This window comes from Streptomyces atratus, from assembly GCF_014648655.1.
Taxonomy (GTDB): Bacteria; Actinomycetota; Actinomycetes; order Streptomycetales; family Streptomycetaceae; genus Streptomyces; species Streptomyces atratus.
This window is the reverse complement of record NZ_BMRN01000012.1, coordinates 113,458-212,193: the sequence shown is the minus strand read 5'-3', so window position 1 is coordinate 212,193 and position 98,736 is coordinate 113,458. Positions and strand designations below refer to the sequence as shown.

78 protein-coding genes, 1 tRNA gene, 11 pseudogenes and 1 riboswitch are annotated in these 98,736 nt (G+C 69.2%); of the genes and pseudogenes, 35 read left to right on the top strand and 55 right to left on the bottom strand.

Going from position 1 to position 98,736, the window contains the following annotated elements; translation table 11 throughout:
• The 6 genes from IEZ15_RS21810 to IEZ15_RS21785 all read left to right on the top strand — a co-directional run.
• On the top strand, positions 1 to 253 hold a 253-nt coding region (locus IEZ15_RS21810), incomplete at its 5' end, for a transposase family protein (protein WP_308427429.1).
• 180 nt (positions 254 to 433) lie between these two features.
• Entirely contained in the window at positions 434 to 1,915 is a 1,482-nt protein-coding gene (gene xylB, locus IEZ15_RS21805) for a xylulokinase (protein WP_189279005.1), read from the top strand.
• 181 nt (positions 1,916 to 2,096) lie between these two features.
• Entirely contained in the window at positions 2,097 to 3,374 is a 1,278-nt protein-coding gene (locus IEZ15_RS21800; RefSeq protein ID WP_157987213.1) for a VWA domain-containing protein, read from the top strand.
• A complete protein-coding gene (locus IEZ15_RS21795; protein WP_189279004.1) occupies positions 3,374 to 4,219 on the top strand; it encodes a hypothetical protein in 846 nt (281 codons plus the stop codon). Before IEZ15_RS21800 ends, IEZ15_RS21795 begins: the two co-directional genes overlap by 1 nt.
• 264 nt (positions 4,220 to 4,483) lie before the next feature.
• Positions 4,484 to 5,851 carry a cytochrome P450 gene (locus IEZ15_RS21790; protein ID WP_189279003.1) on the top strand — a complete coding sequence of 456 codons (1,368 nt, stop codon included), beginning with the start codon at positions 4,484 to 4,486 and terminating at the stop codon, positions 5,849 to 5,851.
• Between the two features lie 879 nt (positions 5,852 to 6,730).
• A complete protein-coding gene (locus tag IEZ15_RS21785) occupies positions 6,731 to 7,267 on the top strand; it encodes a DUF4232 domain-containing protein (protein ID WP_189279002.1) in 537 nt (178 codons plus the stop codon).
• A gap of 1,143 nt (positions 7,268 to 8,410) precedes the next feature.
• Here the strand turns inward: IEZ15_RS21785 and IEZ15_RS21780 are convergent.
• Together IEZ15_RS21780 and IEZ15_RS21775 are read right to left on the bottom strand one after the other, a co-directional pair.
• Positions 8,411 to 9,022, bottom strand: coding sequence for an NUDIX hydrolase (locus IEZ15_RS21780; protein ID WP_229846031.1), 612 nt, complete (start codon positions 9,020 to 9,022; stop codon positions 8,411 to 8,413).
• 115 nt (positions 9,023 to 9,137) lie between these two features.
• A complete protein-coding gene (locus IEZ15_RS21775) occupies positions 9,138 to 9,584 on the bottom strand; it encodes an NUDIX hydrolase (RefSeq protein ID WP_189279000.1) in 447 nt (148 codons plus the stop codon).
• A gap of 460 nt (positions 9,585 to 10,044) precedes the next feature.
• On the opposite strand from IEZ15_RS21775, the gene IEZ15_RS21770 reads away from it, so the two are divergent.
• On the top strand, positions 10,045 to 10,785 hold the full coding sequence (locus IEZ15_RS21770) for a trypsin-like serine protease (protein ID WP_189278999.1): 741 nt from the start codon (positions 10,045 to 10,047) through the stop codon (positions 10,783 to 10,785).
• Here IEZ15_RS21770 and IEZ15_RS21765 read toward each other — a convergent pair.
• The 3 genes and pseudogenes from IEZ15_RS21765 to IEZ15_RS44905 form a co-directional block, all read right to left on the bottom strand.
• Positions 10,742 to 12,211, bottom strand: coding sequence for a M1 family metallopeptidase (locus tag IEZ15_RS21765; protein WP_229846030.1), 1,470 nt, complete (start codon positions 12,209 to 12,211; stop codon positions 10,742 to 10,744). The genes IEZ15_RS21770 and IEZ15_RS21765 overlap by 44 nt on opposite strands.
• 131 nt (positions 12,212 to 12,342) lie before the next feature.
• Positions 12,343 to 12,438: riboswitch (SAM riboswitch) on the bottom strand.
• A gap of 102 nt (positions 12,439 to 12,540) precedes the next feature.
• Positions 12,541 to 14,598, bottom strand: a complete 2,058-nt coding sequence (locus IEZ15_RS21760) for a phosphocholine-specific phospholipase C (RefSeq protein WP_189278998.1) — start codon at positions 14,596 to 14,598, stop codon at positions 12,541 to 12,543.
• A gap of 273 nt (positions 14,599 to 14,871) precedes the next feature.
• A pseudogene (locus IEZ15_RS44905) lies at positions 14,872 to 15,012 on the bottom strand (cytochrome P450); the annotation flags it as partial.
• Positions 15,013 to 15,253: 241 nt separating this feature from the next.
• Between IEZ15_RS44905 and IEZ15_RS21755 the strand changes: the two are divergent.
• Positions 15,254 to 17,980 (top strand): glycoside hydrolase family 31 protein, encoded by a 2,727-nt coding sequence (locus IEZ15_RS21755; RefSeq protein WP_229846029.1) that lies wholly within the window; start codon positions 15,254 to 15,256, stop codon positions 17,978 to 17,980.
• Between the two features lie 150 nt (positions 17,981 to 18,130).
• Here IEZ15_RS21755 and IEZ15_RS21750 read toward each other — a convergent pair whose 3' ends face one another.
• From IEZ15_RS21750 to IEZ15_RS21730, 5 genes are all read right to left on the bottom strand, one after another.
• Entirely contained in the window at positions 18,131 to 18,955 is an 825-nt protein-coding gene (locus tag IEZ15_RS21750) for an SAM-dependent methyltransferase (protein ID WP_114247719.1), read from the bottom strand.
• 252 nt (positions 18,956 to 19,207) lie between these two features.
• Positions 19,208 to 20,269 carry an alpha/beta fold hydrolase gene (locus IEZ15_RS21745; protein WP_189278997.1) on the bottom strand — a complete coding sequence of 354 codons (1,062 nt, stop codon included), beginning with the start codon at positions 20,267 to 20,269 and terminating at the stop codon, positions 19,208 to 19,210.
• A gap of 24 nt (positions 20,270 to 20,293) precedes the next feature.
• On the bottom strand, positions 20,294 to 21,553 hold the full coding sequence (locus IEZ15_RS21740; RefSeq protein WP_189278996.1) for an esterase/lipase family protein: 1,260 nt from the start codon (positions 21,551 to 21,553) through the stop codon (positions 20,294 to 20,296).
• Between the two features lie 149 nt (positions 21,554 to 21,702).
• Positions 21,703 to 22,128, bottom strand: a complete 426-nt coding sequence (locus tag IEZ15_RS21735) for a DUF4240 domain-containing protein (protein ID WP_189278995.1) — start codon at positions 22,126 to 22,128, stop codon at positions 21,703 to 21,705.
• A gap of 82 nt (positions 22,129 to 22,210) precedes the next feature.
• Positions 22,211 to 22,618: a hypothetical protein gene (locus IEZ15_RS21730; protein ID WP_189278994.1), complete on the bottom strand. Its 408-nt coding sequence runs from the start codon at positions 22,616 to 22,618 to the stop codon at positions 22,211 to 22,213.
• A 120-nt stretch (positions 22,619 to 22,738) separates the two neighbouring features.
• Here IEZ15_RS21730 and IEZ15_RS21725 point away from each other — a divergent pair, with 120 nt between their 5' ends.
• The 3 genes from IEZ15_RS21725 (at position 22,739) to IEZ15_RS21715 (ending at position 25,687) form a co-directional block, all read left to right on the top strand.
• Positions 22,739 to 22,993 (top strand): hypothetical protein, encoded by a 255-nt coding sequence (locus tag IEZ15_RS21725; RefSeq protein WP_189279025.1) that lies wholly within the window; start codon positions 22,739 to 22,741, stop codon positions 22,991 to 22,993.
• A 307-nt stretch (positions 22,994 to 23,300) separates the two neighbouring features.
• Positions 23,301 to 23,696, top strand: coding sequence for a hypothetical protein (locus tag IEZ15_RS21720; RefSeq protein WP_229846028.1), 396 nt, complete (start codon positions 23,301 to 23,303; stop codon positions 23,694 to 23,696).
• Between the two features lie 611 nt (positions 23,697 to 24,307).
• A complete protein-coding gene (locus IEZ15_RS21715) occupies positions 24,308 to 25,687 on the top strand; it encodes a hypothetical protein (protein WP_189278992.1) in 1,380 nt (459 codons plus the stop codon).
• 25 nt (positions 25,688 to 25,712) lie between these two features.
• On the opposite strand, the gene IEZ15_RS21710 is transcribed toward IEZ15_RS21715, so the two are convergent.
• Positions 25,713 to 27,845 (bottom strand): ATP-binding protein, encoded by a 2,133-nt coding sequence (locus IEZ15_RS21710; protein WP_189278991.1) that lies wholly within the window; start codon positions 27,843 to 27,845, stop codon positions 25,713 to 25,715.
• A 156-nt stretch (positions 27,846 to 28,001) separates the two neighbouring features.
• On the bottom strand, positions 28,002 to 28,823 hold the full coding sequence (locus IEZ15_RS21705) for a maleylpyruvate isomerase family mycothiol-dependent enzyme (RefSeq protein WP_229846037.1): 822 nt from the start codon (positions 28,821 to 28,823) through the stop codon (positions 28,002 to 28,004).
• Positions 28,824 to 29,124: 301 nt separating this feature from the next.
• Between IEZ15_RS21705 and IEZ15_RS21700 the strand changes: the two genes are divergently transcribed.
• The 6 genes and pseudogenes from IEZ15_RS21700 to IEZ15_RS21675 all read left to right on the top strand — a co-directional run.
• Positions 29,125 to 29,850 carry a response regulator transcription factor gene (locus tag IEZ15_RS21700; protein ID WP_189278989.1) on the top strand — a complete coding sequence of 242 codons (726 nt, stop codon included), beginning with the start codon at positions 29,125 to 29,127 and terminating at the stop codon, positions 29,848 to 29,850.
• Positions 29,831 to 31,924 (top strand): sensor histidine kinase, encoded by a 2,094-nt coding sequence (locus IEZ15_RS21695; RefSeq protein WP_189278988.1) that lies wholly within the window; start codon positions 29,831 to 29,833, stop codon positions 31,922 to 31,924. The genes IEZ15_RS21700 and IEZ15_RS21695 overlap by 20 nt, the downstream gene beginning before the upstream one ends.
• Positions 31,925 to 32,094: 170 nt before the next feature.
• Complete coding sequence (locus IEZ15_RS21690) at positions 32,095 to 32,238, top strand: transposase (RefSeq protein ID WP_189278987.1); 144 nt, start codon at positions 32,095 to 32,097, stop codon at positions 32,236 to 32,238.
• A gap of 164 nt (positions 32,239 to 32,402) precedes the next feature.
• Positions 32,403 to 32,687, top strand: a complete 285-nt coding sequence (locus IEZ15_RS21685; protein WP_189278986.1) for an IS3 family transposase — start codon at positions 32,403 to 32,405, stop codon at positions 32,685 to 32,687.
• A 38-nt stretch (positions 32,688 to 32,725) separates the two neighbouring features.
• Positions 32,726 to 33,114: pseudogene (locus tag IEZ15_RS44900) on the top strand (transposase).
• A gap of 84 nt (positions 33,115 to 33,198) precedes the next feature.
• Positions 33,199 to 33,408 (top strand): annotated as a pseudogene (locus IEZ15_RS21675) (integrase core domain-containing protein); the annotation flags it as partial.
• Between the two features lie 582 nt (positions 33,409 to 33,990).
• Here IEZ15_RS21675 and IEZ15_RS21670 read toward each other — a convergent pair.
• Positions 33,991 to 34,708, bottom strand: a pseudogene (locus tag IEZ15_RS21670) (IS630 family transposase); the annotation flags it as partial.
• Positions 34,696 to 34,923 (bottom strand): annotated as a pseudogene (locus IEZ15_RS21660) (hypothetical protein); the annotation flags it as partial. The pseudogenes IEZ15_RS21660 and IEZ15_RS21670, both read right to left, overlap by 13 nt.
• Here IEZ15_RS21660 and IEZ15_RS47665 point away from each other — a divergent pair.
• From IEZ15_RS47665 to IEZ15_RS21635, 5 genes and pseudogenes are all read left to right on the top strand, one after another.
• Positions 34,881 to 35,279, top strand: a complete 399-nt coding sequence (locus tag IEZ15_RS47665; RefSeq protein WP_189279022.1) for an integrase core domain-containing protein — start codon at positions 34,881 to 34,883, stop codon at positions 35,277 to 35,279. The pseudogene IEZ15_RS21660 and the gene IEZ15_RS47665 sit on opposite strands and share 43 nt — an antisense overlap.
• A gap of 96 nt (positions 35,280 to 35,375) precedes the next feature.
• Positions 35,376 to 36,203, top strand: coding sequence for a glycoside hydrolase domain-containing protein (locus tag IEZ15_RS21650; RefSeq protein WP_189279021.1), 828 nt, complete (start codon positions 35,376 to 35,378; stop codon positions 36,201 to 36,203).
• A gap of 378 nt (positions 36,204 to 36,581) precedes the next feature.
• Positions 36,582 to 36,755 (top strand): annotated as a pseudogene (locus tag IEZ15_RS21645) (serine/threonine protein kinase); the annotation flags it as partial.
• 366 nt (positions 36,756 to 37,121) lie between these two features.
• On the top strand, positions 37,122 to 37,547 hold the full coding sequence (locus tag IEZ15_RS21640) for a hypothetical protein (protein WP_189278982.1): 426 nt from the start codon (positions 37,122 to 37,124) through the stop codon (positions 37,545 to 37,547).
• Positions 37,548 to 37,700: 153 nt separating this feature from the next.
• Positions 37,701 to 38,357 (top strand): class F sortase, encoded by a 657-nt coding sequence (locus IEZ15_RS21635; RefSeq protein WP_229846026.1) that lies wholly within the window; start codon positions 37,701 to 37,703, stop codon positions 38,355 to 38,357.
• Here IEZ15_RS21635 and IEZ15_RS21630 read toward each other — a convergent pair.
• The 7 genes from IEZ15_RS21630 to uriH form a co-directional block, all read right to left on the bottom strand.
• Positions 38,332 to 40,479, bottom strand: coding sequence for an MMPL family transporter (locus IEZ15_RS21630; protein WP_229846025.1), 2,148 nt, complete (start codon positions 40,477 to 40,479; stop codon positions 38,332 to 38,334). The genes IEZ15_RS21635 and IEZ15_RS21630 overlap by 26 nt on opposite strands.
• Before the next feature lie 177 nt (positions 40,480 to 40,656).
• On the bottom strand, positions 40,657 to 41,301 hold the full coding sequence (locus IEZ15_RS21625; RefSeq protein WP_189278981.1) for a response regulator: 645 nt from the start codon (positions 41,299 to 41,301) through the stop codon (positions 40,657 to 40,659).
• Positions 41,265 to 42,554 (bottom strand): sensor histidine kinase, encoded by a 1,290-nt coding sequence (locus IEZ15_RS21620; protein ID WP_229846024.1) that lies wholly within the window; start codon positions 42,552 to 42,554, stop codon positions 41,265 to 41,267. The genes IEZ15_RS21625 and IEZ15_RS21620 overlap by 37 nt, the downstream gene beginning before the upstream one ends.
• 230 nt (positions 42,555 to 42,784) lie before the next feature.
• Complete coding sequence (locus tag IEZ15_RS21615; protein WP_189278980.1) at positions 42,785 to 43,624, bottom strand: ATP-grasp domain-containing protein; 840 nt, start codon at positions 43,622 to 43,624, stop codon at positions 42,785 to 42,787.
• Complete coding sequence (locus IEZ15_RS21610) at positions 43,621 to 44,556, bottom strand: ATP-grasp domain-containing protein (protein ID WP_189278979.1); 936 nt, start codon at positions 44,554 to 44,556, stop codon at positions 43,621 to 43,623. The genes IEZ15_RS21615 and IEZ15_RS21610 overlap by 4 nt, the downstream gene beginning before the upstream one ends.
• A 634-nt stretch (positions 44,557 to 45,190) precedes the next feature.
• Entirely contained in the window at positions 45,191 to 46,642 is a 1,452-nt protein-coding gene (gene uriT, locus IEZ15_RS21605) for a uridine transporter UriT (RefSeq protein WP_189278978.1), read from the bottom strand.
• Positions 46,639 to 47,586, bottom strand: coding sequence for a uridine-preferring nucleoside hydrolase UriH (uriH, locus tag IEZ15_RS21600; protein ID WP_189278977.1), 948 nt, complete (start codon positions 47,584 to 47,586; stop codon positions 46,639 to 46,641). Before uriH ends, uriT begins: the two co-directional genes overlap by 4 nt.
• 436 nt (positions 47,587 to 48,022) lie before the next feature.
• On the opposite strand from uriH, the gene IEZ15_RS21595 reads away from it, so the two are divergent.
• Complete coding sequence (locus IEZ15_RS21595) at positions 48,023 to 49,075, top strand: LacI family DNA-binding transcriptional regulator (RefSeq protein ID WP_229846023.1); 1,053 nt, start codon at positions 48,023 to 48,025, stop codon at positions 49,073 to 49,075.
• Positions 49,076 to 49,209: 134 nt separating this feature from the next.
• Here IEZ15_RS21595 and IEZ15_RS21590 read toward each other — a convergent pair whose 3' ends face one another.
• From IEZ15_RS21590 to IEZ15_RS21580, 3 genes are read right to left on the bottom strand one after another with little or no spacing between them, the layout of a single operon-like run.
• Positions 49,210 to 50,130, bottom strand: a complete 921-nt coding sequence (locus IEZ15_RS21590; RefSeq protein WP_189278975.1) for a ribokinase — start codon at positions 50,128 to 50,130, stop codon at positions 49,210 to 49,212.
• Between the two features lie 30 nt (positions 50,131 to 50,160).
• Complete coding sequence (locus IEZ15_RS21585; protein WP_189278974.1) at positions 50,161 to 50,463, bottom strand: hypothetical protein; 303 nt, start codon at positions 50,461 to 50,463, stop codon at positions 50,161 to 50,163.
• The gene (locus IEZ15_RS21580; RefSeq protein WP_189278973.1) at positions 50,460 to 51,476 is read right to left on the bottom strand and encodes a LacI family DNA-binding transcriptional regulator; all 1,017 of its coding nucleotides are present in this window, start codon (positions 51,474 to 51,476) and stop codon (positions 50,460 to 50,462) included. The genes IEZ15_RS21585 and IEZ15_RS21580 overlap by 4 nt, the downstream gene beginning before the upstream one ends.
• 264 nt (positions 51,477 to 51,740) lie before the next feature.
• Between IEZ15_RS21580 and IEZ15_RS44890 the strand changes: the two are divergent.
• Positions 51,741 to 52,100, top strand: a pseudogene (locus IEZ15_RS44890) (endonuclease/exonuclease/phosphatase family protein); the annotation flags it as partial.
• A 205-nt stretch (positions 52,101 to 52,305) separates the two neighbouring features.
• Positions 52,306 to 52,362, top strand: a pseudogene (locus IEZ15_RS47100) (hypothetical protein); the annotation flags it as partial.
• Between the two features lie 52 nt (positions 52,363 to 52,414).
• On the opposite strand, the gene IEZ15_RS21570 reads toward IEZ15_RS47100, so the two are convergent.
• Positions 52,415 to 53,383, bottom strand: coding sequence for an HTH domain-containing protein (locus tag IEZ15_RS21570; protein ID WP_189278972.1), 969 nt, complete (start codon positions 53,381 to 53,383; stop codon positions 52,415 to 52,417).
• A gap of 293 nt (positions 53,384 to 53,676) precedes the next feature.
• Between IEZ15_RS21570 and IEZ15_RS21565 the strand changes: the two genes are divergently transcribed.
• The gene (locus tag IEZ15_RS21565) at positions 53,677 to 54,903 is read left to right on the top strand and encodes a hypothetical protein (RefSeq protein ID WP_189278971.1); all 1,227 of its coding nucleotides are present in this window, start codon (positions 53,677 to 53,679) and stop codon (positions 54,901 to 54,903) included.
• Positions 54,904 to 55,105: 202 nt separating this feature from the next.
• Positions 55,106 to 55,492 carry a hypothetical protein gene (locus IEZ15_RS21560; protein ID WP_189278970.1) on the top strand — a complete coding sequence of 129 codons (387 nt, stop codon included), beginning with the start codon at positions 55,106 to 55,108 and terminating at the stop codon, positions 55,490 to 55,492.
• Between the two features lie 68 nt (positions 55,493 to 55,560).
• On the opposite strand, the gene IEZ15_RS21555 is transcribed toward IEZ15_RS21560, so the two are convergent.
• The 20 genes from IEZ15_RS21555 to IEZ15_RS21460 form a co-directional block, all read right to left on the bottom strand.
• Positions 55,561 to 55,645 (bottom strand) — tRNA-Leu (locus tag IEZ15_RS21555).
• A gap of 311 nt (positions 55,646 to 55,956) precedes the next feature.
• Positions 55,957 to 57,108 (bottom strand): sugar phosphate isomerase/epimerase family protein, encoded by a 1,152-nt coding sequence (locus IEZ15_RS21550; RefSeq protein WP_189278969.1) that lies wholly within the window; start codon positions 57,106 to 57,108, stop codon positions 55,957 to 55,959.
• Positions 57,109 to 57,157: 49 nt separating this feature from the next.
• Complete coding sequence (locus IEZ15_RS21545; RefSeq protein WP_189278968.1) at positions 57,158 to 58,564, bottom strand: alkaline phosphatase family protein; 1,407 nt, start codon at positions 58,562 to 58,564, stop codon at positions 57,158 to 57,160.
• Positions 58,561 to 59,736: a metabolite traffic protein EboE gene (eboE, locus tag IEZ15_RS21540; RefSeq protein ID WP_189278967.1), complete on the bottom strand. Its 1,176-nt coding sequence runs from the start codon at positions 59,734 to 59,736 to the stop codon at positions 58,561 to 58,563. The genes IEZ15_RS21545 and eboE overlap by 4 nt, the downstream gene beginning before the upstream one ends.
• A gap of 4 nt (positions 59,737 to 59,740) precedes the next feature.
• Entirely contained in the window at positions 59,741 to 60,589 is an 849-nt protein-coding gene (locus tag IEZ15_RS21535) for a TatD family hydrolase (protein WP_189278966.1), read from the bottom strand.
• Complete coding sequence (locus IEZ15_RS21530) at positions 60,589 to 61,254, bottom strand: EboA domain-containing protein (protein ID WP_189278965.1); 666 nt, start codon at positions 61,252 to 61,254, stop codon at positions 60,589 to 60,591. The genes IEZ15_RS21535 and IEZ15_RS21530 overlap by 1 nt, the downstream gene beginning before the upstream one ends.
• 22 nt (positions 61,255 to 61,276) lie before the next feature.
• Positions 61,277 to 62,134: a sugar phosphate isomerase/epimerase family protein gene (locus tag IEZ15_RS21525; RefSeq protein ID WP_114247677.1), complete on the bottom strand. Its 858-nt coding sequence runs from the start codon at positions 62,132 to 62,134 to the stop codon at positions 61,277 to 61,279.
• Positions 62,131 to 63,153 (bottom strand): SCO3242 family prenyltransferase, encoded by a 1,023-nt coding sequence (locus IEZ15_RS21520; RefSeq protein ID WP_189278964.1) that lies wholly within the window; start codon positions 63,151 to 63,153, stop codon positions 62,131 to 62,133. The genes IEZ15_RS21525 and IEZ15_RS21520 overlap by 4 nt, the downstream gene beginning before the upstream one ends.
• Positions 63,150 to 64,268, bottom strand: a complete 1,119-nt coding sequence (locus IEZ15_RS21515) for an inositol-3-phosphate synthase (RefSeq protein WP_189278963.1) — start codon at positions 64,266 to 64,268, stop codon at positions 63,150 to 63,152. Before IEZ15_RS21515 ends, IEZ15_RS21520 begins: the two co-directional genes overlap by 4 nt.
• A 129-nt stretch (positions 64,269 to 64,397) precedes the next feature.
• On the bottom strand, positions 64,398 to 68,126 hold the full coding sequence (locus IEZ15_RS21510) for a ThuA domain-containing protein (RefSeq protein WP_229846022.1): 3,729 nt from the start codon (positions 68,124 to 68,126) through the stop codon (positions 64,398 to 64,400).
• Between the two features lie 365 nt (positions 68,127 to 68,491).
• Positions 68,492 to 69,496, bottom strand: a complete 1,005-nt coding sequence (locus IEZ15_RS21505; protein ID WP_189278961.1) for a sugar phosphate isomerase/epimerase family protein — start codon at positions 69,494 to 69,496, stop codon at positions 68,492 to 68,494.
• Between the two features lie 12 nt (positions 69,497 to 69,508).
• Complete coding sequence (locus IEZ15_RS21500) at positions 69,509 to 70,747, bottom strand: Gfo/Idh/MocA family protein (RefSeq protein ID WP_189278960.1); 1,239 nt, start codon at positions 70,745 to 70,747, stop codon at positions 69,509 to 69,511.
• A 68-nt stretch (positions 70,748 to 70,815) separates the two neighbouring features.
• Positions 70,816 to 71,853 carry a substrate-binding domain-containing protein gene (locus IEZ15_RS21495; protein WP_114247671.1) on the bottom strand — a complete coding sequence of 346 codons (1,038 nt, stop codon included), beginning with the start codon at positions 71,851 to 71,853 and terminating at the stop codon, positions 70,816 to 70,818.
• Positions 71,854 to 71,953: 100 nt separating this feature from the next.
• Positions 71,954 to 73,003, bottom strand: coding sequence for an ABC transporter permease (locus tag IEZ15_RS21490; RefSeq protein WP_114247670.1), 1,050 nt, complete (start codon positions 73,001 to 73,003; stop codon positions 71,954 to 71,956).
• The gene (locus tag IEZ15_RS21485) at positions 73,000 to 74,526 is read right to left on the bottom strand and encodes a sugar ABC transporter ATP-binding protein (protein ID WP_114247669.1); all 1,527 of its coding nucleotides are present in this window, start codon (positions 74,524 to 74,526) and stop codon (positions 73,000 to 73,002) included. The genes IEZ15_RS21490 and IEZ15_RS21485 overlap by 4 nt, the downstream gene beginning before the upstream one ends.
• Positions 74,527 to 74,667: 141 nt before the next feature.
• The gene (locus IEZ15_RS21480) at positions 74,668 to 75,849 is read right to left on the bottom strand and encodes an ROK family transcriptional regulator (RefSeq protein WP_189279017.1); all 1,182 of its coding nucleotides are present in this window, start codon (positions 75,847 to 75,849) and stop codon (positions 74,668 to 74,670) included.
• 209 nt (positions 75,850 to 76,058) lie between these two features.
• On the bottom strand, positions 76,059 to 76,718 hold the full coding sequence (locus IEZ15_RS21475; protein WP_189278959.1) for an NUDIX domain-containing protein: 660 nt from the start codon (positions 76,716 to 76,718) through the stop codon (positions 76,059 to 76,061).
• 30 nt (positions 76,719 to 76,748) lie between these two features.
• Complete coding sequence (locus IEZ15_RS21470; protein ID WP_189278958.1) at positions 76,749 to 77,534, bottom strand: DeoR/GlpR family DNA-binding transcription regulator; 786 nt, start codon at positions 77,532 to 77,534, stop codon at positions 76,749 to 76,751.
• 155 nt (positions 77,535 to 77,689) lie between these two features.
• Positions 77,690 to 78,367, bottom strand: coding sequence for a GntR family transcriptional regulator (locus tag IEZ15_RS21465; RefSeq protein WP_189278957.1), 678 nt, complete (start codon positions 78,365 to 78,367; stop codon positions 77,690 to 77,692).
• 64 nt (positions 78,368 to 78,431) lie between these two features.
• On the bottom strand, positions 78,432 to 79,382 hold the full coding sequence (locus IEZ15_RS21460) for a beta-ketoacyl-ACP synthase III (protein WP_114247664.1): 951 nt from the start codon (positions 79,380 to 79,382) through the stop codon (positions 78,432 to 78,434).
• 98 nt (positions 79,383 to 79,480) lie between these two features.
• Between IEZ15_RS21460 and IEZ15_RS47095 the strand changes: the two are divergent.
• The 3 genes and pseudogenes from IEZ15_RS47095 to fdhD form a co-directional block, all read left to right on the top strand.
• Positions 79,481 to 79,744, top strand: a pseudogene (locus IEZ15_RS47095) (ketopantoate reductase family protein); the annotation flags it as partial.
• Positions 79,737 to 79,892: pseudogene (locus IEZ15_RS21450) on the top strand (2Fe-2S iron-sulfur cluster-binding protein); the annotation flags it as partial. The pseudogenes IEZ15_RS47095 and IEZ15_RS21450, both read left to right, overlap by 8 nt.
• Positions 79,893 to 79,897: 5 nt before the next feature.
• Positions 79,898 to 80,746 carry a formate dehydrogenase accessory sulfurtransferase FdhD gene (gene fdhD, locus IEZ15_RS21445; RefSeq protein WP_189278956.1) on the top strand — a complete coding sequence of 283 codons (849 nt, stop codon included), beginning with the start codon at positions 79,898 to 79,900 and terminating at the stop codon, positions 80,744 to 80,746.
• A 98-nt stretch (positions 80,747 to 80,844) separates the two neighbouring features.
• On the opposite strand, the gene IEZ15_RS21440 is transcribed toward fdhD, so the two are convergent.
• Entirely contained in the window at positions 80,845 to 81,873 is a 1,029-nt protein-coding gene (locus IEZ15_RS21440) for a bile acid:sodium symporter family protein (RefSeq protein ID WP_189278955.1), read from the bottom strand.
• Positions 81,874 to 81,991: 118 nt separating this feature from the next.
• Here IEZ15_RS21440 and IEZ15_RS21435 point away from each other — a divergent pair, with 118 nt between their 5' ends.
• Positions 81,992 to 82,894 carry a LysR substrate-binding domain-containing protein gene (locus tag IEZ15_RS21435; protein ID WP_189278954.1) on the top strand — a complete coding sequence of 301 codons (903 nt, stop codon included), beginning with the start codon at positions 81,992 to 81,994 and terminating at the stop codon, positions 82,892 to 82,894.
• A gap of 349 nt (positions 82,895 to 83,243) precedes the next feature.
• Positions 83,244 to 85,043, top strand: a complete 1,800-nt coding sequence (locus tag IEZ15_RS21430; RefSeq protein ID WP_189279016.1) for an AMP-dependent synthetase/ligase — start codon at positions 83,244 to 83,246, stop codon at positions 85,041 to 85,043.
• Positions 85,044 to 85,075: 32 nt separating this feature from the next.
• On the opposite strand, the gene IEZ15_RS21425 is transcribed toward IEZ15_RS21430, so the two are convergent.
• The 4 genes from IEZ15_RS21425 to IEZ15_RS21410 all read right to left on the bottom strand — a co-directional run bounded on the left by IEZ15_RS21425 (position 85,076) and on the right by IEZ15_RS21410 (position 91,616).
• Positions 85,076 to 87,139: a PQQ-dependent sugar dehydrogenase gene (locus IEZ15_RS21425; protein ID WP_189278953.1), complete on the bottom strand. Its 2,064-nt coding sequence runs from the start codon at positions 87,137 to 87,139 to the stop codon at positions 85,076 to 85,078.
• 11 nt (positions 87,140 to 87,150) lie between these two features.
• Positions 87,151 to 88,791, bottom strand: a complete 1,641-nt coding sequence (locus IEZ15_RS21420; protein WP_189278952.1) for a glycosyl hydrolase family 8 — start codon at positions 88,789 to 88,791, stop codon at positions 87,151 to 87,153.
• Positions 88,792 to 88,977: 186 nt separating this feature from the next.
• The gene (locus IEZ15_RS21415; RefSeq protein WP_189278951.1) at positions 88,978 to 90,822 is read right to left on the bottom strand and encodes an alpha-L-fucosidase; all 1,845 of its coding nucleotides are present in this window, start codon (positions 90,820 to 90,822) and stop codon (positions 88,978 to 88,980) included.
• Positions 90,823 to 90,833: 11 nt separating this feature from the next.
• The gene (locus IEZ15_RS21410; protein ID WP_189278950.1) at positions 90,834 to 91,616 is read right to left on the bottom strand and encodes a Tat pathway signal sequence domain protein; all 783 of its coding nucleotides are present in this window, start codon (positions 91,614 to 91,616) and stop codon (positions 90,834 to 90,836) included.
• Between the two features lie 421 nt (positions 91,617 to 92,037).
• Here IEZ15_RS21410 and IEZ15_RS21405 point away from each other — a divergent pair, with 421 nt between their 5' ends.
• Positions 92,038 to 92,874: an aldo/keto reductase gene (locus tag IEZ15_RS21405; RefSeq protein WP_114247656.1), complete on the top strand. Its 837-nt coding sequence runs from the start codon at positions 92,038 to 92,040 to the stop codon at positions 92,872 to 92,874.
• Between the two features lie 87 nt (positions 92,875 to 92,961).
• Entirely contained in the window at positions 92,962 to 93,444 is a 483-nt protein-coding gene (locus IEZ15_RS21400; protein WP_189278949.1) for an RICIN domain-containing protein, read from the top strand.
• 357 nt (positions 93,445 to 93,801) lie between these two features.
• Here the strand turns inward: IEZ15_RS21400 and IEZ15_RS21395 are convergent, their stop codons facing one another.
• Positions 93,802 to 94,422 carry a hypothetical protein gene (locus tag IEZ15_RS21395; protein ID WP_189278948.1) on the bottom strand — a complete coding sequence of 207 codons (621 nt, stop codon included), beginning with the start codon at positions 94,420 to 94,422 and terminating at the stop codon, positions 93,802 to 93,804.
• A 403-nt stretch (positions 94,423 to 94,825) separates the two neighbouring features.
• On the opposite strand from IEZ15_RS21395, the gene IEZ15_RS21390 reads away from it, so the two are divergent.
• A complete protein-coding gene (locus IEZ15_RS21390) occupies positions 94,826 to 94,978 on the top strand; it encodes a hypothetical protein (protein WP_189278947.1) in 153 nt (50 codons plus the stop codon).
• On the opposite strand, the pseudogene IEZ15_RS47090 reads toward IEZ15_RS21390, so the two are convergent.
• From IEZ15_RS47090 to IEZ15_RS21375, 4 genes and pseudogenes are all read right to left on the bottom strand, one after another.
• A pseudogene (locus IEZ15_RS47090) lies at positions 94,974 to 95,116 on the bottom strand (amino acid transporter); the annotation flags it as partial. The gene IEZ15_RS21390 and the pseudogene IEZ15_RS47090 overlap by 5 nt on opposite strands.
• A 128-nt stretch (positions 95,117 to 95,244) precedes the next feature.
• A complete protein-coding gene (locus IEZ15_RS21385) occupies positions 95,245 to 96,423 on the bottom strand; it encodes an acyl-CoA dehydrogenase family protein (protein WP_189278946.1) in 1,179 nt (392 codons plus the stop codon).
• Between the two features lie 76 nt (positions 96,424 to 96,499).
• Positions 96,500 to 97,657, bottom strand: a complete 1,158-nt coding sequence (locus tag IEZ15_RS21380; RefSeq protein WP_189278945.1) for a CaiB/BaiF CoA transferase family protein — start codon at positions 97,655 to 97,657, stop codon at positions 96,500 to 96,502.
• A complete protein-coding gene (locus IEZ15_RS21375) occupies positions 97,654 to 98,217 on the bottom strand; it encodes an aldehyde dehydrogenase family protein (protein ID WP_189278944.1) in 564 nt (187 codons plus the stop codon). The genes IEZ15_RS21380 and IEZ15_RS21375 overlap by 4 nt, the downstream gene beginning before the upstream one ends.
• Positions 98,218 to 98,736 lie beyond the last annotated feature (519 nt).

Genomic DNA, 98,736 nt, shown 5'->3' with positions numbered 1-98,736 from the left:
GGACGGCCTCAAGTGCTGGGCCGACAAGGCGTACCAGGGCGCCGGCAGCACCATCCGGGTACCCTTCCTCAGCCGTCACCTCAAGCGGTGGCAACGCCGGCACAACAGCGCACACACCAAGATCCGCTGCCTCGGAGAGCGAGCCATTGCCACCCTCAAGGGCTGGCGCCTCCTGCGGAAGCCCCGCTGCAGCACCAACCGCATCACAGCAATCGTCCATGCCGTCCCCGTCCTCCATCACGCCTCAACATGAGGTTGGAAAAGGCTCACTGTTCCCGACACGCTCGATCGCGTAATTTGTTTTCCGTACGATCAAATTTCCGTGGCGGCATCCCGAGCAACCACACCCCGAAGCGATGCACGCCCCCGCAGCCATCTCGCCGCATCCGTCTCCCCGCAGTCATCTCCCCGCAGCTCAGGAATGAGGTCACCCATGCCGCCGCGTACCGTCGTCATCGGTGTGGACAGCTCCACCCAGTCCACCAAAGCCGCCCTCGTCGACGCCGGAACCGGCCGGCTGCTGGCCGTCGGCCGGGCACCGCATGTCGTCACCGGCGGGGCGGGTGCCCGTGAGAGCGACCCGGAGGTGTGGTGGCAGGCGCTGTGCGACGCCGTCGCCGCCGGACTGAAGGAGTCCGGCGTCGCCGCCTCCGCCGTCACCGGTATCGCGGTCGCCGGGCAGCAGCACGGACTGGTCGTCCTCGACCGGACGGGGCGTCCACTGCGTCCGGCGATGCTGTGGAACGACACCCGCTCCGCCCCGCAGGCCGCCGCCCTCACCGCGGCGCTGGGCGGGGCCGAGGCCTGGACCGCGCGGACCGGATCCGTGCCGGTGGCCTCCCTCACCGCGACGAAGTGGCGGTGGCTGCGGGAGAACGAACCGGAGAACGCCGCCGCGGCCGCGGCCCTGCGCCTCCCTCACGACTTCCTGACCGAACGCCTCGCAGGCAGCGCCGTCACCGACCCCGGTGACGCCTCGGGCACCGGCTGGTACTCCACCGCGACCGGCGCGTACGACCCCGAACTGCTCGAACTCCTCGGCCTGGACGTCGCGTTGCTGCCCGAGGTGGCCGAGACCGGTGCGACCCGCATCGGTTCGCTGACCGCCGAAGCAGCCGGTGCGCTCGGCCTGCCGGCGGGAATCGCCGTGGCCGCGGGCACCGGGGACAACATGAGCGCCGCCGTCGGCCTGGGACTGGGCCGTGCCGGACTGCTGGATCACCCCGTCCTCAGCCTCGGCACCTCGGGAACGGTCTTCGCCGCCTCCCGGACACGGCCCGCGTCGACGGCACTCTCCGGCTTCGCCGCAGCGGACGGTACGTACCTCCCGCTGGCCTGCACCCTCAACTGCACGCTCGCCGTGGACAAGGTTGCCGCACTGCTCGGCCTGGAGCGCGACGACGCGGCCCCCGGTGGCGAAGCGGTACTTCTCCCCTACCTCGACGGCGAACGCACCCCCGATCTGCCCGCCGCCTCCGGCCTGCTCACCGGGCTGCGGCACGACACAACCCCGCAGCAGCTCCTGGGCGCCGCCTACGAGGGCGCGGTCTTCACCGTGCTGCGTGCCCTCGACGAACTCCTGCGGGCCTGCGGCCTCGACCCGGCCGACCCCGAGGTGGCCGCCCGGCCGCTGCGCCTGATCGGCGGCGGCGCGCAGGGGCGCACCTGGGTGGAGACGGTACGGCGGCTCTCCGGCCGGCCGGTGATCGTGCCCGGGAGCGGCGAACTGGTGGCTCTGGGTGCGGCCGCGCTGGCCGCCGCCGCGGCAACCGGCGAGGACCCGGTCACGGTCGCCACCGGCTGGAACATGGGCGAGGACACCCAACTGCCCGCCATCCAGCGGGACTCGGAAACCTGGGAGCGGGTCGGCTCGGCACTGGAGCGGGCCGCGGGCCCACTGCTGGGCAGGGCCTGACGCCCGTACACCCAACGCCCCCTGGCCGCTGCACAGCCTGCACGCCCGAGCCGGCCGACCCCGCACACCCTGCAAGGGGCACTGACCGGCTGTCACTTCCCCCGACCGGCCCGGGTGACGGCCCGTCGACCGCCTCCGGACCGGTTTGGGGAAGCGAAGCGATCTTCACTAGTATCCGGCGATGATCATAAGAAGAAGGCTGACGGTCGGGGTGGGCATTCTGCTCGCCACCCTGACCGCCGGGCTCGGTTCGGCGCTCCCCGCCGCAGCTGATGAAACCCCCACCAAAGCTTCCCCCAAGGTCGAGCTGGTGCTCGACGTCAGTGGCTCCATGCGGACCCGTGACATCGACGGCCAGTCCCGGATGGCCGCGGCGAAGCAAGCGTTCAACGAGGTCCTGGACGCGGTGCCCGAGGAGGTGCAGCTCGGCATCCGGACGCTCGGCGCCAACTACCCGGGCGATGACCGGAAGGTCGGCTGCAAGGACACCAAACAGCTCTACCCGGTCGGCCCACTGGACCGCACCGAGGCGAAGACCGCCGTCGCCACCCTGGCCCCCACCGGCTGGACCCCGATCGGCCCGGCCCTGCTGGGCGCCGCCGACGACCTCGAAGGCGGCGACTCCACCCGCCGGATCGTGCTGATCAGCGACGGCGAGGACACCTGCGGCCCGCTCGACCCGTGCGAAGTGGCACGTGACATTGCAGCTCGTGGCATCCACCTCGTCATCGACACGCTGGGCCTGGTGCCGAACGCGAAGATCCGCGAGCAGCTGACCTGTATCGCCGAGGCCACCGGCGGCACCTACACCGCAGTCCAGCACGCCGATGAACTCTCCGGCCGCGTCAAGCAGTTGGTCGACCGGGCCGCCGAGCCGGTCGTCACACCGGTGGCGACGGAAGGCGCGAATCGCTGCTCCACGGCACCACAGCTCAAGGCGGGTCTGTACACCGACCGGGAGAAGTTCGGCGAGCACCGCTGGTACCGGGTGGATGTACTGCCCGGTCAGGAGCTGCGCGCCTCGGTGAGCGTCTTCGCGGACCGTGCCGTGAACAATGACTACGGCGTGCTGCTGCGGGCGGTGACCGTACACGGCCGGGAAATCGTCCGGGGTTCGGAGTCGGGCACCGGCCGCACCGATGCGATCTCCTCCGGCCTGCGCTACCCGAAGCCCGAGCAGGACGACACGGACAGCGGCGACAAGCCCGCCGCCGAGACCGTGTGCCTCCAGGTCAGCAACTCCTACTCGGCCCCCGCCTCGGTGAAGACCGCGCCGGGCATGCCCCTCGAACTGACCGTGGACCTGGTGGACGCCCCGGACGACGCGGCCGATGTCGCCGCGTTCGGTCTCGGCCGCGGCTGGTGGCTGCTGGGCGTACTGGTTCTCACCGGACTGGTCGCGGGTCTGCTGACCGGCTGGATCTCGCGCTGGCGCATCGCCGTCTGGAGGACCAACTGATGCGTACGACACGTGTACTCGCGGGTGCGCTGCTGACCGGCCTCGCCCTGCTGACCTCGGCGGGCGCCGCCGCTGCCGACGACCCGTCGGCGAGCCCGAGCCCGAGCGCCTCGGACGGCGGGTCCGGCCCCACCGAGGCCGGCACCACCTTCCGTACGGCCACTGCGGTCCAGCAGAACCAGCGCGCCACCGCCGGGGCGTCCACGGGTGACTACCTGTACTGGGTGTTCCCCGCCGACGCGGGCGAGCGGGCCACCGTCAAGGCGAAGATCACCCTGCCGGAGAGCGCCACCCGGCACGGCGCGTCGACCTGGCAGGTCGATGTGTACGACGGGCTGCGGCGCCGCCAGGCCTGCATGTACGGCCGCCAGACCGGGAAGGCGGCGGCCGACGCGTCGGCCGTCGAGCTGACCTGCGTACTGCGGACCGTCCGCGCCTGGTCCGAGCCGTGGGCCAACGACCCGCTGCCGGGCAACTACTACGTACGTCTCACGGTCGTCGACCTGCCCTCGGCGGACCTCGGTCTTCCGGTGCAGACCGAGGTCGAGGTCACGGCGGTGGACAAGGGCGGCGCCGGGGATGTGGACGGCACGCTCGCCGAGCCGCTGGTCCCCGGTGCGTCCTTCGTCGAGCAGATCTCGAACGGCTCGGCCGCCAGTAGTGACGGCTCGCCGTCCACGGTGTGGCGCGGTGGTGAGCCCGAGGACGGCTGGGCCTCCGGCTGGTGGACCGACCGCTGGCTGTGGACGGTCGGCGGCGGAGTACTGGGGGCGCTCGCGGCCGTCTTCGGCTACTCCCTCACCCGCGGCAACGGCCGCCCGTCCCGGGTCCCGCCGGGCGTCTGACCCGCACATCGCGCAACGGGCTCCGGACCACGAGCCCACCGGGCCGCACCGCCGGACGGGCTCAGTACCCGGGCCCGTCCGGCGACGGCGGCCACATCCCGTCGCCCCCCCCCCAGCCGCCCGTACGCTCTCGGCGCGGCGGCCGCTACCCTCGACAACTCACGTACCGCACAAGGCCGATGACTCCTTCCACGCCGTGCGGTACCACTGAAGTCAGGTCGTTGCGCATCAAGTCGGATGCGCCACAAGGGAGCGGAGACTTTCATGTCCACGGAGACCGGCCCGGCCGTCGATGCCGAGCCGCGAGGCCACACGATCGTGCCCGGCCCGAAGGGGCTGCCGTTTCTCGGGAACCTGCCACAGTTCGGAAAGAATCCCCTCGCCTTCTTCGAGCGGCTGCGCGGTCACGGCGACATGGTCGGCTGGCGATTCGGCCCCAACCCGAGTGTGTACATAGCCGATCCGGAGTGCATAGGCGAGCTGCTCACCGAGACAGAACGCACCTTCGACCAGCCCGCACTCGGCATCGCGTTCCGGACCGTGATGGGAAACGGCGTTGTGGTCGCCCGCGGTACGGACTGGCGGCGGAAACGGTCACTGGTGCAGCCTTCCGTACGCCCCAAGCAGGTGCGGTCGTACGCGGCGACGATGGCGAGCAGCACGGTGGAGCTGGCGGACACCTGGTCCGGCGGTGAACGCATCGACATCAAGCGCGAGATGGCGGCACTGACGCAGAAGATCGCGGTCCGTACGATCTTCGGCGTCGACACCCCGGCCGACGCCGATGCGATGGGCCGGGCGATGGATGTGGCGCAGCAGGAGATCGGCAAGGAGTTCGCCGGTATCGGCGCGCTGTTGCCGGACTGGGTGCCGACGCCGGGCCGGGCCCGGATCAGGAAGGCCGCCGCGGTCATCGACGCCGAGGTGAGCCGGGTCGTCGCCCGTCACCGCGACGGCGGGGACGAACGCCCCGATCTGTTGAGCCGGCTGCTCACCGCGGTCGACGAGACGGGTGCGCACCTCACGGACCAGGAGATACGCGACGAGACGGTCACCCTGTACATCGGTGGACACGAAACGACCAGCTCCACTCTCGTGTGGGCCTGGTATCTGCTGTCCCGCAATCCGCGGACGCGCACCGCGCTCACCGAGGAACTGGACCGGGTGCTCGGCGACCGTGAGCCGGAGTTCGACGACTATGCCCGGCTGACGTACGCCCAGTCGGTGGTCAAGGAGACCCTGCGTCTCTACCCGACGATCTGGCTCGTCACCGGCGTCGCCAAGGAGGGTGCGCGGATCGGCGGTGTGCCGATGCCGGAGGGCACCAGGGTGTGGACCAGTCAGTGGGCGACGCACCGCGACGAGCGGTGGTTTCCCGAGCCGGAGGAATTCCGTCCCGAGCGCTGGGACCCGCAGGAGGGCGACGACATCGCGGAGTACGCGTGGTTCCCGTTCGGCGGCGGCCCCCGGGTCTGCCTGGGCACACGGTTCGCGATGGTCGAGGCGGTGCTCATCCTTGCCGTGCTGGCACGCCGTTTCGAACTGGAGGTGGACCCGGGCAGCGTCAACCCCGTACCGACGCTGACGCTGCAGCCGGACCGCGAGGTGATGGCGACGGTCCGGGCGCGGTAACGGCGTACGGGTGGGGTGGCCGCGGCGGTCTCCCGCGCCCTCACTCCGTAGGCTGCTGCGACCCGAACCGCCGTACGCCACCGCCGTCGGCGTGTTCCCCGACCGAGGAGGACGACACCGTGGGCGGTTCCGGCAAGCCCCGCAGGTGTAGGGCGGCGTCCGGCTCGCCGGTGCACACCGCGCGCCCGCCGCGCAAGGCCGACGCCCCGTCCGGCCGACGCCGGGACACCGTCTTCGGCTGCGGCTGCACGGTGGCGGTGGTCCTCGGCATCGTCGTCCCGGCCATCGGGTCCACGCTCGGCGGCCCCGGCTCGTGGAGGTGGGCACGCGACTGCTTCCCGGGCGGGGGTTACGGCTTCGCAAGGGCGGTCGGTGCGCTGATACCGGTGGTGTTCACCGTCGGGGTGATATCTCTCGGCAAGACGAACCGGGCAGCGGAGAAGGCCCGTTCGGCGGTCAGGATCGGCATCACGGTCCTCTGTTTCGCACTGCTGACGCTGCTCGGCACGGCATGTGTGGAGATGATGGGCCCGAGCCGTGAGCACCATGCTCGAACGGGCGGTTGGGCCTATGAGCACTACACGTGGGTCTGGGCCGTGGCCCTTCTGTCGGCGCTCGTCACGAAAGCGCTGATCACTACCGCTCTTGTCCTTCACATCCGCAGTCCTACGGTGCAGGACGGCTCGGCCGGGACGGCGTGGCGCTCCCGCCCCGCGGTCACGAGGCCCCGGCTCCACCCCGTCGCCAGATATATCGAACCGATATGTCTGATCTGTCGCGGAGATCGGGGCATACCGGTCACACTGGCGATGTCGGCCTCACCGGCCGCCGGGCCGTCCGGCCGCATCCGCAGGCTGTCGATCCAACGGGAGAAACACCATGCGTCTCCGCTCCGCTCTCGCCTCCGCCCTCACCGTCGCAGCCGCGCTGACCCTGACCGCCACCGCAGCGTCGGCCACGATCGGCACCGCATCCGCCGCATCCGTGAGCCGCCCCGGAATCTGTCCGGAGAAGGCCCTCGATCTGCATGCCGCACCCGGCGGACAACGGAACGTCGCCCGTATCAGCGTCACCAACCATGGCGGCCGGGCCTGCGTCGTGGACCGCATCCCGACGATCACCTTCAGGGGCCTGGACGGCTCCGCCGAGACCGTACCGCCTGCCGAGAGCGGACCCTACGTCCTTTCGCGGGGCGAGCGTGCGTACGCAGCCGTCCGCACGGCGGACCCGGCGGCAACCGAAGGACACGTCGTCGGCAGCCTGTCCGTATCTGCCAACCCTTCCCACCTGGGCGTCACGTTCCGGGCAGCCACCGTGGGCATGCCCAGGGGGGTCCATGTGTGGGTGCCGGTCACCACGCTGTGGCAGGAGTCGCGCGTCGCGGCCGACAGCGCCTTGGCCGGCGCGCTGGGCTGAGGGACGGGCGGGGGTGGGCGACCGTATCGACCCGAAGCGGTCCGTGGGAAGCCCGCCCGTGATGCCGAACTGCTCGTCGTAGCCGGCCGCTTCCAGGCCCCGATCGTGTCCGGCACCGTGACCAGTGTTTCAGTGGTCGTGACCGTGGCCGCCGGGCCGAAGGCGCGCAGGGCCGCAGACCAGCGTCCCACCGCCCTGTACATGGCCGACGAGATCGTCGATCGCGGCCGCACCACACACCACGCCGCACTGACCACCGCGGCCGACAGCTCCCCGGCCACCCGTCCGCCACCCGCCGGCGCGCCCTGGCCGCACGGCTGCCGGCCTACCGCGTCAACGAGGACGGCGCACTCGCCGAATGGCCATGGCCAGGGCTGCGGGAGACATACGACCTTCCCGGAGGAGTCCCGGCGCGTGTGTCCACACCTTCGGCAGGTCTTCAGCGAGGTCGAAGGCGGGGCTCAGCCCGATCCACCCGTCGGCACCGACATCACCCGAGGCGAGCAGGGGTTCCACGGCGGCTTTCGTGGACCTGCCCCGTCACCCCGGACTGCCCCTCAGGTCCCTCAGGTTGTGCGGCGACCCGACGCCTGGCGCAGCCTTTGGTGGCGGCGGTGCAGCACACATCACACCGACAGTTCAGGCAGTTGTATCGGTACTCGCCGTGTGGGACGTTTTCCTGACGGACCTTCTTCCCTGCGGTTTTGGCATCGGCGAGATCACTCCGGGCGGCGGCAGGCACGGCAGTACGTATCCAGGGCGCCGATGCGCTGCTCGGTCTCCGTGCGGAACGATCCGCGGAAGTCGGCGACGCGGGCCACAGAGTCGTCGACGACTTACGGATTCCGCCACCCCGCAGCCCACGGCCCCGAGCACTGCCTGTTCCGAGAAGTCGGCCACGATGAGGACGGTGCGAGTGGTGCTGGTGCGCCGGGCATGGCGCAGCAGCACCGGCACGTCGTCGCTGACGGTGTCGGCCACCAATGACTGTCACCTGCGGGTCATCGGAGGGATCGTCGTCTACCACGAGGTCGATCTCGGGGCGTGTCCGCAAGTGCGTGCGAACTCCCGCTTCAGAGAAGGGGTCTGCGGAAAGAGCCTTGACCGTGGTCCGGGTACCGCCGGCGGGAGATCCGATAGTTCTCATTGGCGGCCTTGCTCCAGTTGCGCCTTGGTTTGACGCCACAGCGGTGAACCGTCAGGTCCGAGCGGCTGCCCTTCCCGCAGGCAGACGACGGTTCCCGTTGTGGCGGCAGTGTGAAGTGCTTCGAGGGTGCGCACGTGCTCGGCGAGGGGCGTGTCATTGAGTTCGTCCAGCCCGAGAAAGGCATGCTGGTCGTGCTCGGGGCTCAGGCGGATCGGGAGTCCATCCGCGACGGTCCCTCCGTGGAAGAAGCAGTCGAGCACCGGTCCGGTGCCGCCAACATTGACGCGGTGGTCGACGCCGATCAGCCTTGGGACCGAACTCATCTCCATGCCGGTCTCCTCGTGCATCTCCCGACATGCCGCTGTCAACGGATCTTCGCCGTGATCGAGCATGCCGCCCGGCAACCACCAGCTTCCGGCGCTCGGCTGTCCGGGGGCGTAGCGCAGCATGAGCATCCGGCCCTGCTGGTCGAGGAGTACAACGCAGGAGGCGATGAGTGCCTGGGGCTGGGTCTTGACCCATTCCTCGCGGGGCATCCAGGTCGTCTTGGCGGGCTCGCTCGGGGCGTCGGTTGATTCCGTCGTGCCGCTGGGCTTCTGGTTCAGCACAGGGGGACTCCTCTTTTTGTCCGGGTTCGCTCTGGAGTGCAAGCGCAAGAGAATTCGACCGCCGAAGAACAGGCTGAACTCCTCTCATGAGGGAGTTCGGCCCTTCTCCTGAGGGTCAGGTCCAGCCGTGTTCTGTCATTGCTCTGCCGTCGCCGTCCAGGTACCCGAGGAGCCCTTCCCTGGGGTATTCGATGATGTCCTCGGGCAGGTCGTGCACGGTGTGCCACTCCAGGGCCAGGCACTTGTCCGGTTCCCGGTTGACGGGCTCTCCGGTCCACTCGGTGGCCAGGAAGAAGAACCCGATGCGTTCGACGGTGTCGCTCTGCTTGTGGTGCACGACGTGCACCAGGCGCAGGTGTGCGGGGTCGACCGATACCCCGGTCTCCTCCATCAGCTCACGGGCGGCCCCGTCCGGCAGGGGCTCGCCCTGATCGAGCTTGCCGGACGGCAGGTGCCAGCGGCCGTATCCGTATGGGCCGCCGCGTTGGGAGAGCAGCAGCTTGTCGCCCGTGCGGAGGATGACGTGGGTATCGATGACGGGTTGTGCGAGTTGCGGTGTCATGGTCCCTGAGAGGTTGTTGACGGTGATGGGGCAGTCGACGCTACCGGCGGATCAGGGATCGCGTCGGCGATTGTGGCCGCAACCTCCGTAGGGGTGGCGGTGTTCGCGACGAATACCGGCACGTCGGCCGACCGGAGGGTCTGAGCGGTCTGGGCTTTCCGGCGATTGCCGACCAAGGCGATCCGACTCCCTCGGGGAACGCCACCCCGAGCACCCCGGCGGAACAGTCCTCCGTTTCGCCGCATGCTGTCCCGGAGCAGCCTTCTGTTCCGCCGGCCTCCGTCCCACCGGAGGAGTTTTCCGTTTCGCCGACCGCCGCCCCGGAGGAACAGCCGTTCCGTCGGCCCCTGTCCCGGAGGACCGGTCTTCCGTTCCGCCGACCCCTGTCCCGGCGGGCGGGGACGACGACACGCGCGAGTTCACGCCGGCTGACGCCGACGACTACTGGACCCCGGAGCGCATGCGGGCCACGAAGCCCGTCAAGGAGCAGGAGGCCAAGCACTTTCCTGCTCCGGCCAGGATGGATCGCGCCGCCGGCCAGCCGTTCCAAGGGTTGCCCATCGTCGGCACCTTCTTCTGGAACAACGGCACCGAAACCGGCCGCTTCTGCGGTGGCACGGTCGTCAAGAGCCCCGGCAAGAACATCGTGATGAGCGCCGGTCACTGCTTCGACGACCAGGACGCGCGCAAGAACCTCGCGTTCGTCCCACAGTACGACGACGGGAAGAAGCCGCACGGCTCCTTCACCGTCAAGTCTGGGCATATCTACGTCGACAAGCGCTACCTGTCCAAGGGCCCGGACGCCGCGGCCGACCTCGACTTCAACTTCCTGCAGCTCGAACCGCGCGGCGGCAAGAACGTCGAGGACGTCGTCGGCGGTGCCGAGTTGGTGATCAGAACGGTTTCCACGGCGAGATCCAGGTCAAGAAGCCCAACCGGCTCTGGACGCACGCCACCATCCTGGGCGCCGGCGACTACACGGACAACCGCCACCCGGACGACTTCCTGGTGCGGTGGTCCGACGGTGAGGTGTCCATGTACCCGGATACGGACGAGACCGGCGAGATCACGCTGGTGTACCCGCCTGCGTAGGGCCTCCTGCCGGCTGGAGAAGGGCTTTCCCCGGGGAGAGCCCTTCTCTCGTCGGATCGCCCTCCTCATATCCGGGAGGGCTTCTTCTTGCCGAAGAGCCAGGTGTTGAAGAGCGCGGTCAAGTCCTTCCCGGACTTGCTCTCGCACAGGGCGATGAACTGCCGGGTGTCAGCATTGCCGTGCCGGTGCTGCCGGGTCCAGGTACGAAGGATGTCGAAGAAGGTATCGTCGCCGACGGCCCTGCGCACCTTGTGCACGACCATGGCACCGCGTCCGTAGACGGGCGGGTCGCAGACGCGCCCTCCGCTGGGCGGATCCGCCGGCGGGAACGCCCAGATGCCCTCGCTCTCGGTGTCCGTGCCGTCGTAGAAGTCCTCGAAGATCTCCGTGGTGCTCCTGTTGCCCCGCTCCTCCTCCCAAAGCCACTCCGCGTAGGTGGCCAGACCCTCGCTGAGCCACATGTCCTTCCACTTGCGCGGGGTGACTGAGTTGCCGAACCACTGGTGTGCCAGTTCGTGCACGAGCAGCGCCTCTTCGGGCGCCTCGCCGAAGTAGGGCTTGGTCTGGGTCTCCAGGGCGTAGTCGAGCCCGGGCAGGTGGTCGACGATGGCACCGGTCGAGGAGAAGGGGTAGGGGCCGAAGCGTTTGCCGGCCCAGTCGACGATCTCGGGCACCAGGTCTGCGACATCGGCGGAGTCTTCGGCCTCGTCGGGGTCGATGGCGACGTAGACAGGCACGTCATCGTCCGTCCAGCCCTTGTGGATCTCGAAGTAGCCGACGGAGACGTGGGCGAGGTAGCTGGCCATGGGCTCCTCGGTGCGCCAGTGCCAGGTCACCGTTTTGCCCTTGTCCTCCTCCGTGATCAGCTTGCCGTTGCTGATCACGTCGTAGGGGTCGCCGTCCTCGTCCTTGGGTACGGTGACCGTGGTGTCGTACGTGGCCTTGTCCGACGGGTGATGGTTGCCCGGGAACCAGGTCATGGAGCCGGACGGCTGACCCAGGGCCGTCGAGCCGTCGTCGGTCTCCATCCAGCCTTCCAGGCCTCCGTCGTCGTCCTTGAGCGTGCGCGGTGTGCCGTCGTAGGTGACGACTGTCTTGAAGACTTCGCGGTTCCTCACCGTCTTCGCCGGTGTCACGAGCAATTCGTCGCCCGAGCGAGCGATTTGGGCCTTGGCTCCTTGCACTGTGGCGGTGCGTACCCGCAGCCCTGACAGGTCGAGGTTGAAGCGGCTCAGGTCCTGGGTGGCCCGCGCTGTGATGACCGCCGCCCCCTTCAGGTGGTTGGTCTCGGGCACGTAATCCAGCGTCAGCCCGTAGTGCACCACGTCATAGCCGCCATTGCCGAGCGCCGGGAACAGCCGATCCCCCACTCCGGCCGTGCCGGGCTTTTTGACCGCGACGGCACCGTTTCCCGGTGCGGAGCCGGTGCAGGACGTTGTCACGGCCAGGAGGAGTGCTGTGGCCGGAGCCCAGCCGGACAGACGGCCCGGGACCGCCGACCGAGGCCGGCTGCCCTTCGCCATATGCGGTTTCATCTCGTGTCTCCCATCGATCGCAGGGCGCGAGACGTCAGAAAGTCGGCAGCGTCTATTGGTTGCTTCAAGATTGGCAAAAGTTCTTTACGCGCCTCGCGGCTGACGAGGTTGGCCAGGGTCTCGTCGGTGCCGGCGGGCACATCCACAGGCAGGTCGTCACCCGGAGCACCTGCAGCGGAGCGGGGTGCCGTCCAGTTGGCCGGGACTGTGCACTGGAACTCATGACCTACGAGCACTGCATCCCACCGGCGACAGCGGGCCGCCGGGTGGTCAGACACCCGGACCGGCCGAGGGGGCGGGGGCATGGACACCTTCCCCCGCCCCCACGGTCAGCCTGCAATCAGGGCCGGATCGCTCGTACCCGCCTCGCCCGTCTCGACGTGTCCGGCAAAGCGGCGCAGGAACGTGGTGTCCGCGTCACAGACCACCGAGATGTCGTACCAGCGGCTGCTCCCCCGCAGGTCCACCGAGTGGTTCACGGTCGCGCCAGCGCGCACCGTGAACGTCTGGGAAGAGCCGCCGTATGCGTCGGTCAACGTCAAATGAGCTTCGCCGGAGCCCGTATGAGTCATCGTCAGGTCCAGATGCCCATTGGTGGCGTTGTGGCGAGCGGTCACCTCGGGCCCCGCCGCCTTGCCGGGCCCCTTGAAGGTGCGCAGGAAGCCGTTCGGACCGTACACACTGAGGTTGGTCACCCCGTTCGAGTAGACCGTGTTCCAGGTGTCGGAGAGCGACTTGCCGGCCTCGGTGGTGTACGTCCACGGTCCGTCGGTACGGTTCGCGGACGTGACCAGGAACTGCGCTCCGGCCGCGGAGCCGCCGCTGAAGGTGAGGCCGTACTTTCCGGTCGCCGGATACGCCGAGCCGTCCACGAACGGCGCGTACGGCAGCGGACGGGTGGGACGGGAGCCCGGTTCCTGTTTGGGAACGCTGCCGACGGCGGGCGGCACGGGCACATAGTCGGGATGCCGGTTGCGGTCCGGGGGCAGGTACCCGGCCGTGGAGGGCAGGGCGGCCGGGGCGGTGTCCGTACGGCCGAAGTCGAAGGCGGAGGTGAGATCACCGCAGATGGCGCGACGCCAGGGCGAGATGTTCGGTTCCTTCACCCCGAAGCGACGTTCCATGAACCGGATGATCGAGGTGTGGTCGAAGACCTCGGAGCAGGAGAACCCTCCGGTGCTCCACGGCGAGACGACCAGCATCGGCACGCGCTGCCCAAGACCGTACGGGCCTGCGGCGTAACCTATTCTGCCCGCAAAGTAGTCAGCGGAGGTCGCCACGGTGGACAGCCCCTGCGCGGCCCCGGACGGCGGGTACGGCGGCACGATGTGATCGAAGAAGCCGTCGTTCTCGTCGTACGTGATGAACAGGGCGGTCCTCCCCCACACCTCCGGGTTGGACGTCAGCGCGTCCAGCACCTGCGCGATGTACCAGGCACCGTAATTCGCGGGCCAGTTGGGGTGCTCGGTGAAGGCTTCCGGGGCGGCGATCCAGGAGATCTTCGGCAGGGACCCGGCCTTCACATCGGCCCGGAGCCTGTCGAAGAGCCCGTCGCCGTTCTTGACGTCGGTCCCGGTGCGCGCCTTGTCGTAGAGGGGGTCGCCGGGCTTGGCATTGCGGTAATTGTTGAAGTAGAGCAGCGAGTTGTCACCGTAGTTCCCACGGTATGCGTCGCTGATCCAACCCCAGGACCCGGCGGCGTCGAGCCCGTCGCCGATGTCCTGATAGATCTTCCAGGACACCCCGGCCTTCTCCAGTCGTTCGGGGTACGTCGTCCACCCGTACCCCGCCTCGTCGTTCCCGAGCACGGGGCCGCCGCCGGTGCCGTCGTTTCCGGTATATCCCGTCCACATGTAGTAGCGGTTCGGGTCCGTCGAGCCGATGAAGGAGCAGTGGTACGCGTCGCAGACGGTGAACGCGTCGGCGAGAGCGTAGTGGAACGGTATGTCCTCGCGGGTGAGGTAGGCCATCGTCGTCGCCGACTTGGCGGGCACCCACTGGTCGTACGCGCCCTTGTTGAACGCCCGGTGGCTGCCCGCCCAGTCGTGGTTGAGGTCCTGGATGAACTGGAGTCCGAGGTTGTCGGCCGTCGGCCGGAACGGCAGCACTTCCTTGGTGCCGGAGGCCTGGTGCCACACCGGTTTGCCGCTGGGCAATGTCACCGGACGTGGGTCACCGAAACCACGTACACCCTTGAGTGTGCCGAAGTAGTGGTCGAACGAGCGGTTCTCCTGCATCAGCACGACGATGTGCTCGACATCCTCAAGGGTGCCGGTGGCACCTTTCGCCGGGAGGGAGGCAGCGCGGGCGATGCTGTTCGACAGCATGGTGAAGGCGGCAGCGCCTCCGGCGAGTTGCATGAAACGGCGTCGGTCGAGTTCAGCCATGGGTGAGGACCTCTGTGGGGTGAGGAGGTGTGGGGCGAAAGCGACTGGAGTGTTCCAGAGTCAGCGGGGCTGCGAAAGACCGACGCGGTGTGGACACGGTGGCGATCCGCCGAACAGCAGTCGGCGGGCTGGTGCGTGACCGGCGCGGTGGGCGCGGCCGCGGTGGCCTGTCCGCCCCTGAATCTCCCGACAGGCCGGTGGGCCGCCCGGACGGTTCGGGCAGCCCTCGGCGTCTCTTCGATGCACGCCGGCCGTGCGGCAGGACCGGGAGAAAAAGGCTTCCATGCCGTTCTGCGCCATCACCGGCAGCTTGCGGATCTCCTCGTCCGCGACGGCCGGCCGCAGCCCGGGGAAGCGTCCGAACAGTGCGGGCGGGGCTATGCCTGCCTCCACCCGTGAGAGTGCCGCTCCGGGGGCTTGTCTTCGGCGCATCGCTGACCATATGGGGACAGGGATGCGCCGCGCCGCAGTCACGGCCGGCCTCCACGAACCGGGAATCGACTGAATCGACTCCCATCCAGCGCACGAGCCCACAGGGACGAAGCGCCGGCACGAAGCCCGGACATGACGTACCGACGCGAAGCGCTGATCCGGAACGTTGACATGCACCGGCCGTACGGTGAATTCTGATGCGCGAATCTCCAATGTTCCAAGCATGTCTGCGCAGACATCACCTACTTCGCTGTTCGGTACGAACGGAGAACACTCCTTGCGGATCCTTCAGAACCGTCCCGGCCAGGCGGCGGTCGGCTCGCTGTCGGTGATCGTCCTCGCGCTCACCGCCCTGACCGTCCCGGCCACGCAGGCAGAGGCCGCGGCAACGCCGTCGGGCACCCTCGACAGCACCACGAAGAATGTGACATGGCAGAGCCCGGTCTACGCCAAGGGCACCGTCGACTCACCTTCCAAGTGCGGTACAGCCGCCGACGACCCGGACAACGCCGTCTGCGCCCGCTTCGATCTGACCGTGAACCCACCCGCGGGCCAGTGGGACGACAATCCCGAGGGCGGCGTCCCCGTCTCCATCCAGTGGGAGACGCCCACCGACGACTTCGACATGTACATCTATGACTCGGCCAATAAGGAGGTGGCGTCCAGTGCGGGCACGGCCGACCCCGAGTCCGCGGTCATCCCGAAGGCCTCCGGCACGTACCACGTGGTCGTGGTCCCCTACGACGTGCACAACAATTCCTTCAGCGCAAAGGCGTATCTCCCCGAGGCCACCGACGCCGGAGACCTCACCGGTTTCAGCGGCTCGCACGGTACGTACGAGATCGAGGCCGGTGCGCTCAAGGCCCGCGCCGAGTTCTTCACCGACGACACACTGCGGCTGCAGGCGTCCCCGGACGGCGTCCTCGCCGACCCGGAGAACAGCCACATGATCCGGCAGCAGCCCACGGCCCAACGGCACACCACATCCTTCGACGCGGGGACCTATTACGGCATCCGCTCCAAGGACGTGGTGATGCGCGTCTACAAGAAGCCGCTGCGTTTCGGCCTCTACAAGGCCGACAACCGCACGGTCATCTGGCAGGAGGCCGACCCGCTGCGCTGGACCGGCGGCGGCATGCGACAGAGCCTGAATCGCGGCGCCGGTGAACAGTTCTTCGGCGGTGGTGAGCAGAACGGCAGCTTCTCGCACCGCGATCAGGTCAGACACGTCGGCAACAACACCAACTGGAACGAGGGCGGTTACAACAACTCCCAGCCGTTCTACATCTCCACCGCCGGTTACGGCGTCTTCCGTAACACGATGACCCCCGGCATCTACGACTTCAACTCACCAGTACGGACCGGCCAGCAGGAACGGCGGCTGGACGCCTACTATTTCACCGGTGACACCAAGTCGGTCATCGGTAAGTACACCTCCCTGGTGGGCAAGCCGTTCATGCCGCCGGTGTACGGGCTCGAGCCCGGCTCCGCCGACTGCTACCTCCACAACGCCAACCGGGGCGAGCGCCACACCCTGGACGCGCTGAAGGTCTCCGACAGCTACGTGGAGAACGGCATGCCGCTCGGCTGGATGCTCGTCAACGACGGCTACGGCTGCGGTTACGAGAACCTCTCCCAGACGGGTGTGGGCCTCAACAAGAACCATGCCCAGCTCGGCCTCTGGACGCAGAACGGTCTGCCCGACCAGGCCGAGGAGGCCAAGGCCGGCGTCCGCGTCCGCAAGCTGGATGTCGCCTGGGTCGGTGGCGGCTACGGTTTCGCCCTGGACGCCTGCGACCAGGCCAAGGCCGGCATCGAGGACAACAGCGACGCCCGCGGCTTCGTCTGGCTGCCCGTCTCCTGGGCCGGCGCACAGCGCTGCGGTGTGCTGTGGAGCGGTGACCAGAGCCTGTCCTGGGACTACATCCGCTGGCAGATCCCGACATACGCCGGTGCGACCATGTCCGGCATCGCGTACAACACGGGTGACGTCGGCAGCATCTACCGGCACGACCCCGAGATGTACACCCGTGACCTGCAGTGGAAGGCATTCCTCCCGGCCATCATGACCATGGACGGCTGGGCGAGCGACATCGCCACCAAGAAGCCGCACGACCAGCAGCCGTGGCTGGACGGCGAGCCGTACACCTCCATCAACCGCAAGTACCTGCAGCTGAAGGAGCGGCTGCTGCCGTACATGTACACCCTGTCGAAGGACGCCACGAAGACAGGCGTCGGTCCGGTCCGGCCGCTCGCACTGGAGTACCCCGACGACCCGGCGGCACTGGGACCGAACGCGAAGTACGAGTTCCTGGCCGGACCTGACTTCCTGGTCGCACCGGTGTACAGCGACACGGACGTCCGTAACGGCATCTATCTGCCGAAGGGCACCTGGACCGACTACTGGACGGGCAAGACCTACCAGGGGCCGACCACGGTCAACGGTTACAGGGCACCGCTCGACACCCTGCCGCTGTTCGTCAAGGGCGGTTCGATCGTGCCGATGTGGCCCAAGGGCACCCTCTCCTGGGAATCACGGGACAAGGGCCAACTCGGCTACGACATCTATCCGCAGGGCACCACGGACTACACGCTCTACGAGGACGACGGCGTGACAAGGAAGTTCACGGAAGGCGCCTCGGCCACCCAGCACGTACGGGTCCAGGCACCCACGCACGGCAAGTCCGGCCGCACCACCGTAAAGGTCGGTGCGAGCGTGGGCAGTTACGAGGGCAAGCCGTCCGCCCGCTCGTACCATGTCACCGTGCACGGCAATAGCGCCCCGTCGCAGGTGGTCATGGACCACAGCCGCCTGCACCGACTGAACTCGGCAGCGGAGTTCGCCGCGGCCGAGTCCGGCTGGTTCACCGACCCCGCGACCGGGGTCACGGAGATCAAGACGCCGTCCGTCTCCACGGGTCGCGGCTTCACTGTGCAGCTGCGGAAGTAACGGTTCCTGCCAGCTGGCAGGAACCGTGTCAGGGGCCGTTCGCGGACGGCCCCTGACGTGTATCCCCGTCCCGCAGCTTGCGGGCGACCGCGCCGTGGATCGGTCCGCGGCACGATGCATCACGTGCAGGGCGGCGGCAGCGCCCGCGCGTCACTCCTTGACGCCGATTCCGCCGAAGGCATCGACATCGGCGGGCACGCTCGCGCTGTCGGCGTCGGGCCGCCACTCACTGAGCCGGACGAAACCGGGGTCGAGGATCCGCAGCCCGTCGAAGAGCGTGACGATCTCGCTCGGCTCGCGGACGAAATACGGCACTGCGCCGCTCTCGATGTATGCCTTCTCCGCGGCGATCATGCCCTCGCTGGTCCGCGTGCCGTCGTACACCACGAGGTGGCTGCCGGACGGCAGGCCCGCCATCAGCCGGCCCACCACCTCACGGGCCCGCGAGAAGTCGCCCGCGTGACCGAGTATGCCGAGCAGCATCAGGGCCACAGGCCGGTCGAAGTCGAGTGTCTTCGCGGCCTCGGCAAGGATGACGTCCGGCTCGTAGAGGTCGGCATCGATGTAGTTCGTGACCCCCTCGGGTGAGCTGGTCAGCAGCGCACGAGCGTGCGCCAGCACGAGTGGGTCGTTGTCCACGTACACGATGCGCGACTCGGGGGCGATGCCCTGGGCCACCTGGTGGGTGTTGTCGGCAGTGGGCAGGCCGGTCCCGATGTCCAGGAACTGCCGGACACCCCGATCCTCCACCAGGTGACTCACCGAGCGGCGCAGGAACTGTCGCCCCGCTACCGCTACGTCAACAAGGCCCGGGAAGAACGTCTTGATCTGGTCGCCGATCTCACGGTCGACCTCGTAGTTGTCCTTGCCGCCGACGAAGTAGTTCCAGAAGCGGGCGGAGTGCGGCCTGGTGGTGTCGATCCGGTCCGACACCGGCGTGGCGGGCAGGGTGACGGATGGCTGCTGCTCACTCATGGAGACCTCCGGACGGGCGAAAGTGATCAAGCTATGGCCTCAACCTACCCTTGAGCCACAACGGTTACGTCATATGCGTCACCTCACACGTCTCGCACCATCAATCGGGCCGGCCCCTCCACCTCGCCGAGCAGCCCACCCGGCGACTGGTCCAGGTCCAGCGAGTGCCGGCGGCAAGAGCCCTTGACGCCGGCATCGCGCTGGACGACCTCGACGTCGACACAGGTCCTCACAGGGGACGGCCCGGCCGCTTCACCGGCCCGCGGCAAGAGTGTCGAGCAGGGCGGCGGTGAACTCCTTGGGTTTGTCGATGTGGACCGCGTGGCCGGCATCGGGTATAGCGGTTTCGCGTACGGAGCCCCCCGTCGCGGCGTAGTGATCGAGTGCGTGGCGGGTCTGGGCGAGCATGGGTTGGGCGGGGCAGTGTTCGGCGCCGGGCCAGCCGGGGACGGCGCCGAGTGCACCGAGATGGGCGAGGTCGAAGAGCGAGGTGTCGGAGACTATGAGGTCGTCGGTGCCGCGGATCCAGCCGATGGGCGGCTTGGGGTCGATCCGGTGCAGGTCGTCGATACGGAAGTGGGTGGGGGCCATGGCGTTGAGGACACCTCGGGGGCCGGGGGCGGTGCCGGGCCAGTGGTCGCTGGGACGGGTGTCGCCGGGGTAGTGGCCGTCTCCGGTGCGGGTGGAGAGCATGGCGTCGACGAAGGCGTCCTCGAGCGTTGGGCGGAGCGGCGGTTTGACGTAGCTGGAGGCAAGGACGGCGCGGGGGGAGAGCGGTGAGTCCTCGCTGCGGTCGCGGTCTTCGAGGCGCTGGACGAATTCGGGGTTGACAGTTCCTGCGCCGGAGCCGGCGCCGTCGGGGTGGTTGAGTCTGCCGTCGGGGCCGTGGGTACCGCCGAAGCCGTAGGGGGAGACGGGGTTGACGAGGGTGAGGCTGCGGACGGCGGTGGGTTGATCGCGGAGCTGTTGGAGAACGATGCCGCCGCCCATGCTCCAGCCGACGAGGTGGACGCGGTCGAGGGCGAGGGTGTCGAGGAGGGCGCTGAGGTCGTCGCTGTAGTCCCGGACGCCGCGGGTGGCGTCGACGGGCAGAGGGTCGGTGTCGCCGAAGCCGCGGAGGTCGACGGCGAGGGGGCGGTAGGCCTGGGGCAGGTCGAGCATGGTCTGCTGCCAGAAGGTGGCGGCGGAGACATTGCCGTGGACGAAGAGGACGGGTTCACCGGTCCGCTCGGGGAGTTCGAGGAGGTTGAGGGTGAGCCGGGGGGTGGTGATCCGTCGAGCGTGGATGCCGGGCAGGAGTGCGGGCGGGGTCATGGTTCGTCCTTGGGAGTGGCAGGGTCAGCCGAGCCAGGCGGCGATCTGGGCGCTGGCGGAGGAGTGCCAGCCGAGCTGGAGGTGGTTGGCGGTGGAGATGAGGGCGGTTCCGGCAACGTTGGCGATGCCGGTGCGGTCGAGGGCACTGTTGACGAAGACCACGCCGTCGCTGGGTCCGCGGTTCTCGTTGTAGATGCCGAGGACGCTGGGGGATCCACCGGCGAGGAGGTAGGTGGCGACGGTGCCGGGGATGCCTGCCTTGTGGAGGGGGGCGATCAGGGAGCCGGCGTCGATGGCGGTCTGGATGCCGCTGCCGGAGGTGTAGAAGCCCTGGCCACCGTGGTAAGTGGTGTACCAGTCCTGTTGGGTCATGTCGATGCCGTAGGTGGCGTCCCAGCGGGCGAGCATCTGCCGCTGCCCCGGATAGACGTCGTAGCCGTCGGTGGGGGCGAAGGCGAATTCGGGGTGAGCGGTGTAGGTGCCGTAGCAGGTCATGTAGAGGTGGGGCGAGGGGGCGTTGACGCTGCCGCCGCACTGCGGCCAGATGCTGAAGTCGTGGGCCCAGCCGTGGGCATAGGGATAGTCGTACCCGCCGTTGGGGCCGCCGAGGGTGATGAGGCGGCGTACGTCTCCGGCGTAGGGGCGTCCCCAGGTGGGACGCAGTGAGGAGACGTAGGCTCGGGTGGACATCTCCCCCTTGCTCCAGCCGACCAGGTCCACCTGACTGACGCCGAGCCGGTCCTTGATGACGGCGATGGCGTCGCCGACCTGCTGGGCCTGCATCAGGTTGTCGCCTTGCTTATGGGCGAAGTTGACGGCGAAGACGCGGTAGCCGCGGGCGGCGAGGTACTGCATGAGTCCGGTGCTGGGGCAGGAGGCCGTACCGCAGCCGTAGCCCCCGGCTTCGCCGGGGTTGGCCCAGGCGCGGTCGGCGTTGTCGTTGGCGCCGTGGACGAGGAGGACGGGGGTCTGGTGACTGCCGCTGTTCCAGCCGGGCGCGGAGTAGAGGAGGAAGCGGCCGGAGTAGGGCTGCTTGACGCCGCCGAAGAAGGTGCGTCGCTGACCGTCCTGGTCGCCACGGCCGTCCTGGGGGTACTGCTCGGCATGGAAGCCGCTGGTGGTGTCGAGGTAGCGGTCGACGCGGTCCCAGCCGTTGGCGACGGTGGTGTAGGTGGCCTCGAGAGTGAGGTAGCCGGGTGGGGCGGCGTGGGCCGATGTGGTGGCTGCTCCGAGGCTCAGCAGTGTGAGAAGCAGGCCGAGCAGGGTGCTCGTCGCTCTGCGCATTGCGGCTCTCCCGTCGGGGGTGGGCTCGGTGGTCCGGGTCCGCCACGGTAGGGCGGTGCGGGGGGACCGTCCCATGGGGTGAGCAGCCATAGATGCGAGGCGGAGGGGTGTGTCGTGTCACCATGTCCCGGGCCTCGAAACCCGGATCTTTATACCCGAGTTGCCGCATGGCCCTCCTCACTCCTTCGTGGGTACGCGCCAGGGTCCTCGGCCGATTCCTGAGTTTCGGGATCCGGGCGCCGGGACGCGAGCGGCGAGACCCGGGCGTCGGGATCCGAGCGTCTTCTTCGGCCTGCGGGTATAGGGAGGTGTGGGAAAACCCCCTGACCTCTCCGCCCCGTAACGGCGAGCAAGTACGGCTGATCGTGACCGCCTCGCAACGCGCCCGCCCGCCCGTACTCCCGGCGGTCCGGCCGGTGGGGAGCCCAGGACAGTTGCTCGGCGAACCCGACGACTGCCGGGAGCGGTCCGGCAAAGAGCCGTGCGGTCAGGCGTTCGGCCAGTTGCTCACCGTCGTCGTCCGGCCGGGCGGGCCGGCAGTCGTCGATGAGCTGCCAGAAGGTGTTCTCGTCCATGGCGTGGATCGTGCCGGACGGCACCGACAGCGGCCGGCGGCCCGGAAGACCACCCGGCTCAGCGGTGTCCGGAACGCTCCGGTCAGTGGCTCCCCGCCCATGCTGACCAGTGGGGCGTGAGCGGGACTCCGAAGTCCGTCAGTTTCTCCAGGACGTAGTCCCTGGTCTCGTCGGTCATGAAGGGGTAGGCCGCGTCGAGCAGGAGCTCCAGCACCTGGAACCAGAACGCGTCGTTCAGTGTCGTGTCCGTGCTGCGCAGGCCGAGATCGACGCATGCGAAGCAGCGGCGCAGGAGATCCTCGTGCGCGGACGGAAGCCTCAGCGCGGGCATCACCAGCGGGTCGGCGAAACCTTCCCTCAGGAACGGGAAGAGAAGCACTTCCCCGTCCGCGTCCTCCTGCGCCAGGAGCCGGATGGGCTCCGCCGTCTCGGGCACCGTGTCCAGGAGAATCTCCTGCACGTTCGAACGCGTCATGGCGGACGCCGGCATCCAATCACCTTCTCGATAGAACTCGCGGTGCGAAAGTACAACGCGCCGCCCCGCCCCCGCCGCCTCGAGCGGGGAGGTCAGGCGATACAGGCGTTCGGGTTGTCGTCACACGGGGACGACATGCTGCTGTCCGACACCCGGAACGGATCGATCATTCCCTCGAAGCATCTACCACAGACCGCCGCCCCAGCCGTGCTCCTCGATCAGGGCCGGCGCCTCATCGGCTACGGGCATCCCAAGGACCGGCGGGTGGACCTCAAGCAGGCCCAGGCCGGGCTCGCGGTGTCGGCCGACGGCGGCATCCCCGTCCATGCCCGTGTCTTCGGTGGCGGCGCGGCCGAGGTCACCGCCGGGTCCGCCCCACCGGCCGGATGATCTTCTACCACCTCGGCTGACTCGGTCGCTGGTACACCAGAACCCACGCCGCCGGGCGCCCGCCCCCTGCTGTCTCTGTGCTCGGGTGTCGGACCCAGGGATCTCTCGGGGTTGTCCCCCACTGAAGTCCGGGGTTTATCCGGTCGCCCGGACGGCGCCGGCTCCGTAGGTTCTGCGGTGGAATAAACACCGTTCCACACATCAGCCTACGGAGGCCCCCCTAGTGACCGCCCCATCGCGCCGGCAGCCGCGCACCCTTCACCCTCTCGTCGCGGCCTTTGTGCGGTTCGTCGTGTGTGGTGGCGGTGTGGGGCTTGCGTCGAGTGGGGCGCTCGTACTGCTCAGCGACCGGATACCGATGGCTGTCGCCAACGCGCTGGTCACCGTCGTTTCCACCGTGATCGCGACCGAGTTGCACGGGCGGGTCTCCTTCCGGAGCGAGCGGAAGGGGTGGGGGGTCCATCTTCAGTCCGGGGTGACGGTCGCCGTGAGCTATGCGTTCACGACGGGGGCGCTGCTCTGTCTGTACGCCATCCGGTCCGAGCCCTCGGCCCTGGTCGAGCAGACGGTCTATCTGTCGGCGTCCGCTCTGGCGGGGATCGGACGGTTCGCGCTGCTGCGGGTCGTCGTCTTCGGCGACCGGAAGCAGACCCTGTCGCGCGATGACTCGCTGAGCAAGGCTGCGGTGACGATGGCTGCGTGAGGGTTTTGGCACCCGGGGCGTCCCGTCGGATGCGCGTCGATCCGTCGCCCCCCTGTCAGCTCTGCTCCGCCCCCTTGGTCGGCGCGGTGGGTCGCGCTGGTTGACTATCGTGGCCGGTCGCGTGGGCGGCATGGATCCCACGGGTGGGCCGGGGCGGATGAGGGGCGTGCGGATGGAGTACGGGCGGGCCGGGTGGGTGCGGGTGCCGGTGGGGGATGATGCGGCGCGATGGGCGACCCGGGGGAAGTGTCTGCGGGTCCTCGTCGTCGTGCACAACGTGACCGCCGCGACCCGGCTGCTCGATGTGCTGCCCCTGTTCGACGACGACTGGCGCGTCCAGTTGCTGGTGACCTGTACGGGCTCGTCGGCGTTCGCGGCCGGCACGGCCGAGTTGCTGGCCGACACCGGGGTGCCGGTCCTGCCGTGGGAACAGGCGGCCGAGACAGAGGTGGACCTGGTCGTCTCCGCCAGTTTTGGCGGCCAACTGGACGTTCTTTCGAGCAAGTTGGCGATCCTGTCGCACGGTGTTGGATACACTAAAAGGCTGGCGACACCGGACACCGGACACCGGACACCGGACACCGGACACCGGGTCGGGGGCGGGGGCGGCGGTGCCTGCGCCCGTTTTCGGGCTTGCGCCGGAGTGGCTCCTGTCGCGGGGGGCTCCTGTCGCGGACGCGCTCGTCCTCTCCCATCCCGAGCAGTACGAACGGTTGCGTATCGCCTGTCCCGAGGCGGCGCCGACAGCCGTACTCGCCGGGGACCCCTGCTTCGACCGGCTGCTCGCCGCCCGTCCCTATCGCGAGCGCTTCCGCCGTGCGTTGGGGGTGCGACCTGGGCAGCAATTGGTCCTGCTGAATTCGACCTGGAACCCCGAGTCGCTCTTCGGTGATGGCGGGGGCGGCGGTGACGTCGTGGCTGCGCTGCTGGACCGGGTCTCTGCCGAGTTCCCCGTGGACGAGTACCGGTTCGCCGCCGTACTGCACCCGAACATCTGGCACGGCCACGGACCCGGTCAGATCCGCGCCTGGCTCGATCGCGCGCGGCGCGGCGGGCTGGCGCTGATCGATCCGCTGAAGGGGTGGCGGCAGGCTCTGCTGGCCGCCGATGCCGTGATCGGGGACCACGGTTCCGTCACCTACTATGCCGCCGCCCTCGGCACTCCTGTGCTCCTGGGTGCCGCGCCGCTCGACGCCCTCGATCCCGATGCGCCGATCTCCGCGTTCATGCGGGAGGCGCCGCAGCTCGACCCCGACGCGTCGCTGTCGGCGCAGATCGAGAGACTCATCCGCGGTCACCGGCCCTTGTCGGGGCCTGCCGGGTTCACCACCTCCGTGCCGGGTGAATCAGCGGTCCGGTTGCGCAGGCTCTTCTACTCGATGATGGGTGCGCCGGAGCCCGGTTGGCCGGCTTCGCTGAAGCCTCTCCCGCTGCCCGATTACGAGGCCGGAGCGGCCACCGTCCCCTTTCACGTGCTGTCGCAGGTCCTCGGGCCGGTTGAGGTTGCGGTCAGTCGCCGGGCGGGCCCGCGGCCGATGATGGGGCCGGATCAGGACGGGGAACTGCATGTCGCCGTGCACGAGGACACCCGTGACGTGGACCAGTTGGATCTGGCAGACGTCATCTTCCGGGACGGGGCACCCGACGACCCGCGCTTCGGCTCTCCGTCGGTCTGGACCGCCGAGGTGCTCCGGCGCCATCAGGGCTGTTCCCTTGCGGCCTATGTGACCGGGCCGTCCGCGTGTGTGGTCCGGGTGCGTGGCGAGGAGCCGCTCCGGGTGGTGCCGGCGCCCGGCACCGATGCGGGAGGCATGTCCGGTCCGGACCCCGCCGCGTACGCCTCTGCCCTGTACGCCTGGCTGGCCACCGGCAGCCCCGACACGGCCGCAGCCGACAAGCGGCTGGCGGAAGCGATGGCCGAGGGGCTCTCCGTGCGGACAGGCACTCGGCTTCACCGGGTGCGGGTTGCTCCTCTGACACCCCCGGAATGACGGGGATGCCAGAGGCGGAAAAGGCTTACGGGGAGACGCAGCGTTCTCTCATGCGTCGCAGATGCGACAGGTGGTACTCCGCGCGCTGGCCGTCGAGCGTTGTGATCGCCTCGTCGATCAGCGGCAGTGCCGCTTCGGTGTCCTCTTCGTCCAACCAGGTCTCGGCCAGATCGGTGAGCGTCCGGGCCGTGTTGTACGTATCGCCGCTCGCCCGGAAGTGGCGCAGTGCGGTCCCCAGCCGCTCGCGGGCCTCCCCGCGCTGTCCGAGCCCGCGCAGGGCTCGGCCGCGATGGCGCTCCAACAGGGCCTGGGCACGCGGCAGGTCTGCGGTTCCCTCGTCGTGCGCGCCCATCGTGTTCAGGATGACGCCCGCTTCGTCGAAGCACTCGTGCGCCTCCTGGTAACGCCACTGACGCAGCCTGAGCAGTCCCAGGAACTCCACGGCCGAGGCGTGGCCTCGCTTGTGAGCGGCCGACTCCTCGGCCCGCGCAGCCGCCAGTGTCTCCGCCTCCGCTTCCTCCCAACGCCCCAACTCGGTCAGTGAGTGGGCCAGTTGGGCGTGGAGCGCACCGGCGTCGAGGCTTCCCGGGAGATGGACGTCGGCGAGACGCGCTCCGATGCGCAGCGCCGGCAGCAGCATCTCGTGGTGGCCCGCCTTGAGCTGCAGCGGCCACAGGGAACGGATCAGGCGTACGGCGATGTCCGGGTCGCCGGACTCCTCGGCGCAGCGAACGGCCTCGACCAGGTTGCCCAGCTCCGCGAGCAGCGCGTCGAGGGCGGCGCCCCGGCCCTCGTACCTCTGCCCGATCCGGTCCTCGTCGGGTGCCGGGACGCGCCAGCTCTCCGGGAGTGCCTGGTGAGATGCCGATGTCGCCAGGTCCGCATAGGCGAGCAGCGTGCGGGTGAGAGCTGCGGAGCAGGCCGCGATTCCGTCCTCGCGGATCGCCGTCGCCTCGGCGTGTGCGCGGACGCCGGGGCGGTAGTGATAGCGGCCGTTGTCGGTTCCGCTCCGGTTGCGTTCCAGGAGCATCCTGTCGGCGAGACCGTCCAGGAGTTCCGCCATGACCGCCGGGTCCTGGCCAGTGGCCCGTCCGGCCGTCGCGGCGTCGAAGGCGGGCCAGCTGCGCAGTGCCATCAGCCGGTACAGCTTGGCGGATTCCGGCGTCAGTAGCTGATAGTTGTCCTCAGCCGCCCCTTGTACCGGATCGCTGTCCGGTGCGGCCTGACGCGGCGGAAGCGTGGGGGCACAGAGCCGGTCCGCTGCGGCGCGCAGGGCGTACGGCGATCCGCCGCATCGTGCGAGCAGCGAAGGCAGCGTGGCGCGGGCCGCGGCGACGGTGGATTTGCCGGTGATATCGGTGAGCAGACGCACGGCGTCCTTGTCCGCAAGCGGACCGACGGGAACCCTTACGGCGTCGAGGCCGGGGAACGGGGTCCGGGCGACGACGATCGTGAACACCCCGGGCGCCGACGTGAGGAACGGTCTGACCTGCGCTGCGGAGTGCGCGTGATCGAGAACGACCAGGAGTTTGCGGTCCGCTGCGCAATGGCGGAAGAACTCACCGAGCCGGTCGGTGGCGCTCGGCATCTCTTCGTCCCGTACGCCCAGTTGGCGAAGCAGTGTGCGCAGTACGGTTCCGACGTCGCGTGCGCTCCCGGCGCCCCCGCCGCCGAGGTCGGCATAGATCTGACCGTCCGGGAAGAGCCGGGTCGGCCGGGATCCGAAGTGCACGGCGAGCGCGCTGGAACCCATGCCGTCCGGGCCGTGCACCAAGGCGAGCCGGGGCCTTCCGTCCGCGCGGCGGGTTGCCTCTCGCTGGAGTTGCCTCATCGCCTCCTTGCGGTCCGTGAAGAACCTTATGGAGGCGGGGAGGTGGGACTGCGCGGATCGGGCCGGATTCGGCCCTCCGTGCACCCTTGACGCGAACGCGCTCCAGGAGGCCGCGAGTTGCGGGTTCGTACGGATCTGCTCGTAGACCATGCGGGCCACGTCGTCCCGTTCCTGGGGTGCGACGGGCGCGGGGACCTCCCGCCCGACGATTCTCCGTACAACACCGCCGGTCGACTCCCAGGCCCACTTGCCTGCCTCGTTGGCCATCCCCGAACCAACTGCGCCCAGTACCGCCGAAATAGCCGCCACCGAAGTGGGATCGAGCATGTCGCGCACTCCTCGTTCCCGGTGTTCCGCGCGGTGCGCCCTCCCCGGCACCGCCGCTGCCACCGTGCGGATCAACGTTAGCGTCAGACGGGTCGCCATCCCTTGGACGTGGCAATGATGACCGTCCTGGCTTGACGCCGGAAATCCGCCCGCCCCTCAGGGTGCCTTGAACAGCTCCGGGAAGCGGGGAGCGAGCCAGGGTTTGCGACCCCAGGCAAGGACACGGCCGCGGGCCATGGCTCCCCATGGGTTGCACCGGCCGAGCGCCATCAGGAGGAAGGTGACCGGCTCGATGAGGATGGTGCAGTCCGGGCGGGTGGGCGGCTGCGGGGTGACGGATACGACGCCGTCGGTGAAGGTGACGCCGAAGCGGGCGCCGCCCCGCAGCCGGATCGTGTAGCGGGCGGTCAGCCGGGCGATCGCAGCGGCATCGGTCACCCGGGGCATCGCCGTGATGAGGAAGGGCAGCGCCAGCTCGACGCGGGTGCGGTCGAGCATGTGCGGGCGGCCCAGCGCACGGGCGAGGTCGTAACCATGGCCCAGCATGTGCGTCAGCAGGTACGAGCCCAGCACCGCCTTGGTCATCGGGCCCAACGGGGTGACCACGTTCGCGTCCGTGGTGCACCGACCCACCGCCGTGAGGTACGCGTCCGCGTGCATCACGATCATCTCGGCCAGCGGATCGGCGTCCCGCTCCCCGAAGCCGGCGAGCGCGCGCTCATTGGCTTCGGCCAGACTCTGCGGCGTTCCGTCGCCGTAGCTGCGTTCCTGCCCGGCGGCGATGTCGGCCATCAGCTCGTTGGCCTGCGCCAGATGCGCTGCCGCCTGCCCGAGTGTCCACTCCGAGCCGGGCACCGGAACGCCCGTGTCGGCAACCCCGCGAAGCACCGCGGCAATCTCCTCGGCGGTGGCGCGTATCGCCTCGCCGAGCCCTTCGGGCAGCGTGCCTCGTACATCGTGTCCGGCCACTGATTCCACATTTCTCCCCGCCTCGACCGCGTCCGTGCGCCGGATGCGCGCAGCCCTGCCGCGGACCTCGTCACGGATCACCCACGGTGCCCGCGGTACACAAGACCAGGTGGCGGGACCTGCGGCAAGAGCCGGAGCACCGGAATCGGTGTGCACGGCCCCCTCGTCCTCCGTACCGCAGCTGGTCACACCTGCCCCCTCCCCGACCCGGTATCCGCCGGGTCCGGACTGGCCGGTGAAGCGCTCCCTGGTGCGACCCGGCGGTCCGGCGCCGCGAGGGGCCCCGGTGAACTCATCTACGATCGTCCGCGTGTGCGCAAACGTCATAGTCGCCGAAGACGACGAGAAGCAGGCCGAACTCGTACGCCGCTACCTGGAACACGAGGGTCACGCGGTCACGGTCGTCGGGGACGGCCTGGCGGCCCTCGCCGAGGTCCGGCACCGGGAGCCCGATCTGCTGGTGCTCGATGTGATGATGCCGCGGGCCGACGGTCTGGACGTGGTACGTGTGCTGCGCGCCGAGCACCGGGAGCTGCCGGTGCTGATGCTGACGGCCCGCAGCACCGAGGACGATCTGCTGCTGGGTCTGGATCTCGGTGCGGACGACTACATGACGAAGCCGTACAGCCCGCGTGAGCTGATGGCACGCGTGCGGACGCTGCTTCGTCGCACCCGGCGGGTTGCGGCAGGTATCGATCCCGCCGCGGATGAGGTACTGAGGGTGGGTGCGCTCGTGGTCGATCCGGTCCGGCACGAGGTGTCGGTCGAGGGCCGGTTCGTGGAGTGCACACCCGGTGAGTTCCGGATCCTCGCCGCCATGGCGGCCGAGCCCGAGCGGGTCTTCACCCGGCAGCGGCTCCTGGAGGAGCTGCACGGCTTCGACCGGTACATCAGCTTGCGCACCGTCGACGTGCACATCATGAACCTGCGCAAGAAGATCGAGCCCGCACCGCGTCGGCCGGCCCGGCTGCTCACCGTCTTCGGTGTCGGCTACAAGCTGACGGACCCGGCGAGGAATGCTTCGCGTGCGTCGTAGCAGCCGGGCGCGTGGTGTGTCCCTTCGACGTGAGCAGCGGGCACGACTGCCGCTCCGCAAGAGTCTGTTCGGCCGTCTGCTGGCGGTATCGGCGCTGGTGGCGGCGTGTTCGGTGGCCGCCACCGCCTGGCTTGCCGTACAGACCACCTCCGGCGCCATCAAGCAGGAACAGGGTCAGAACCTCACCGCCGACGCCCGGATCTACAACACCCTGCTCGGATACGCGGCGACCCACCCGACCTGGGACGGCGTCGACAGCACCGTGCACGACCTGGCGCGGCAGTCCGGTCGGCGGATCGCCCTCACCACCGAGCAGCGCCGGCCACTCGCCGATTCCGCCACCCGGCCGTCCCCGCCCGCGCTGCCGCCCGAGGCTTCGGCGATCGTGGATCCGCTGTCCGTCGACACGACGCTGTCCCAGACGGTGGGCCGGGCCGGCGTCACGGCCGACCGTGTCGACCCGCGCGCAGTCGGTCCGTTCCGGCTGCCCGCGGCCGAGCGTACGTCGTTGCAGCGTGCCGCAGACCGGAGTGTGGCGTGCCTGAATCGGTCCGGGGTTGCGGCGGATGTGGTCCGGGGACCGAGTGGGCGCCCGCGCATCGAGGTCGTGGGCAACGATCCCGACCGGGTGCAGGGCACCAGATGCGCATCCGACGAATTGGACGAACCGACAGCGACCGAGCGAAAGGCGCTGGGGGCGCTCAATCAGCTCGCCGATGCCTGCCTGAAACGTCAGGGCCGCACGGGCGTGCGGCTCAATCCGGATCTGTCCTGGGGCGACGGTCCCGAGCCGATGCCCAGCGCCGGCGTCTCCGCCCGAACGCCCGCCCCCGCGCCGAGCGTCCGCAACGGCGACGACGACCGGGCCACCGCATCCTGCGTGGGGACGGCCCGCCGTGAGCAGCTCAGTTCCTATGTCGCGTCGCCCGCAATGCTGTTCATCGGCGACGAGGGCGGCACGACCGTGCCCGGTTTCGATCTCTCCCCGACGAACACCGCGAAGATCGCGGGTGCCGCGGCGCTCGTCCTGGCGCTCACGGTCGGAGCCACCATGCTGGCCGGGGCCCGGCTCGTGCGGCCGCTGCACGCCCTCACCGGTGCGGCACAAAGGATGCGGGACGGGGAGGACTCCGCGCCGGTGCTGGTCACCGACGACAACGAGATCGGGCGGCTCGCCGCGGCCTTCAACGACATGTCGGCCCACCGCGCCCGCCTCGAAGGACAGCGCAAGGACATGGTCAGCGACGTCGCCCACGAACTGCGCACCCCACTGAGCAACATCCGCGGCTGGCTGGAGGCAGCGCAGGACGGTCTGGCGGAGCCCGACCCGGCGTTCATCTCCTCGCTCCACACGGAGGCCGTTCAGCTGCAGCACATCATCGACGATCTCCAGGATCTGGCCGCGGCCGACGCGGGTGCGCTGCGGTTGCACCCCGAGCCGCTACGCATCGAGGACGTTCTGGGCCAGGTCGCCGCGGCCCACCAGGGGTGGGCGGAGACGGTTGGAGTCACATTGACCGTCCTCGCGGCGACGGCCGGCACTCACGGTCCCGAGCTGACGGCCGATCCGGTCCGGCTGCGTCAGGCCATCGGCAACCTGGTCTCCAACGCGGTGCGTCACACCCCGGCGGGTGGAAATGTCACATTGCATGCGTACGGGTCCGAGTGCGCGGACCAGGTCGTGGTGGACGTCACGGATACGGGCAGCGGCATCTCGGCCGAGGATCTGCCCCATGTCTTCGACCGCTTCTGGCGCGCGGAGAAGTCCCGCAGCCGCCGCACCGGTGGCAGCGGGCTGGGCCTGGCGATCGTACGGAAACTCGTCGAGGCGCACGGCGGCTCGGTGAGTGCGGTGAGCGTCGAGGGGCAGGGTTCGGTGTTCACGCTCCGGCTGCCGGCAGATCCTGCGCAGGCGGGGTCGGGCGAGTGGGGAGAGGCTGATGGGCCGGGCGAGTCCCAAGGAGCCTCGACGGGCGTGTCGGGGAGCGCGGCAGGCGGCTGCGAGCGCGGGAGCGGCGCGGGCGGACCCCAGGGTGTCGTGAGCGGCCGTGGAAGTGGTGCGGGCCAGGCCTGATGCGATGACCACAGCGATCTGACAGCTTCTTCATGACTTCACGCCAGCCTGTCGGCATGCCTTGCGCCCGGTGCGAACCGGCTTCCGGGCACTACCGAGGCCGAGGTGACCTCCGTGGTGTGGACACACCTGACAATCGATCTTGTTGATCCCGGAAGGTGTAGATCTACGTGGCACAGCCCTGGAAGTACAGTGCGGAGTTCCGGTCCGACGCGATCGCGTTGTGGCGGGCTTCGGCCGGCAGGCGGACGTTCAAGGACGTCGCGGCTGATCTGAATGTCAACCCCGGGACGTTGCAGGACCTGGGTGCGTGATGCCGACGGCCGTCCGGTCGCTGGCGGCGCGTCGCAGGACACCGAGGCCGAGTTGGCCCGGCTGCGGGCGGAGAACGCGCGGCCGGTCAAAAGGCAGAGAAGGAATGGCAGCCGGAGCGGGAGATCCTGCGTCGGGCAGCGGCGTATTTCGCCCGGGAGATGAAGTGAAGACCGCCGCTTGGGACTTCGTCTCCACCCGTGCCGAGGTGTTCGGCATCAAGCGGATATGCCGGGTGCTGGAGGTCTCCCGCTCGGGTTACTACCGGTGGATCGCCGACGCCGAGGCGCGGGCGGGGCGGCAGTTCGAGGAGGACGCCCTGATCGAGGAGATCCGCGAAGTCCATGCCGAACACCGCGGGAACCACGGCGCGCTTCGAGTCCATGCCGAACTGCGCGGCTTCGGCCCTGGAGCTGCTGGCGCAGCACCGGCCCGCGACCGGGCCCGGTGACCAGCCCCTCAGCGTCCTCGAAGCACTCCATACGTGCCATGGCCCGCCGCTGGAAAGACCTTCACGACGAGGTCAAGGAGCACGACACGCTGCTGGGCGAGCTCACCAAGGCCCACGCGCCCGACTCGGTCGACGCCTTCGGCATCGGCGAGGACACCGCCGCTGAAATACTGGTCGCCGTCGGCGACAACCCCGAGCGCATCCGCTCCCAGGCCGCGTTCGCCAAGCTCGCGGGCTCTGCCCCGTCCCGGCCTCGTCCGGCAAGACGAACCGGCACCGGCTCAACCGCGGCGGCCACCGACGGCTGAACTCCGCGCTCTACCGCGTCGTGATCGTCCGCATGCGCTTCCACCAGCCCACGATCGACTACGTCGCCCGGCGCACACGCCGAGGGCAAGACGAAACAGGAGATCATCCGCTGTCTTAAGCGATACCTGGCCCGGGAGATCTACCAGCACATCAAGGTCAAGCAACCGTCCAAAAAAGCGACTTGACGAACCATAGGAGCGTCAACGCCCTGGCCGAGAGTTTCTGGCAGGGACTGAAGCGAGAAACAATGTACAAGAGAGTATCCGTGACAATGTCTCAGGCGAGGCTCGAGATATTCCGGTGGCTCACCTACTACAACGCCCGTCGCCGACACAGCGCGCTCTACTACCTCTCCCCGATGGAGTTCGAACAGAACCACCACAGGACAGCTAAACTCTCACTCGCAGCATGACCCCCTGCGTCCACACTCCGGGGGTCACCTCATCAGCCCCTTCCCACCCCGATCACCGCTCGGTGGATCCAGGATGAGACCAACATACTTCTATGGATTTTCCGGGGCTCATGACACTAGCCGGGGCGCCACCAACCGTGATCAACTCCCTTGCTGAGCATGGCAATAGGGCCGGGCCACGGCGTCATGGACCGCGCAAGGGAAGAAACGAAGTGGGGACGAATGAAAACGAGAAAGGCGCTACCAACGAGAAGTTCGGCCGGTAGCGCCTCAATCGGGTCAGGCTTTTTTTACCCGGTCATTCGCAGTCAGTCGGCCGAGGTCCTTTCCACTACCCAGGCGATTCCTAGGATGACTGTCGAACAGAAGAAGAGTCGCTGGCCGTCCACGTGCCCGTAGAGCAGCGATGCCGTAACTCCGAGTGCGAAGACAACTGCCCCAGACCAGAACAATGCTCGCGATGTGATCTTTGGGTTCTTTTTCACGCGTTCCTCCTGGCCACGGGGTTGGCCGTTTCTTATGAGCAGCCAACGCCGTGGAGCTTGCTACTGAACTTGAATGTGTGATGTCGGCCTGATCGTGTCAGCTGGTCAAGGTCAGGCCGGTGCCTATGAGGCAGCCGTCGATGAGGTGCGGTCGGTACTGGGTCTTCTTGAGGCTGCGCTTCACGGCGGCGGCGAACTGGTCGAGGTTCGCGGCGGCGAGGTTGCCGATCGCCCGTTTCACCAGGGACCAGATGCCCTCCTGCGGGTTGAGGTCGGGTGCGTAGGACGGGAAATGGAAGACGGTCAGCCAGTCCTCGTTCGCAGCGATGAAGTCCTTCATCTGCGGCATGAGATGGGTGCGCAGGTTGTCCCAGACCAGGACGATGGGGCCTTTGAGCTGGTTGTGCGCCCGCACGATGAGGTCGCGGTAGTCCTGCCAGGTGAATCCCTTGGGTTCGCCCTTGCGGCCCCGGTGGACGCGAAAGCTGTAGATCAGCCTCGACCGGTCTCCGCGTCGGAAGCAGACCGTTCCCGCCATCGAAACCCGTCCGGAACGCCTGCTCCGGACGCGGACGACCGGCGTCTGGCCGATGCGGCCCAGGACCTCGCGCGTGGCGGCCTCAGCGACTGGCTGGCCTCGTCCTCACAGACGATCCAGGCCCCGCGGGCCGCCGCCGTACTTTTACCTGCGGCCACACCTCCTTCTTCCACAACTCCACAGCTCCGTCGTCACGTTCGATCGCCCGGCGGGCCGGCTGCTGCCACGACCAGCCATGGCGCTTCAGCAGCCGCCATGTCCCCTCAGCGGCAGTCGACGCGCGGTGCGCTCATCTTCGGAGGGCTGGACAAATCCCCCGGGGCCCGCGTGGAAGGTGTACTCGATGGCATCGGACTTGTTGTCCGCCTTGTCCACGGCCCGCACCTGCACGGTGTGAGTGCCGTTCTTGGGCGGGGTGATACTGATGCCCTTGGCAGCACCGGCCCCACCTGTGGCGACCTTGGTCCACGTCACACCATCCAGCGACCACTCCGCGGCACTGCCTGTACAAAACCGAACTCATCAAGCCCCAGCGGCCTCGGAAAGCCCTCGGCGACGTCGAGTTGGCCACAGCCGAGTGGGTCGACTGGTACAACCACAGCCGACTCCACGGCGAGATAGGCCATTCCCGCCCGCCGAATGTGACGCCGTCCACTACCAGCAGCAAAGTCCGCAGGTCACAGCCACAATCCAGAGTCTCTACCGAACCCGGAACGGTTCAGGGTGACCAGCAGCCGGTCGACTCTCGCCGGGGCCCTGCGCTCGGTCCAGTCGCGACGTGCGCGTCGGCTATTGTGCGATGCGCTTCGGGCTTCCGGAGTGGAAGTACCGCGCCACTGTCTGCGTAGACGCTGCATTCGTACCGTCGTGCCGTGTCGCAGCGCAGGTTGCCGTCTACAGGCGCGTCGGATGCGGCCGTGGGCCGCGATATGAATGGGGTGGGAATGTCCCGTCATCGAATGTCCAAAAAGGGCCGCTACGTCGCCTGGGCGACAGCGGGCGCTGCCGTCGTCGCAGGTGCCGGAATCTCGGCACAGACGACCATGGCAGCCACAAGCTGGCCCGCCCAGAAGACCTACACCGGCCGAGCGTTCGATACGTGCACAGCACCCTCGCTCAAAGCGATGAAAGCGTGGAACACCGGGTTTTACGGCGCCGCCGCCGTTTACATCGGCGGCAAGAACCGTGGCTGTGCCCAGCCCAACCTGACCGCATCCTGGGTGAAGTCGGTCAACTCCACCGGCTGGAAGCTCATACCGCTCTACGTCGGCGCCCAGCCGCCCTGCCAAAAAAGTGCGAACCGAGAAAGATTCACCTCCTCCACGGCCTCCTCCCTCGGCGCGAGCAACGCCAAGGACGCGGTGGCCAAGGCATCAGCGCTCGGGATGAAAGCCGGCAGCCCGATCTACCTGGACATGGAGCCGTACGACGTCACCAACAAAGCGTGCAATGATGCCGTCCTGACATACGTCCGCTCCTTCACCAAAACGCTGCGCAACGCAACCTACCGTGGCGGCTTCTACGGCTTCAGCAGCTCCAGTGCCAAGGCCATCGCCACCGCCGCAAACAAGACAGACCTGCCGGGAAACCTCTGGTACGCACTGTGGGACAAGAAGAATACGACCACCACAGACTGGCCGTGGAATTCCACTCAGTTCACCAACCACAGCCGCGGCCACCAGTACATGGTCAACAGCAAAGAGACCCGCGGCGGTTACACAATCACAGTCGACCGCAACGCATGGGACGCTCCTGTCGCCATCATCGGCTGAAACACTCCGCGCATGAAACCCGCTGACTCCGTGTGCGCGACGGCCGTAGAAATTCTAGCTGAGCCGCTGTCGACCTTCGCGGCACTGGAGATGCAGAACGAAGACGGACCGCCAGCAAGCCGGCCGCCTGGATTGGCGAGCGCGCAGATCCCCGCTTCCGCCCCGGGCGAGACTCCAAGTCGGTCCGGGACAGTCGACAGCGACACCCAATAGACCGCCGCTCACAGATGCCCCGCCGGAGCATTCCGGCGGGGCATCGTCGTCCCACGCGCTCTCACGTTGTCTGTGTTGTCGTCCATAGGCCGACATCCCGCAGCGACTGGAGCGTGGGCAGGAGCTGACGGCAAGGTGGATGACCTACTGACTATGACCCGAGTTCGCGACATCGGGATGCTGCTGCTCGCCCAGGGGCAGGCGGTCGAGGCCCACAGGATTCTTCGGCCGTTGCACGACGACCTGTGTCTGGTCTTCGGTCCCGGCGACGAGATGACCGAAGGGATCGGCGAGGCGCTGGCGCTGATCGGCCTCGATCTCGACGGTCCGGCCACCTGACCCCGTCTCCACCGTTCCGTCCGCCTTCCGGGAGAGTCCGCCCCATGCCCCACCTCGCGTTCGACATCGGATCCTGCGCAGGCGGGGTCGGGTGAGTGGGAGAGGCTGGTGGGCCGGGCGAGTCCCAAGAAGCCTCGACGGGCGTGTCGGGGAGCGCGGCAGGCGGCTGCGAGCGCGGGAGCGGCGCGGGCGGACCCCAGGGTGTCGTGAGTGGCCGTGGAAGTGGTGCGGGCCAGGCCTGATGCGATGACCACAGCGATCTGACAGCTTCTTCATAACTTCACGCCAGCCTGTCGGCATGCCTCGTGCCCGGTGCGAACCGACTTCCGGGCACCATCGAGGCCGACCTGGAATGGAGCCATGCCCATGCCCCACCGTCTGTCCCTGCGTACCGCCCTTCTTGCCGCTGTCGCGGCCGGCGCGGTACTCGTCCCGTCGACCGCGGCCTTCGCCGACAGCACGCCCGCACCGAAGCCGTCCGTCGAGCGGTCCGCCGCAGCCGCCCCGGCCGGTACCACCGCGCCCACGCGGGGCTCGGAGCCGACGGTTGTTCCCCGTGGCGGTGTTGCCGCGGGCGACAGTCCCGCCCCGGCCAAGGTCGAGCGTCCGGCCGCGGGCAAGCGTTCCGCTGGCGCCGCTCCGCGCGGTGGCGTGGCCGCGGGCGAGCGACCGGCCGGTACCTCGGGTGACAGCACCACCGCCCTTGCCGGGTCGGCCGCAGCCGCCGTTCTGGTCGCGGGAGCGGGAACGGTCGTGCTGCGCCGCCGCTCCGCCGCGCAGCGGGGCCGCTGAACTGCCGGCGCGTCAGTCCCTTCACGGCCACTGACATGCAAGGCAATTGACCGCGCACGGAAACCGACCGCGCTCAGCAGTTGACCTTCCCTTGTGGCGCCGCCCCGTCCCGGGCGGCGCCACTGCCCATCTCCGTCCCGTTCTGGAGCCCCCATGTCCCGTACGTCCATGTCGCTTTGGCATGTCACACTTCCGGTGCTCGCCTGTGTCGCCCTCACCGGCTGCTCCTCCGGCGCCGTGGATGCCTCGTCCGCCGCATCACGCGCCGACGGCAGTTCACCCAGCACCCCGGGCTCTCTCAACTCTCCGAAGGACACGGGGCCCGAGGGGACGCAGAGGCTCGAGAAGTCCAGGAAGCCGAGGTCCGCGGCGAGCCCCACCCATGTCAGCATCCCTTCGATCGGGGTGAACAGCTCGCTGATGCGGCTCGGTCTGAACGAGGACGGCACCGTCCAGGTCCCGCCCGCCGAGAAGGGCATGACGGTCGGCTGGTACACCGGTGGCGCCGTTCCCGGCGAGCGTGGCGCCGCGGTCCTCATCGGGCACAACAACACCCGTTTGGGGAAGGCCGTTTTCCACGATCTGAAGAAGATCGGCAAGGGCGCGGACATCGCGATCCGCAACGACCGGGGAGCGGAGATCCACTACAGGGTCACCGGCACGGAGACCGTCAGCAAGAAGGCCTTCCCGACCAAGAGGGTCTACGGTGCCACCGACAAGCGCGTCCTGCGTCTCATCACCTGCGACGGCGCCTTCGACGCACAGGGCCACCCCGTGGACAACCTCATCGTGTACGCCGCCCGGAGCTGACGGCGACCGCGACCGCGTCCCCCGGCGCGGCGCCGATCGCCTGCGCCGGCGTGTCCGGGCCCACCGGTCGGCCCGGCCACCAGAAGGCGGGGCCGACGTCGAGGGCGAGCGCCGGAACGAGGACGGAGCGGACCAGGAAGGTGTCGATCAGTACGCCGATCGCCACCACGATGCCGATCTCGATGAACGCCACCTGTGGAGCGCTGGTGAGGGCGGCGAACGTCGCCGCGAGGACCGCACCCGCGCCGGTGATGACCCCGCCGGTGGAGGTGAGGCCGGACAGGACCCCGCTCCGGTGGCCGTGATGCCCGACGTCCTCACGGATGCGGTGGATGAGGAAGATGTTGTAGTCGACGCCGAGGGCGACCAGGAACAGGAAGCCGATCAGCATGACCTGGGTGTCCACGGCGGGGAAGCCCAGGACGTGCTGGAACAGCTGCCAACTGATCCCGAGTGCGGCGAAGTAGGAGAGCACCACGGTCGCCATCAGCAGTACCGGCGCGACCACGGCCCTGAGCAGTGCGATCAGAATGACGAAGACCACGACGAGCACCAGCGGGATGACCACCCTGCGGTCGTGTGCCTGCGCCTCGGCCTTCTCCTGCGCCATGGCGGTGGGACCGCCGACCCGTGCGTCGGCATCGGGGATGTCATGGACGGCGGTGCGGATCCGGTCCACGGTGCGAGCTGCGGCCGCACTGTCCGCATGCGCCTTCAACACGGCCTTGGTGGCGGCGAGTTCACCGTCGGTGGAGATGGTGGCGGGCTCGACCTGGGCGACCCCGTCGATGTGCTTCAGTGCCTCGGCGACCGCCGGTGCGTTGGCGGCCCTGCTGATCACCTCGGCGGGCCGGCTCTGCCCGGCCGGGTAGTGGGCGGCGAGGAGTTCCTGGCCGGCGATCGAGCCGGGCCTGCCGATGACGAGGTGCTCGTCGTCCAGCCCGGTCCTCAGGCCCAGGGAGCCGAGTGCCAGCGCGGTGAGGACGAGGGCGGAGCCCGTCCACACCAGACGCGGGCGCCGGGATATCCGGCCGCCGATCCGGTCCCACAGAAGGCGGTTGGCGTTCTTCACGGCGACCCCGGCGCGCGGCACACGGGGCCAGAACACCCATCGGCCCAGCAGGACGAGCACGGCCGGGAACAGCGTGGTCATCGCGGCAAGTCCGCAGACGATCGCAACGGCACCGCCCGGGCCGAGCGTGTGGTTGAACCCGACGTCGGCCCGGGTGAGGCAGAGCAGCCCGATGCATACGGTCGCGGCCGAGGCGGCGATGGCCGGTACGGCCCTGCGCAGGGCGGTCCGCATGGCGTGGTGCCGGTCCTCGTTGATGTGCAGCTCCTCGCGGTAGCGGGCGAGCAGCAGCATCGCGTAGTCGGTGCCCACGCCGAAGAGCAGTGCGGTGACGACGATCTCGTTCCCGCCGCCGACGGTCAGACCGAATCCCTTGGCGAGCAGGGCGGAGACCGCCTGGGTGGTGAGGAAGGAGACACCCACGACGAGCAGGGGAAGCAGCCAGAGGATCGCACTGCGGTAGGTGATGAGCAGCAGCGCGGCGACCACCACGACAGTGATGAGGGTGAGCGCACGACCGGTGGACTCCCGGGCGTCCGCAGCGTCCAGCGAGTTGCCGGCGGGCCCGGTCAGCTCGGCCTTCAGACCGTCGGGCCGGTCGCCGGTGGCGCGGTCGCGCACCTTCTCGGCGTTGTCGGCGAGTGCGGTGCTGTCCTGCTTGTCGAGGGGGACCAACACGGTCAGGGCCTTGCCGTCCTCGGAGGGCCGGGCCGGTTCGACCGCTCCTGCCGCCAGGGTGGCGAACTCCTCGATGTCGGATGCGACTTTGGCCCGGTCCTGCGCGGTGAGTCCGCTGTCGCGGACGTAGACGACGATGCCGAGCGAGATCCTGCCCTCGTCGAAGCGGTCGGCGAGCCCGGCCACCTCGGTGGACTCTGCTCCACGGGGCAGTTCGACGGTGAGACCGTCCTTCTCGAGCTCCGAGAGCTGTCCGGCGAGCGGCACCGCGGCCACCACGACGATCAGCCAGACAATCAGCGTCAGCCACTTTCCTCTTCGTCCGCTAGGCATTCTCAGGAGCCGGTCGGCCCAATTGCGCGGTCCTGTCATGGGGGATTCCTCGTCCGTGAGTGGGAAATGTGCCGTGCGTTCTGGCCCGGTGCGGGCATGACTCATCGGGCGCAGCGAGCCGTTACGGCTGTGCGGCACCTGTTCGGCGAATGGCATGGCCGCGGCATCGCGATGCCGCGACTACCGCGTTTGTTTCGCTGCCGACCCGGCAGGGTGTCAGGAGTTCAGATAGGCGAGTACGGCAAGAACCCGGCGGTTGTCGTCGTCCGACGGCGCCAGACCGAGTTTGGTGAAGACGCTCGATGTGTGTTTGGTGACGACTTTCTCGCTCACCCCGAGCCGGCCGGCGATGGCGGCGTTGGAACGTCCTTCCGCCACGAGTCCCAGCACCTCGTACTCCCGTGGGGTGAGCCGGGTGAGCGGTTCGTCCCGGGCGTTGCCCCTGAGCAGTTTTGCCACCACTTCCGGGTCCATCGCACTGCCACCTGCCGCGACCCGGCGCACGGCGTCGACGAAGCGGCCGCTGTCGAAGACCCGGTCCTTGAGCAGATAGCCGACCCCGCCCGTGCCGTCCGCCAGCAGCTCGCGGGCGTACAGCTGCTCGACGTACTGCGAGAGAACCAGCACCGGCAGTCCGGGGATCCTGCGCCGTGCCTCGATGGCGGCGCGCAGTCCCTCGTCGGTGAAGGTGGGCGGGAGCCGCACATCCACCAGTGCGACATCCGGCCGGTGCTCGACCAGTGCGTCGAGGAGTTCCGGGCCGTTGTCCACTGCGGCGGCGATTTCGAAACCGTGGGCCGTCAGGAGCCGGACGAGCCCCTCTCTCAGAAGGAAGAGGTCTTCGGCGAGAACAATGCGCACGGAATCTCCATCGTGGTCATGGTCGGTCCGCCCTGAGGGCTGTTGACGGAAAGCACTCCGTCGAATGCGGCAATGCGGCTCTCGATTCCGCCCAGCCCTGTTCCCGCCGCTACCGTCGCACCACCGCATCCGTCATCACCCACACTGATGCGCAGGGCCTCGCGTTCGTGGCGGATATCGATCCAGACGCGATCGGCCCGGGCGTGCTTCGCCGCGTTGGTGAGCAGTTCACTGACCGCGAAGTAGGCGGCCGACTCCACCGGGGCGTCGGGCCGGCCCGGCAGATCGACGGCGACATCGACCGGCAGCGGGCTGTCCAGCGCCAGGGCACGTACGGCGTCCCCGAGTCCCCGGTCGGAGAGGACCGGCGGATGAATTCCCCGTACCAGATCACGGAGTTCACCGAGCGCCTTGGAGGATGATTCCCTTGTCTCCAGCAGCAGTGCGCGGGCGGCTTCGGGGTTGGTGTCCAGCAGTTGGCCGACGGCGTCCAGGTTCATTCCCATCGCGACCAGCCTGGCCTGTGCGCCGTCATGCAGATCGCGTTCGATCCTGCGGAGTTCGGCGGCCTGACTGTCCACCACTGCCCCTCGGGTCCGAGTCAAATGACCTACACGTGCCGTGAGTTCGTCACCGATCCGCGGACCGAGCAGCTTGCGGGTGAAGCAGGCGTGGGCGATGAGCAGCAGGGGTCCCGTGCGGAGTCCGAGCCAGATGAATCCGAGACCGAACAGGGGCATCAGCCAGGTGCGTACACCTCGTTCGCCGCTCACGTCGATCAGTCCGGCGTAGTGGTCGTGATAGCCGGCGGAGACGAGGGTGTCCCAGAGGAACGGGAGAACCAGCCCCTCGAGTCCGTACACCAGCAGTGCGGCGGGCAGGAGCGCGAGGACGGTGCCGATCACGGGGTCGACGATTGTCCAGAGCGTGTCCCGCAAGGTGGCCGGGTCCTGGAGCAGCCGCAGGCAGTGCCCCCAGCGTCCCGCGAGGCCGGGCCCCGGCTCGGGCAGTTCACGGTACGGCTGCGCGATCGTCACCCCGGACCAGTCATGGGCCAGCCTGCGGGAACGGTTGGCCAGCTTGCGCACGGCCGCCACGACGACGGGGAGAAGCAGGACGCCCGCGCCGAGGCCCAGAGAGGCCGTCGAGAACACCATGAGTGCGAAGAGGGCCGCCTGCGGCACTTTCTGCGCGGCCAGCACGAGCCCGCGCAACGGCGGCTGCCAAAGTGCGGGTGATGCGACCCTCTTCATTCCGGCCTCCTCCTGCGGGCTCCCTCGATCCCGTCGCAGATGATTCTGCTGTGAGGAGGCTACGAAAACATTGGGCCTGCCACCCTGGTTCGAGGGGGGACCTAGGCCCCCTGTCTTCATCCGGGGAAGCACGCACCAGGCCCGGGGTGTGCGGGAGACGGCCCGGGTTGCACCGCGGACGGGAAGTGCCCGGATCGGCGCCGCGAGTTCCTGGTGGAGGCCGGGGTGTGTCAGGCATCGTAGGCGGGAGGGCCGGGCCGGGGGCGTCGCAGTGCCAGGGCCGCCAGCGCCGCAGGGGCGCCCTTCGGTCCGCGGATGCCCGGGAAGGCGTTGATGTCGACGACGACGGGCGCCCCCTCGCGGTCCAGCAGGTCGACACCGTAGACATCCAGGCCGAAGACCTCTCCCGTGTGGAGGGCGAGTTGGGTCCAGGCCTGCGGCAGGTCACGGACCAGTGGCGCGGACTGCGCACCGTCCGGCGGGGCGCCCACCGGTGCGGGGCGCACCCCCGCGAACACCTCCCCCGCGATCACCCACAGCTTGTGGTCCCAGCCACTGTTCGCGACGAACTCCTGCAGGACCACGGGCTCGTCCGGCCACTTCGCGGCAAGGTCCCGCAGCTCGTCCGGGCCGTCCACGCGGGCGACCAGGTCCGCGCGCCGACTGTGGCGGCTCTTGACCATGAGGGGATAGCCGCACTCCGGCCACTCCGCCCCGTGGAGGGATTCGGACAGCGTGTCCAGGGTCCTGGTCCGGGGCATCGGCAATCCCGCGCCATCGGCCACGATGGCGATCCGGCTCCTGTCCTGGCACAGCTCCGTCGCGGCGGCGGAGTTCACCACCCGGGCACCGTGTGCTTCGAGGAATCGGGCAAGTTCCAGTGCCCGGGGGGTGTGAGCCTTGAGGAGGTAGACGTCGGCCAGATCACCCGGGATCACCAGTTCCGACGGGGATCCCGTTCCGGTGTCCGGGTTCAGGAACGTCACCCGGTGCTCCGCCTCGATCAGTACGGAAGAGGCTGCGGCAAGCAGCGGATGAGCCGGCTTGTCGGTCAGCAGACACACCCTCATATCCGGGCGGCTCCTGGTGCGGCCGCCAGCCTGTCCGCTTCGGGGTGCGGGTGGGACTGTCCGTGGGGGGTCTGCGGCTGCGCGGGAATGCGCGGAGCGAAGGCGGGCGCGCCCGTCCTGGCAGCGCCGCCCGTCCTGGCCAGGTCGAGGACCGCTCCGGCCAACCGGGATACGGCATCGGGGACCTGACGGAAGCTCGGGAAGTCATTGATGTCGACGATCACGGGGCCGTCGGGGCCGAGCACCACGTCGATGCCGTACAGGTCGAGGCCGAAGACCGCTCCCACCTTCGCCGCCGCTGCGGCCACCTCGGCGGGCAGGGGGACGGCTCCCTCCTCGACCGGCCCGTCCGGGTGGAGCGGGGAGCGTCGCAAGGTCGCGTGGAACTCGCCCGCGAGACAGTAGACCTTCAGGTCGGAACCGGGGTTGGGCACGTAGGGCTGGGCGATCAGTTGACCCTCCCCCGCCTGTTCCGCATCCGCCAGGGCCCCGGGGTCCGGTACGAGCCGCACCCCCCGCCCCGAGCTGCCATCGGCAGGCTTGACCACCAGAGGGAAGAGCTCGTCGGGGATATCCGCGAACAGCGTGGCCCTGGGTGCCGAATAGGTCACCGGAACCGGTAGCCCGTGCTGCCGCGCGATGACCGACGTGAGGACCTTGTCGCGCACCGCGCGGATCGACCGCGCATCGTTCACCGTGGTCAGGCCCACGGCCGCCGCGGCCTCCAGAAGGGTGAGCCCGGGGCCGCCGGACACGGTCTTGAGTACCCAGGCGTCATGGGTCCCCGCCCGCACCTCTTCCGAAATCCGCAGCAGCGAGCCGCCGGGGCGCACCACGTCCACCTGGTGTCCCCACGACGACAGTCGTCGGACCACGTCAAGCGGCATGCCGTCATGCCGGTACAGCTCTTCGACGAGGAAGCAGAGCTTCATCCCAATACCCCTCGGTGCCCCCATGACTGATGAGGGCACAACGGTGCCTCGCGGTGCTCTTCCGAACACCACCAAAAGGGCAACGCTACGTCACGCCCGCCCCAAAGCAACCGCCACCGGGGGTTACTGATGGTGCGTTCCCTCGTCCGAACAGACTTCGTCGGGCGCGGTCTCGGAGTGTATGGCCTTGCGCCGACCGGGTCCGCCACCGGGTCACGGAGGACGGATCTGTCTTGAGGGGCCGACACCGTGGCGCGTACGGGCCGACCCGCGGGCGCGCCCGGGGTCACGAGGATGGGCGGGGCGAGGGGGCGTCGGTACTGTCGACGGTTCGCCGGGATCCTCACCGTCTGCGTCAGCGCATACACGTGATGGGCCGCCCCCGAGGAGGGATGCGGCCCATCAGTCGTGCGGTCTGAGCGGCGATCGCGCCAGAGAACGCGGAGGCCACCGCGCAGACCCTTCGTCCGCGATTAGCCATGACGACTGAGGATTCCTGCCTTGCGGCCTGAGCGGGAAGATCCGCCCGCCCCTCAGGGTGCTGTGAACAGCCCTGGGAACTCCAGCGGTCCACCGGCCGAGCTGATCCCACTGCCCCGGCGTCGACAGTGTCACGCCGGGGCAGCCGCAGCCGTCAGGATCCGTCTTCCGCCGCCACTGGCTTGGGGATCAGGAAGGACGCCACGGTGGCGAGTCCCAGCAGGACCACGCCCGCGATCATGCCGGCGACATAGCCATCGGTTGATGCCGGGTCGGCGGGCTGGAAGGCCGTCTGGACCGCGTAGAGCGCCGCGAAACTGAGCCCGGCCCCGAGGTTGAACGCACCGGCGTTCAGCCCGGGCAGGAATCCGGGGTTCTCGCGCGGGGACAGCACGATGCCGAGGCCGTTGAGCACGATGTTGCCCACGCCGGCGTAGGTGATGCCGACCAGTAGCGAGGCCACGAGCAGCAGGGCACGCGACTGGTCGCCCAGGGTGAAAATCATCAGGACGACGGAGGCGGCCGCGCCGATCAGGCCCAGACGCAGGATGCGGCGGTAACCGAAGCCGGCGGCGAGCCGGCCGGCGATGGGACCCATGGCAAGCCCGGCCAACGCGTACGGCGTGAGCGTCCACCATGCGGACTGTTCGGCGGACATGCCGAGGCCGGCGTGTGCGTCCTGGGCGAACGCCGGGATCAGCCCGTTCATGACGGCGAACACGCCGGTCATGGTGAGCACGGTGGTCAGCAGCGTCGCCCAGGTCGCGCGCTGTCGCAGGTGCCGGGTGGCGACCAGCGGGTGCCCGCTCCTGCCCTCGGTCCGCCAGAACAGGGCGAAGGCGATCGCGGCCACGACGACAAGGACGGCGAAGAGCAGCCAGTTCGCGGCGCCGAGCTTTCCGGCCTCGTTCAGCGCGATCAGCAGTGCCCCGACGGAGACGACCAGCAGTGTGACGCCGGGCCAGTCCATCCGGGACGCGGCGGCCGCCTTGGACTCCGGCGTCATGGTGGCGACCAGGACGGCGGCGATCGCCGCCACCACGGCCATCACCCAGAACACCGAGGCGAAGCCGTGCTTGTCGGCGAGGAACCCGCCGACGAGGGAGTCGACCCCGGCGATACCACCGTTGACGGCGGTGATCACGCCCAGCAGGGTGCCGTACTTCTTCGGCTCGGTGACCTCGACCCGCAGCATGATCAGGCACAGCGGCACCGTGGGCCCTGACACGCCCTGGATGATGCGGCCGACGAACAGCATCGGCACGTTCTGTGCCAGCGCAGAGACCACGCAGCCGACCGCCATGAGCGCCATCATCGCGACCAGCACCCGGCGGCGGCCGATGATGTCGCCCAGCCTCGGCAGGAACAGCGAGAACAAAGCCGCGGAGGTGAAGAACGCGGTCTGGGTGAGCCCGATCTCGGCCGAAGTGGCGCCCAGACTGTCCTCGATGCTCTTCAGGGCCGGGCTGAGCATGCTGGCGTTCAGCTGGAAGGCGAAGCACGCCATGAGGAGCGCGGCGACCAGCACGCCCACCCGGACCGGACGCCGGTCGGTGACCGGCGGCGGCCCGCCCGGGGCGGCTTCGGTAGTGGTGAAGACGTTCATTCGGCGCCGTCACCGATCCGCGTCAGGGCGTCCACGACGAGGTCCCAGAAGCGCTCGTGGTCGAGCTTGACGGCGACCTGGGTGTGGCAGTCGGGCGGGGCGGGCGCCCGGAAGTCGGTCACGGTCATGCCGAGGGTCAGCCCGCCGGTGAGCTCGATGTCCACCGGGGCCTTGCGCACCGTCATGACGGTCGGGTCGATGACGTAGGCAACGGCGCACGGGTCATGCACCGGGGGGTGCTCGAAGCCCTGCGACTCAAGATAGGTGGCGCCGAAGAAGTCGAGCAGCTCGCCCACGAACGCGGCCGGCTTGGTGCCGACCGCGGCGATCTTCCTCCGCACCTCCGGGGTCGCGAGCGCCTGGTGGGTCAGGTCGAGACCCACCATGGTGACCGGCCAGCTCTCGTTGAAGACGATGTGCGCGGCCTCCGGGTCGATGATGATGTTGAACTCGGCGACCGCGCTCCAGTTGCCCTCGTGGTATCCGCCGCCCATCAGCACGACCTCGCGGACGCGGGAGGCGATGCGCGGCTCCTTGCGTACGGCGAGCGCGATGTTGGTCAGGCCGGCCGTGGGGACGATGGTGATCTCGCCCGGCTCATGGGACATCACCGTGTCGATGATGAGGTCCACGGCGTGGCGGCGGTCCAGCTCCAGGGTCGGTTCGGGCAGCACCGGGCCGTCGAGTCCCGACTCGCCGTGGATCTCCGGCGCCGTCTCGATGGTCCGCACCAGCGGGCGAGGACTTCCCGCAGCGAAGGGAATCCCGGTGATACCGGCGATACGCGCCACGGACAACGCGTTGCGCGTCACCTTCTCCAGCGTCTGGTTGCCGACCACGGTGGTCACGGCGACCAGATCCACGTCCGGGTTCCCGTACGCGAGAAGCATGGCAATCGCGTCGTCGTGCCCGGGGTCGCAGTCCAGGATGATCTTTCTGGCCATCAAATGAGCCCCTTCGCTCAGCTGAAGAGTTTGAGATGGATCTCGGCCAGCGCCGCAAAAGGGCTACTGCACAGAGCGCGCCGGTACGGTCCCCCGACCGCCGTTGCGGTCCACGCCGGCATGCGGCGCCGACTCACGGGCGGGCAGCGAAACAGACAGGTACCGCGCACTCTTCCTTGATCACGCGGTGGAAAAACGTTGGGAAAACGATCTGGGAAATCGTTCTCCGAGAACTTTGCGCACCGACGCCCACGATGTCAATGGGTGAAGCCATATCTCACGTTGTGACCTGTTTGAGACAGCGGATCGCACTCTGGGCACGAGGAAAGGCCGGTGATAACGTTTGCCAACTCCCCGCGGGCATCCGCCCGCTTCACGCGGCCGACCAGAAGAACAGGGCAGGCGATCCGAAGTGGCGGAAGTAACACTGCGAGACGTGGCTCGACTGTCGGGCTGTTCCGTCGCCACGGTGTCCCGGGTGCTCGCCGGCAGCCGTCCGGTCGGCGCGGAAACCGCCCGGCGAGTACGTGCGGCCGTCGACAGTCTCGGCTACCGGCCCAACCACGTGGCCCGCGCGTTGCGCAGCCGCTCGACAGGCACCATCGGACTCGTCCTGCCGCAGATCACCAACCCGTTCTACCCCACGCTGGTGCGGGAGCTGACGCGCGCTCTGCATACCCACGACCGTGCCGTGATCCTCGCCGACTGCGACGACGACCCGATGACCGAAGCGGCCCGGATCGACGCCCTGTTGGCACGGCAGGTCGACGCCCTGCTGGTCGTCCCGGTCGACGAGAAACGCAGCGTGGCCGCGGTGACCGCCGCAGCGGCCCGAGTGCCGCTGGTGCTGCTGGACCGAGGTTGCGGCCCCGGCGTCGCCGACTCCGTGGTCGTCGACAACGCCGCCGGCATACAGCTCGTGCTGGACCACCTCGCGGCCGCGGGGCGTCGCCGTCCGTGCTTCGTCGGGGCTGCGGGCACCGCCTCGGCGGCGGTCGAACGCCGCGCCGCGTACGAGTCCGGCGTCGGCGCACTGGACCCGCGGGCGCCCGGACGTGTCGAACTCGGTGAATTCTCCGTCGAATGGGGGCGGGCCGCGGTGGACCGGGTGCGCGCACACCGCCCGGACGCCATCGTCTGCGCCAACGACCTCATCGCCATCGGTGCACTGCAACGACTGCGACAGCTGGGAGTGGACGTCCCGGGCGAGATCGCCGTCACCGGCTTCGACGACATCCCCATGGCGAGCCTCACCGACCCCGGCGTGACCACCGTCCGCCAACCCGTTGCCGAACTGGCCGCGGAGGCCGCCCGGCTGCTGGACCGGCGGCTGGCCGGAGAGAAGGCGGGCCCGAGCCGCACGGTACGACTCGGTCCGGAACTCATCGTCCGCGGCTCCAGTACGACGGACTGCACCGGTCCGGCCGACGCCGCGTCCGGCGCCGACGCGGCGTGGGACCGGAAGCCCGCCAAAAACCCGGTGTCATGACGGCGGCCGGAGCCCGGGGCTGACCAGTTGCCACCCAGGCATCCCGATCCCCGCCTCCACGCACTCGGCACGCCGCACCGTGTGCCACTGCGTCGGCGCCCCGGCGGGACGACCGTTGAGCAGTCCCGTCTTCTTCACAGCACGGAGACTTCCTCCGCGCTCGGGAAGGACTCCTGCGCGCCCTGCCGGGTGACGGCTACCGCACCGACCCTGACGGCGAATGCGGCGGCCTCGGCGAGTTGCTCTCCCAGGCCGAGCCGCCAGGCCAGGGCGGCGGTGAACGCGTCGCCCGCCCCCGTCGTGTCCACAGCCTCGACCCTGGGGCTCGATACGGACACGACGTCACCCGTACGGCCGTCGGCGACGAGCGCGCCCGCCGCACCCAGCGTGACCACGACCGACCGCGGGCCGAGCTTCAGCAGTGCTCGCGCCCACTCCCCAGGTGTGGCGCCGGCGGCCTCCCCCAGGATGTAGCGCGCCTCGTGCTCGTTGACGACCAAGGGGTCGCAGGCGGCCAGCACGTGATCGGGCAGTGGTGCGGGCGGGGACGGGTTCAGAACCAGCCGGGTATCGCGGGACATGACACCGGCCACCTCGGCAACCGTCTCCAGCGGAATCTCCAGCTGTACGGACACGACCCTCGCCGCCTCGAAGAGGGGTCGGGCCGCCCGGATGTCCTCCGGGGTCAGCCGGCCATTGGCGCCCGGCGACACCACGATGCTGTTGTCGCCGGAGGGGTCCACGGTGATCAGCGCTACTCCGGTCGGCGCCCCGCCCACGAGGACGCCCTCGGTGTCCACCCCGGCGGCCCGCTGCGATTCGAGCAGCAGGCGGCCGTGGGCGTCGTCGCCGACCCGTGCCAGCAGCGCAGTGACGGCCCCGAGGCGGGCGGCGGCCACCGCCTGGTTCCCTCCCTTGCCGCCCGGGTGGACGGCAAGATCGGAACCGAGCACGGTCTCACCGGGCGCCGGCCTGCGTTCGACACCGATGACCAGGTCGGCGTTGGCCGAGCCCACAACCAGCAGGTCGTACCGGTGGTGGTCGTTGACGTGCATTGTTCCTGCTTTCCGAGGGTCGGACGCTGCTCAGGCGCTGTTCGGGAGAAGTCGGCAACATTCTTCTCGGTGACTACCTTGAACTGGCACCTTCACCATGCTATCGACCTTCATTCCCGCTGCGGCTCGCACCGCGTTCTGCACGGCGTCTGCCCAGTTCCTTCGGCCGCGACTGCGGCCGCCCTCGCCTCTGCCCGGGCACACGCCTCCGTCTGCACGAAGAAGGGGTTGCTGAACGGCGAACTCCACGATCTCCCGCCGGGCGGTGCCCAGTTCGCGCACCTTGGTCTTGCGTACGCCTTCGATGCGCAGCAACTCGTCCTGAGTGCTCACAGGTTGCTCCTCGGGTTCGAAGCGCGCTCGCCGCAGGAACTGCGTACGACAAGGCGGGCGGGAAGGGTGACGGACTGCGGGGACCGTCCCTCGATGAGGTCGACCAGGGCCCGCACGGCGGCTCGGCCGAGCTCGCCGGTCGGCTGGGCGATGGCCGTGATCGGCGGGTCGGTGTGCAGGAACCACGGGATGTCGTCGAAGGCCGCGAGCCCGATGTCCTGCGGGACGCGCAGCCCGCGTGCGCGGATCGCGTCCAGCGCGCCGAGTGCCATCAGATTGTCGGCGGCGAATACGACCTCGGGCGGTTCGGGAAGGGCCAGAAAGCGCTCGGTGGCGCGGCGCCCGCTGTCCGTCTGGAAGTCGCCCTGCCCGATGTAGGCGTCGGGCAGCGCGAGTCCGTGCTCACGCAGCGCCTCGCGGAAGGCCTCGACTCGCTCGTTGCCCGTGGTGGTGGCCGCCGGGCCCGCGATGATCGCGAGCCTGCGGTGACCGAGCCGGTGCAGGTGTGCGACCAGGTCCCGGATGGCGTCGCGGCCGTCGGCACGTACCACGGGGACGTCCACACCCTGGATGCAACGGTCCACGAAGACCATCGGTGTCCCGCTGCCCGCAGCGCCCGGCGTGAGCGGGGAGCTCCCGTCGGCGGGGGAGACGAGGAGCCCGTCGATCCGGCGGTCGAGGAGCGTGCGGACGTGATGTTCCTGCAGGTCGGGCTGCTCGTCGGCGTTCCCGATGATGACGCTGTAGCCGAGTGCGCGGGCCTCCTCCTCGACGAAGCGGGCCAGTTCGGTGAAGTACGGGTTGAGTACGTCACTGATGACCAGGCCGAGGGTGCGCGTCTGATCGGTGCGCAGCGAACGGGCGACGGCGTTGGGCCGGTAGCCGAGGACGTCGACAGCGGCGAGGACGCGTCTTTGCGCGTCGGGGCTGACGGAGGGATGGCTGTTGAGAACGCGGGAGACCGTGGCGACGGACACTCCCGCCTCGGCCGCGACATCCTTGATGCTCGCCATTTCCGGACCACCTCCTTGTGGTTTCCGTGAGCCTCGAAACCGGCGGTCCAGAGCCGTGGAATCGATTACAGCGACGATTGGAATCGATTACACGGCCGAAAACAAGACCTCGCAGGGCACTCGGGGCCGGATCGTGACGAAGGACACAGAGGGAGCCGGGGCGCGGTCCGGGGCAGCACACCCGGCGGCGGGCGGGGCGGCTCGGGACGGCGGCACCGGCCGGTCGCGCTCCTCGACGGCTCACGCGACAGCCGTGGCGGACTCCCGTCCCTGCGGGTGGTCACGTACAACACGTTCCTCCTGAGCCGGAACCTCCACCCGAACCGGGGACGGGACCGCTGAGCGGCGGAGGTACCGAAGGCATCCTTCTTCCAGGGCCATGACGTGGCCGTGCTCCAGGAGGCATGCGACAACTCCGCCTCGGACGCGCCGACACGGAGCGCATCCGCGCAATACCCGTACCGGACACCGGTGATGGGCCGGAGCAGTGGCGGCCGGGACGCCACGGGCGGCGCCCGCTCGGCCACCACTCCGGAGGACGGTGGCGTCACCGTACTGAGCAAGTGGCCGATCGTCCGCAAGGAGCAGTACATCCACAAGGACGCCTACGGTAGCGACCTGTGGCGCTTCGGCCTCTTCTACGTCGATTCGGTGGTGCTGCCGGCCCTCCTGCCGCCGTACACCTCGTACTCGGCGGACCAGAGCCCCTTCGTCACCGTCATGGAAAAGCTATCCCGGGCGCGGCCGGTGTGATGAACCTGGTCGTGCCGACCGCGCACTCTCCAGCCTGAACTCCGGCCTGTACTCCACCGGGCGCATCCTGCGCTCCATGGCACTGGCGGGCTCCGCGCCCAGGTTCACCGGCCGGATGGACAAGGGCCAGGTGCCCTACGGCGGCATCCTGCCGACCGCCGGTTTCGGTGTACTCGGCGTCGTGCTCAAAGCCATCCGCGGCGGCTGGCCTGGACGCCGAGCTGGAATCGGGTCTGTGCGCCCAGGACTTCCTGGAGGCGTGCGATGCGACGCGCCACCGTCCTTTCGCTGACGCCGAGTTCGCGGGCGATGAACTCGTCGGTGAGTCCGCCGCTGAGGTAGGTGAGAAGCTGCCGGGCGTCGTCGGTGGGGGCGGCACCGACGTCGTCCATGGGCTCGTCGCCGGCGGGGAGCGGAACGGCCATCTGCCAGTACGACTCGAACACGCCGATGAGGCCGTCGAGCAGGGCGGATCGCTGCACGGCGATGTGGTGGCGTCGCTGGTGATCGCGCGCGGGTGCGGCAACGACGGCGAAGCGGTCGTCACAAATTTTCAGGTTCAGCGCGACATCGGGGAAGACGCGGGCGCGTTCACCGAGGTTGACGCACGTCTGGATGGCCTCCCGGCCTATCGGGTCACGCAACACCTGGGTGCCGTAGACCACGGAGTACGCGACGCCGCGCGCGAGTGCCTCCAGACAGCCTGGCGCCACCGTCGGGGGCGCGGCGAGGCGGCCGGAGGGGCCGATGGACAGAGCGCGGACCTGGTGCGTCGCCTCGTCCTGCACGCGCCGGACAAGCGCTTCACCGGCCTCGTCCGTCCGGACTATCTCGATGTATCCCGGGCCTTCGGCGTGGTGGTCGCGCCAGAACCGCGCGAGTTCGTCGGCGCTGTCGCGCAGGGCTCCGAGTTCCTTGGCCCGGACTTCCGCGAGGGCGTCGAGCGCGGTGCGCGGGGGGCAGGCGACGAGCCCTTCGTCGTCCGGTTCCACCAGGCCCAGTTCGGTCAGTTCGCGGGCCGCCTCGACGACGGCATCCAGGGGCACACGCAGGATGCCTGCCAGCGCGGCCGGGGTCGTCGGGTCACGCTGCACGAGCGCGAGGTAGACGTCCTCGGCGGTCGCGGTGAGGCCGATGGCGCGGAGCGGATGCATATTGCAAGCATTGCACGTATATGCGATGTGCTCCATGTGAAGATCACGTCCACATGGTGACTACCGCCGGGGGTAACCGGAGTGACATGTCATCAGATAAGGGATGGTCACATCGAGCGTGTACGTGGCTGCATGGCGTCTGTCACCTTCCTGCCATGCCGGATTCAGACAGCACCGACGGCTTCTCCGGAGAGTGCTTTCTTTGCAGACTCTTGGCTCATGGCAATCCGATCGTCTCCCCCGTCCCACAAGGACGAATGGCGCATCGGCTTCGACCCATCAAGGAGTTGACTGTGAAGAAGTCCCTCGCCTGGGCTGTCACACTCGTGACCGCGGCCACGTGCACCCTTGGCACCGTCCTGCCGGCAACGGCCGCGGACAACATGACGGCCACCGCCGCCGCGTCCGCGTCCAACGGCTCCGCGATCGACACCTCCAAGCTCGACCCGCAGACGAAGGCCCTCGTCGACGAGATCCTCGCCAAGCTGCCGGCCGACTGGCAGGCGCGCCTCCAGGCAGCCAACGCCAAGTACGGCATAGGCGACGCCCAGTGGACGGAGATCCGCAACAGCGTCATCAACCCGGGCGACTACCAGTGCCAGAGCACGGAGCTGACGGCCTACGCGAACAATCTGCTCGACGGCGCCGAGGACCCCTTCACGATCTTCATCCTCTCTCTGTTCGGCGGGTTCGACCTCCCCACGTACGATGCGCTGCTGTTCGGCAGCGAGTCCAAGTCCAACACTTACGGTGTCAACGGCGAGTACACCAACCAGCTGAAGTCCGAAGCCAAGGACCTCAAGAAGTTCTGGGACATCTACTCCGACGACATCCAGCTCATGCCGATGCACGGCGCCGACGTCTTCTCCTCCCCGGAGCGGCTCGCCCGCACCCTGTCAGTGCTGTACGGCGGCACGACCGAGAGCAACCTCGGCCTGGCCGATCTCTTCATCTCGCTGGTCGGCTCCGAGCCCGTACTGAAGGGCGGCGCCAACCCGATCTTCACCTTCAACGCGTTCGCCTACTCCGAGAAGGGCGACCCGCAGCCGCTGGGCATCTCCGACCGTATCGTCATGGGCGACGGCATCCTGGAGGCCACGAAGGCCATCGGCCTGGGCGACACCGCCCCGCGTGCCATTCTCGCCCACGAGTTCGGCCACCACGTGCAGTACGAGGACAACCTGTTCGACAACACCACGCTCACCGGGCCGGAGGCCACCCGCCGCACCGAGCTGATGGCGGACGCGTTCGGCACGTACTTCCTCACGCACTCGCGGGGCGAGGCCCTCAATACCAAGCGGGTGCTCGGCTCCGCCCAGTCCTTCTACCAGGTCGGCGACTGCAGCTTCACGAGCAACGGGCACCACGGCACGCCCAACCAGCGTCTCGCGGCGTCCACATGGGGTGCGAGCGTCGCCAACGAGGCTTCCGACCAGGGCCACATCCTGCCATCGATGAAGCTCGACGAGATGTTCGAGGTGAAGCTTCCCGACATCGTGAAGCCGGACGCGACGAACTGAGTACGGCGCCCCGGGTGTGCGGCCCGGTCGGCGCGCAACGGCCGAGAGGCCGCGCACCGACCACCCACGGCCGCGCACCCGGGCCGCGCCGGCGTCCGGGGCGGCCGCAAGACGCAGGGCACCTTCAACCACGGCCCCGAGCCCTCGACCACCAGCTGACCGTCTACGTCCGGGAAGCCGCCGTCCTGCCGGAGCTCGACAGGTGGATCGCAAAGGTCTTCGCTCCGGGACGCCTGAAGTCCACGCTGCGGGCCAGGCAGCAGCCCCAACGGGCACAGGCCCCGGCCGGCCCGACCTCGACGCGGCCGGCCGCACCATCGCAGACTGCGACCGGCGCCTGACCCAGTACCGTGCCGCCCTCGGGGCCGGGGCCGACCCGGCCACCGTCACCGGCTGGATCAGCCAGGCAGAGGCCGACAAGGCCACCGCACAGCAACAGCTGATCACCGCCGGCGCGGCACAGCGCACCGTACTGAGCGAGGAGCAGATCCACGACATCATCAAGGACCTCGACGGCCTCACCGACCGGCTCCTCGCCGCCGAGCCCGACCGCAAAGCCCCATCTACCAGGCCTTCGGCCTTACGCTGACCTACAACACGAAAACGCGGGCCGTGACTGTAGAGTCACAACCCGCGCCATGCGTGTACATAAGATCGTGTCCGAGGGGGGACTTGAACCCCCACGCCCGATAAAGGGCACTAGCACCTCAAGCTAGCGCGTCTGCCATTCCGCCACCCGGACCAGGTGGTCGGCCCCGGTCTCCCGCGGCGACAAGGAAAACAATACCAGGGGTTTGGGGTGCCGCTCACCTGCATATTCGGTGGTCAGTGGGGGTGGCGGGCACAGGGAAGCCACCTGCCTGGCGGTGTGTACGCACTGTCGCCATTCATGCACGTGCGGTACGAGAGCGAGACCGATCCGAAGCGGTTCACGTCCGTGCCGCTCGTGCGGATTCCCGACCGGCCCCGGGATCGGTCGCGCAGTTCGGGGTGCCGGTCAGGCGCCGTACGCTCCTGGTTGTGGCCGTGGAGCGTACGGTGCCGCCGATGGTCCTACTTACGCAGCGCCGCCAAGTTGTCGTAGCCGGTCCGCGCATGGTTCAGGGACTGCGCGGGGACGGTCGAGCTCGGCGCGTTGTCCTGCTCGACCATCGGGTTGTGGTAGTTCTTCGCCCCTACGCGGCGGAAGAATGTCCGGTAGTCGATGACCCCGGTACCGAAGGGGACCATGTCGTAGCCTTGGCCGCTGGTCGTGTTGACGATGCCGTCCTTGGCGTGGAACAGCGGGTAGCGCTTGGTGTTGCAGCGGACCAGTGCCGCCGGGTCGAAGATGTTCTCCTGCTGCGATCCGTCGTGCGCGGTGTAGGTATGGAACTTGTACTGAGCGACGTGCGCCCAGAAGATGTCCATCTCCAGCCATACGGATTTCGGGTCGGTGACCTGAAGGAAGTACTCGAGCTTGCGGATGCCGGAGCTGCGGGTGGGGCGGCCCTGTGCGTCCAGCGGACCGCCGTCGAGCAGGAAGCCGTAGGCCGCGTCGTGGTTGTGGGTGTACAGCTTGATGCCCGCACCCTGAGCGATCTGTCCCAACGTGTTCCACTTGTCGGCGGCCACGTCCCAGTCGGCACGGTAGGCGCTGCCGGTGGGGTCGCCACCGGTGCCCATGTGTTCCATACCGAGGATGTTCGCCATCTCGAGGTGGCGCTTGAACTGGTCCAGGTCGCTCTGGTTCAGCGGCCAGGACGACGGGATGAAGCCGTGGTTGCCCTGGGCGCGCAGACCGTAGTCGTCCAGCCACGAACGCAGCAGCTTCGCGCCTGCCACCGATTCGAGGTTGCTTCCGCCGGGTGCGTTGGCGTGCTGGCCGTACCCGGCGAACTCGACCTGCTTGTAGCCGTAGCGGGCCAGCTCCCTGAAGACCTCACGGAAGCCCGAGGGAAGGTCGGTGCTGAGCGGATCCCGGCCCGTGGCGTCGCGCACGGTGTACAGGATGATTCCTCGTCGCTCCGCCGGGACCAGAGCCCGGCCGACGCCCCGCCCCTTGCCGGAGGCGGTCTGGGCGAGGGCCGGCGAAGCGCCGAAGGCGGGCGCGGCGATCGCCGCTGCCGCAGCGGCCGTGCAGGTGCTCAGAAAGCGGCGGCGGCTGACGCCGAGGCTGCGGCGCAGGGCGCCGTCCGTTCCGGATTCGTCGTTGTACGCGATCACGGTCTCTCTCTTTCTCGAAGATGCTCGCAACGCCGTGTGCGGACCGATCTCATGCGAGGCCGGCAAGCGTGAGGAGCAAGGACTTCACCTCGGTGGCCCGGACGGGTCCGGTGAACGCGTGGGGGGTGGAGCACAGGATGAGCGGACCTTCTTCGTCGCTCATGGGGAGGCGGCCGTGGCTGCCGCGAACAGGTGACGGGTCCAGCGGCACGACCGCCATGCGGTAGCGCATGCCGAGCTTCTTGCGGGCGACGGCCGCGGCGGCCTTGACCCGGACGTACGGGTCCTGGGGGTCCAGGAAGAGTTCGACGGGGTCGTAGCCGGGTTTGCGGTGGATCTCGACGAGCTGCGCGAAGTCGGGCGCGCGGGCGTCGTCGAGCCAGTAGTAGTACGTGAACCAGGCATCCGGGTCGGCGACGGCAACCAGTTCGCCGGAGCGCGGATGGTCCAGGCCGTGTGCCTTCTTGCCCTCGTCGTCGAGGAGCTGCTCGATGCCCGGGAGGTCCTGGAGGGCTTCGCGGGTCGCTTCGAGGTCCTCGGGGCGGCGCACGTAGATGTGGGCGAGCTGGTGGTCGGCGACGGCGAAGGCGCGGGAGGCCATCGGGTCGAGGTATTCCATGCCGTCCTGGGTGTGGACCTCCAGAAGGCCGGCGCGGCGCAGGGCCCGGTTGATGTCGATGGGCCGGTCGACGCGGGTGATGCCGTACTCGGAGAGGGCGACGACGGTGCGGCCTTCGCGACGGGCGTCGTCCAGGAGGGGTGCCACGGCCCGGTCGAGATCGGCCGCGGCCCGGTACGAGCGGGGGTCGTCGGGGCCGAAGCGCTGCAGGTCGTAGTCGAGATGCGGGAGGTAGCACAGGGCCAGGTCGGGGTGGCGGGTGTCGAGGATGTGCCGGGTCGCGTCGATGATCCACTGGGAGGAGACGAGGTCGGCGCCGGGGCCCCAGAAGTGGAAGAGGGGGAAGGTTCCGAGTTTTTCGGTGAGTTCGTCGTGCAGGGCGGGCGGCCGGGTGTAGCAGTCGGGTTCCTTGCGGCCGTCGGCGTAGTAGACGGGGCGCGGGGTGACGGTGATGTCCGTGTCGGCGCCCATCGCGTACCACCAGCAGATGTTGGCGACGGTGTAGCCGGGGTGGGTGCGGCGGGCGGCGTCCCAGAGTTTGTCCCCGGCGACCAGACCGTTGTGCTGGCGCCAGAGCAGGATGTCACCGAGCTCGCGGAAGTACCAGCCGTTGGCGACGATGCCGTGCTCGGCGGGCGTGGTGCCGGTGAGGAAGGTGGACTGGGCCGCGCAGGTGACTGCGGGGAGGACGGTGCCGAGAGGGGCGTGGGTGCCGGCCTGCCCCAGGGCCTTGAGGTGCGGCATGTGGTCGAGGAGCTGTGGGGTGAGGCCGACGACGTCGAGAACGAGAAGCGGGGTGGGTGTGGTGGGCGTGGTGGTCTGCTCGGCTGCGGTCATGGGAGCTCCTTGAGGCCGAGGTCGACCAGGAGGTCGCGGGCGAGGGTGAGTTCAGCGGCGATGCCGTCGGCGAGCTGGGTGCGGGTGCGGGGGCGCAGTGCGGCCGGGAGCGCCTGCCAGGTGTACGTCTCGACCTCCAGGTGCCTGGTGAGGGGCCGTGCGCCACCGATCAGCCGGGTCAGTGTGGACCGGAGCACGGGGAGGGTGGAGGTGAGCGGTGGCGCGGGAGGTGCGTGCAGGGGGACGTGGAAGTGGGCGCGCCACGGGGCGCCGTCGGGCAGGGCCCGGCCGGTGACCGCCTCGTGGAGGTCGTCGGTGCCGCGCAGCCCGGCGGCGGTGCTGGTGCGGGTCTGGTGGAGGAAGCGGGGCTCGGCGAAGGCGGCGAGTGCGGTGCGTACCTCGGGGAGATGGGGGTGTTCGGCGTGCAGTGCGGCGGAGAGCTGGGCCTTGGCTACCGGGATGCCCGCTGTTTCGAGCGCGTCGACGGCGGTGTCGGGGTCCTCGAAGGAGGTGGCCAGGTGGCAGGTGTCGATGCAGATGCCGATGCGCCGGTGTCCGACGGCGGTGAGCGGTGCGATGGCGTCGGCAGTGGTCTCGACCGTGCAGCCCGGCTCGGGTTCGAGGCCGATGCGGATGGACTTGCCGGTGAGCTCGGCCAGCGCGTCGAGGCGGTCTGCGAGGGTGGTGAGCGCGGTGTGTGCGAGAGCGGCCGCCCCGGCGTCGGAGTCGAACGGGGTGCGCCAGGCGATCGGGAGGGTGGAGATGGTCCCTTCGGTGACGTCGTCGGGGAGCAGACCGGCCAGGAGCCGGGCGAGGTCGGTGGTGTGGGCGAGCCGCTCCGGGTCCGTCCAGTCCGGCTTGTACACCCTGTACTTGACCTCGTCGGCACCGAATCCCTCGTACGGGAAGCCGTTGAGGGTGACGACTTCCAGGCCGCGGCGGTCCAGTTCGGCGCGCAGGGAGCGCAGCTGGGACGGGTCGTTGATCAGGCTGCGGGCGGCGTCCCTGGCGAGCCAGAGGCCGATGCCGAGCCTGTCCCGGCCGAGGCGTTTGCGGACCGGTTCGCAGTGGTCGCGCAGTTGGGTGCGGACCCCGTCGAGTGTCTCCGCGGGATGGACGTTGGTGCAGTACGAGAGGTGGACGGTGGAGCCGTCGGGGTGGCGGAAACGCATCGCCTCACTCCCCGCCGCGCAGGATGGAGTTGCCCTCGTGGAGTGGTTCCGGCGCGGCGATGTCGAGCTGGAGCCGGCCGCTCTGCCCGTAGAAGGCGACGGGGTTGCGCCAGAGCACCCGGTCGACGTCGTCCTCGCTGAACCCGGCGGCAAGCATCGCGTCGCCCACCTTGCGGGTCTTGAGCGGGTCGCTCCTCCCCCAGTCGGCGGCCGAGTTGACCAGGACCTTCTCGGTGCCGTGGGTCTTGAGGACCGCGATCATGCGGTCCTCGTCCATCTTGGTGTCGGGGTAGATGGAGAAGCCGGCCCAGCAGCCGCTGTCCCTGGCGTCCTTCACGGTCGTCTCGTTGAGGTGATCGAGCAGGACCCGCTCCGGGGGGAGGTGGGATTCGCGGATGACGTCGATGGTGCGGTGCAGTCCGGCGAGCTTGTCGCGGTGCGGGGTGTGCACGAGCGCGGGCAGGCCGTGGTCGGCGGCGAGCTGGAGCTGTGCGGCCAGGGCGGTGTCCTCGGCCGGGGTCATGGAGTCATAGCCGATCTCGCCGACAGCGACGACGGAGTCCTTGACGAGATAACGGGGCAGGGCGTCAAGGACGGGGGTGCAGCGGGGGTCGTTGGCCTCTTTGGGGTTGAGGGCGAGCGTGCAGTGGTGGGCGATGCCGTACTGGGCGGCGCGGAAGGGTTCCCAGCCGAGCAGGGCGTCGAAGTAATCGAAGAAGCTGGCGGGCGAGGTGCGGGGCTGTCCGAGCCAGAAGGAGGGTTCCACGAGGGCGCGGACACCCGCGTCGTACATCGCCTGATAGTCGTCCGTGGTGCGGGAGGTCATATGGATGTGGGGGTCGAAGATGCGCATCAGGACTCCTCCGTGGGGGCGGCAGGGCCGGGAACGGTCAGGTCGAGCACCCGGGTGAGGTCGGCGGGGACGCTGCGGCCCGCGGCGATGCGTTCGGCCGCGAAGTCGCCGAGCATGCGGGCGAGTTCCGCGTCGCCGCGTGAGCGCAGTGCCAGTTGGTCGACGGCAGCTACGGGGACACCGGTGAAGAGGCATTTGAGAATGGCGTGGCGCCAGTTGTGCGCTTCGAGATGGGCGGCGGCGTACGGTCCGACGGCCGCGGCGACCAGCCGGGTGTCATTGGTGCGCAGGGCGTCCTCGACGAGCGGAAGGGCGGTGGGGCCGAGGTCCAGCCGGTGCAGGGCGAGCAGGACGGCGCGTCGTTCGGCGGCGGTGCCCTGCTCGTACAGCCGGGTCAGGGCGGGCAGTGCGGCGTGGGCTTCGACGAGCAGCAGGGCGCGTACGGAGTCGGCGTGTTCGAGTCCGCAGTACCGGCCGGCGGCGGCGTACCGCAGTTCCCACGACGGTACGGCGTACGGGCCGCCGGGCTGTTCACAGGGCTCGTGGGAGGCGGCGTGTTCGGCCTCGGCGAGGGCCTCGTCGAGCCAGGCGCGCGCGGCTCCACCGAGCTGTGCGTCGAGTTCCTCGCGGGTCAGCAGCGGGGAGGTCGTCGGGGTCATCGGCATGGCGTTGCTCCCTTCGGCGGTTTCAGCGGCTCGACGGACTGTGCTTGCGGAGGAACTCGATGGAGGTGCGGGCGAGTTCGGGGCCGGCGTGGGAGTGACGGGGCAGTTCGACGACGGTGAGGCCGCGGTAGCCGGTGTCCGGGAGGGCGTCGAGCGCTTCGAGCACGGGCGGGAAGTCGATCTCGCCTTCACCGAACGGGAGGTGTTCATGGACACCCCGGCGCATGTCCTCGATCTGGACGTGCCGCAGCCAGGGGGCGGCGTCGCGGACGCAGTCGACGGGTGCGGCGGGCTCCAGGCATTGGCAGTGGCCGATGTCCAGAGTCAGTCCGAGCGGTGGCGGATCGCCGCTGAGAACGCGCAGGTGGTGGAAGTCTGCGAGGTTGGCGAGGAGGTGTCCGGGCTCGGGCTCGATCGCCAGGGGGATGCCGGAGCGTTCGGCGGCGTCCAGGACGGGGGCGAGGGAGTCGGTGAGCCGGTGCCAGGCGGTGTCGGGGGTGGTGTCCGGTGGGGTGATGCCGCTGAAGCAGTGCACGGCGTGGGCGCCGAGATCGGCGGCGATGCCGACGGCCCGGACGAGCAGCCGGGTGCGGGCTGCGCGGGCCTCGGGGTCGGGGTCGAGGAGCGACGGGCCGTGCTTGCGGCGGGGGTCGAGGACGTAGCGGGCCCCGGTCTCCACTGTGACGCCGAGGCCCAACTCCTGGAGCCTGGAGGCCACGTGGCGGGTGCGCGCGGCGACGTCGGGGGCGAGGGGATCGAGGTGCATGTGGTCGAGGGTCAGCCCGACCCCGTCGTACCCGAGATCGGCGAGGAGTCCGAGGGCGTCGTCCAGGCGGAGGTCGGTGAGCCCGTTGGTGCCGTAGCCGAGGCGGATCGTCATGTGAGGCTCACCTTCCGGGCGAGAGTGCGGGCGAGCGGGACGAGTCCCATGACGGCGAGCCCCGAACCTGCTGCTCCGGCGCGGGCGGCGAGGGCTGCCTGGAGCGGGATCATCGCCCGGATGCCGCCGCCGACGGCGCGCTGGGTGAGGGGCGGGGACGGGTTGAGGGCGGCGTGGAGGAGGGGGCCCGCGGCAGTACGGAAGTAGGAGCCGGTGAGCGCGGTGAGCAGGAGGCGGGAGGCGGGGGTCGCCGGGGGCCGGTGCGACCGGTGCGACTCCCCCTTCCTGCCGCGTCCCGCATCCGGGGGCGCGTCCCCGGGTCCGCGCTGCTCGCGCAGGGCCGCGGCGCCCAGTGCGGCGGTGGCCGCCAGTGCGGCGAGGGGTGCGGTGGTGGATCCGCCCTGTGCTTCGTGCCGTGAGACGGCGGTGACGGCGTAGGTGTGCGCCCCGAGCAGGCCGGCGGCCGGAAGGGCGCCGCGAACGAAGCCACGCGAATTCGGAGCCGCGGCCGAACCCGTGCGCGAACCGGAAGCCGAGCCCGTGCGCGCCCCCGGGCCCGCCGTCCGCTCAGCCGCGCCGGTGGCGGTGGCGCCGAGCAGCAGATCCAGTCCTCGTGCCGCGGCCATCGCCGCCGGTCCCGCCGGGGTGTGCTTGAGACGGAGGTCGTACGCCCAGACCGTCGCCGCCAGCCCCGTGGCGACCGCGAGGGCCGGTCGGCCGGCCCGTGCGGCGAGACCCAGTCCTGCGGCCGTCAGCGCGCCCGCCGCCGCGAGGGCCGCGCCGGGAGCGATACGGCCCGAGGGGATCGGCCGGTGCGGGCGGTCGACGGCGTCCTCGTCACGGTCGGCCCAGTCGTTGAGCGCCATGCCCGCCTCGTAGAGGCAGAGCGAGGCGCCGACGGCGAGCGCGGTGCCGCGGTCGGGGCGCCTGCCCGCCGCCGCCGCCCCGGCGAGTGCGTCACCGGGGACGGTGAACAGTGCCGACACCCGCAGCAGTTCCGCCCAGGCCCGTACCGTCACTTCTCCCCCCGCAGCGTTTCGGCGAAGGCGAGCAGCGCCGTGTACTGCTCGAAGAGTGCGGCAGGGCCGCCGTCCGGATCCTTGAAGTAGAAGCCGAGCTGGGGCAAGGGGCCGGTCAGCCCCCTCTCGTGGGCGCGGGCCACCAGTCTGGCCAGGTCCAGAACCAGGGGTGCGGCCAGTGCGGAGTCGCACCCCTGCCAGGTCGTCTGGAGCACCATGCGCGCCCCGAGGAAACCGTCGAACGCGATGTGGTCCCAGGCCGTCTTCCAGTCACCGAGGGCCGGTACGTCGTCGATGTGGACCTCACCCTCGGGGGCAGTTCCCAGCGTGTCGGCGAGGACGCGTTCCTTGCCCGCGTTCTTGGCCGCGGCCGCGCCCGGGTCGGCCAGCGCCGCTCCGTCCCCGCCGCCCAGCAGGTTGGTGCCCGACCAGGCCCGTACAGGCAGGGCGCGTTGCACGAACATCGGGGCGAGTACGGAGCGGAGCAGCGTCTGGCCGGTCTTGCCGTCGCGGCCCGCGTGAGGAAGTCCGCAGCCCGCGACGGCGTCCTGGAGGGCGGGGGTGCGCAGCCCGGTGGACGGGGTGAAGTTGATGTACGGGCAGCCGGCCCGGAGCGCTGCCGCGGCATAGAGCGAGCTGGCGGGCAACCGCCGCTCGCCGGGGGCCGGAACCGGTTCCGTGGAGGCGACGTTGATCACGACCGTCCTGGCCAGGTCGTTCCGGTGCCCGAAGTCCGCGAGGTCGGCGGCGAAGGCGGTGATGAGCTCCTCGTCGCCGCGGGTGTCGCCGGGCAGTGGGCCGCCGGGCCGTATCTCCGCGTCGGCGGCGGCGAGTTCGGAGCGTACCGCCGAGGGCAGGCCGTGTGGCAGCACTCCCCCGGTGGCCAGTTCCTCGGCCCGTTTGGGCAGCGGACAGCCGACGGTGTCGTGTCCGCCGAAGACCAGTGAGGTGAGGGTGGGCAGCCCGCTGTCGGCGAACGGCGGTGTTTCGGTGACCATGCCCGCCGCCGGGTGTAGCCCTGCTGCGATTGCCGCGCATCCCGCTGTGGCGGTGGTGGCGACGGAGCCGCGTGCTCCGATGAACCAGACTCCGGTACGAACGGCGGATGCTGACACGGGCTGCCTCCCTGGCTGGGGGTCCTGGCTGGGCAGAGCAAGTGGCGCTGTGCGACGAGGGGACGGGATCGGGTGGTGACGGCGGGCGGGGAGGATGTCCTTCCCGCCCGCCGTCGGCCGGAGTGCGCCCTACGCCGAGGGCAGTTCCTTCAACTGGATGTTGCGGAAGGACACATGGTCATTGGCACCGTGGTTCTGGATGCCGATGTAGCCGTCCTTCAGGCTCCGTACCGGATCGGTGTTGGTGAAGTCGTTGATCTTCACTCCGTTGAGGAAGACCTGGAGACGTTCGCCCTGGACCTTGATCTCGTAGCTGTTCCACTGGCCGGGAGGCCGCAGGACCTGGTCACGGGCCTTGATGTTCGCCGCCTTGAAGGTGTAGACGGAGCCCGTGGTGCGGTCGGGCGCGTCGGTGGCGTCGATCTGGACCTCGTAGCCGTTGTTCACCGCGGACCAGGGGTCGTCGGACTCCGGGAAGCCGACGAAGACACCGGAGTTGTCGTCGCCCTCCATCTTCCAGTCGAGCTTGAGCGAGTACGACCCGAGTTCCTTGGCCTGGTAGGTGAGCAGACCCATGCCGCCCTCGGAGCGCAGTTCACCATCAACGATGCCGAACTTTCCGGGGCCGGCCTGCTTCCAGCCTTCGAGCGTCTTGCCGTTGAAGATCGACCGGTAGCCGGTGTCGGGCTTGCAGTCGGCCTTCACCTGGCCGGCCGCGTACCGCAGGCCGCCGAGAAGAAGCCCGCGGAAGTCCGGTTCGGCGTAGGACTCCTTGGTGTGGCCGAGGCCGGTGTAGAAGGAGCGGCCGCCCTGGTAGCTCTGGCACCAGGTGATCGGGTGGTCGCCCTTCATGGTGCCGCCGGTGTAGGTCGTCTCGTCGAGTGTGGCGAGCACCTTCACCTTCCCGCGCGGGTTGGTGCGGTAGTTGTACAGCTCGTCGGTCCGGTTCCAGGCGTCGTCGAGGTGTGCGGTCGCCGGGTGCTTGTGGTCCTCGACGCGAACGGTGACGGGCTGGATGGCGGGGTGTCCGGCGAAGTACGCGCCGACAAGCTCCCCGTAGAACGGCCAGTCGTACTCGGTGTCCGCCGCCGCGTGGACGCCCATGTAGCCGCCACCGGTGGTCACATAGTTCTCGAACGCCTTCTGCTGCTCGGCGTTGAGCACATCACCGGTTGTCGAGAGGAAGACGACGGCGTCGTACCGCGCCAGGTTGCTGGTCGTGAACTGGCCGGCCTCCTCGGTCGCGTCGACGGTGATGTTGCTGTTCTTGCCGAGCTCCTTCAGCGCGGCGACGCCGTCGGGAATCGCATCGTGTCGGAAACCGGCCGTCTTCGAGAAGACCAGGACCCGCTTGGCGGTCCGGTCGGGGGCGCTGTTGGAGAGCTCGAAGTCATCGACGTCGTACAGCGCTCCGGCACCTCCCTTGAAGACGAGGAAGAGTTCGGTGGCCTTCTTGGGAACGCCGCGCAGTGGTACGTCGATGTCCTGGAAGGTCTCCCAGCCGCCGGTCACCGGTACCGGTGCGGAGCCGAGGATCGCGCCGGTCGGGGATCCCGACCGTACTTCGAGGAAGCCGCCCGCCCCGCCGGACGAGATCCGGGCGGTGAGCTTGGTGGTTCCGTCGAGGATGTACGGCTTGAAGGCGATCCAGTCGTCGTTGTCGATGTCGCCGACGGTCTTCCCGCCGTGGGCGGCCGCCTTGTCGTACGTCTTGATGCCGGACGACGAGGTGAAGTGCTCGGCCTGCCGGTGGCGGGGCTGGAGCTGCGACTGGTCGTGCCCGGACAGCGCGGCCTGGCCGCCGCCTCCGTTGTCGGTGTAGGAGGCGTCGATGACTCCGAAGATGTTGGCGTTCGGGTCGTGTCCTCCGTCGACGGCGGTCTTGATCGTGCCGGAGCATCCGTTGGCGGTGGTGATGGGGTGTCCGTGGCTGTCGTGGCCGAGGACGAAGCGGACCTCGACCTTGGAGCAGTCGATCGTGCCGTCCTCGGGATCGGTGACGGTCACCTTGAACGGGATGTTGTCGCCGAAGCTGAACAGCTGGCCGTCGCCCGGGAGTTCCAGGTTCACCTTGGGTGCCGTGTTGCCCACGACCACATGGACGCTTGCCGCGCCGGTGCGTCCGGTGGGGTCCTTGGCCGTGACGGTGGCGGTGTAGGTGCCGTTCTTCTTGTACGTGTACGTCGGGTTGGCGGCCGTGGAGGTTCCGCCGTCGCCGAAGTCCCAGGCGTACGTGAGCGCGTCGCCGTCACCGTCCGTGGTGCCCGCGGAGGAGAACTGCACCCTCAGCGGTGCGGTGCCGGATGTCTTGTTGGCCGCCGCCTCGGCGACGGGTGAACGGCCACCGGTGGCGTTCTCGATGCGGTAGAGGGCGGAGTTCTCGTCGCCGCCGAACCAGGCGAGGCCGTAGTCCAGGACGTACAGCGCCCCGTCGGGGCCGAAGGCCATGTCCATCACCTGGGTGCCTGACCAGGGGATGTTGTTGATGGACTTGACCGTGCCGTCGCCGTCCTGCTCGATGCGCTTGATCCAGCGCCGGCCGAACTCTCCGGCGAAGAAGTCCCCGTCGTACGCCTCGGGGAACTTCACCGGGGAGTCGAGGTCGGGGTCGTAGTGGTAGACCGGGCCGCCCATCGGGGACTCCGATCCGGTACCGAACTCGGGCACGGAGCCGCCGTCGTACGGAATCCACGCGGGCTGCGCCGCGGGCAGGTCGACCAGACCGGTGTTGTGCGGCGAGGTGTTCTTCGGGGCCGCACAGTCGAAGGCGGCGCCGGAGGTCTTCGTCGCGAAGTCGTAGTCGATGAACGGGTCGTTGTCGCCGGTGCAGAACGGCCAGCCGAAGTTGCCCGGCTTGGTGACCCGGGCGAACTCGACCTGTCCCGCCGGTCCGCGCTTGGGGTCGGCCGCGCCCGCATCGGGCCCGTAGTCGCCGACGTACACAATGCCGGTGGCCTTGTCGACGCTGAAACGGAACGGGTTGCGGAAGCCCATCGCGTAGATCTCGGGGCGGGTCTTGTCCGTGCCCGGCGCGAAGAGGTTGCCGTCCGGAATGGTGTACGAGCCGTCGTCGGCGACCTTGATCCTCAGGATCTTGCCGCGCAGGTCGTTGGTGTTGCCCGAGGTGCGCCGGGCGTCGAACGCCGGGTTGCGGTCGGGGCGCTGGTCGATGGGGGTGTAGCCGTCGGAGGCGAACGGGTTGGAGTCGTCGCCGGTGGACAGATACAGGTTGCCCTGGGCGTCGAAGTCGATGTCGCCGCCGACGTGGCAGCAGATGCCGCGCGACGTCTTGACGTCGAGGACCTTCTTCTCGCTGGCCAGGTCGAGGGTGCCGTCCTCCTCGAGGACAAAGCGGGACAGCCGGTTCACTCCGTCGAACTTGGCGAAGTCGGAGGCGGTCCCGGTCTCGGGGGCGTCGCCCGCGGGGGTGTCCAGCGGGGGTGCGTAGAAGAGGTAGATCGCCCGGTTCTCACTGAACTTGGGGTCGATGCCGACGCCCTGGAGGCCTTCCTCGTCGTGCGAGTAGACGGGGAGGACACCGGAGACCTTGGTATTGCCGGCGCTGTCGGTGATCCGCAGCTCGCCGTTGCGCGAGGTGTGCAGCACGCTGCGGTCGGGGAGCACGGCCAGCGACATGGGCTCGCCGGTCTCGGCCGCACCCTTGGCGAGGGTGACCTGCTGGAAGTCCTCGGCCGCCGCGTCGGCGGCGGCCGGCGAGGACGGTCCTGCCGCGGCGGCTCCGGGCGAGGCGCCCAGGGCGAGGGTGGCCGCCGCGAGCAGTCCGCCGGTGAGCAGCGCGAGGGATTTACGGACGCGGAGCCGCGTTCTGCTCCTGCTTCTGGTTCTGGTTCTGTGCACGAGTGTCCTCCGGAGAGTGCCGGTTGTACGGGCGGGTGCTGCCGTGCCGTTCTGCGCAGGGACTGCCGCGCAGGTCATGCGGGGCCTGTGTGGCGCCGGTGACCGAGGTCATGTCATGAACACGTTGGGGACGGTAGACCTGTTCGTCCGGGACGGAAAGCCCTTACGCAGCGGTCTTGTTGAACTTTTTCCTGCGCCAGGACAAAGCGGGATGAGGGCAGGGGTGAGCACAGGGTGGCGGCAGGCTCTCCCCCGCCCCACCCCTCCCGAACCGGGGCTCCGCCCCGGACCCTTCAATCGCCGGACGAGCCTGGTTCTCGGCGATCGAGGAGCGGAATCCGGGAGCAGCGCCCCGGAAGGACCCGTCAGTCCCCGCCCCCGAACGCCGCGTCGAACGAGGCCGACGGCGGCTCGAAGTCATACCGCTTCAGCGTGGCAAGCGCTTCCGGCGCCCCCGCCAGCCGATCCATCCCCGCGTCCTCCCACTCGACGGAGATCGGCCCCTCGTACTCGATGGACCGGAGCATCCGGAAGACGTCCTCCCACGGCACATCGCCGTGCCCGGCGGACACGAAGTCCCAGCCGCGCCGCGGGTCGCCCCATGGCAGATGGGAGCCGAGGCGACCATTGCGGCCGTCCAGCCGCCTGCGGGCCTCCTTGCAGTCCACGTGGTAGATCCGGTCCCGGAAGTCGTACAGGAAATTGACCGGGTCGAGGTCCTGCCAGACGAAGTGGCTGGGGTCGAAGTTCAGCCCGAACGCGGCCCGGTGGCCGACGGCCTCCAGAGCGCGGTGCGTGGTCCAGTAGTCGTACGCGATCTCGCTGGGGTGCACCTCGTGGGCGAACCGCACGCCCTCCGCGTCGAAGACGTCCAGGATCGGGTTCCAGCGCTCGGCGAAGTCCTCGTAACCCCGTTCGATCATTTGCGGCGGGACGGGCGGGAACATCGCGACCAGGTGCCAGATCGAGGAGCCGGTGAAGCCGATGACGGTACGCGCCCCGAAGGCGGCGGCCGCGCGGGCGGTGTTCTTGATCTCCTCGGCGGCCCGTCGGCGCACCCCTTCGGGTTCACCGTCGCCCCAGATCCGCGCCGGGAGGATCCCCTGGTGCCGTTCATCGATCGGGTTGTCGCAGACGGCCTGGCCGACGAGGTGGTTGGAGATCGCCCAGCACTTCAGTCCGTACTTGTCGAGCAGCTGCCGCCTCCCGTCCAGATAGCCGGGGTCGGCCAGAGCTTTGTCGACCTCGAAGTGGTCGCCCCAGCAGGCGAGTTCGAGCCCGTCGTACCCGAAGTCCCGGGCGAGCCGGCAGACCTCCTCCAGCGGCAGGTCGGCCCACTGGCCGGTGAAGAGTGTGAAGGGACGGGGCATGCGCAGGACCTCCTAGAGAACTACGGGGGTGTGTACGGAGTTCTTCTCGGCGCTCTCCTCCACGGCTGCGAGCACCCGCTGCACCTGCAGTCCGTCGGCGAACGACGGTGCGGGAGCGGTCCCTTCGGCGATCGTCCGCACCAGGTCACGGGCCTGGTGGATGAAGGTATGCTCGTAGCCCAGGGCGTGGCCCGGCGGCCACCACGCCTCCAGGTAGGGGTGTTGGGGTTCGGTGACGAGGATGCGCCGGAACCCTGCCGTGGTGGCGGGTTCGGTGTGGTCATGGAAGGACAGCTCGTTGAGCCGTTCCAGATCGAAGGCGAGCGAGCCGCGCTGCCCGTTGATCTCCAGCCGCAGCGCGTTCTTCCGACCGGCCGCCATCCGGGTCGTCTCGAACGAGGCCAGCGCCCCGGAGGCGAGCCGGCCGGTGAACAGGGCCGCGTCGTCGACGGTCACCGCTCCTCGCGCGGCCGAGTCCGCGGTGCCGGAGAGCCCGGCCGACGGACCGCCGAGCAGCGGCCGGTCCCGTACGAACGTCTCACTGACCGCCGACACCCCGACCAGCAGCTCCCCCGCCAGATACTGGGCCAGGTCGACGATGTGCGCCCCCAGGTCGCCGAGCGCTCCCGAGCCTGCGTGCTCCCGCTTCAGCCGCCAGGTGAGCGGGGAATCGGGGTCGACGAGCCAGTCCTGGAGGTAGGTGGCGCGGACATGCCTCAGGGCGCCGATCCTCCCCTCGGCGATCAGCTGCCGGGCGTAGGTGATCGCGGGCACCTTGCGGTAGTTGAAGCCCACCATCGCCACCTGACCGCGGCCCGCCGCGCGCTCCGCTGCCTCGGTCATGGCCTCGGCCTCGGCGACCGTGTTGGCGAGCGGCTTCTCGCACAGCACGTGTTTGCCCGCCTCCAGGGCGGCGATGGCGATCTCGGCATGGCTGTCGCCGGGGGTGCAGATGTCGACGATCTGCACATCGTCCCGGGCGATGAGGGCCCGCCAGTCGGTCTCCGCCGCCGCCCAGCCGTGGCGGGCGGCCGCCGCCTCGACCGCTGCCCGGTCGCGTCCGCAGATCGCGGCGAGAGCCGGTTTCATCGGCAGCTCGAAGACGTGTCCCGCTGTGCGCCACCCCTGCGAGTGGGCGGCGCCCATGAACGCGTATCCGACCATGCCGACTCCGAGCGTCGGCGCACTCGTCATCGGCCGATACGTCGGCGGCGCTGCGGCCTCCTGATCCGTCTCTTCCCTACGGGCCATCCGGGCTTCCTCCTCGTCGGTCGTTCGATGGGTGCGGCAGGAGGGTCAGCACCCTCCTGCGGGGCGGATCAGCTGAAGCCCGTCGGCAGGTACTGGTCGATGTTCTCCTTGGTGACCACGGCCGAGTAGAGGGTGAGACTGGTGGGGATCTCCAGTTCGGCCAGGCCGCCGATGCCCTTGCCCTGTCCGAGGGCGCGGGCCAGGTCGATGGCGGACGCGGCCATCGTCGGCGGGTAGAGAACGGTGGCCTTCAGCACGCTGTTGTCGGCCTTGATGGCATCCATCGCGGACTTGGCACCGGCGCCGCCGACCATCAGGAACTCGTCGCGGCCCGCCTGCTGAATGGCGCGCAGCGCGCCCACGCCCTGGTCGTCGTCGTGGTTCCACAGTGCGTCGAACTTCTTCTGCGCCTGCAGGAGTTGGGCCATCTTCGCCTGGCCCGACTCGACCGTGAAATCGGCGGCCTGACGGGCCACCAGTTTGATGTTGGGGTAGTTCTTCAGCGCGTCGGCGAAGCCCTGGCTGCGTTGCTTGGTGAGCTCCAGGTTGTCGATGCCGGCCAGCTCGACGACCTTGGCGTTCGCCTTGTCCTTGAGCTGCTCGCCGATGTACGTACCGGCGTTGAGGCCCATGCCGTAGTTGTCGCCGCCGACCCAGCAGCGGTACGCCTGCGGCGAGGCGAAGATCCGGTCCAGGTTGACGACGGGGATACCCGCCTTCATCGCTTCCAGACCGACCTGGGTGAGCGCCTTGCCGTCGGCGGGGAGGATGACGAGGACGTCTACCTTCTTGTTGATGAGGGTCTTGACCTGGCCGATCTGGGCGGCGGTGTCGTTGGAGCCCTCGGTGATCTCCAGGGTCACCTCGGAGTACTTCGCCGCCCGCGACTTGGCGTTCTCGTTGATGGCGTTGAGCCAGCCGTGGTCGGCCTGCGGACCCGCGAAGCCGATGGTGACGGGCTTGCCGGGCTTATCGTCGGCGGCGGGCTGATTGCTCTGCGCGGTCTCCGACTTCTTGGGCTCATTGCTGGTGCAGGCGGTGAGGAGGGCGCCCGCGGAGACGGCTGCGGTGCCGAAGAGCAGTCCTCTGCGGCTGGTTTCTGGCATGGCTGTCAAACCCTTCATCCGGTGCGTGACATGTCACATATGGCATACGGGGCGGTGGGCGGGATGGAGAAGCGGAGCTGCCGGGAGTGCGCCCGGGGGCTCAGGTCTCCCCGTGCGCCGATGTGCGGCGCTGGACCAGGACGGCGGCGACGATGATCGCGCCCTTGGCGATCTGCTGGACGTCGCTCTGCAGATTGTTGAGAGCGAAGATGTTGGTGATGGTGGTGAAGACGAGGACACCGAGCACGGAGCCGACGATGGTGCCGCGTCCGCCGCTGAGCAGGGTGCCGCCGATGATCGCGGCGGCGATGGCGTCGAGCTCGTACAGATTGCCGTTGGTGTTCTGTCCCGAGCCGGAAAGGATGATCAGCATGAAGGCGGCGATGCCGCAGCACAGCCCGGAGAGAAGATAGAGGCAGAGCCGCTGCCGTCGTACGTCGATACCGGCCAGCCTGGCCGCTTCCGCGTTGCCGCCGACCGCGACCGTACGCCGTCCGAAAGTCGTGCGGTTCAGCACCAGCCAGCCGATGACGGTCACCGCGGCGAACATCATGACCAGGGGCGGGATGCCGAGGACGTACGAGTCGGGCAGGCCCAGGTCGAGGACCGACTTGACGGTGACGATCTGGGTCTTGCCGTCGGTGATCTGGAGGGCGAGCCCGCGGGCCGAGGCGAGCATGGCCAGCGTCGCGATGAACGGCACCATCCGGCCGTACGCGATGAGCACCCCGTTCACCAGCCCGGCGCCGAGTCCGACGATCACGGCGGTGAACAGAATCCCTGCGAAGCCGTACTCCTGGGTGGCGAGCGTGGTCGCCCAGACGGAGGCGAGCGCGACCATCGCACCGACCGACAGGTCGATGCCGCCGCTGGTGATGACGAAGGTCATCCCGACGGTGACGACGCCGATGACGGACGACTGGGTCAGGATCAGCTGAAGGTTCCCGGTGTCCAGGAAGGCATCGGGCTCGGTGAATCCGCCGACGGCAACGAGTACGGCGAGAACGCCGAGGAGCGAGAGGTTACGGACGTCCGCGCGCAGGCCGAAGGTGCGCGAAGGTCCGTCCTTCTTACGGGGTTCGGCGACCGGGGCGGGGGCGGCCCCCTTGTCCGGCCCGCTCTGCTGCGCCGAGGAAACGGGCTGCGTCATGACGTCGGGCTCCCTTCCATCACTAGGTCGAGTACGCGGTGCTCGTCGAGCTCCCGGGCGTCCGCCGCATGCACGACGCGGCCCTCGCGGAGCACCAGCACCCGGTCGGCGAGGCCCAATACTTCGGGCACCTCGCTGGAGACGAGCAGCACGGCGAGGCCTTCGTCGGCCAGCCGGCGGATCACGGCGTAGAGCTCGGCGCGGGCGCCGACGTCGACACCGCGGGTCGGTTCGTCGAGCAGCAGCACCCGGCAGCCGCGCAGCAGCCAGCGGGCCAGGACGGCCTTTTGCTGATTGCCGCCGGAGAGCGTGCGGACGGGGGTGTCCGGGTTGTCGGGGCGCAGGGAGAGCTCGCGGGTTGCGGTGCGGGCCGCTCGGCGCTCGGCCCCCCGGTCGATCCAACCTGCTCTGGAGAAGCGGGACATGGAGGAGACGGAGACATTGCGGGTGACGGACTCGAGCATCAGCAGGGCCTGCGCCTTGCGTTCCTCGGGGGCGAGGCCGATGCCTGCGGCGACGGCCGCGCGGACGCTGCCGGGCCGGAGCTGTTTGCCGGCAACGGTGACCCGTCCGGCGCTCGGCTTGCGGGCGCCGTAGACGGTCTCCAGGATCTCGGAGCGCCCCGATCCGACAAGTCCGGCCAGGCCGACGATCTCGCCGGGCCTCAGCTCAAGGTCCAGCGGGTCGAATTCGCCCTTCCTGGCCAGCCCTTCGACCTTCAGTACCGGCTCCGCCGCTGCCGCTCCCGCGCTGTCCGTGGTGCGCGGCGGGAAGACGTACTCGACATTGCGGCCGGTCATCATGGCAACGATGTCTCGTGTCGGTGTGGACTTGGCGGGCAGCCCCACGGCGACGGCCCGGCCGTCCTTGAGCACCGTCACCCGGTCGCCGATCCTGCGGATCTCCTCCAAGCGGTGCGAGATGTAGACGACGGCGACCCCGTCGGCGGTGAGGGCGGCGACGATACGGAAGAGGTTGTCGACCTCGTCGGGGTCGAGTGCGGCGGACGGCTCGTCCATCACGATGAGCCGTACGTCGTGGGAGAGCGCCCTCGCCATGGAGACGATCTGCTGCTGGGCGGCGGACAGTTCACCGACCGCCCTGGCCGGATCGATCTCCGGGTGGCCGAGACGCTTCAGCAGTGCGGCGGCCGCCGTGCGGCCCTCGCGGGTGCGGACGACGAAGCGGGCGGTGGTGGGTTCATGGCCGAGGAAGACGTTCTCGGCGACCGACAGGCCCTCGACCAGGTCGAGTTCCTGGTAGATGGTGGCGATGCCGAGGCGCATTGCGGCGATGGGCGACTTGAGCGCGGCCGGTTCTCCGCGCCAGGTGATCTCGCCGCCGTCGGGCTGATGGGCCCCGGCGAGCACCTTGATGAGGGTGGACTTGCCGGCGCCGTTCTGCCCGAGCAGACAGTGGACTTCGCCGGCCTGGACCTCCAGGTCCACGCCGTCGAGGGCGCGTACTCCGGGGAACGACTTGGTGATGCCGGACATGGTGAGCAGGGGTGGTTCCGGTGCCATGACAAATCCCCTCGGCGAGTGGGTTCTCCCCTGCTCGAGCGCAGTCGAGAGCTTGGGGAAGGCCGGTGAGCGGGCAAGGCTGTACCAGGTGCGGTGGTGCGGGTGTTTCCGGACTGTGCCGATGTTCTGCCGGCCCGAGGGTCAGGCCGGTGAGAACAGGTGGTCGCTGATGAGGCGGGCGGCGCCGATCACTCCGGCGGCCGGTCCCAACTCGCCCAGCACGATGGGAAGGTTGCCGGTGGCCAGCGGCAGCGACTGCCGGTAGACCTGGGTCCGGACGCTGGCGAGGAGCGTGTGACCGAGGCCGGTCACACCGCCGCCGATCACCACCAGTCCGGGATTGAAGAAGCTGACGAGTCCGGCGATGACCTGGCCGACCCGGTTGCCGCCTTCGCGGATCAGGTCGAGCGAGGTCGCGTCACCGGCGGCCGCGGCGGCGGCCACATCGGCGGCGGTGAGCTTTCCGGCCGCCTCCAGCCGGCCCGACAGTTCCGCCGACTGCCCGGCGCGCGCCGCGTCCTCGGCGTCGCGGGCGAGCGCGGCACCGCTGAAGTGGGCTTCCAGACAGCCCCGGTTGCCACAGGCGCAGGCGCGCCCATCGGGTTCGACCTGGATGTGGCCGATGTCTCCGGCGCTGCCCGTCGTACCGCGGTGAACCTCGCCGCCGACGACGATGCCGCAGCCGATACCCGTACCGATCTTGACGCAGAGGAAGTCGCCCACGGAGCGTGCGACGCCCGCGTGCTGCTCCCCCATCGCCATCAGGTTCACATCGTTGTCGACCATGACGGGACAGCCCAGTTCCTGGCTGAGCGCCTCGCGGACCGGGAAGCCGTCCCAGCCGGGCATGATCGGCGGTGCGACCGGTACCCCTTCGGGGAAGCGGACCGGTCCGGGTACGCCGATGCCCGCGCCGTCGAAACCTTCGGCGAGCCCGGAGGCCCGGAGCTTGGCCGCCATGGACAGCACCTGCTCGAAGATGGCGACGGGCCCTTCGCGTACGTCCATGGGGTGGTTGAGGTGACCCAGGACCTCCAACTCGGCGTTGGTGACGGCCACATCGACGGATGTGGCACCGATGTCGACGCCGAGGAAGCGCAGCTGCGGGGCGAGCCGGATGTTGTGCGAGCGGCGTCCTCCGCGGGATGCGGCGAGTCCGTCGGCCACGACGAGTCCGGTCTCCAGCAGCCTGTCCACCTCGACGGCGAGCTTGGAGCGGGAGAGATCGACCTGATCCCCCAGCTGTGCCCGTGAGTTGGGCCCGCCGTCGCGCAACAGCCTGAGCAGTCGCGCCTGATGCGCATTCGCGGGTCGTGCCGTCATACGTCTCACGCGCCCCTCCCCGCCACATCGGCCTGTCCGTCGGGCTTTCGAGGGGAACGTAGCAGCGGTTGCCCGGAGTGGGAAGAAGTTGCGCAGGAATCCACTACAACTTTCTCCACACCGAGGACAAAGCCGTTCGGCCGGGTCATGGTCCGGCCACCGGCGCGGGTGACGTTCGGGGCGCGTACCGGAGTGGTCCGGGCCGGAAGTCAGCGGTGCCGGAACGGGCCGTCCAGGGCCGCCCACTGGAGCAGCATGATGGTCTTGGCGTCGGCGATGGCCCCGCAGCGGATCATGGAGAGAGCCTCCTCGAAGGGGAGTTCCACGGTCTCGATGTCCTCACCCTCGGCCGCGACCCCGTGCGCACCGGCGGTGGCTTCCGTCGAACGGTAGGGGGCGGCGAAGAAGTGCAGGCGTTCGGTGACCGAGCCGGGGCTCATGTAGACGTCGAAGACCCGCTCGGGAGTGCCGACGAGGTGTCCGGTCTCCTCGGCCGCTTCCCTGCGGATGGCTTCCTCGGGGCTGTCGCCGTCGAGCAGCCCGGCGGCGGTCTCGATCAGCATCCCGTCGTGGTGCCCGTTGACGTAGGCGGGCAGCCGGAACTGACGGGTCAGCAGAACGGTGCGGCGACCGGGGTGGTAGAGCAGAATCGTGGCTCCGTCGCCCCGGTCGTAGGTCTCGCGCTGCTCCCGGCTCCAGTGGCCGTCACTGTGCTGATAGTCGAAGGTCGTCCTGCGCAGGACGTACCAGTCGCAGGACAGCACCTCCACATCACTGATGCGCACCCGTGGATTGCCGGTCAGGTCGCGGCCGTGCCGGTCCAGACCGGTGCGTCCGCGGCGGTCGGGGGTGTCCAGGCCTGCGGTCATGATGTGCGCTCCTCGCGGTGGATCCGGTTCTCAGGCCAGGACGGTGTGGACACCCGCATCGCGCAGGGCGGACAGCGTCAGAGGGCCATTGGGGTGGGTGGCGGCGTCCTGGGCCGCGCTGTCGGTGACGAACACGTCCACCGCGCCCACGGCGGCGACCTGACTGAACGCGCGCACCCCGAGTTTGGTCGCGTCGGCGACGGCGATGGTCCGGTCCGATTGCGCGAGCGCGGCCTGCTTGACGGCCGCGTCGTCCAGCGAGAACTCCGACCAGCCGTATTCGGCGTGCACACCGCCGATGGACAGTACGAAGCAGTCGAAGGCCAGCGCCTCGATGGTGCGAAGGGCCAGCGGGCCGACCAGCGATTGTTCACCGGGGCGGGACCGGCCGCCGACGATCAGCAGTTCGATCCCCGGCCGGTCCGCCAGGCGGACCGCGGCCTGAAGACTGACCACCGCCACTGTCAGGGGCGCCCGTTCGGCCAGGTGCTCAGCGACGTGCACGGTGGTGGTGCCCGCGTCGAGAAGCACCCGGGATCCCGGCTCCACCATCGCGGCCACGGCCGCACCGAGTCGGTCCTTCGTGGCGGCCTGCCACGGCTCACGGGCACAGAAGCCCGCGCCCTCCTCCCGTGCACGCGTGGCGACCGCACCGCCGTGCACCCTGCGCACCAGCCCCTGCCGCTCCAGTGCGTCGAGATCCCGGCGGACGGTCATTTCGGAGACCCCCAGGCGATGGGAGAGCTCCGACACGGAAACCCGGTCGGAGCCCTGCACCAATCGCAGGGTCAGGTCCAGACGATTGGCGACACCCATGACTCATTTCTAACACATCGATGTCCGATTGAACATCCGGATGTGAGAAAACCGAACGGCTCCGGGAACCAGGACGGCGCGGAACCCGGAAAAGGGCCTGGGCTCAAAGCCCAGACCCTTCCCTCATGACGCCGTTCGACCTGTCCGGCCGCGCGCTAGCTCTCTTCGCGCTGGTGGTACGTCTTTCGCGTGTGTTCCGTGTGCGCCCGCATGATCTCCGCAGCCCGCTGCTCGTCGCGCGCGGAGATCGCCGCGATGAGCGAGCGGTGCTCGATCCAGGACTGGGTGCCGCGCCGGCGTGCCACCGGGGTGTAGTACCAGCGCACCCGGCGGTCCACCTGCCCGGCGAGTTCGGAGAGGACGACATTGCCCGCCAGCTCCATGAGCTTGGCATGGAAGGCCGCGTTGGTGGCGACCGCCAGGTCCACGTCGTCGTCGGCGACGGCCTGCTCGCCCTTGGCGCAGAGCTCCTCCAGCGCGGCGATCCCGGCGGCGCCGGAGTTGGCCGCGGCAAGACGGGCGGCCTCGGCCTCCAGGAGGGTGCGGACCGAGAGCAGTTGGTCCGCCTCCTCCTCGGTGGGCTCATGGACGAACGCACCCTGGGCGGGCCGCAGATCGACCCAGCCCTCGGTGTTCAGCCGCTGCAACGCCTCCCGCACCGGCTGCCTGGACACTCCGAGATGGCCGGCCAACTCGCTCTCGACCAGATGCTGGCCGGGACGGAGCGCACGCGTCGTGATGAGCTCGAGCAGCGCCTCGTACACGCGCTCGCGTAGCGGACCGGGCCGCTCCAGCTTCGGTACAGCCCCTTGCGGCAGCCCTGTGGACAACATCCCGATCCCCCTCCGCACGACGAGCAATTGCTTATCGTCTACAGTCTACCGAGCGCAACGCCCCTCAGGGACAGCGGATCACCTGACCCGCGTACGAGAGATTCCCGCCGAAGCCGAAAAGCAGCACCGGCTCGCCACTGTGGACCTCACCGCGCTCCACCAGCTTGGACAGAGCCATCGGAATGGACGCCGCGGACGTGTTGCCGGAATCCACGACATCCCGGGCGATGACCGCGTTGACCGCACCGATCTTCCTGGCGACCGGTTCGATGATCCTCAGATTGGCCTGATGCAGTACCACCGCGGCCAGATCCTCGGGGGCGACACCGGCCTTTTCACACACCCTGCGGGCGATGGGCGGCAGCTGCGTGGTGGCCCAGCGGTATACGGACTGCCCCTCCTGCGCGAACCGCGGGGGCGTCCCCTCGATCCGCACCGCGTTCCCCATCTCCGGCACTGAACCCCACAGCACGGGGCCGATCCCGGGCCGGTCACCGCCGTCCGGCTCCGCGACGACGACCGCCGCACCGGCTCCGTCGCCGAGCAGGACACAGGTGCTGCGGTCGGTCCAGTCCGCGATGTCCGCCATCTTGTCGGCGCCGATGACGAGGACGCTCTCGGCCGCGCCCGCCCTGATCGCGTGGTCGGCGGTGGCGAGGGCGTGCGTGAAGCCGGAGCAGACGACGTTGATGTCCATCACCGCGGGCGAGCCCATGCCGAGCCGGGCGGCGACCCGGGCCGACATGCTCGGTGAACGGTCGATCGCGGTGGAGGTCGCGACAAGAACCAGATCGACTTCGGCGGGCTGCAGCCCCGCCGCGGCGAGCGCCTTGGCCCCCGCGTGCGCGGCCATCTCGTCCACCGGCTCGTCAGGGCCTCCGACATGGCGGGTCTTGATGCCGACGCGACTGGTGATCCACTCGTCGCTGGTGTCCACCATGGCCGCCAGATCGTCGTTGGTGAGCACCTTGGCGGGCTGATAGTGGCCGAGCGCCACGACACGTGAGCCGGTCATGTACAAGATCCCCTCGCTACATATGCAGGAACCATCCAGTCTTGGTCGCTACTGCCCGGTACAGGGGCACGTGATCCCACAGGATTACCGCTCGGTCATTGGAGGCTTGGCAACAGCGCCGACCTCCCAGAAAGCATACTGCAGACAATATTCTGTCGACTGGCGTCGTCTCCTGTTCCTTCGCTCGGTCCAATCCTCGGTCCACTCGCCGAACGGAGAGCCCCGTGAGAGTCGCAGTTGTCGGCGCCGGTGCCATCGGCGTCCATGTCGGGGCCGCGCTCCACCGCACCGGCGCCGAGGTCCACCTCATCGCCCGCGGCCCGCATCTGGCCGCAATGCGCCGTGAGGGCGTCCGCGTGCGCGTACTGCGGTGTCGGCTGCAATGTCACACTCCATGTGCAGGGCAATGAGATCGTCAAGGTCACCTCTCCGCACGACAATCCGGTGACCCATGGCAACCTCTGCATCAAGGGCCGGTTCGGCTTCCAACACGCACAGAATCGGGTTTAACCGCTATGGGACGGGTCACCGAGCGCCGCCGCACCATCCGAATCCGGGACGGGGCCGTCTCGACGCGCCCCGATACGCTCGTCGCCGAGGAGCCCCTGGAGATCCGGCTGAACGGCAAGCCGCTCGCCATCACGATGCGCACGCCGGGCGACGACTTCGCACTGGCGGCGGGCTTCCTGGTGAGCGAGGGCGTGATCGGTGACGGCTCCGAGGTGCAGGGAATCGTCTACTGTGCCGGGGCCACGGCGGACGGCGTCAACACGTACAACGTCGTGGACGTGAAGCTCGCCCCCGGCGTCCCGGTCCCCGACATCACACTCGAACGCAATGTGTACACCACGTCGTCCTGCGGGCTGTGCGGCAAGGCGAGCCTCGATGCGGTGCGCACCACCACCCGGCATCCGATCGCCGACGCACCCCCGGTCCGGGTCGAGCCCGCCCTGCTCGCCGCTCTCCCCGACCGGCTGCGCGCCGCGCAGCGGGTCTTCGACCGGACCGGGGGTCTGCACGCGGCAGCACTGTTCTCCGAGACGGGTGAGCTGCTCGACGTCCGGGAGGACGTCGGCCGGCACAACGCGGTCGACAAGCTCGTCGGCCGGGCTCTGACCGACCGCCGGCTGCCGCTGTCCCGGGCGATTCTGCTGGTCTCGGGGCGGGCCTCGTTCGAGCTGGCCCAGAAGGCGGTGATGGCCGGGATCCCGATGCTCGCGGCGGTCTCGGCGCCGTCGTCCCTCGCAGTCGATCTGGCGGCCGAGACCGGACTGACCCTGGTCGGCTTTCTGCGGGGTCCTTCCATGAACGTGTACGCGGGTGAGCACCGCATTGCCCTGGAGGCGACGGTCGGCCGGGGCTGAGGCGCCTCGCCCGTCCTGCACGGGTCAGGGATCCGGTCGGCCGGGAGCGCCCCCTGCGGCCGGCCGGTCCCACCCCGGGCGGGGCTCCGGGCGCACCGTCAGCTCACCGTGACGGGCTCCTGTGACACCGCACCGTTCTCCCGGTTCTCCTCCTGCGGATCGCGCGAGCGGCGCTTGGCGATCACCGCGCACACCATCAGCTGCATCTGGTGGAAGAGCATGAGCGGCAGTACGGCGAGGGACGCCTGCGCCCCGAACAGGACGCTCGCCATCGGCAGCCCGGAGGCCAGGCTCTTCTTCGAGCCGGCGAACTGGATGGCGATCCGGTCCCCACGGTCGAAGCCGAGCCGCTTCGCCCCGTACCAGCTCAGCGCGAGCATCAGCGCGAGCAGCACAGCCTCGGCAGCGAGCAGCGCTCCGAGCCTGGCCGGGGTGACCTGGTGCCAGATGCCCGCGACCATGCCTTCGCTGAACGCCGTGTAGACGACGAGCAGGATCGAGCCTCGGTCGACATGGCCGAGGACCTTCTTGTGGCGGGTGATGAAGCCACCGATCCAGCGGCGCAGCAGTTGCCCGGCGACGAACGGCAGCAGCAGCTGGACCCCGATCTTCAGCAGCGCATCGGCCGAGAATCCACCGCCGTCGTTACCCAGCAGCGCGGCGGCGAGCAGCGGCGTGAGGAAGATTCCGGCGATCGAGGAGAAGGAGCCCGCACAGATCGCCGCGGGCACATTGCCGCGGGCGATCGAGGTGAAGGCGATCGACGACTGGATCGTCGAGGGGACGAGGCACAGGAAGAGGAAGCCGCTGTAGAGCTGCGGCGTCAGAACGTACGGAACCAGCCCCTTGCCCGCGAGACCGAGCAGCGGGAACGCCACGAAGGTGCAGACGAGGACAGTGAGGTGGAGCCGCCAGTGCTTGAGGCCGTCGAGTGCCTCGGCGGTGGAGAGGCGGGCGCCGTACAGGAAGAAGAGAAAGGCGACGGCTCCGGTCGAGGCACCGCCCGCCACATCGGCGGCGGTCCCCGACGCGGGCAGTGTCGCCGCCAGCACGACCGTGCCGATCAGCGCCAGGATGTACGGGTCGACCGGCAGCCAGGACGGCAGTTTCAGGGTGCGGCGGCTCATGTGCTCCACATGTTCTCTTGGTTCTGGTCGTGCCCGCTCCATCCTGCTCTTGACCACCGCGATCGGGAATCCGGCATACCACTCTCACTGTCATCACGATTAGCGATAGCCTGGCTCCATGTACGACCCCGCGCAGTTGCGTACCTTTCTCGCCGTCGCCCAGACACTGAGCTTCACCCAGGCGGCCCGCCGGCTGGGTGTGCGGCAGTCCACGGTGAGCCAGCATGTGCGGCGCCTGGAGGATGCGACGGGGCGGCAGCTGTTCGCCCGGGACACGCACCGGGTCGATCTCACCGTGGACGGTGAGGCGATGCTCGGTTTCGCCCGGACGATTCTTCAGGCCCATGAGCGGGCCGCGACCTTCTTCACCGGCACCCGGCTGCGCGGGCGGCTGCGGTTCGGGGCCTCCGAGGACTTCGTGCTGACGCGGCTGCCGGAGATTCTGGAGTCGTTCCGCCGTGACCACCCGGAGGTCGAGCTGGAGCTGACGGTGGAGCTCTCCGGGACGCTGCACCAGCGGCTGGCCGCGGGCCGGCTCGATCTGGTGCTCGCCAAGCGGCGCGTCGGCGACACGCACGGCGAGCTGGTCTGGCAGGACGCGCTGACCTGGATCGGCGCACCGCAACTGCGGATCGACCCGGACCGTCCGGTTCCGCTGATCCTCTTCCCGCCGCCGGGCATCACCCGGGCCCGTGCTCTGGAGGTCCTGGAGGAGCACGGCCGGTCATGGCGGGTCGCGTGTACGAGCACCAGCCTCAGCGGACTGATCGCTGCGGCCCATGCGGGCCTGGGCGTGATGGCTCACAGCCGGGGGCTGATCCCGCCGGGTCTGGCGCCGGTGCCGGCCAGAGCGGGTCTGCCGGAGCTGGGTGATGTGGATTTCGTCCTGCTGCACGGCCGCCGCCGGGACGGGGCGCAGGAGGCCGCGGACGCCCTGGCGGCGGCGATCCTGGCGGGCGGCGACCGGTTGATCCGCGGTGTCGGCGCAATCGGTTCGATCAGTGGCCGGGATGGCGCATGACCGCACGCCGGCACGGGGAGAATGGACGGCAGTCGCAGTTCCGCGACCGACCCGGCCGGGTCGGGCATGCGCGGGCCCGTCTGCGGACCAATACCCTCGCACCCGCTCGAAACGGAAGTGACAGCGGCGTACAGATTCGGTGGAGATTCCGGCGTCGGCCTCTTACTCCGCGGTCTCAGCCACGCCCGAGCCTTGCCCATCTGGCCGGATTTCGGTGGCTGACCTGTGCATATGCCACGTTGTCCGCCGTTACGGGACCCTCCCGCCGCGCCGCCCGGTGGGGTAGCGTCACGGCGCTGTGCGGAGCGCCACAAGGAGCAGGTCATTGCGCGAGTTCACTGTCCCACCCATGGCGGCCGCGCCCCTTGTAGGCGGGCTGGCCGATGTGGTGTTCGACTACCCCGACGAAGATCCGCACCGGGTCGCGCTCGGCCGGAAAGACGCGAGCGGACGCTGGCAGGACGTCACTGCGGCAACGTTCCGCGATGAGGTGCTGGCGCTCGCCAAGGGGCTGATCGCGCACGGCGTCAGATTCGGCGACCGGGTGGCCCTGATGTCGCGTACGCGCTACGAGTGGACGCTCCTCGACTTCGCGCTGTGGACGGTCGGCGCCCAGTCCGTACCGGTCTATCCGACATCCTCGGCCGAACAGGTCTTCTGGATGCTGCACGACGCCGATGTGTCCGCCATCGTGGTCGAGCACGAGGACCATGCGATGACGGTCGCGTCGGTGATCGACCGACTGCCGCGGCTCAAGCGGCTCTGGCAGCTGGACGCCGACGCGGTGGCCGAGCTCGTCGACGCGGGCGCCCGTGTCGAGGACGAGGTGGTGCACCGCCACCGGCGCGCGGTGACGCCCGAGTCGGTGGCGACCATCATCTACACCTCGGGCACGACGGGACGCCCCAAGGGCTGCGTGACCACTCATGCCAACTTCATGTTCGAGACGGACACCATGGCCGCCCGCTGGAAGTCGGTCTTCCGCTCCAAGCCGGGTGACGAGGCGGCGACCCTGCTCTTCCTGCCCCTGGCGCATGTCTTCGGCCGCATGGTCGAGGTCGCGGCGGTCCGCGGCCGGGTGAAGCTGGGCCATCAGCCGGAGCTGTCGGCGAAGGCCCTGATGCCGGACCTGGTGTCGTTCCGGCCGACGTTCATCCTGGCGGTGCCGTACATCTTCGAGAAGGTCTTCAACGCTGCCCGGCGCAAGGCCGAGGTGGAGGGCCGGGCCGGACCGTTCGACAAGGCCGTGGACATCGCGGTGAAGTACGCCGCGGCGACGGAGGCACGGGCGTTCGGGACCGGTCCAGGGCCGTCGGCCGGGCTGCGGATGCAGCACCAGTTCTTCGACAAGGTCGTGTACAAGAAGGTGCGCGAGGCGATGGGCGGCCGGATCCGGCACGCCATGTCCGGCGGTTCGGGGATGGAGCGGCAGCTCGGGCTGTTCTTCGAAGGCGCGGGCGTCACCGTGTACGAGGGGTACGGGCTGACCGAGTCGACCGCGGCGGCCACCGCCAATCCGCCGGAGCGCACCCGGTACGGCACGGTCGGGCAGCCGATCCCCGGCACCACCGTGCACATCGCCGAGGACGGCGAGGTGTGGGTGCACGGCGGCAATGTGTTCGCGGGCTATCTCGGCGACCCGAAGGCCACCGACGCGGTACTGCGCGACGGCTGGCTGGCCACCGGGGATCTGGGGGCGCTCGACGAGGACGGCTATCTGACGATCACCGGGCGGAAAAAGGAGATCCTGGTGACGTCCGGCGGCAAGAGTGTCTCGCCGGCCGGTCTGGAGGAGCGGGTGCGGGCACATCCGCTGGTCGCGCAGTGCATCGTGGTCGGCAACGACCGACCGTACATCGCGGCCCTGGTCACGGTCGACCAGGAGTCGGTGGACCACTGGCTGTCCATGCAGGGGCGGCCGCCCATGCGGCCGGGGGATCTGGTGCGGGATCCGGACCTGGAGATGGAGGTCCGGCGCGCGGTGGTGGCCGCCAACACAGCAGTGTCGCAGGCCGAGTCGATCCGTACGTTCCGGATTCTGGCGCATCCGTTCAGCGAGGAGCACGGTCTGCTCACGCCGTCCCTGAAGCTGAAGCGCAAGGCGATCGAGACGGCGTACGCGGCGGAGGTCGACGCGCTGTACCGCTGAGGCACGGCCGTGCCTCAGCGGTTGAGCGCCTGCTAGGTGATCGAGATGCGGAACAGCTTGTCCGCGCCGTCCGGTTCGCCTCCGTTGTTGTCGCAGTTGGTGGTGGAGAGCCAGAGCTGGTCCTGGCCGGGCACTTTGGTGACCGTGCGCAGTCGGCCGTACGTACCGACGTAGTACGCGGTCGGCGTGCCGAGGTTCTCGGTGTCCCCGGTGATCGGCACCCGCCACAGCCGTTCGCCCTTCAGCGCGGCCATGTAGATGACATTGCGGACGATGGCGATCCCGCTGGGCGAGGCCTCGGAGACGTTCCAGGTCTTCTTCGGGTTGGTCATGCCGGCGGTGGAGCAGCTGCCCTCACAGACGGGCCAGCCGTAGTTGTTGCCCGGCTTGATGAGGTTGAGTTCGTCCTTCTTGCTGTCGCCGAACTCCGCCTCCCACAGGCGTCCTTTGCCGTCGAAGGCGAGGCCCTGCGGGTTGCGGTGGCCGTAGCTGTAGACATAGTTGCCGAACGGGTTGCCGGGGGCGGCCTTGCCGTCCGTGGTCATCCGGAGGATCTTGCCGTTGAGCGAGTCCTTGTCCTGCGCGAGGTCGGGGGTCTGGGCCTCGCCGGTCGACGCGTACAGGTAGCCGTCGGGGCCGAAGGCGAGCCGTCCGCCGTTGTGGTACCTGCTCTTCTTGATCCCCTGGAGCAGGACCGTGTATCCGCCGAGCGAGCTGCCGTCGTATGTCATGCGGGCGACGCGGTTGCCCTCGGACGCGGTGTGCATGAAGTACACGTAGTGGTTGGTGGACCACTTGGGGTCGACGGCGACGCCGAGCAGGCCGCCCTCACCGTTGGTCGTGACGACGCCCGGCACTGCACCGACCTGGGTCCTGGTGCCGCCGGGGGTGACCTCGAAGACCTTGAAGCTGTCCCGTTCGGTCACCAGCGCTGTCTTGCCGTCGGGCATCCAGTAGGTGCCCCAGGGGATGGACCAGCCGGTGGAGACGGTGGCGATGCTCGACGGTACGCCGCCGTCGGTGGCGCAGGCCGCGGTGGTGAAGGTGACCGTGTTGCTCGGCGGCGAGACATTGCCCGCAGCGTCCTTGGCAACGACGTCCAAGGTGTACGGGCTGGCGCAGGCGAGCCCGGTGAGGGTGGTCGTGGTGGCCGGCGGGGTACCGGTCACGGTCTTGTAGACAGTGCTGCCGCTGCGTACCTCGTAGGCGGTGACGGCCTTGTTGTCCGTCGACGCTCCCCAGCTCAGGACGATGCTGTTCGCGGTGAGGCCCGAGGTTGACAGGGTGCCGGGTGCCGAGGGCGCGGTGGTGTCGGAGCCGGGCAGGGTGGTGCAGTCCACGATCGGGCTGACCGACGACACGTTGCCGGCCGCGTCACGCGCGAACAATGTGATGTTGTACGTGGTATTGGGGCTGAGCCCGGTCAGGTTCTTCGTCGTGGCGGTGCCCGTCGCCTCCGCGAACTTGTTGCCGTGTTCGTAGATGTCGTACGCGGCAACGCCCACGTTGTCGGTGGCGGCGTCCCAGTTCAGCGTGAGGCTGTCCTCGGTGATCGCCGAGCAGCTGGGCCGGCCGGGTGGGGTGGGTGCTTGTGTGTCCGATGAGGTGACCGCGAAGTCGATGTAGTCGAGGTTGGGCAGCCCGTTGGCCGTCGTGGACGTCAGCCGGATCTTGTTGCTGCCTGCCTTGACCGGGGTGGTCAGGGTGGAGGTGGCCCAGGTGTTCCAGTCGGCCGTGGCGTTGAAGGCGCGGGCGGCCGAGACGACCGTGCCGCCCACGGCGACATCCGCGGGCCGACCGGCCGTCGTGCCGTTGGAGTACCGGATGGCGATCTGTCCGGTCCCGGCAGAGGCCGCGGTGACAGTGAACTCCACATAGCTGCCGACGACATTGTCGCCGTTGACGAAGCCTGTCCCGGAGTAGCCGGAGTGATTGGACTCGGCGGCGCCCTGGACGATCGTCGCGGACTCCGCCTCGTACCGGGTGGCCGCCGCGGAGGCGGATTGCGGCACCGCCTGCACCAGGCCGGTACAGAGCAGCATGACCGCGAGCGCGGCCACTCTTCCTCGTAACGTGGTGAGTGTGCTGGCCTTCATCTGAACCTCCGTCAGGGAACCCAGTAGTTGCCGGATGCGACGATCATCGACTGCAGCTGGACGCTCCCGCCGTAGTAGAGCTGTGGGTCGATCGAGGTGGCGGCAAGCTTGCTCCAGAGCGCGTCGAGCCAGGCCTGGGAGCTTGGGTCGGTCAGCGCGGTCACGACGAACGGGGCGGTGAATGCCATGTCGTTGCCGCTGTCGAACGCCGTGCCGTTCAGGTGGTAGCCGGTGACGATCCTGTTCGGGTCGCCGCCGGTCCTGGACTTGATCCAGGAGTTGAGCTTGCGCGCCGAGGCGAGCGAGGCCGCGTCCCCGCTGGTGACGGCATCGGCGCCGATGCGCCACGGGTCGCGGCAGGCGTTCCAGGAGTAGTCGCCGTCGCCCGGGCCTTCGAGCACCTCACCCGCAGCGGGCTTGGGCGTGGTGTTCGTGTTGACGACGAAGTCCGCCAAGAGGCCGGTGTTCGCCGCGTACTTGGACTGCTGGGTGGTAATCAGATTCTGATGGGCCGTGCGCACGGTGTCCCAGGTGCCGTCGCCCGTGGCCGTCTTGAAGGCGCGGAAATGGTCGATCAGCCAGTCCGAGGAACGGGTCATCCAGTAGTGGGACTCACCGGAGTCCGACCAGTCACCGAGCAGCATGAGGTGGGTGGTCGGGTTGACCTCGCTCTTCTTGATGGCGTTGATGTGCTTGACCGCGAGATCCTTGTAGTTGTACGTGCCCGTGGATCCCCACTGCTTGTCGGCGAGGAGCAGCCCGTAGGCGGCGTCGAGGTCCCCGTCCGTCGCCGAGTCGGAGCCGTCGACGCTCTTGCAGGAGGCGTCCTGCTCGGCGGCGAGAAGGTCGGCGTTGTTGACCGAGGGGTGCGCGAGCATGTACTTCACCATGCCGTCGAAGACGGTCTTCGCCTCCGGGTCGGCTCCGGCCATCGTCGCGGTGACGACCATGCCGTAGCCCTGGGCCTCGGCGACGTAGGGGTGGTCGGCGTCCGGTGAGATGACCTCGTACCAGCCGTTGCCACAGTTCTTCCTGACGAACGCGGACTTCCAGGCGTTGTACGTCTTGATCACGGCCTGGTCGAGCGCGGACTGTGAGCCGGACGGCTTCAGCGTCCCTGCGGCGTACGGGAATCGATGGCTGCCGAAGGGCACTGCGGGACCACCGGCGGCGTCTGCGCTGTCCAGGTAGTCGAGGTTGGGGCCGCCGTTCGCCGTGGTCGCGGTGGCACGGATCGTGTTTGTTCCGGCGACGAGCCGGGCGGTGATGGTCTTCGTCGCCCAGGTGTCCCAGGAGCCGGTCCCGTCGAAGGCCGCCCCGGAGGCGACGACCGCACCATTGACGCTGATGTCCATCGGGCGGTTGGTGGTCGTACCGTTGGCGTAGCGGATGGCGAGCGAGGTGCTGCCCGCGGTGGCGTTCACCGTGAACTCCACCGACGAGCCGGCGACGTTGGTGTAGTCGACGAAGCCGGTGCCGGAGTAGCCGGTGTGATTCGTCGCCACGGCCGCCCGGTACAGGCTCGCGTTCTCGGCCTCGTACGCGGCCGTGGCGGCCGAGGCCTTCGGAAGGTGGGCGAGCAGGGGCAGAAGCAGACAGCTGAGTCCGGCGAAGACGGCCACGATGCGGCGTGGGGGTGCGGCAGGGTGCACGGTGATCCCTTCCGGTTCGACGTTAGGAAAGGTTCCTAACCAACACTGCATAGGATTCCCTGGGGCTCGTTCTGTCAATGCCCCGCGCGGGCCCAAATCCCGGAACGCGTAAGCGGGTTGACCGGATCGCGGGCAGCCCGGAGGGGCGACGGGATCAGCCCGCCGCCCCGTGTCCGAGAGGGCGTTCTACCTCCTGTCGAGGTGGCCGGGATCGGACACGGTGACCCTTCCGGTGCCGTACGCCGATGTCGCATTGCCGCCCGGGTAGGCCGTACCGATCCAGGTCTCGTCGATCCGCAACCGCTGGTGGCGGCTCGTGTCCGTGGACGCGGCATAGGTGCTGGTGACCTCCAGCCGGACGCGCCGGGAACGGGTCGCGGGGATGTCGATCACCGCGACCCCGCGCGCACTGGGCAGCGTGCCGGACTTCACCGGACTCCCCCAGTCGGCGCCGTCGCTGCTGACGTACACGCTGTAGTCCTTGATCCGTGCGGACTGCTCGGTATCGGATCGCGGGTAACTCACCGAGTCCTCACGCTGGTTGATCCCGATGTACCGCACTTTCCCGGACGATCCGAGGTCGTAGTCGAGTCGCGCGGGGAGCGACTTGTCGTTGTCCCAGTAGGTCAGGTAGCTGCCGTCGGCGGCGGCCGCCGCCGCGTGCCCGGGCGCCGAGGCACCGGCGGTCATGATGTAGGAGGAGGGCGCAATGATGCCGGTGCGCCCGGCCGTGGTCACCTTGAAGACCGTGTCGTACGGATCCCAGGCCCCCAGGCCGGTGAGGCTGAGGGTGCCTCCCGACTGCCCGAAGCGGACGCGGGCTCCCGTACGGAGGTTGGTCACGCGCTTCACCCGGTACCCGTTGTCCCGGATCTTCAGGGTGGAGGTGGATGGCGGGGTGAGGACATGGATGTAACTCAGGTCGGGGTGGGCCCGGTTGACGGTCGTGACGCCGTGGGCACCGTCGTTCCAGAAGCCGGGCTTCAGCCCGCCGTACATGTATCCGCCGCCCTCGACCCCGTGCAGCGACTCCCGGATGGGGTCGAGGAAGGAATCGGCGAACGTGTTGAACGCGGCCTGATTGGCCGGAAAAACGCCGTTGACCTGAGCCGTCTCGGCCATCAGCGCCTTGACCGAGGAGCCCGCGTTGGTGATCAGCCGCCCGAGGGTGAGCTTCCTGTCCACGGCAGGATCGGAGCCGTCGTACCACCAGGCCCCCGTGGACGGCAGTTTGAAGTCGGCCTCGGTGAGCCGGGGCTGTGCCGTGTAGACCGCCTGCGGATAGTCGTACGGCGGCGTCATCCCGGTCTTCTGCTCATTGCTGACCATGTCCATGATCGGCGTGTCCTCATTATTGTTGCTGATCGTGTAGTGGGGGCGCTTCCGATAGATCTGCGCGTAGAGGTCATGGCTCTCCCAGTACGCGTTGTCGTTGTCGATCCAGAAGCCACCGAGGTCCGGATAGCGGTCCATGACCTCGAAGAAATTGTCGTAGCTGAACTGCCCGAAGCCGTCCCGGGTGGTCAGGTCGACGGAGCTGCCCTTGTACGCGGAGTACGCGGCCGAGTCCAGCCACTCGTGCCCGCCCTCGTTGTGCCATTTGGGGTCGTCCGTCATGTAGAGGATCGTCCTGAGCCCCTTCGCCTTGGCGGCTGCGATCGTCTCGCCCAGGAAGTCACGCTCGGTGGAACAGCTTCCCGGGATACCGGACGGCCAGGGGCGGGCGTAGCCGAGGCGACTGTGAAAGGTGGCGAGCACCAGGTACTGGGCGTGCAGTTTCTGGGCCTCGGTGACCCAGTAGTCGGGATTCCAGCCGCCGGAGGTGACGTCGGACTCCCAGTCGGCGCAGTCGGTGTGCGCGGGTGCGGTGCGCTCACCCCAGTGCAGGAAGAGGCCCGCGGTGGCGGAGCGCAGAAAGTCCTGACGGGGGTTCTGCAACTCGGCCCGGGCCGGTGCCTGCAGGCCGAGAGCGCCGAGCAGCAGCACGACGACGAGCAGCACACGGGCGCGCGGACGTCTGCCGGTGTTCATGGATCAGCTCCTCAGACCAGTTGGTAGCCGCGCATGCCGGTGAGCAGAAGATGGGTGTCCTGCAGCGATCCCGAGGTGTCGCCGAGCGACCGGTAGATGCCCCACTTGGGCCGTACGCGGTCGGCGAGGAGGGTGTCGGCACCGGACTTCGACTTGTCGATGACGGTGGTCGAACCGTCCTTCAGAATCCAGCGGACCGAGCCCGCCGTACCGTCGCCGACCGTGATCCGAAAGTCGACGTCGATCCATTTGTTCTGCAGCGGTAGGAGGTCTGTGCGGCCGACGAGGATGTCGGCGACGGCGAGCTTGAGCTCGATGGTCTGTACGCCGTTCACCCGGCGCAGCGACTGCACGACGATCGGCGAGGTGCCGTTGCCCGGCTGCTTCATCTGCATGATGTGCGTGAAGGTGGTGGTCGCCTTCAGCGAGCCGGGGATGTACATCCGGTACGTGATCCGCCAGGTCTCGCCGGGCAGCCACTTGAGGTAGGAACTGCCGCTGGTGCGAAGTCCGGTCACTTCCTGGCGCTGACGGTCCGTCGAGGTGTCCCGGTCGACTGTGTGCATGTTGAACCGGAAGTTGTCGCCCTCGGTGAGGATGTGCGGCTGCCCCGCCGGATGGGAGTCGGCCCGGTCGTCCTCGACGGTCTCGAAGGCGCCGAGTCCGCCGCTGCTCGCCGAGGGCGACCAGCGCAGTCGCCAGCTCGCCGCATGCGCGGTGGCGGAGGGCCCGGCGGTGGCCGCCACGGCGCCGCCGATTGCCGCACCGAGTAGCGCTCGCCTGGAGGGATTCATCGCTTCGACCCCGCTCGGAGCAGAAGGCGGCCGGCCTGCGTGCTGTCCGGGCTGGTGAAGCTCAGGCCGATCGCGCCGTACGGGCGGTGATCCGACGTCTTCGTGCGGTCAGACATAAGCCGTACCAGCCTTCCTGAGGTGGGGTTCAGGATTGAGTGGGGTGTGGCTATTTTCTCCGGAGCCACCAACCGTTGCGTTCACAAGAGTGTTCAACGTTCAGCGATATGCTCCAGAGTTACGCCTTGACGGGACTCGGTCAATGGTCCTGACGAATAAGGTCGGCGCAATATCGAGTCGGTGTCGCGTCGATCCCGGTCGGGGCAGTGAGGGGTTGCTGAACGTCAGGTCGGCAGGGAATGCATCGCGCCCTGTGGTCGTTGAGCATGAGAATGCCAACCGACGACGTAAGGATCGACCGCTCGTGAGCAAGGTCCCCTCCATCACCCTCAACAACGGCGTCGAGATGCCGCAGCTCGGTTTCGGTGTCTGGCAGGTGCCCGACGACGAGGCCGCGAAGGCGGTCGCGACAGCCATCGAGTCCGGGTACCGGAGCATCGACACCGCCGCGATCTACGAGAACGAAGAGGGCACGGGCAGGGCCGTCGCAGCCTCGGGTGTCGCCCGCGAGGAGCTCTTCGTCACGACGAAGCTGTGGAACGCCGACCAGGGCTACGACTCCACCCTGCGCGCCTTCGACACCTCGCTCGACAAGCTGGGTCTGGACTACGTCGATCTGTATCTGATCCACTGGCCGGTGCCGGCCAAGGACGCGTACATCGACACGTACAAGGCCTTCGAGAAGATCTACTCCGAGGGCCGCGCGAAGGCCATCGGTGTCTCGAACTTCCTGCCCGAGCACCTGGAGCGCCTGCTCGGCGAGACCTCCGTCGTCCCGGTGATCAACCAGATCGAGCTCCACCCGCAGCTCCAGCAGGCCGAGTCGCGCGCCTTCCACGCCAAGCACGGCATCGCGACCGAGGCCTGGTCGCCGCTGGGCCAGGGCAAGGGCCTCCTGGAGGTCCCGACGGTCGTCGCGATCGCCCAGAAGCATGGCCGCACGCCGGCCCAGGTGGTGCTCCGCTGGCACATCCAGACCGGCAATGTGGTGATCCCGAAGTCCGTGACACCGTCCCGGATCGTGGAGAACCTCGATGTGTTCGGCTTCGAGCTGGACGCCGACGACCTGGCCGCGTTCGCCGCACTGGACGAGGGCAAGCGTATCGGCCCGAACCCGGGCGAGTTCAACCTCGGCGCCTGAGCCGTGTCGCTGCACCGTTGACGAACACAGACCGCCGCCCGGCTGCCGAGCCGGGCGGCGGCTCGCTGCCCAGGAAGGAACCGGAACATGAGCGGGGACACCGCACCCGTCGTCGCAGCGGGTCGCTACCGGCTGCGCAATGTGGGCAGCGGGCTGCTGCTGGATGTGTACGGCTCCGCCAAGGGCGCAGGCGCCCCGGTGCAGCAGGGTGAGGAGAGCGGTTCGGCGGCCCAGCACTGGGAGCTGACACCCGTGCACGAGGGTGCCGCGCTGTACCACCTGGTCAATGTCCACAGCGGCAAGCGGCTGGACGTCGCCGATGCCTCCACCGAGAACGGCGCCGTGGTCCAGCAGTGGCGGGCCAACAACTACGGCGCCCAGGAATGGCTGATCGAGCAGCACCTGGAGGCGCCGGGGGTGGTGACCCTGGTCAGTTTCATCAGCGGGCTCGTCCTCGAAGTGGCCGATGGCAGCACGGTGGACGGTGCCCGCGTCCAGCAGTGGGAGGACACCGACTCCCCCAGCCAGTGGTGGCAGTTGGAGCCGGTGTCGGACACCCCCATGGTCTGAGCCGTTGTCGTTCGGATTCGATCGCAGGCCCGGTAGAGCCATCGGGAATCCGGCCCCATGCCTGGCCAGGCTCCCGGCGGCCGGGACGTGGGCGGCGTCTGCCGCGCCGGCGCCACGTTCTGCCGCCCCGGTCGCCGGGTCCTGCCAAAGGCTCGAAGGCCACGTACGGCACGGCTGTCCAGCCGAGCTGGCAGCGCCTCGCCGTCCGGCTCCGGTATGGCGTGGCAGAAGTGTCCAGACTGGAACCCCGGCCCGATTCCGGCGGGCCGGGGTTCTATGTCAGGCGGGTGAATCGATCACCGGCCTTGTTAGTGGTGCTCGGTTACCGGCCACCGTGATGGTGCTCGATCACCGCTCTCAGTAGTCGTCGCCGAAGTCGCCGCCGCCGCCGTAGCCGCCACCGCCGTGGTGGCGCTCGATCACCCGGAAGCTGCCGACCACTCCGTTGTGGACCTTCACGCCACCCTTGACACGACCCGGGTGGACGCCGTCGCTGGAGCTCCAGGGACCGACGGTCGCCAGCGGGGCGCCGTTGTCGCAGGTCGCGCCGCGGAAGACCTCAACGGTCCGACGGCTGTCGTTGCGGATGTTGAGCGTCTTGGAACCAAGACCACTGACTACCGTGATGCAGCCGGTCTCCCGGGCGCTGAAGGTGCGCTCGTTGATGTGGACGCGGCCCTCGAAGTGGCGGCGACCCTTGTTCTCGCCACCACCCTTGTTCTCGTAGCCACCACCCTTGCCCTCGTAGCCACCACCCTTGCCCTCGTTGCCCTTGCCCTCGTTGCCCTCGTTGCCCTCGTTGCCGTTGCCGGATTCGCCACCGTTGAGGGCCGACACGGGGGCGGCGGCCTGCTGCTGGACGACCGGGGCAGCTTGGGCCGGCTCCGTGGAGGCGGCCGAGGCGTACGTGATGCCGGTGGCGGCCAAGGCCGCGGCAGCCGCGAGTGCGGCAGTAACGACAGTGGAACGCGTAACCATGTCACTTCTCCTGTCTCAGAGAGGCCGGCCGAGCAGCCGACCCGTAATTGAACGTACTGACGGCCCCCATAGCTGTCATATCGGACACGTTGGAAGGGGTGGGGTCGGGGCGCCAATCGGGGTACACAAGACACCCAAATGCCACTTCCGGATAATCTGACAATCTGCCAATCGCCCTTATTTATGGGCACATTGATATGGCATTAGCCCGTCCAGGCGACTTCCTGATGCCCTCTCACCCCTGGTGGCGGCGTGTCTCTATTGACACGGCCCGGGCGGGAGCCGTACGCCACCGCCCTGATTGCCCGTCATCCGCAGTCCCACCCGCCCTGACCTGCAGTGACGCGCCGATAGTGCGTGCCGAAGAGCGTTCCCCGGGTCGCCGGGTGCCCTGTGGCCGCGGGTGAGCACTCATTCCACGGCGACGCCGGCCGTATCCGGTGCGTCCCGCCGTCCGGAGCGCAGAGCCCAGCCCGCAGCGTACGCGAGCAACGCGACGCCCCAGGCCAGGATGCTCATCAACAGCTGCGAGCGGCTGTCGGCGACGAAGTACTGACGAGCACGGCGCGTACCGGGACTCCGCGGTGGTTGACCTGAGGCAAGAGGCCGGTGCCTCGCGGTTGCCCGACAGTACGAGCAGCATCCGGGACGCCGTGTACAGGCCGGAGTTGAGACAGGACAGCATCGAGGTGAGACGACGATGGCCCAGAGGTGCCGGTAGAGCCATCCCACGCTGAACCCGGCCCGGCCGCCGAAGGCGGTGCGCGCGTACTCGGCGAACGAGCCGGTCGTCGGCTGCGCGGCGTCATGACGCCCCGTGTGTCAGCGGTAGGCCGCCTGCCCGGTGAGGGCATGGCCGACGGCCAAGGTGTGGATCTCGCTGGTGCCCTCGTAGGTCAGGACCGATTCGAGGTTGTTGGCGTGCCGCAGGGGCGAGTACTCCAGCGAGATGCCGTTGGCCCCGAGTACGGTCCGGCATTCGCGGGCGATGGCCAGAGCCTCGCGTACGTTGTTGAGCTTGCCGACGCTGATCTGCTCGGGCCGCAGCGTCTCCCGTTCCTTGAGTCGTCCCAGATGCACCGCGAGCAGGGCGGCGTTGCCGAGCGACAGTGCCATGTCGGCCAGCTTGCGCTGGGTGAGCTGGAAGGCACTGATCGGCTTGCCGAACTGGATGCGCGAGTCGGCGTAGTCGAGCGTCGCCTGCAGGCAGTCGCGCCCGGCGCCGACCGCGCCGAAAAGGATCCCGAAGCGGGCCTCGTTCAGGCAGGACAGCGGGCCGCGCAGTCCCCGGGCCCCGGGCAGGATGGCCGAACCGGGCAGGCGGACGTCCTCGAAGTGCAGCTCGGAGGTGATCGACGCACGCAGCGACATCTTCTGCTTGATGTTGCTGGTGGTGAAGCCGGGGGTGCCGCGCGGGACGAGGAAGCCCCGCACCCCGTCCTCGGTATGCGCCCAGACGGTGGCGACATCGGCGATACCGCCGTTGGTGATCCACATCTTGGAGCCGTTCAGGATCCAGTCGCTGCCGTCGCGGACGGCCCGGGTACGCATGTCGGCCGGATTGCTGCCGAAGTCCGGCTCGGTCAGCCCGAAACAGCCGATCGCCTCACCTGCGGCGAGCCGCGGCAGCCACTCCTGCTTCTGTTCCTCCGATCCCCACTGCCGGATCGAGAACATGGAGAGGGATCCCTGGACGGACACGAAGCTGCGCAGACCCGAGTCGGCCGCCTCCAGCTCCAGGCAGGCGAGTCCGTAGCTGACCGCGCCCGTGCCCGCGCAGCCGTAGCCGTCCAGGTGCATGCCAAGCACACCGAGTTTGCCGAGTTCGGGCGCCAGTTCGCGGGCGAAGTGCGCGTCCTCGAACCATTGGCCGATGTGCGGACGGACCCGCTCGGTCAGGAATCGGGCGACCGTGGCCTGGATCTCGCGCTCCTCGTCGGTGAGCAGGGAGGCGATGTCCAGCAGGTCGAGCGGGTCCTTGAGGCGCTTGGCCGGGGGCATGGGGGAACTCCTTCGGTACGTGCTGCCGGTGTCGATCGGAATGAGTGCGGGGTACGGCGGCGGGCCGGCCGGGCGGTCAGCTGTCCAGCCAGCGCCTGAGGTCCTCGGTGTGTTCGCCGAGCCGCGGCGGGCGCCGCTCGTAACGCGGCGGGGTACGGGACAGCCCGATGGGGTTGGCCACCAGGCGCATCGGGTCGTCGGGGTCCGCGTCGGCCGGTGCGACCCGCGGGGACAGGCCCAGGCGTTCGGCGAGGTCGAAGGCGCCTGCAAGGTCGTTGACCGGACCGCAGGGCACCCCGAGCGGGGTGAGCAGGTCGAACCACTCGGCGGCGGTACGCAGGGCGAGCCGTGCGGAGATCTCCTCGGCCAGCGCATCGACGTGCGCGACCCGGTCCGCGTTCGAGGCGAACCTGGGATCGGCGGCGAGCGCGTCTGCGCCCAGGCCCCGGCACAGGGCGAGGAACTGCCGGTCGTTGCCGACGGCGACGACCAGCGGCCGGTCCGCAGCCCCGTACACCTCGTACGGGGCGATGGACGGGTGACGGTTGCCGAGGATGCCCGGCACCTGGCCGGCCAGGGTGTACCCGCCCGCCTGGTTGACCATGCTCGACAGCAGCGAGGACAGCAGACTGACCTCGACGTGCTGGCCTTCGCCGGTCGCGTCGCGGTGGCGCAGCGCCGCCAGGACCCCCACGGCCGCGTGCAGGCCGGTCAGTACGTCGACCAGCGCCACGCCCGTCTTGACGGGCTGCCCAGGTGCGGGCCCGGTGACGCTCATCAGCCCGCCGACCGCCTGCAGCAGCAGGTCGTAGCCGGGGAGCGAGGCGCCTTCACCGGCTCCGAATCCGGTCACCGAGCAGTAGACGATGCCGGGGTTGAGCGCGTGGGCCTCCTCGTAGGAGAGCCCGTACTTGTCCATCGTGCCGGGGCGGAAGTTCTCGAAGAGCACATCGGCGCGGCGCACCAGCTCGTGCGCGTCGCGGCGTCCTTCCTCCGTGCCGAGATCGACGGCGAAGGACCGCTTGTTGCGGTTCACGGACAGGAAGTAGGTGGACTCGTCATGGGCGCGCGGCGGGCCCCAGGCCCGGGTGTCGTCGCCGGTGCCCGGACGTTCCACCTTGATGACGTCGGCGCCCAGGTCCGCCAGGAGCATCGTGGCGTACGGGGCGGCCAGCACCCGTCCGAAGTCGGCGACCACGACACCCGACAGAGGGCCGGGAACGGAAGCGTTCACCGGATCACCGTCCGGGAACCGCGTATGTACACCGTGGTCGTGACAGGGAAGGTGAAGGGTGCGACGGCCGCGGTCACACCCACCGGACGCCGTACGGCCCGAATCTGCTCGCCGGGGCGCGGCGACGCGAAGACCTCACCGGACGGGCGGTCGGCCCCGGCGGCGTAGTAGCGCAGGATCTCGGCCGCGCGCCGCAACTCGCCGACGCCCTCGGCGCGGGTCTTGCCCTCCTCGCGGCACAGCTCCTCGCCCCACTCGGCGGCGCGGGCGTCGAGGCGGTCCGCGGCACGGGCCGGGACCCGGCCGCACGACCGGTGCGGCAGCGCGGCCCGGGCGGGCAGGTCCGCGCGGGCGGCCGCCACGGCTTCATCCAGCTCGGCGTGGCCGGCCAGGTGCCCCGTCGCGACCGTCTCCTCGGGGCGGGCGGGGTTGGTGCTGATGAGCTCGGCACCGTCGCTGCTCCGCCACTGCCCGGCCACGAGGTGGCGCAGCAACGGCGTCTGCTGCGCGGAATCCGGTGCGGGATCCGCCGCGTAGGCGGTGGCTGGGGTGTGCTGCATGTGCCTTCCTCTCGATACGCGTCCTTGCGCGAGGCGACCTGCCGAGTGCCCGGCCGGTGACGGTCGGGATCGCGAAGCCACATCTTGGGCACACGGCACGCGTCCCCGCAGTGGACGAGATGTCCCGCCCTGATACCGCAGGGCACTCCAATCCGTCCATGGGTGGTGCGCCCGGACGACTGGTTTGCTCGGCAGCCCGCGCCGCTGTGCGCCGGCACCCCACTCTTCACACTCCGCCGCCCGGGTCGCCGAGCGGGCCGACGCGCAGCTGCAGCGCTTCACCCGCACCTGCTTCCTCGTGAACCCGTACCGCTCCTGCCTGGACGTGTGCGAAAAGCTCAACCGGTACGCCCCGGTACCGGGCGAGAAGCGCTGGTGCCGACCGCGGGAAGCTACGGCAACGTACTGCGGTTCCTGCCGCCGCTGCCCATCCCGGACACACTCCTCGACGAGGGCTCGGGGCTGCTCGGTGAGGTGATCGCGCAGGAGGGTGCGGCACTGGTGCGTGAGAGCGGTGTC

Excerpts from the sequence above, each read along its gene's own strand:
- IEZ15_RS21505 (WP_189278961.1), bottom strand. The coding sequence starts at position 69,496 with ATGCCCCGTCCCTTCACACTCTTCACCGGCCAGTGGGCCGACCTGCCG.
- IEZ15_RS21495 (WP_114247671.1), bottom strand. The coding sequence starts at position 71,853 with ATGCCAGAAACCAGCCGCAGAGGACTGCTCTTCGGCACCGCAGCCGTC.
- IEZ15_RS21525 (WP_114247677.1), bottom strand. The coding sequence starts at position 62,134 with ATGACGATCCGCCTCGGCTACGGCACCAACGGGCTCACCGACCTCCGC.
- IEZ15_RS21615 (WP_189278980.1), bottom strand. The coding sequence starts at position 43,624 with ATGAGGGTGTGTCTGCTGACCGACAAGCCGGCTCATCCGCTGCTTGCC.
- IEZ15_RS21465 (WP_189278957.1), bottom strand. The coding sequence starts at position 78,367 with ATGTTGTCCACAGGGCTGCCGCAAGGGGCTGTACCGAAGCTGGAGCGG.
- IEZ15_RS21735 (WP_189278995.1), bottom strand. The coding sequence starts at position 22,128 with ATGGACGAGAACACCTTCTGGCAGCTCATCGACGACTGCCGGCCCGCC.
- IEZ15_RS21385 (WP_189278946.1), bottom strand. The coding sequence starts at position 96,423 with ATGCCCCCGGCCAAGCGCCTCAAGGACCCGCTCGACCTGCTGGACATC.
- IEZ15_RS21475 (WP_189278959.1), bottom strand. The coding sequence starts at position 76,718 with ATGACCGCAGGCCTGGACACCCCCGACCGCCGCGGACGCACCGGTCTG.
- IEZ15_RS21530 (WP_189278965.1), bottom strand. The coding sequence starts at position 61,254 with ATGCCGATGACCCCGACGACCTCCCCGCTGCTGACCCGCGAGGAACTC.
- IEZ15_RS21760 (WP_189278998.1), bottom strand. The coding sequence starts at position 14,598 with ATGGCTGAACTCGACCGACGCCGTTTCATGCAACTCGCCGGAGGCGCT.
- IEZ15_RS21790 (WP_189279003.1), top strand. The coding sequence starts at position 4,484 with ATGTCCACGGAGACCGGCCCGGCCGTCGATGCCGAGCCGCGAGGCCAC.
- IEZ15_RS21650 (WP_189279021.1), top strand. The coding sequence starts at position 35,376 with ATGTCCCGTCATCGAATGTCCAAAAAGGGCCGCTACGTCGCCTGGGCG.
- IEZ15_RS21630 (WP_229846025.1), bottom strand. The coding sequence starts at position 40,479 with ATGACAGGACCGCGCAATTGGGCCGACCGGCTCCTGAGAATGCCTAGC.
- IEZ15_RS21375 (WP_189278944.1), bottom strand. The coding sequence starts at position 98,217 with ATGCAGCACACCCCAGCCACCGCCTACGCGGCGGATCCCGCACCGGAT.
- IEZ15_RS21635 (WP_229846026.1), top strand. The coding sequence starts at position 37,701 with ATGTCCCGTACGTCCATGTCGCTTTGGCATGTCACACTTCCGGTGCTC.
- IEZ15_RS21795 (WP_189279004.1), top strand. The coding sequence starts at position 3,374 with ATGCGTACGACACGTGTACTCGCGGGTGCGCTGCTGACCGGCCTCGCC.
- IEZ15_RS21490 (WP_114247670.1), bottom strand. The coding sequence starts at position 73,003 with ATGACGCAGCCCGTTTCCTCGGCGCAGCAGAGCGGGCCGGACAAGGGG.
- fdhD (WP_189278956.1), top strand. The coding sequence starts at position 79,898 with ATGGGACGGGTCACCGAGCGCCGCCGCACCATCCGAATCCGGGACGGG.
- IEZ15_RS21590 (WP_189278975.1), bottom strand. The coding sequence starts at position 50,130 with ATGCACGTCAACGACCACCACCGGTACGACCTGCTGGTTGTGGGCTCG.
- IEZ15_RS21695 (WP_189278988.1), top strand. The coding sequence starts at position 29,831 with ATGCTTCGCGTGCGTCGTAGCAGCCGGGCGCGTGGTGTGTCCCTTCGA.
- eboE (WP_189278967.1), bottom strand. The coding sequence starts at position 59,736 with ATGCGTTTCCGCCACCCCGACGGCTCCACCGTCCACCTCTCGTACTGC.
- IEZ15_RS21765 (WP_229846030.1), bottom strand. The coding sequence starts at position 12,211 with ATGAAACCGCATATGGCGAAGGGCAGCCGGCCTCGGTCGGCGGTCCCG.
- IEZ15_RS21620 (WP_229846024.1), bottom strand. The coding sequence starts at position 42,554 with ATGAAGAGGGTCGCATCACCCGCACTTTGGCAGCCGCCGTTGCGCGGG.
- uriH (WP_189278977.1), bottom strand. The coding sequence starts at position 47,586 with ATGGCCAGAAAGATCATCCTGGACTGCGACCCCGGGCACGACGACGCG.
- uriT (WP_189278978.1), bottom strand. The coding sequence starts at position 46,642 with ATGAACGTCTTCACCACTACCGAAGCCGCCCCGGGCGGGCCGCCGCCG.
- IEZ15_RS21395 (WP_189278948.1), bottom strand. The coding sequence starts at position 94,422 with ATGGTTACGCGTTCCACTGTCGTTACTGCCGCACTCGCGGCTGCCGCG.
- IEZ15_RS21485 (WP_114247669.1), bottom strand. The coding sequence starts at position 74,526 with ATGGCACCGGAACCACCCCTGCTCACCATGTCCGGCATCACCAAGTCG.
- IEZ15_RS21800 (WP_157987213.1), top strand. The coding sequence starts at position 2,097 with ATGATCATAAGAAGAAGGCTGACGGTCGGGGTGGGCATTCTGCTCGCC.
- IEZ15_RS21640 (WP_189278982.1), top strand. The coding sequence starts at position 37,122 with ATGCCCCACCGTCTGTCCCTGCGTACCGCCCTTCTTGCCGCTGTCGCG.
- IEZ15_RS21425 (WP_189278953.1), bottom strand. The coding sequence starts at position 87,139 with ATGAAGGCCAGCACACTCACCACGTTACGAGGAAGAGTGGCCGCGCTC.
- IEZ15_RS21580 (WP_189278973.1), bottom strand. The coding sequence starts at position 51,476 with ATGGCGAGCATCAAGGATGTCGCGGCCGAGGCGGGAGTGTCCGTCGCC.
- IEZ15_RS21470 (WP_189278958.1), bottom strand. The coding sequence starts at position 77,534 with ATGGGTGTCGCCAATCGTCTGGACCTGACCCTGCGATTGGTGCAGGGC.
- IEZ15_RS21415 (WP_189278951.1), bottom strand. The coding sequence starts at position 90,822 with ATGAACACCGGCAGACGTCCGCGCGCCCGTGTGCTGCTCGTCGTCGTG.
- IEZ15_RS21775 (WP_189279000.1), bottom strand. The coding sequence starts at position 9,584 with ATGACACCGCAACTCGCACAACCCGTCATCGATACCCACGTCATCCTC.
- IEZ15_RS21410 (WP_189278950.1), bottom strand. The coding sequence starts at position 91,616 with ATGAATCCCTCCAGGCGAGCGCTACTCGGTGCGGCAATCGGCGGCGCC.
- IEZ15_RS21545 (WP_189278968.1), bottom strand. The coding sequence starts at position 58,564 with ATGACCGCAGCCGAGCAGACCACCACGCCCACCACACCCACCCCGCTT.
- IEZ15_RS21460 (WP_114247664.1), bottom strand. The coding sequence starts at position 79,382 with ATGACCGGCTCACGTGTCGTGGCGCTCGGCCACTATCAGCCCGCCAAG.
- IEZ15_RS21435 (WP_189278954.1), top strand. The coding sequence starts at position 81,992 with ATGTACGACCCCGCGCAGTTGCGTACCTTTCTCGCCGTCGCCCAGACA.
- IEZ15_RS21480 (WP_189279017.1), bottom strand. The coding sequence starts at position 75,849 with ATGACGGCACGACCCGCGAATGCGCATCAGGCGCGACTGCTCAGGCTG.
- xylB (WP_189279005.1), top strand. The coding sequence starts at position 434 with ATGCCGCCGCGTACCGTCGTCATCGGTGTGGACAGCTCCACCCAGTCC.
- IEZ15_RS21740 (WP_189278996.1), bottom strand. The coding sequence starts at position 21,553 with ATGCGCAGAGCGACGAGCACCCTGCTCGGCCTGCTTCTCACACTGCTG.
- IEZ15_RS21440 (WP_189278955.1), bottom strand. The coding sequence starts at position 81,873 with ATGAGCCGCCGCACCCTGAAACTGCCGTCCTGGCTGCCGGTCGACCCG.
- IEZ15_RS21730 (WP_189278994.1), bottom strand. The coding sequence starts at position 22,618 with ATGCCGGCGTCCGCCATGACGCGTTCGAACGTGCAGGAGATTCTCCTG.
- IEZ15_RS21725 (WP_189279025.1), top strand. The coding sequence starts at position 22,739 with ATGCTGCTGTCCGACACCCGGAACGGATCGATCATTCCCTCGAAGCAT.
- IEZ15_RS21570 (WP_189278972.1), bottom strand. The coding sequence starts at position 53,383 with ATGCATCCGCTCCGCGCCATCGGCCTCACCGCGACCGCCGAGGACGTC.
- IEZ15_RS21750 (WP_114247719.1), bottom strand. The coding sequence starts at position 18,955 with ATGAGTGAGCAGCAGCCATCCGTCACCCTGCCCGCCACGCCGGTGTCG.
- IEZ15_RS21400 (WP_189278949.1), top strand. The coding sequence starts at position 92,962 with ATGAGCGGGGACACCGCACCCGTCGTCGCAGCGGGTCGCTACCGGCTG.
- IEZ15_RS21755 (WP_229846029.1), top strand. The coding sequence starts at position 15,254 with ATGTCTGCGCAGACATCACCTACTTCGCTGTTCGGTACGAACGGAGAA.
- IEZ15_RS21610 (WP_189278979.1), bottom strand. The coding sequence starts at position 44,556 with ATGAAGCTCTGCTTCCTCGTCGAAGAGCTGTACCGGCATGACGGCATG.
- IEZ15_RS21500 (WP_189278960.1), bottom strand. The coding sequence starts at position 70,747 with ATGGCCCGTAGGGAAGAGACGGATCAGGAGGCCGCAGCGCCGCCGACG.
- IEZ15_RS21745 (WP_189278997.1), bottom strand. The coding sequence starts at position 20,269 with ATGACCCCGCCCGCACTCCTGCCCGGCATCCACGCTCGACGGATCACC.
- IEZ15_RS21535 (WP_189278966.1), bottom strand. The coding sequence starts at position 60,589 with ATGCGCATCTTCGACCCCCACATCCATATGACCTCCCGCACCACGGAC.
- IEZ15_RS21785 (WP_189279002.1), top strand. The coding sequence starts at position 6,731 with ATGCGTCTCCGCTCCGCTCTCGCCTCCGCCCTCACCGTCGCAGCCGCG.
- IEZ15_RS21430 (WP_189279016.1), top strand. The coding sequence starts at position 83,244 with ATGGCGGCCGCGCCCCTTGTAGGCGGGCTGGCCGATGTGGTGTTCGAC.
- IEZ15_RS21770 (WP_189278999.1), top strand. The coding sequence starts at position 10,045 with ATGCGGGCCACGAAGCCCGTCAAGGAGCAGGAGGCCAAGCACTTTCCT.
- IEZ15_RS21710 (WP_189278991.1), bottom strand. The coding sequence starts at position 27,845 with ATGCTCGATCCCACTTCGGTGGCGGCTATTTCGGCGGTACTGGGCGCA.